Origin of the sequence: Hydromonas duriensis (assembly GCF_004363775.1) — a bacterium.
Lineage (GTDB): Bacteria > Pseudomonadota > Gammaproteobacteria > Burkholderiales > Burkholderiaceae > Hydromonas > Hydromonas duriensis.
Genome location: NZ_SNZE01000005.1, coordinates 1 through 115,343, shown reverse-complemented (window position 1 = coordinate 115,343; position 115,343 = coordinate 1). Strand labels below are relative to the sequence as shown.

Genomic DNA, 115,343 nt, shown 5'->3' with positions numbered 1-115,343 from the left:
TGGGTGCTTTTGCCGACTCTCGCCCCAAGGGCAACGTCATGCTCATCACCAACTCAATTAAAGTGGCTGGTTGTGCCATCATGTTGTTTGGTGTTCATCCAATGCTTGCTTACGCTGTGGTCGGTTTGGGCGCGGCCGCTTACTCTCCTGCGAAATACGGCATCATCACCGAGCTGCTGCCCGCTGAAAAATTAGTTGCCGCCAACGGCTGGATGGAAGCCGCCACCGTTTTATCAATTATTTTCGGTACGGCTTTAGGTGGATTTTTATCATCGCACTTTACCCACACTTGGTTAGTTGCGCACATTCCAAGCATCACATTAAGCCCCGCATTCACCGCCATTACCATCATTTGCGGCGTGTACGGTCTGGCTGCTTATTTAAACTTTTTAATTCCTGACACAGGCACGCGCTATGGTAAGCAAGCGCACCGCCCAATCGCCTTAATCAAAGATTTTTGGCATTGCAACCGTACACTATGGTCCGACAAGTTGGGACAAATTTCCCTTGCCATCACAACCCTCCTGTGGGGGGTCGCCGCGGTGATGCAATTTATCATCCTGGATTGGGCACAAGCGGACTTGGGTAAAACACTTGAAGAAGCCTCCGCCATGCAAGCCTTTGTGGGCGTCGGCAGTACAATTGGGGCGATTTTAGCCGCACGCTTTGTCGCCATGCGCCGTGCAACCTCCGTCATTCCGCTGGGCATGTTTTTAGGCATTACACTGGTCTCGTTACTGTGGATACGGTCAGTATGGATTGCCTTCCCTCTGATGATTGGTATTGGTGCGCTGGCGGGTTTTTTCCTCGTGCCCATGAATGCCATGCTGCAACACCGAGGCTATGTCTTACTAAGTGCGGGGCATTCAATTGCTGTGCAAAATTTCAATGAAAATTTGAGCATCTTGCTCATGCTATCGATTTACGCTGGATTAAAGTATTTTCATGTTCCTTTGCACACATCCATATTATTCTTCGTGTTTTTAATCACTACACTGATGTATTTATTTTACCGCTGGTATGTCTACAACCGCACCCACTACGACGCGGACAAACTGATTGAAGAAGTAGCACACCACGAACATATTTAGTCGATCTGATTCGAACCCAATAATCAACCAAATAGTTATTAAACACATATTTTTTAACCCCACATCCATTAAATGACATGAGCACAGTCGACATCCTTTCACTAATTCGCCAAGTTCCAGATTATCCCAAACAAGGCATCTTGTTCTACGACATCACCACCGCGCTCGAAAACCCAGCTGGGCTACGCGCGATTATGCAAGGCTTTATTGAGCATTATCGCGACCAAAAAATTGATAAAGTCATTGGTACAGAAGCACGCGGCTTCATTTTTGCCCCAACATTGGCTTATGAATTGGGCGCAGGGTTCGTACCTGTTCGCAAGCCGAAAAAACTGCCTTCAGTCACCATTGGTGTCAATTACGCCTTGGAATACGGCACAGACCGACTTGAAATTCACGCAGACGCCATCAAACCAGGCGAGCGCGTTCTCATCGTTGACGATTTACTTGCCACAGGTGGCACTGCCCATGCAGTGACCCAACTGGTGTCTCAATTAGGAGGCGAAACGGCGGGGTTTGGCTTTTTACTCGAATTAGATGGTTTAGGTGGCCGTGAAAAACTGGCGGGCTTTGATATTTTTTCAATGCTCACAGTGCCCGCGTGACTACGCAGCGTATCTGCATAACAAAAAAGGTGGGCAATGCCCACCTTACTTTTTTATAACTTCGCAGTAACGAACCCTTGCACGCTCGCCATGGCTGCGGGCAATGCGGCAACATCCGTACCCCCCGCTTGCGCCATATCGGGGCGTCCACCGCCTTTACCGCCCACTTGCGCGGCAACGTGGTTGACGACATCGCCTGCTTTGATTTTAGCCGTTAAATCTTTGGTGACCCCTGCTAAAATCGTGGCTTTGTCGCTCGCCGTCGCGAGAACGATGACGGCGGAGCCGAGTTTGTCTTTCAAACTGTCCATCGTATTGCGCAGCATGTCGATGTCAGCCCCGTCGATGAGGGCGGCGAGGACTTTAACACCGTTGACATCCACTGCTTGCGCGGCAAGGTCGCCACCTTGAGCCGCAGCGATTTTTGCTTTAGCAGCGGTCAACTCTTTTTCTAAGGTTTTAATTTGCTCTTGTGTGCCTTGGATGCGTTCGACCAATTCCGATGGCGCGGCTTTAAGTGCGCCTGCGGCTTGGCTGAGTTGCGCGGCGAGGCTTTGAGTGTAGCGCACGGCATTCATGCCCGTAACCGCTTCGATACGGCGCACGCCCGCCGCAACACCGCCTTCAGAAGTGACTTTAAACAAACCAATGTCACCCGTGGCATGTACGTGCGTACCGCCACACAATTCAACTGAAGAACCGATTGACAACACGCGTACTTCATCGCCGTATTTTTCGCCGAACAGCATCATTGCGCCCGTTTCTTTGGCATCGTCAAATGCCATAACTTGGGCTTGGGTGTGGCCGTTTTGTAAAATTTCTTGATTGACAAAAGTTTCGATGCGCACGATGTCGTCCGCGCTTACGGGTGCATTATGGGCAAAGTCAAAACGAGTTTTATCCGCATCGACCAAGGAGCCTTTTTGTTGCACATGTTCACCGAGCACGGTGCGCAAAGCTTTGTGCAATAAGTGCGTAGCAGAATGGTTACGCATGGTGGCGGCACGGCGTTCGCCATCGACACGCGCCGTGACTTGGTCGCCGACAGACACTTGCCCTGCTTCAACTTGTACGTGATGTCCGAACACATCGGGCAACACCTTGGTGGTGTCGCTCACTTGCGCGAAGAAAGCGCAGTCCTTGCCCTCGCTCAATTGTCCTGCGTCACCGACCTGACCGCCCGATTCCGCATAAAACGGCGTTTGGTCAAGGATGACAATACCGCTTTGACCCGCAGTCATTTGCTCAACCGAGACGCCATCGATGTAAATGCCCGTTACTTTCGCGCCATCCACTGTTAAATCGCTGTAGCCTTTGAAGTCGGTTTTTGCGCCATCGTAGCTGATGGTGGTGTTCATTTTGAACTTGCCAGCGGCGCGCGAGGCGTCTTTTTGGGCGTTCATGGCGGCGTTATAACCTAACATATCAGCAACTATACGCTTCTCACGGCACATGTCCTCTGTTAAATCTGCAGGAAATCCAAATGTATCATGCAACAGAAATATAACGTCTCCTGCTAAAACAACGCCTTCTACACTTTCCAAAACTTCAGTCGAAAAAGAAACTACTTCATCAAATTGGTTTCGATTCTTACCCAACTTTCCAAACATATCCACATCAAAATCAGGTTTTTCACTAATTACAGCATATACCTTATCATCTACTTTGCACTCAAAATAACGCGCAGAAACATTCAAATCTGTGAGGGTCGTAAATTTAACACTCTCAACCACACTTTTTTTCGATTCAAATATAGCTTTAATAGTAGCGCATTCGACCTCACGATCAAATATTTGCATGCCAGTTTCAATAGTTTCAAAAAATCGCTTTTCTTCAGTATGCAACGCCTGCGTGACCAGCGATTCTTTCGCGGCTAAGTCTGGGTACGCCGCGCCCATTTCTTTGACCAAGTCTTTAACCAGTTTTGAGAAAAATGGTTTGCGCACGCCGAGTTTATAACCATGACGAATGGCGCGACGAATGATGCGACGCAAGACATAGCCGCGACCTTCGTTGGATGGAATCACGCCATCAACAATCAAAAATGAACATGCACGAATGTGGTCGGCAATGACGTTCAACGATGGATTTTTCAAATCCGTGCAACCCGTTTCGCGTGAGGCGGCTTGGATTAAGTTGGCAAATAAATCAATTTCATAGTTGCTATGGACGTGTTGCAAAATGGCGGCGAGACGTTCCAAGCCCATGCCTGTATCAACGCACGGTGCGGGCAATGGCTTGACGGAACCATCGAGCTGCATGTCGAACTGCATAAAGACGTTGTTCCAAATCTCAATGTAGCGGTCGCCGTCTTCTTCGGGCGTGCCTGGTAAACCACCCGCGATGTGGTCGCCGTGGTCGTAAAAAATTTCTGAGCATGGCCCGCATGGCCCTGTATCTGCCATCATCCAGAAGTTGTCGGACATATAACGCCCGCCTTTATTGTCGCCGATGCGGATGATGCGATTTTCAGAAACGATGCGCTCTTTTGTGAAGCCTGCACTCATGAAAATATTTTCCCAGATGCCGTAGGCTTCGTCGTCTTCCATGTAGACGGTGGCGTAGAGTTTTTCAGCGGGCAATTGATAGACTTGGGTCAATAATTCCCATGCCCATTGCAACGATTCGCGTTTGAAATAGTCGCCAAAACTCCAGTTGCCGAGCATTTCAAAAAAAGTGTGGTGGCGCGCGGTGTAACCGACGTTTTCAAGGTCGTTGTGTTTACCGCCTGCACGTAAGCAGGCTTGTACGCTGGTGGCGCGATTGTAGGGGCGTTTGTCAGTGCCAAGAAATACGTCTTTAAATTGCACCATGCCCGAGTTTGTAAACATCAACGTGGGGTCATTACCAGGCACGAGCGAGGAACTGCGCACGACGGTGTGGCCTTTTTGCTCAAAAAAATCCAAAAACTTTTGGCGTATGTCTGCAACTTGCATAAAATATCCTATTAATTATCAACACCCGCGACAATGCGGCGAAACCCTCGTATTATAATACGCATCATGTTACGAAAACTACTGTACTTTCTTTTTAAACACCCCAGTATGAAGCCCATGGATGAAAAAACCACCCCGCGCCGACTTAAACGCTCTTTTGTGATGATGCGCGTTCATGTGGGCGAAAATGGCTTTGTCAAAACGGTCACCATTCAGATGAGTTGTGGCGACAAAAGTATTGATCAAATGGCCATCGCTGAAATCAAAGGGCGACAATTCGCTCAGCCACGCGTCGGTCATAAGGCAGTGGCGCAATGGCATAATATGAGATGGGAAGTGCCAAGCAACTTATTAAAATAATGACGTCCAATTAATTTGACGCTAATTTAACGTTATCTGGCTTGTTTGGATGGTGATTTGAACGTACGACGCAGCTGAACGCTGATAACAGTAAACAGTAGAGGGCTTAAAGTGGGAACTGTAACCACTGGAAAAAAGACGGATTATTTATTAGTATTTAATTCAATCACGGGCAACGCAGTTGTTGTGAATGGTGAAGCTTCGCTGCGCCACCGTGAATCCGTATTTTAAGTCAAGTTTAAGCTAGATTACTTGAGATTGTGCTAAAAATTAACTCGCATTAATGCTTGTGGTGCGCATGTCGATAATGCCAAGTGCCTGACGAGCCTGAGCCATGCGTTCTTCTGAATCTTTCAAAACATAGCCTTTTTCAAGCATCCGTGTCATGTATTGCTTATTGTACAAAAATGGCATAATCAACTGCCATACCCCCAGTGTCAGGAATGAAAACAACGCATGAAGTGCTGCAACACCTAACTCGCCTCGAAAAAGCGGTACGAACCAGCCAAAGAACAAATAAGTCCAACTAAAACCGAAATAACCTGATTTTGTCAGTCCATTCGTTGAATTTTGGATAGTGACACTTTTCGCCATAGCAGGCTCCTTTAATGGTTAGTCTAAAAGACGCGAATTGTATATCTATACGTTTATAACGTCAATCAGACAAGAGAATGACATCGGAATAGGATTCAACCCCAGAGGCTTTTCACTTTTCACCTTGCACACACACAACCGCCAGCCAATAGAAAAAATGCAACCTAAATTGGGTTGCATTTTTCTTCAAAACAACGAACTCAATCGGCTACAACATCACATCATCCCAAGGTTGGCATGACAAAGCTGTTTGCGTGCGCCATACCCGATTCAGGCCAACGGCGAGTGATGACTTTACTTCTGGTGTAGAAGCGAATCGCCTCTGGGCCATAGATGTGTTGGTCGCCAAACAAAGAATTGCGCCAGCCACCGAACGAGAAGAAGGAGATAGGTACTGGAATAGGTACGTTGACACCAACCATGCCGACCTCAATGGCATTTTCAAAACGACGTGCAACCGCGCCATTGCTGGTGAATACGGCGGTACCATTAGCGTACATGTTTTTGTTAATCAAGGCAATCGCTTCTTCCAGCGACTCGACCCGAACCACGCAGAGCACGGGGCCAAAAATTTCTTCTTTGTAAATGGTCATGTCTGGCGTGACATGGTCAAACAAAGTCCCGCCAACGAAGAAGCCCTTTTCATGTCCTGTCACGCTCAGGCCGCGCCCATCAACGACGAGTGTCGCGCCCTCTTGCTCACCTTGATTGATATAACCGAGAATTTTTTCACGATGAATGGCTGATATAACAGGCCCCATTTCAGTTCCCGCGACCATGCCGTTATTGATTTTTAAGGCTTGGGCTTTTTCTGCCAATTTCGAGACCAAAGCATCGGCCACATCGCCAACAGCGACCGCAACCGAAATCGCCATGCAGCGTTCACCTGCCGAACCATAAGCCGCGCCCATCAAGGCGTTGATGGTGAAATCCAAGTCACAATCGGGCATAACGACGGCATGATTTTTTGCCCCACCAAGGGCTTGCACACGCTTGCCGTGTTCAGCGGCTGTTTGATAAATGTATTTGGCAATCGGCGTTGAGCCAACAAATGAGACGGCTTTTACATCGTCATGGCTCAACAAAGCATCGACCACTTCTTTATCACCATTGACGATATTTAACACACCATCGGGCAAGCCCGCTTCTTTAGCCAGCTGGGCGAGCAACATTGAGCAAGACGGTACTTTTTCGGATGGTTTCAAAACAAAGGTGTTGCCACAGGCAATCGCCATTGGAAACATCCACAATGGCACCATCGCGGGGAAGTTGAACGGCGTGATGCCCGCACAAACACCAAGCGGCTGGTTTAAGGAGTGAGAGTCCACCCCTGTGCCGACATTTTCAGCTATTTCACCTTTAAGCATGTGCGCAATGCCTTGTGCAAACTCGACCACTTCAAGTCCGCGCGTCACCGAGCCTTGGGCATCATCAAAGGTTTTGCCATGTTCTTCAGTGATGAGCGCGGCGAGTTTGTCGCGATTGAGCTCCAGCAATTCGCGGAATTTCATCATGATACGGGCACGACGCAGCGGCGGCGTGTCGCGCCATGCTGGAAAAGCCGCTTGCGCTGCGGCCACAGCGGCATTGACATCATCCGTGTTCGAAAGCACAACATCACGAATGACTTCACCTTTTGCAGGATTGGTGACATCGTTGCGGCGGGTAGACACGCTGTGGGCGGGCTGGTTGTTAATCCAATTAAAAATAGTTGTCATAAGGCTCTCTTGAATGTCTTTTAAAACTCAAATCGTCTCTTAAAAAAATTTGAACTTTTGATTTCAACTTTTTTTGGACAACGCAAAGTTGTCCTCGATGTATATTAAACGTAAATTACGCAATGGTTTTCAACGCTTCACCCACGGCAGCAAATATCTGCGTGATTTGTTCCTCCGACACAATCAGTGGCGGTGAGAAAGCCAAGATGTCGCCTGTGTAACGCACCAATACACCATGGTGATAGCAATGCAAAAAGGCTTCGTATGCACGCGCACCCACCGCACCATCGCGCGAATTTAACTCAACACCACCCACCAGTCCTAGATTACGAATGTCTTTCACATGCGGCGCACCTTTGAGTCGATGAATCTCGTCCTCAAAGTGTTGCGACAAGCTGGCGGCGCGTTCAAAGAGTTTTTCTTCTTTGTACAAATCCAAGGCTGCACAAGCTGAAGCAGCGGCGAGAGGATGGGCGGAATAGGTATAACCGTGGAAAAATTCAATGGCGGCCTGTGGTGCGCTGTTAATCACGGTGTCATAAATTTCGTTTTTACACACAACCGCCCCCATGGGAACGGCGGCATTGTTCAAACCTTTTGCCACCGTCATCAAGTCAGGGGTGACGCCAAAATACTGAGCCGCAAAAGGTGTACCCAAACGACCAAAGCCCGTAATCACCTCATCAAAAATCAACAATAACCCATGCTTGTCGCACAATTCACGTAATCGCTTCAAATACCCTTTTGGCGGAATCAACACCCCTGTCGAGCCAGCAAGCGGCTCTACAATGACTGCAGCGATGGTTGAAGGGTCGTGCAAGGTTAAAATATTTTCGAGATTGTCCGCTAAATGTGCGCCCCATTCGGGCTCACCGCGACTAAAAGCGGCGTGTTCAAGATTCAAAGTGTGTGGCAGGTGGTCAACGCCTGGCATTAAATTGGCGGAAAAATGCTTGCGGTTGCCACCAATGCCACCAACAGAAATACCACCAAAACCAACGCCGTGATAACCGCGTTCACGACCAATAAATTTAGTACGCTGTGCCTCACCTCGAGCACGGTGATATGTCAACACCATTTTCAAAGCCGAATCAACCGCTTCTGAGCCTGAGTTCGTGAAAAACACTTTGTCCATGCCAGCAGGTGTGATTTCAGCCAATTTGCTCGCAGCCTCGAACGCTTTTGGGTGCCCCATTTGAAACATGGGCGCATAATCCAAAGTCGCCGCAGTGTCCGCAATCGCTTTCACGATGGTTTCGCGCCCATGCCCCGCATTCACACACCACAGACCCGCCGTACCATCCAACACTTGGCGACCATCGTCCGTGGTGTAATACATCCCTTGCGCCGACACAAATAAACGCGGGGCGGCTTTAAATTGTTTATTCGCCGTAAACGGCATCCATAAATGGTCAGTTTGAACGGGCATGTCTTTGTCTCCAATGTAAGTAATGTATTAGATGGTTGCACCGCCATTGGTTAGGCGGCATCAGTTTTTGATGTGTCACTATAGTTGAAATATTGGTCTGTCAATAGCTCCAATTTATACGCCCGAATCAGACCATTTTTATGACTTTATCTTTATTATTTACTTCGTTATTTAAAGGTTCGTTAGCAGCCACCGCAACAGCCCGTAATCATTTTTTATGATTGCCCCTAAAACCGTTATAATTGCGGATAATTTTATCGACACCCCCGCCCTTGGCGTTTTGGGGTGTTTTACTGTTTTTAGACCAAACTTTAGATGTTCTCATGACTTTTTCAGCTGCCCCCACACTCACCTCACTCGCTCAACGTCTAAAAGTCGGGCAACGCTACACACAAAACCTTCCCGTTGGTTCTGCGGATGCACTGTTACTGACTCAACTGTCTGAAACCCTGTCGACGCATGACAAACGTTTGACCGTGGTGTTGTGTGAACATGCACAAGACGCGCAACGTTTACAAGCAGAAATGGCGTATTTTGCTCCGCACCTATCGATTCTTCAGCTACCTGATTGGGAAACTTTACCGTACGACCGCTTTTCGCCACACCATGATTTGGTGTCCGAACGCTTGCAAACTTTATACAGCTTGACGCAGAAGCAATGCGACATTTTGATTGTGCCTGTCAGTACAGCCTTGTATCGATTATCGCCCCCTGATTTTTTATTGGCGCGTACTTTCAGCTTTAAACAAAATGAAAAATTGGATGCGCAGCTATTGCGCGAACAGTTGGTGAATGCGGGTTATCAAGCCGTTAGTCAAGTGATTGCACCTGGTGAGTTTGCATTTCGAGGCGGCTTAATTGACTTGTTTCCGATGGGCAGCGTATTGCCTTTTCGTTTGGATTTATTTGGCGATACGATTGAATCCATCAAAACTTTTGATGTGGACAGCCAGCGCACGCTGTATCCAGTCCCTAAAGTTCAGCTTTTACCTGGGCGCGAATACCCTACGGATGAGGCGGCAAGGGGTGTGTTTCGCAACGCATGGCGTGAAAAATTTGAGGGCGATGCCTCAAAACACGCTCTTTACAAAGATGTCGCCAACGGTATTTTTAATGCGGGGATTGAATATTATTTGCCCTTGTTTTTTGAGCAAACCGCAACGATTTTTGACTACATTGCCGCCGATGCGACCATTGTATTGCACGGTTTGGCGCAAACCACCATCCGTTCATTTTGGACCGATACGGCTCAGCGTTATGCGTTTCTCAAAGGAGACAACGCTTCGCCCGTATTACCGCCTGAAGCGTTGTTTTTGAATGATGAACAATTTTTTGCGCACTTACAAAATTTTGCGCAATTGTCGTTGCGTCCAAAAATCAATGACGAGGCGGCTGAAGCACAATTGGCACAACTGACGCAGGCTTTACCTGACGTTCGCGTGAACACTCACCATGATGCGCCGTTCGCAGCACTGACTCAACTGTGTAAGACCAACACGGCAAACAATATTCCAACCGTTATTTTTGCCGAAAGTTTAGGTCGTCAAACCACCCTGTCTGAAACATTAGAACGACACGGCATCAGCGTGCGCCCGATAGAATTGTGGGCGCAGATCAGCTCGCTCGACACCGCTCAAGTTTACATCAGCCACTCGCCTTTAGAACGTGGTTTCACCCTCAGTGACCGCACGTCGAGTTTATGCCTCATCACAGAAACAGAACTATACGCTGCCAATCAAGGGACACGAGCACGGCGTCGCTCGGAAAAAACCTCCAATGTTGACATGATGATTGCCTCGTTATCCGAACTGCGCATCGGCGACCCCGTTGTGCATCAGGAGCACGGCATTGGACGTTATCAAGGCTTGATGAATATGGACATGGGCGATGGTGTGAATGAGTTTTTACATCTCGTTTATGCCAACGACACGGCCTTGTATGTGCCTGTTTCTCAACTCTCGGTGATTTCACGCTACGCAGGTCATGACCCAGAGCACGCGCCACTACACACTTTGGGTACCGACCGCTGGCAAAAAGCACGCAAAAAAGCCGCTGAACAAATTCGCGACACCGCAGCAGAGTTGCTCAATTTATACGCTCGCCGTGCCTTACGCAAAGGGCATGCTTTTGAATTGAGCGCCAATGATTACGAAGTTTTCGCCAACGACTTTGGCTTTGAAACAACGCCCGACCAAGCCAGCGCCATCGCCGCTGTCGTCCATGATTTGGTGTCAGATAAGCCAATGGATCGGCTGGTTTGTGGTGACGTGGGCTTTGGCAAAACCGAGGTCGCCTTACGCGCAGCCTTTATTGCAGCAATGGGCGGCAAACAAGTGGCCATACTTGCCCCCACCACCCTACTCGCCGAGCAGCACTTTCAGACATTCAGCGACCGTTTCTCAAAATGGCCCATCAAAATTGCCGAAGTGTCGCGATTCAACACTGGCAAAGAAACCACTCAAGTGCTCAAAGGTCTGGCTGAAGGCACCATCGACATTGTCGTTGGTACGCATAAATTATTATCGGACAACGTGGCTTTTGAACGGCTTGGCTTGGTCATCATCGATGAGGAGCATCGTTTTGGCGTGCGTCAAAAAGAAATGCTCAAAAACCTACGCGCCGAGGTGGATATTTTGACCATGACCGCCACCCCAATTCCACGCACCATGAGTATGGCGATGGAAGGGGTGCGCGATTTATCCATCATCGCCACAGCACCACAAAAGCGACTCGCCATTAAAACCTTTGTTCGCCGTGAAGAAAATGGCGTCATCCGCGAAGCCATCCTGCGTGAGCTGAAACGCGGCGGTCAAGTGTATTTTCTACACAATGAAGTTTCAACCATCGAAAACCGTCGTGAACAACTCGAAAAACTCATCCCCGAAGCGCGCATCGCCGTCGCACATGGACAAATGCACGAGCGCGACCTAGAACGCGTGATGCGCGATTTTTACCATCAACGCGCCAATATTTTGCTCTGTACGACCATCATCGAGACGGGTATTGACGTTCCCAACGCCAACACCATCATCATGCATCGCGCCGATAAATTTGGACTCGGACAATTGCACCAACTGCGCGGTCGAGTCGGTCGTTCGCACCATCAAGCCTACGCTTACTTACTGATTCATCATGAAGACTCGCTCACCAACCAAGCCACACGCCGATTGGATGCGATTTGTCAGATGGAAGAACTCGGCTCTGGTTTTTTCTTGGCCATGCAAGACATGGAAATCCGCGGTGCTGGTGAAATTTTAGGTGACAAGCAGTCTGGCAACATGCATGAAATTGGTTTTACCCTCTACAACGACATGCTCAACGCCGCCATCAAAGCAATGCGCAAAGGTATAGAACCCGACCTCGCCGCCCCGCTCGGCGTGACTTCAGAAATTAACCTGCATACACCAGCCCTGCTTCCTGCCGAATATTGTCACGATGTCAATGAACGTTTAAATTTATACAAACGTCTTGCCAGCACCGATAATTTAGAAGATTTGCTTGGTTTACAAGAAGAAATGATTGACCGATTTGGTGCATTCCCGCCTGCGGCTCAAGCACTACTCGAAACCCACAAACTCCGTTTACGCGCCAACGAAATGGGCTTGAGCAAAATCGATGTATCAGCGGAACTTGGGCATTTGCATTTCTCTGACAACGCCCCTGTCGATGGACTTAAAATCATTCAACTGATTCAAAAAGACCGCAACATACAGCTAAACGGCAATAACAAGCTAAAAATCACGTCAAAAATGAATGAGCTGAGTGACCGCGTGGCACGCGTGCATCAAGTGCTGGATGCGTTAAAGTAGTCGCAAAAAATCCCAAGTGAACTCACTTGGGATTTTTACTTGATTACTCAATCTGTCAATCACTTAACATGAGCCGCCGCTCGTTCACGATACATCTGCAAGAACCGCGCGAATCGACCAATTGCTTCACGCAACTGCTCTTCGTGAGATAAAAATACAAAGCGCAGGTGGTCGTGCGCATGCCAATTAAAACCTGTTCCTTGCACAAGCAGCACTTTTTCTGTTTCTAAAAACTCAAGCACAAAATCTTGGTCGTTTTGGATAGGGTAAATTTTTGGGTCTAATTTAGGAAATAAATACATGGCGGCTTTGGGCTTCACGCAAGTCACCCCAGGAATCGCACAAATCAATTCATAAGCCAAGTCGCGTTGACGCGCCAAACGACCATTTGGCGCCACCAAATCATCAATGCTTTGATAACCACCAAGCGCGGTTTGAATCGTATGTTGAGCGGGTGCATTGGCGCACAAACGCATTGAAGCCAACATGACCAAGCCCTCAATGTAGTCTTGCGCGGCTTCTTTAGCCCCTGATAGCACCATCCAGCCTGCGCGATAACCACAAGCACGGTAGTTCTTTGATAAACCATTCATGCTGATAAAAAACACATCGTCAGCCAAAGAGGCTATCGCCGTATGCTCATGCCCATCGTACACCACGCGATCATAAATCTCGTCGGCCATGACAACCAGACCAAACTCACGAGCAACCTCAATGATTTGTAACAGGGTCTCATTGGAATACAAGGCTCCTGTTGGATTGTTCGGATTAATGACAACAATCGCTTTGGTTTTAGGCGTGACTTTGGCTCGAATGTCTTCAATTGAGGGCGCCCAACCTTTTTCTTCGTCACACAAATAATGCACCGCCGTACCACCAGCCAACGTTGTTGAAGCCGTCCATAATGGATAGTCAGGCATGGGCACCAGCACTTCATCGCCATCATTCAATAAGGCGTGCATGGCAAATCCAATCAATTCAGACACGCCGTTGCCAATAATAATATCTTCTAAGGTAACGCCTTTGATATTTTTACGCTGGGTATAATGCATAATGGCTTTGCGCGCGGAGAAAATACCTTTTGAATCTGTGTAACCCGCCGCCTTGGGTAAATTGGCGATTAAGTCATGCTCCATTTCCTCGGGCACTTCAAAATCAAAAGCGGCAACGTTGCCAATATTAAGTTTAATAATTCGTTGCCCTTCCGCTTCCATTTCGTAGGCTTTTTGCATGATTGGACCGCGGATGTCGTAACAAACATTATCAAGTTTGTGGGCTTTTTTGAGTGGGCGCATCAAGATTTCTTTCTAAAAAATGAACCACCTTGGTGATATGATTCAATGTCATCCTTTAACTTTTAAAGTTCGTCCCAATCTATCAGGATAAGAACTGTTGCTTTGCTCAAAAAAGCTGAAGCAACAAAAAAGAATGTAAAAACAAGAGTGTACACGAGCCAAACCCTATTTTCCATTTAAAATAACAAATATATGTTTTTTTTGTGATTTTATTTGGTTTTAGATTTATTATCAGTTTTTATTACTTAATAACATTAAATAACATGCACTTTCAACCAGAGCTTAATCCGCACTTAAATACGATTACCGCGTGCGACCACGATGCCATTAAAATCAATCAAACACCTTATGCGTCCAGTATTTGGGTCACCCCCGAAGGCGAGGTAAAAATATTGGAGGCCAGCCACTTCAGTGAGTTGACGGAGGAGCTGTTTGAAACCGTATCTAAAGCAACCCCAGAAGTGGTACTCGTTGGCACGGGCAGTCAACAGCATTTTATTCACCCCGCGAAACTCGCGCCGCTCAACCGCGCACGCATTGGGGTTGAATGTATGAGTAGTCAGGCCGCTTGCCGCACCTACAATGTATTGATGGGTGAAGGACGACGTGTGCTCGCGCTGATTTTACTGCCCGACTAATTTGCGCAGACTACTTGCTGTATTGACGAACCAACTTTCTCACCATTTTACAAAGGGTCATTACCATGAGCACTCTCTTACACACAGCAATAACAGACATTCCCCTCACCATGACGACCCCAACTGTGGGTGTGTCACAAGAATTTAAACTGTCTAACTATCGAGGCAAAACCGTGGTGGTGTACTTTTATCCCAAAGACAATACGCCAGGTTGCACCAATGAGGCGATGGATTTTCGCGACATGTATGAGCAATTTTTAACCGCTAACGCCGTGATTGTCGGTGTGTCGCGCGACAGTTTAAAGTCACATGACAATTTCAAGAATAAGCTTGAATTGCCTTTCGAGCTCATCAGCGACCCTGAAGAAAAACTGTGCTCGCAGTTTGATGTCATTAAACAAAAGATGATGTATGGCAAGCAGGTTCGCGGCATTGAACGCAGTACTTTTGTTATTGATGGCAACGGCATCCTTCAATGCGAATGGCGTAAAGTAAAGGTCGCAGAACACGCCAATGAAGTGCTTGCTGCGGTTAAGCGTCTCAACACGTGACCATAAAAATGCAATCATAAAACAACTGACCATAAATAAGCCCTAGCGAAACAAGCTAGGGCTTTTGCGTTTATGATTGTAAGTGTTGTATGATTCAGCATGGATGGGTGAATAAACAACTTGATTCAAATGAGCGCGATTCACCTCTGATAGACACTTATAATTAATCCACATAAAAAGCAATTGGACACATGATGACGCTTTTTATATCTTGACGGAGAATAGACACATGCCTTTACCTAAAGCCCCCACAAAAAAAGGCAGTTTATTGACCCAATATACAACTGGGCATTCAGAAGTTAAATCCGCTGCAAGCAGCAAAACGCAAAAGTCAACAGGTCTCAAAAAACAAAGCGCACCCAGCATAACAAACACCATTCAACCGAAACCGATGGCCAATACAGCCTCAACAACAAGCCGCGCGGGAGTGGCTCAAACCGCGCCGATGGCTCAATCAACGCCCGCAAAACTCAAGCGAACTCGCAAGCGTTCTGACTCCAACACTGCGCGTAAATTGTTCGTACTGGACACCAATGTGATGTTACATGACCCCTCTTGTTTCTTTCGCTTCGAGGAACACGATGTATACCTCCCGCTTGTGACACTTGAGGAATTGGACAATCACAAAAAAGGCACGACAGAAACCGCCCGTCACGGTCGCCAAGTCTCACGAAAGCTTGACCAGTTAATGAATGCCGTACCCAATGGCATTGATGATGGGATTCCGTTAAACGTCTTGGACAATCAATTAAACCTTGGTCGCTTGTTTTTTCAAACCCAATTCCTTGCGGACGACTTGCCCAAAAGCCTGCCATCAGGCAAAGCCGATAACCAAATCCTCGGCGTGGTTCATAGTTTACAAACACTGCATCCCAACCGCAGCGTTGTCTTGGTCTCTAAAGACATCAATATGCGCATCAAGGCTCGAGCGCTGGGCTTAAATGCCGAAGACTACTTCAATGACCAAGTCATTCAAGATTCCGATGTGCTATACAGCGGACAACTGGCACTGCCCGCTGATTTTTGGGAAAGCCACAGCAAGCACCTTGAGTCATGGCAAGAAGGCAGCCACACCTTTTATCGTATCCAAGGCCCGCTGGTGTCGCAGATGAACGTGAATCAATTTGTTTATCTTGAGTACCCAGACATGATTAACTTCTATGGCCAAGTACTGCATGTTGAAACCGACGGAGCCAATAACGCCAAAAGTGCAACCCTTCGAACACTGGTTGACTACTCGAATCCTAAGCATGGGGTTTGGGGCATCGGCGCACGCAATCGCGAACAAAATTTCGCGCTGAATGTGTTGATGGATCCCGACATTGACTTCATCACTTTGCTCGGTCAAGCGGGCACAGGTAAAACCTTGGTCACAATTGCCGCCGCCCTGCAACAAACTTTAGAAATGGGACGTTTCTCAGAAGTCATCATCACCCGCATCACCGTCCCCGTAGGCGAAGACATTGGCTTTTTGCCTGGCACTGAAGAAGAAAAAATGACACCTTGGATGGGCGCGTTACAGGATAATCTTGAAATACTCATTAAAGGCGATGCCAATGCAGGTGAGTGGGCGCGCGCGGCCACCAACGAGTTAATCAAAAACAAAGTCAAAATTAAAGCGATGAGCTTTATGCGCGGCCGTACATTTGTCAACAAGTTACTCATTCTTGACGAAGCACAAAACCTTACACCTAAACAAATGAAAACCCTGATTACCCGCGCAGGCCCAGGCACGAAAGTGGTGTGTCTAGGTAATTTGGCGCAAATCGACACGCCGTATTTAACCGAAGGCTCTTCAGGCTTGGCTTACGTGGTTGAGCATTTTAAAGGCTGGGCGCACAGCGCACATATCACATTGATGCGAGGCGAGCGTTCGCGCTTGGCCGACCATGCAAATGAAGTATTGTAATTTTAATTATTCACTTAATTAACTAATTAACTAATTAACTAATTAACTAATTAACTAATTAACTAATTAACTAATTAACTAATTAACTAATTAACTAAACCATTAATTTAATTGTGTACTGACATGAACCAACAATCACTGACCCAAGAGCAAATTGAAACCATTTTTCGCGACATTCAGTTGGACAGCAAAAACAACCAACACGACTCTGTCTTACAAAAATGTGATTTCTTATTACAGTTTTTACCCACTGCGCATGGCATTCATTACTACAAAGCACTTGCTTTATCGATGAAAGGCATGAATGATTTGGCTTATGACATCCAGTTGATTGGCTTGCAGTACGACCCTGACAATGCCGCGTACCATTTCAATGCCGCAACATACGCACAAGAAAAAAACGATGTGCTGCGCTCAATGATGCATTATCAACGTAGTCTGCACATTAAACCCGATTACCAAGAAGCATTATGGAATTACAGCGAACAACTGCGCTTAGACGGTCATATCGAAATGGCGATTGACTGTTTGCATCGTTTAATAGAATTAGGCGAAGATCACTACGATAAATTTTATAATCGTCTCGTCGCCTGCTACGCGCTTCTAGATGAATACCAAGAACGGGCTCACGCCTTATACAAAAAGCTGTTACAAGACCCAACAGACGATGTCGCACGTTGGGGGTACGCACTCGATGAACTCAGACAAGAACATTTTGATACGGGATTTACCTACTATAACCGACGCTTTGAAAGCAGTTATTTGAACAATGCCTATTGTTATAACTTCCCCTATCCTCTGCTTGGGGAAAAGATTAAAAAAGGGCAAGTGATAGTGGTACATGGTGAGCAAGGTTTAGGCGATGAAATGATGTTTATGTCGCCCATGAATGAACTACTGGCTGAAGCCAAAGCCGCTCAAGCGAAAGTCATCATTGCCTGCAAACCATCTCTGGTGCGTTTATTTGCAAGCAGCTTCCCCGAAACCCGTGTCTTCGCCCACACCTACCGTGAGCCTTCTCAAGACATCGCCCAACTTAAAGTAGATGCACATTTGCCAATGGGGCATTTATTGCAACGCTATCGTAAGTCTTTGGCAGATTTTGACAACAACCGACACGCTTATTTTGTCGCCGATTCTCAACGTACAGCTTACTTTGACCAGCGTATCAAGATTCAAGGACGCGAGTCAAAAGATGGCAAACGCCGCTTACGTGTTGGCTTGATGTGGGGCACTGTGTCCTCAGAGACCGTACAACGTTTCGAGCGCGCCGCCAGCAAGAAGAGCATTCCATTGCCTCTATTTAAACCTTTCATCGACTTAGTTGATGACATTGAATTTGTCAGCTTACAAAACAAAGACCGTGGCTCAGAGGCGGCTTTGTTGCCCGAGCTTCAAATGATTGATTTTAGTTTAGAACAAGATGATTTTTACGACACCGCAGCGATTATTAAGAACCTAGATATTGTGGTGTGTGTGTGCACTTCTGTATCTCACTTGGCTGGAGGGATGGAAGCGGAGACTTGGGTGCCTCTGATTAAAAACCCTGATTGGCGGCATGGATTGCCGACGCGTGACACCAGTTATTGGTACAACAACACCCGCTACTTTAGACAAACACAAACCGACCAATGGAGCGATGTGATTGATAATTTAGCAACAGCGCTCAGAGAAAGAGCGGCTCAATTTAAATCGTAACAGCGTCACTATTACACTACACTGTTACACTGTTATTGCGCTTTATTTTCCTTGCAAACGAGCCAAGCCTTAATTCACTCAAGGCTTGGCTCTCTTTTTGCTGTGTATTCCAGGTATTGAAAGATTATTAATAAAAATGTTATTAAATGTTATTAATAGAAGAAAATTGCGGTCATCAAGCCTGTAAATGTTAACACCAAAGCAAGAATATAAATCTGAAAAGTACGGTGATAATACATGCCGACATTTTCTTGGTCATAACGGTTATTGAGTAACCGATAAAGCGTGACAATCATCAAAATGACACCCAAAAACAAGCCGCCTGCTGTCAGCCAATCTGCGGTGCCTTTCAAAGTAACACCACCATCATCCTCGGTCGCCCAATTCCCCATAAAGCCCAGCGCGAAACCCATGATAATACCGAGAGAGGTCACCATCGGCTGACGAAAATCTTTGATGTCGTGATTCATATTTTTACTGTTGTGCATGTTTTTTCCTTATTTTTTGATTGAAATTTCATGTGCCCACATCGTTTTTAATGCTTGCCAAGCCTCGCGTTTGAGCAATGGTGTATCTAATATTGCCCCCAAACTTGGGATTCGCCACACATGGGCATGGGCATTAGGTAATACCACATCACCCAATAACAACACCTTTAACTGTTCTGGTATCGATACAGCCAAATCACTGACTGTCTGTACTTGTAAACGTTCAAAACTGGGTAAACCCGTGTTTTGCTCTATTGTGTTGACTTGTTCCGCCTTGTGGCTATACACCACTTCTGTGTTTTTTGCGTGTATGGCCGCCATCATCCCCGCCAACAAATAAGATTCTTCAGCCGTCAAGCCCTGAGCACCAAGTACCCAATAACGCGCGGTTTTGATGCACTCTGGCAGCTCGACTGGAGTCGTCTCGGGCGTATCGACTTGCGCATCACTCTGACTTGCAATTAGTTTACTCTGCCAGCGAGTAATGCCCATGACATCCAGCCATTCAGGGTGATATTCAGGATAAGTCAGTATTTCAGTTTGCATACGTGTCCATGTTCAAAACACTAAAAATCTTGTTTGGTTTGTGATGACTCTATGATTCGCGTGATTTATCTAAGAGTTTTTAAGAGTTTTTTAAGGAAGCGTTTCTGTCCTTCAAAAATCCAAACGTAATATCAAGGCATCTTCTCGTCCACCCGTAAGCGAATTTTGATAATACTTTATACGTCGTCCGACTTCTACAAAGCCCAATTTGCGATACAACGCACGAGCCGATAGATTACTTACCCGCACCTCTAAAAAACAAAAACTTAATCCAATGCATTTAATTTTAGCCTGCTCAAAAGCATGGTTCAATAAACCACAAGCAATGCCACGGCCTTGAAATCCGTGCGCCACGCCCACTGTCAAAACTTCCATTTCCCCCACAACCACTTGGGTTATCAGATACGCCACTATGCGCCCATCCTGCACCGCCACCCAACCTGCATAATGCCCCGTCAATAAATCCGCCACCCCAAGCATTTGAGAACGTGACCAGGGTTCAATGTGTACAGCGGCTTCAATATCAGCCACATCAGGCAAATCGGCATCTGACAACGAACGAAAAATAAGGCTCACGCCTGCTCCTGCAAAAGTTTCGCTGCTTCGCGTTCGGCAATGGTTTGAGCAATTTTGTCGCGCACATACAGTGGCGCGATGTCGTGACTCGCTTGATAACGCTGTTCGCGAAAGCAACGTTGGGCAAGTGGTAATAAATCGACCGCGTTCGGTGCAGCATGGTCGATATCAGCCAATAAGTAACCTTGTGCAACTGACCACGCCTGAACATCGGGAAAGCTTGCCCACGCGTTGCCCGCTAAACTCACGGAAGCCTCCGCATTCAAGCCTGCCGCAAAATTTTGTAAATCACTTAATACACCTAAGCTAGGGGCGTGTTCCACCGTATATTGACCATCATCCGAAAAATAATACGCCGCCCAATACATTTGCTGCATACGCGCATCATTCGCCACCCACACAAGCCCTGCTTGACCGCGCGACTTAAAAGCCGCTTGTGCCAATGCCAATAAAGACGACAAAGCAATCACAGGTTTACCCGTGGCATAAGCCAAGCCCTGTACAACCGCCACCCCTAAACGCACGCCAGTAAAGCCACCGGGGCCAATGCCGACCACAAAAGCATCTAAATTTTTTAGGCCCATCCCTTGTTTTTCGAGTAAACGACGCACCATAGGCAAAACATGCTCGGAATGGGTTTGTTCCGTTGGGCTGTGTTCAGTCGACACTTGCCCATTAACATCCAAGGCCACTGAACAATAAGCACTTGACGTATCAATTGCCAATAAAGCCGCACTCATGCGTCCACCCGACACAACATGACAACGGCTTCACATGCAATCCCCTCTGACCGACCTAAAAAACCGAGTTTTTCGCACGTTTTTGCCTTCACATTAACGGCACTCACTTCGACCGCCAAATCTTGAGCGATGTGTTCTCGCATGTTGATAATATGTGGAGCCATTTTGGGAGCTTGAGCAATGATGGTCGCATCTAAATTGCCTAAAACGTACCCAGCATCTAACACTTTTTGATAGGCATGCTTAAGTAGCTCTCGACTATTTGCCCCCTTAAAACGAGAATCGGTATCGGGAAAGTGCTGACCAATATCCCCCAAGGCCAAAGCACCCAATAATGCATCGGTCACGGCATGCAATAACACATCGGCATCAGAATGCCCCAATAACCCTTTTTCAAAAGGAATGGTCACACCACCAATAATCAAGGGGCGACCTTCAACCAGCGCATGCACATCAAAGCCTTGCCCAATCCGAAAAGCCAAAGAAGCTGCTTTCATATTTTCTTTCAAAAATTGTTTACTTAATAACCCGCTGAATTAAGCCTTCATTTGCGTCAACCAAAATTCAGCGAGTTTAAAATCATGTGGATAGGTCACTTTTAAGTTGGCAACCTCACCTTGAACCAACAAAGGCGACACACCTGCCCACTCCATAACGCTCGCTTCATCCGTGATGCCCGCTGCAATCGTCTCATCAACCAGAGCATCCGACAACGCATTGTATAGGACATCTAATTTAAACATTTGTGGGGTTTGAGCCGCCCATAATTTTTTTCGATCAAGCGTTTTTTTAACCTGTACCTCATCTTCAGAATACTTGACCGTGTCAACCATGGGAACGGCCAACAAACCACCAATTGCGTCTCTTTGCAGCACTTCATCATGCAATTTCTTGATAAAAGAACCTTGAATACAAGGGCGCGCAGCGTCATGCACCATCACCCATGTATCATCGTGAGAGTCGTCGAGCACGCCTAAGGCATGACACACAGACTGCGCACGGGTTTCTCCGCCGACTCGGATGGCTTTGACGGCATCCCCTACCAAGGGCGCAACCAAAACGTCATACCAAGCATCCTTTGGAGAAAGCACCACGTACACTTCTTGAACCACATCACACTTCAAAAAAGCCATAATGGTATGCACCAACATCGGCACGCCATTCAGTTCTTTATATTGTTTCGGTAGCGGTGTCCCAGCGCGCTCGCCTTGCCCTGCTGCACAAATCAGTGCCACAACAGATGTTTTTGCTTGACTCATCCAAGCCTCCCTCAATTTTTTTGCTAAAACAACATGATACATTAGCGCTCAAAAAACATGGACGAGGCTTCATTTCGAGCCAACCCATGCGCCTCATAACTAAAACGCTAGAGATTTTTTTCAGCCACGCCCATACACCGTTGATAGCGGGCATTGACGCTATTTGCGTACCATTCTGTGGTCAAACTGCGGGTGATTTTTTCACTCTTTAAAAAAATTTTCGGCAAGGCGGCGGGAACGGGTTTTAAGCCTTTGGCCTGCATCAATTGAATGACCGTCGCATAAGTTGTGGTATTTTCAAACTCAATGGATTTTTCACGAGCCAAATCATCCGCAATGGTTTGTGCTTGAATGTTTTTAGCCGACTTGCTAAACAATTGTATGAGCGCGGCTTGTGTTTGTGAATTTTTTGAACGATCTGTACCACTTGCGTGCGATAACAAGTCACCGTCAGGGACAATTTTTTGCCCAGTCAACTGACTCAACATCACTTGAAAACCCGCATTTCGACTGGCGTATTGCCCAGCGTTAAAATCTGCAAAACGGTACAAGACATTATCATATCGAGCGGGGTAATACAGCAAATGAGCCGTGCCATAAAACACACCCCCCACACGCGTGTACAAAGTGTCGCGCATATTGGCTGTTGGCTTACCTAATGTCTGCGCCAAACGACGTGAATAATCAATGGACACTTGCATCGAACCAACGGTAGAGACCAAATCATCAACACCCTTGCCCAGACGGTCGAGTATTAAGCCCGTAAATTGTGCCTCAGTAAAAGCTTCGTACCAACGCACCAAGTCTCGCTCTGTTTTGATGTTTTTGATGGCTTGGCGAAACGTGAGGCCATTGCTCATGGTCTGACTCAAACGCACTTCAAGTGCCGCCAACATGAGTAAATTTTCTTCCATCTTGGCGATTTTTTTAGTCAACAATTGATTCAAACCAGCGACAGGCGGGTCTTCTTTAAACCCGCTTTCCTGCTCAATCACAGCCATGACCGAACAAACATTGGCATTGGTACGCTGCAACTTCAGCTCGTCTAAAGTAGCCAAAATATCATTCACCCAACCTTGAGGTTCGTCAACCCGCCGTCCTTGTTGAATCATTTTGGCAAAGACGGCATCAGGCGCAATAAGTTTTTGCACCGCTGCACTTTGCTTGGGGCCGCCTTGTTGTGGGCAAGCGGTCAATAACAATGCCGCACTTGTGGCACACAGCAGTTTGAATGCACGCATCATGATAAAGACGTGTACTTCGGATTAGATGTTGTTCGCCAACTGGACGGCCAAACCTGTATAGGTTGCAGGCGTCATGGCGAGTAGGCGAGATTTTTCATCGGCAGGAATCGCCAAGTTTTGAATAAACTCTTGCAATGCTTCTCGGGTGATGCCTTTTCCTCGCGTGAGTTCCTTGAGTTGCTCATAGGCATTCGGCACGGCATAGCGGCGCATAACGGTTTGAATCGGCTCGGCCAAAACTTCCCAACAATTGTTCAAATCGTCGTCAATTTTATGCGCGTTTAACTCCAACTTCGCCAAACCTCGTAAACATGCGTCATACGCAATGAGTGAATAGCCCAAACCAACGCCCATGTTGCGCAAAACAGTAGAGTCCGTCAAATCTCGCTGCCAGCGCGAAACGGGCAGTTTTTCAGACAAATGCTTGAGCATGGCATTCGCTAAACCAAGGTTGCCCTCTGAGTTTTCAAAGTCAATCGGGTTGACTTTATGTGGCATGGTGGATGAACCAATTTCACCAGCCTTGGTTTTTTGCTTGAAAAAGCCCAACGAAATATAACCCCAAATGTCGCGATTGGCATCGAGCAAAATGGTGTTAAAACGCGCCAAAGCATCAAAATACTGTGCCATATAATCGTGTGGCTCAATTTGAGTGGTGTATGGATTCATGACCAAACCCAAGTCGTTTTCAATCACATTTTTTGAGAAGGATTGCCAATCAAAATCAGGATAGGCGGATACATGTGCATTGTAGTTCCCAACCGCACCATTCATCTTCGCTAGCAATTGCACTTCAGAAAACACTTTTCGCGCACGTTCTAAGCGATAAGCGATGTTGGCAAACTCTTTGCCTATACTCGAAGGCGAAGCAGGTTGGCCATGGGTGCGAGACAGCATTGGCTGTTCTGCGTATTCTTTTGCCAAAGTTTTAAACTGTTGAACCAGTTCGTCCATGTGTGGCAACAAAACATCCGCACGGGCTTTTTTGAGCATTAAACCATGCGAAGTGTTATTGATATCCTCAGAAGTACAAGCGAAATGAATAAACTCAGCGGCGGCGGCCAATTCTTTCAAATCCGCTCGTGCTGCCATTTTTTCTTTAAGATAATATTCAACTGCTTTCACATCATGGTTGGTTACTTTTTCAATGTCTTTGATGCGCGCCGCATCATCTTCGTCAAAGTTATCGACCACCATCGTCAAATACGCCACTGCAATTTCAGAAAAGGCAGGTAACTCAGCCAAGCCCGCTCGTGATAAAGCAAGCACCCAAGCCACCTCAACCTTAACACGGTGGTGCAACAATCCAGCTTCGGACATGATTGGGCGCAACGCATCAACTTTCGAAGCATAACGTCCGTCAAGGGGGGAAATGGCGTATAAGGCTGTGTTCATAGTTCAACTTTCTTACGATTTAAAATCGAGTTTTCAATGCAAGACGTCATTTTAACCTGTTTGACCTGTAAACCCAAGATGGCATTTACGATATTAAACATAATTTTAGGTTTTAGACTTTAAACGAAAGCCACTAAAGTCTATTGGCGTTATCAAAAAGATATCAATCTGCCTTTTATGAAATGTATTGAACACTATTAAATTGAAAGCAAACCTATAGAAAGATAACAATCAATTTTTTTAATCCACTATACTTATGCGATAAACTAAACAAAAAAAAGGAGACGACACCATGAAAGGCTTATTGCGCCTATCCAAATCCATCGACAACTTGAATGAACGCGTTGCTAAATTCATGCTATGGGGAGTTTTAATCGCCGTATTAATTTGCTCAATCAATGCCATTTCGAGAAAACTATTCAGCAGCAGTGCATTTTTTCAGCACAACTCCAGTGTGATGTTTGAATTGCAGTTTTTTTTATTTTCTTGCATTTTTTTATTTGGAGCGGCGTATACCTTGCGTCACGATGCACACGTCCGCATCGATGTCCTTAGTTCACGTTATTCGGAACGCGGACAAGTCAAACTCGATATTTTTGGTTTCATATTTTTCATGTTGCCGATTTGTTGTTTAATTTTTTACTACAGTTTGAGCTTCTTCACTCAATCTTTTCATAACAGCGAACACTCAGGAGACAGTGGCTTGCTGCTTTGGCCTTTCAAACTACTCATGCCCGTTGGCTATTTTTTGTTAATTTTGCAAGGCCTTTCTGAACTGATTAAACGCTTCGGTTATATGAAAGGCTTAGTGCCTTTTTCAGAGTTTCGTAAAGCCAATCACACACCAGAGGACGAGGTACGCGAATATCTGGAAGCCACTCAACAAACTCGCCAAAGCCAATAAAACTTAATACATAAAAATCAAAAACTTCGGAGACATCTATGGAACTTCTTGCGGCCAACCTTGCACCTATTATGTTTTTGGGCCTAATTGCCTTTATGCTATCGGGTTTTCCAATTACTTTTTCTCTCGCAGCCAATGGTCTGCTGTTTGCTGCGATTGGCATTGGTTTGGGAATTTTAAACCCCAACCTCATGCAGGCTTTACCCAATCGAGTGTACGGCATCATGATGAACGACACCCTGCTGGCGATTCCATTTTTTACATTCATGGGTCTGATTTTAGAACGCTCTGGCATGGCAGAGGATTTACTTGACACCATTGGACAGCTGTTCGGCCCCGTCCGTGGCGGTTTGGCTTACGCCGTGATTTTGGTTGGTGCGCTGCTCGCCGCCACCACAGGAGTTGTGGCCGCATCAGTCATCGCCATGGGTTTGATTTCCTTACCTTTGATGCTTAAGTATGGTTACGATAAGCGTGTGGCCGCTGGCACGATTGCCGCGTCAGGCACGTTGGCACAAATTATTCCACCCTCATTGGTACTCATCGTTTTGGCCAGTCAGTTGGGGCGACCTGTTGGCGATTTATACAAAGCAGCGTTCACGCCTGGCTTCATCTTAGTTGGGTTGTATCTTTTCTATATTCTCATCGTTTCAATCGTCAAACCATCTTGGGTTCCAGCCCTCCCCCTATCCGCCCGCACCTTTAAACCTACACAAAATGGGCGCTCGGGTGCGGCATCTTTGCTCATCATGGTCGCGCTGGCGGTCGCGGTGTTTTATACATTTTTTAGCTACAGCACCCAAGGTGTATCTGAAACCCATAAAATCTTTGGTGCTGATACGATTGAAGAGTCTTTCGGCCGTGCCAAAATTTTGGCGTTATCTTTGGCCATATTTGTTTTGTATGGTTTAGCCAAAGCAGATCAACTTTTAAAATTACACGTGTTGAGCGATATGACTCAACGTGTAATTTTTGTATTGGTTCCCCCATTAGCTTTGATATTTTTGGTTTTAGGTACGGTCTTTATGGGCATAGCCACACCCACCGAAGGTGGTGGACTGGGTGCGTTGGGTGCTATTTTATTGGCAATGTCTAAAGGGAAACTGAATCTTGGCTTAACCAAACAGGCCATGGAGTCGACACTCAAACTCACCAGTTTTGTTCTATTCATCCTCATCGGCTCAACCGTATTTAACCTTGTATTTCAAGGTGTTAAAGGCGACAAATGGGTTGAGCATCTACTCACTGCGATTCCAGGTGGACAAATTGGTTTTCTGATTGTCGTTAATCTTTTATTTTTTGTTTTGGCGTTCTTTTTAGAATTTTTTGAGTTGTCATTTATCTTAGTGCCTTTAATTGCCCCTGTGGCTGAAAAACTAGGAATTGATCTTGTTTGGTTTGGCGTGCTGTTAGCCGTCAATATGCAAACGTCATTCATGCACCCACCATTTGGCTTTGCCTTATTTTACTTGCGCTCAGTCGCACCTAAATCGGTCAAAACCAGCGACATTTATTTGGGTGCCATTCCTTACGTCGTCATACAATTGATTGTGGTCGCACTTATCATTATATTTCCCAATATTGTGGTCACCGACAAATCCAAAAGCAACGGCACGACTCCAGCCATATTGAATTCAACAGGCGTCGTAACGCCCGCATTAAATCTAGATATGGGCAACAAGACAGGCTCGGCAGCGCCAAAATTAAGTGCTCCCATTTTAGATGTAACACAACCAGCCGCTGCTGACTCTAAAAAATCGGCTACTGAAACAAAATCAAATGAAAAAAGCGCACCAAAGTTTGATTTTGTTCCCACCAAATGACAGTAACAACCAATAGCTGTGAAAGAAGTGAATAAATCTTAACTTAAAAAGCCCAATCATGGGCTTTTTAAATGTGCAAACGTGCCTGCTTATGATTGGATTTATGATTACATGATGCTTGACGTATTGTGAATAATTAAAGCCACGCTGCACTATCCAAAAAACCACTGGAGATAAGCGCAGATTCAGTCAACCACAAGCATTGGAGTCATCTAACAATGATAATTCGGTTACAATGGCACAAAAACGATGGGATAATATTGGTTCGCATCCATTGTTTTTTCAAGGGTTATTGCGTTGAGTTTAACCCCTCAAATTTGTTTTTACCTAACATTTATTTACCTATCAAATAGTTACAAAAAGGATTGTCATGTCATCAGTACGTTTCACCACCAACCAAGGCTCATTTGTTGTTGAACTCAATGCCGAAAAAGCACCTAAAACAGTGGCTAACTTCATCGAATACGTGAACGCAGGATTTTACAACGGTACAATTTTTCATCGAGTCATCTCTAATTTCATGATTCAAGGCGGTGGTTTTGAAGTGGGCATGAAACAAAAAAGTACCAATGCACCTGTAAACAACGAAGCAGACAATGGTTTGAAAAATGATACTTATACCATTGCAATGGCTCGCACAAGCGACCCTCACTCAGCAACTGCACAATTTTTCATCAATGTGACCGATAACGACTTTTTGAACTTCACCGCACCTACACCTCAAGGTTGGGGTTACGCAGTATTTGGTAAAGTCACTGAAGGCTCTGAAGTCGTAGACGCCATCAAAAAAGTAAGAACCAGCCGCGCGGGTATGCACGCCGATGTGCCGATGGAAGATGTCATCATCGAAAAAGCTGAACTCATCTAAACGATTCAGCATCCAAAAGCACTCGTTCACAATGAACAACCCACACCCCACTCTATCTCGCCCAATGGATACATCTGTGCCCAGCGAATTGAGCGGGGTGTGTTTCATTTCAGATTTGCATTTGTCGGTCAATATGCCTCGCACTTTGGCACAGTTTGAATATTTTTGCGAAACCATTGCGCCTCAATACAATGCACTCATCATTCTGGGCGACCTATTTGAATATTGGGTTGGTGACGATGCTGCCCTAGAAAATCCTGCAGCTCAACGCGTGGCAGAAAGCCTATCTAAGTTGGCCCAAAGTGGCATTTTTATTGGGTATATGGTTGGTAACAGGGACTTCCTCGTTCGAGAGGAATACACGGCCTTTGCTCACATGACCCCACTACCAGACCCATGTGTAATCACAATCAACCATCAACGTGTCTTATTGACTCACGGCGACTTGATGTGTAGCCATGAGAAAGGCTATCAACTGTTTCGACGCTTGGTTCATACCAGCTGGATTCAAAATGTGTTTCTCAAACTGCCTTTATCTTGGCGCAATCAACTGGCAAAAAAAATTCGCAACACCTCGAAACAACGTGAATATAAAACGCATGACAACATGCAAATACAGGACATTCCAGCCCATACAGCAGAGGCATGGTTTAAGACATACGCCAGCCGTTATATCATCCATGGTCACACCCACCAGCCCAGCACCCATCTGACTTTTGACACCACGCGAGTGGTCTTGCCTGATTGGGAATGTGAAAACCCTGACAAAATACGCTGGGGTTACATCAGTTGGTTAGAAAACAAGGATAAGCCCGAATTGATTGTCATCACACAGTGACCTATAAGTAACCTATGAAAACAAAAAACCACGACAACTGTCGTGGTTTTTTTTTGAGGCTCTATCACGCCTTGATGCAGTAAAACGCACGTTTACCTGGATAAGACGCTGTTTCACCCAACGCTTCTTCAATGCGCAACAATTGATTGTATTTCGCAATGCGGTCAGAACGTGACAAAGAACCCGTTTTAATCTGCCCCGCATTCAAACCCACGGCAATATCAGCGATGGTTGAGTCTTCGGTTTCACCCGAGCGATGGCTAATCACAGCGGTATAACCTGCTCGTTTGGCCATCTCGATGGCGGCGAATGTTTCGGTCAAAGTGCCAATTTGATTGATTTTAATCAAAATTGAATTGGCAATGCCTTTGTCGATGCCTTCCTTGAGGATTTTGGTATTGGTGACAAACAAGTCGTCACCAACGATTTGGATTTTTTTACCCAAAATATCGGTCAAATATTTCCAACCATCCCAATCGCCTTCGGCCATGCCGTCTTCGATGGTAATAATCGGAAATTTATCGACTAAATTCGCCAAATAATCTGCCATTTCTTTGCTCGACAGGCTGAGGGTTTCGCCTGGTAGCTCGTATTTGCCATTTTTATAAAACTCAGATGCAGCACAATCCAAACCAATCAAAATTTGCTCGCCCGCTTTGTAACCAGCCGCTTCAATCGCTTGTATTACGGTGTTCAAACACTCTTCATTCGACTGAAAATTCGGTGCAAAACCACCCTCATCGCCCACCGCAGTGTTCATGCCTTTGTCATGAAGAATTTTCTTTAACGCATGGAAAATTTCTGCGCCCGCACGCAATGCCTCACGGAATGAGTCAAAACCTGCTGGGATAACCATGAACTCTTGAAACTCAAGATTATTATCCGCGTGCGCACCGCCATTGACAATATTCATCATTGGAACTGGCAATTGCATGGCGCCTGAACCACCAAAGTAACGATACAAAGGTAAGCCGACTTCATTCGCAGAAGCACGCGCAACCGCCATTGACACCGCCAACATGGCATTTGCACCCAAGTTAGACTTATTGTCTGTACCATCCATTTGAATCAATGTTTGGTCGATTAAAGCCTGCTCTGATGCTTCCATGCCAATCACTGTATCTGCAATCACCGTATTGATATGGTCAACCGCTTTCAACACACCTTTACCCAAATAGCGCGACTTGTCACCATCTCGCAGCTCAATCGCTTCGCGCGAGCCTGTTGACGCACCAGAAGGAACCGCAGCACGAGCCGTTGCGCCCGACTCAAGCAAAACCTCACATTCAACAGTTGGATTACCACGCGAATCCAAAATTTCGCGTCCAACGATATCAATAATAGCACTCATTATTTTTCTCCTAAATTAAAAAAACAAACCGCACCCTCACGCGGTAAAGATTGTTCCCTACTGGGTTTCAATTCTAAATTGATTTAATTATGCCAAGCCTTCAACAATGACAATATTGGCAATCGCAGCGTCTTTACGTAATTCTCGTCCTTTTTTATAAGTCTCTGAATCGTAAAAAGCCTGCGCTTTTTCAACTGAAGCAAATTTCAAAATGACGGTACGAGGATGAACATGCCCCTCTAAAACTGTTTGCGCACCACCCCGCACCAGTGGCTCTGCACCGTGCTCTTCAATGGCCTTTGAAGAAAAAGCGCGATACTGGTCGTATTGCTCTGGATTGGTAACATCGACATTAAAAATCATATATGCAGGTACGGTCATTTTAAACTTTCCAAATAAAAACGCAAAGCATAGACCGCTTTGCGTTAAAAAACATTACCAAGTGTTGAAGTTATCTTCTAAGAACATGCCGTTGGCTTTTACTGCCACATCCAGAGATTTCAAAGTGGAGAGCAACTCTTTCATACGCGATAACGGCACCGCATTAGGACCATCAGACCACGCCTCGCTTGGGTTGGGATGGGTTTCCATAAAAAGACCCGCCACACCAACCGCGACAGCAGCACGCGCCAAAACAGGTACAAACTCACGTTGTCCGCCACTGGTTGAGCCTTGCCCCCCAGGGAGCTGAACTGAATGGGTCGCGTCAAATACTACAGGCGCGTTGGCTTCACGCATAATCGCCAAGCTGCGCATGTCGGACACAAGATTGTTGTAACCGAAACTCACGCCACGTTCACACGACAAAAAATTGTCCTCCTCTAAGCCCAGTTCACGCGCAGCACTGCGTGCTTTTTCAATGACATTTTTCATGTCCGATGGAGCCAAAAACTGACCTTTTTTGATATTCACAGGTTTACCACTTTGCGCGACCGCACGAATAAAATCAGTTTGACGACACAAGAAAGCAGGCGTTTGTAAGACATCAACCACACTCGCCACTTCGGCGATGTGTTCAATTTCATGAACGTCTGTCAACACAGGCAAGCCCGTTTGACGGCGCACTTCATCTAAAATATTCAAACCACTCTCAAGCCCCACGCCACGTTTGGTATTGCCCGATGAGCGGTTCGCTTTGTCAAACGAACCTTTATAAATCAAAGGAATACCGAGTTCAGCGGTCATTTCTTTAAGCTGTCCAGCCACATCTATCGACATGCCTAAACCTTCAATTGAACATGTGCCTGCAATCAAAAAGAAAGGCTGATTTAAACCAACGTCATAACCACATAATTTCATACATTCTCCTCGTCCTCAAGACGGTCAAGGCACAATAAGCGTAACTATTCATCTAACCAACAGCTCAAATGCCGAAGCCAGTCATGTCATGCCAAAATTGCGGCATGACTTATTTCCCTTTCAATGCCGCTTGCACGAAAGCACTAAACAACGGATGCCCATCACGCGGTGTCGATGTAAACTCAGGATGGAACTGCACACCGATAAACCAAGGGTGCTGCGATTCAGGCAACTCCATCATTTCTGGTAAGTTCTCGGTCGGTGTACGCGCCGAAATCACCATACCTGCTTTTTCGAGCTGCTCAGTAAATTGCGTATTGACTTCATAACGATGGCGATGACGTTCGGTAACGGTTGAGCCATAAATTTGATGCGCCTTCGTTCCTGCTTTCACTGGGCATGACTGCGAACCAAGTCGCATTGTGCCTCCCAAGTCAGACGCTTCGTCGCGTTTTTGCAATGAACCGTCCTCCCCCATCCATTCAGTGATTAAGGCCACCACAGGTTGTGTGGCATGTGAATCAAACTCTGTACTATTGGCCTTAGGTAAGCCCGCGACGTGTCGCGCATACTCAATCACTGCCAATTGCATGCCCAAGCAGATACCAAGGTAGGGCACTTTGTTTTCACGGGCGTATTGAATCGCACGAATTTTGCCTTCTGTGCCACGCTTACCAAACCCACCAGGTACAAGAATTGCGTCTAGTTTAGACAATTGTGCATTGACTTCTGCTTCGTTGTTCTCAAAATCTTCAGAATCAATGTATTCAATGTTGACTTGGGTTTGATTATGGATACCCGCATGACGCAAAGCCTCAATCAACGATTTGTATGACTCGGTCAAATCCATGTATTTACCAACCATGCCGATGGTAATCTCATGCTGTGGATGCTCCAAGGCCGTCACCAGCTTGTCCCATAACTCAACATTTGCAGGTGGTGCATCAATCCGCAACTCATCACAAATAACTTGGTCAAGACCTTGTTCAAACAACAATCTAGGCACTTTGTAAATCGTATCCACGTCATACACCGACACGACGGCATTGACGGGGATATTTGAAAACATTGAAATTTTAGCGCACTCATCCTCAGGAATGGGGCGGTCGGCGCGGCATAACAACGCATGCGGAATAATGCCAATCTCGCGCAACTTTTGTACTGAATGCTGGGTGGGTTTAGTTTTTAACTCGCCAGCACCCGCAATATAAGGCACGAGGGTCAAATGAACAAACGCCGAATTGCCTCGCCCCATGCGCAGACTCATCTGACGCACAGATTCTAAAAACGGCAGCGACTCAATGTCACCCACCGTGCCGCCAATTTCAACGATGGCGACGTCTGTTTGACCATTGTTCGATGCCGCCGCACCGCGCTCAATAAACAATTGAATTTCATTAGTGATGTGAGGGATGACCTGAACGGTTTTACCCAAATACTCGCCACGACGCTCTTTACGCAAAACCGACTCGTAAATTTGTCCCGTTGTGAAATTATTTGACTTGCGCATTTTGGCACTGATGAAACGCTCATAATGCCCCAAATCAAGGTCAGTTTCTGCGCCATCTTCGGTAACAAACACCTCGCCATGCTGAATCGGGCTCATCGTGCCGGGGTCAACGTTAATATACGGGTCCAATTTGAGCATCGTGACTTTAAGCCCACGCGATTCAAGCAACGCAGCCAAAGATGCCGCTGCAATACCTTTACCCAACGACGAAACCACGCCGCCCGTTACAAATACATATTTTGTCATTTTTATCACCGAAAACACTGCTTGTTGAAAGCGAGATTATACCTGCAAAACGACAGTTACCTTTTAAAAAATAATAGCGAAACCACCTAAAAAATTACCGATGCCGCCCCTCATACGCTGACAGAATCAAAGATTTTGACATCTCAAAATCCTCATGGTTACCTATCGACAATTCCAAATCACCTGTACCCCAGTGTCCAAATTTTCGGACATCACGTGCATTCATAGGTAAGGCCAGCGTATCAGGATTAACGTTCAAATACATCAACAAACGATTTTTCTGCACCACAATACTCGCAAAATTACGCAAACGTTTAAAAGCAACATACAGCTTTAACTCCTTACGCACCACATCATCGCCCAGCGACTGTATATAGTCCTCCACCGTACTCAGCAAAACACACATATCCGACGACGCATCCGCTACGGACTCGACATAACTTTTATCTGTAGATTTTTTACTCGACAGTTTTGTTGTACTGGTGTTTTTATCCCTTTTTTTACTGGACACACGCGACTTATCTGCTCTAGCTTTCGCCCCACTGACCGACGCATTCACTTGCTCAAGAAGGAGCAAACCTTGCCCAAACAAGCGATAGCGCACCAAATCGACATTACGATCAATTTGCTGCACGGCATGTGCATCAAACTTCGTAAAATCGCCAGCAATACAAATCAAACGCGGCGCATCCCAATCAATCAAAGTTGAAGCCTTGTCACCCAACAACTTGAGCACCAAAAGTTCAAACTCCGCCTGATGATCCATCAACCAATCCAAATAAAACAAGCCTTGGTTAATCACATTTTCACCCACCGAACGTTTGTACTCGATGATGACTGGACAATGATTTTCATCCAAGCCTAACGTGTCAATACGTCCACCATGTACACGCCCTGTCGAGTACTCCGTACTCAAAAACCGCACGCCAAGCAACGGCTCAAGATTCGCCTCAATCAAATTTTGCAGCGGCTTCTCTAAATCCAAAGCCTCGCCCTGCAATTCACTGGCAACTTTATTATTCAATTCAAATAAACGAATATCGCTCATGACAAACCTTAGTATATTTAGCTTTTAATTTAAGTATTTTTTTGAATAAAAAAGCAGGCCAAATGCCTGCTTTTTTATTAGAAGGATTTAACCCAGTTCTTCCACCCTCAACTTCACCACCTCACCCGAGACGGTATCAAGCGTTTTAATTTGCAGGACAGCGGTGTCAATGCTCGCTTCAAGCGAAACGTGAGTCATGATTACGATGTGGGTTTGCTGAGTGGCATCGTCCACTTCAGTTTGGAGCATCGCGTCCACCGAAATATCGTGATTGGCAAGGATGCGTGTGATGTCAGCCAAAACACCTGTTCGGTCTTGTACCGTCAAGCGTAAATAATAACGGGTCTTAACCGAGGACAACGGCAGCATTGGAATATTCGCCAAGGCATCGGGCTGGAATGCGAGATGGGGGACGCGGTGTTCAGGGTCTGCGGTAATCGTACGCGTGACATCGATGAGGTCGGCGATGACCGATGAGCCTGTGGGCTCTGCGCCCGCCCCTGCACCGTAGTACAAAGTTGCACCAACAGCGTCGCCTTTGACGAGTACGGCGTTCATCACGCCGTTGACATTGGCGATTAAGCGCGAGTCAGGAATCAGGGTCGGATGTACACGCAATTCGATGCCTTCGGGCGTGCGCTTGGTGATGCCGAGCAACTTGATACGATAGCCAAATTTTTCGGCATACGTGATGTCTGTGGCAGCGAGTTGGCTGATGCCCTCAATTGAGGCGGCTTTGAAGTTGATTGGCACACCAAAGGCAAGCGCACTCATCAATGTGATTTTGTGTGCGGCATCGACACCTTCAACATCAAAAGTTGGGTCGGCTTCGGCATAACCGAGTTCTTGTGCTACTTTCAGGGCGTCCGTGAAAGTCCAACCTTTTTCGCGCATTTGCGTGAGGATGAAGTTGGTTGTGCCATTAATGATGCCCGCAATCCATTCGATGCGATTGGCCGACAAACCTTCTCGCAAGGATTTAATAACAGGAATACCACCTGCGACGGCGGCTTCAAATACCACGGTGACGCCTTTGGCTTGCGCCGCCGCAAAAATTTCGTTGCCATGCTCGGCGAGCAATGCTTTGTTGGCCGTAACGACATGCTTACCATGCGCAATGGCTTCGAGCACAAAACTACGTGCAGGCTCGTAGCCGCCCATCGTCTCAACCACAATATCAATGTCTGGATGACGTGCCACGTCCATGATGTCGTCGACGATGAGGACGTTTTGCCCCACCAACGCTTCGGCTTTGGCGCGTGTACGGGAGGACACCACGGCGACTTCAATGCCTCGACCTGCGCGACGGGTAATTTCTTCTTGATTGCGCTGAAGGACTTTGACGACGCCGCTGGCGACCACGCCAGTACCTGCTATACCGATTTTGATGGGTTTCATACACTTTTCTCTAAAAAACATGTTCAAACAAAAAAATAACGGAAAAGTATAGATTTACTTCTTCCGTATTATTTAAGGGATGGGCATTTCGATTTAATGCCGAGTGATGCCACATTGTAAACCAAGCACTCAAACACGCCAAGTTTTAAAACACGTTTGGCGCATTTAAGTTAATTAATGATTTTGACTTGTCGCAATGCATTTACATCGCGTTGCGCTTTAGCATAATGCTTATCAATGGCGGCTTGCCATTCACCATTTTTTTCATTTTCATAATGTTCGATGTAAACAACACGCCCATCAACGACTTGCGTGCGATTGAGATAATTGTCAGTGGCCGAACCATCGCGCAAATGATGCCGCACCAAACGACGACTAAAGTCCTGCGCGGTCTGCAAAAAATGTCGAAGTGGCGTCATAAATGCAATGTCTTCACCAGCCAAAGGGGTACGAAATGCGGCATCAACGGGGAATGAGCCGACGTACCAAAAAGCCAAGCGGCGAATCAATACATTCCACGGTACAGAAAACATAATTGCTTGATAACGGGGGTCATCAATTTCAAGTAAGTTTTTGTCATCTTTGACAATTTCTGCGCCGCACTCAATTGCGGCCAGCTCAGGGTGACGGTTGAGCACATCAGACATTTCCTCACAAAAGCCAGGCAAATACATGTCGTCTTGATCCAAAAAGGAAATATACGGTGTAGTCGACAGCGAGGCAGCCACATTGCGCATGGCCGCTTGCCCTAGATTCGTAGCCATTTCTATAACGCGCAATTTCCCAGTGGCAATGTGGGCGCGATGCGCATCGGTCAAAAAGGGCGACAACGGCTGCGGAGAGGCATCCACCATGACAATGACTTCATGACATGCAGGACTGTCGATGACGGAATCAATCGCTCTGGCGATGGTGTCGCCGCCGTTGTAAAAAGGAATAATGCAGGTGACTTGAGACATAAGAAAGAACTAAAAATTAAAGAGTGATTGGATTTTACCTGCTACATAACTCTTGTGGCGAACAGACTTTAACTTATTTGTTTAAACTGGACAACCAAGCCGCCGCACCCTGCCCAGCAACTCGACCCGTGGCGAAACACGCAGTCAACAAATAACCACCCGTGGGTGCTTCCCAATCGAGCATTTCACCCGCGCAAAACACGCCCGCGCAGTTTTTGAGCATCAAATGCGCGTCTAAACTGTCAAAGGATACGCCACCTGCACTACTGATGGCTTCATCAATTGGGCGCGTTGCCGTGAACGTTATGGGTAAGGCTTTAATTTGATGCGCCAGTTGTAATGCGTCTGCCCATTGCGCCGCCTGCAATTGTTCAAACAACAACGCGGTCTTAACGCCTTTTAAGCCCAAACGACTTGCCAAATGACTGCTCATCGAGCGCGCACCGCGCGGATGTCCGACCTCTCGCTGCACTTGAGCCAAGTCGTGCTGTGGCAACAAATCCAAATACACGGTCGCTTGCCCTGTACGCTCTAAAGACTCGCGCAGTACACGGCTCGCCGCATAAATCAATCCGCCCTCTAAACCCGTTTCAGTCAACACCAACTCGCCTCGCCGCTCAAACAAAGGTTCGCCCTCGGCATCGTTTACACGCAAAGCAACGGGTTTAATCGGTGCGCCCGCAAATTTATCACGCAAATGCGCGCTCCACCCCGACACGTCAAAACCGCAATTGGCAGCAACAAACGGTTTTATGTCGACGACCGCCGCTTTTAACCATGGCACCCACGACGCATCTGAACCCAAACGTGGCCAGCTCGCGCCCCCCAAAGACAACACCGTCGCATCCGCCATTACCTTGATACAACCATCTGGCGAATCAAATACGTTTGCACCCGAGACATCCCAACCTTGCCAACGGTGACGCATTTTAAAGGTCACACCCGCCGCTTTCAAACGCGCCAACCATGCCCTGAGTAACGGCGCGGCTTTCATTTCATTCGGGAACACACGTCCCGATGTCCCAACAAACGACGACACGCCTAAATCCGTCATCCAATTGACCACGGCTTGATTGTCAAAGCGTCGTATGCAATCAAGCAAAACTTCACTACACGGCGCATAACGCTTTAAAAAAAAGTCCAAAGGCTCGGAATGGGTGATGTTCATACCACCAATGCCCGCGAGTAAAAACTTTCGCCCTACTGATGGCATGGCATCATAAACGGTGACACTAAAACCGCGCGCGGACAATTCTTCAGCAGCCATTAAACCCGCAGGCCCAGCACCAATCACAATCACTTGTTGATTCACGCGGCCACCTTGTGCATTTTCGCCAACCACCATTTGGTCAATAGCGGCAACGCATAAATCGGCAACTGCATCGCCCCAGCCAGCGGCATGAACTCAACGCCAACGAACGGAGCCGCAATCGTATACGTCAACAAAAGATTACGCGCCCCAGATGAAACCGCAGCAGAAACTGAATGCTCAATATCGAATCGATAAAACTGGCGAGAGGCATAAAAACTCAAGACATAAGGCACAACAACCAAGCATACCCCCAAACCCAACATGCTCAACGCACGTAGCGGTTGACTGTCAAACAAGTGTCGATACGCCCCTACCAAGCCAAAAGGAAAAGCCATCACCAAGAGAATCGTGATTTTAGACAGTTGCTGATGCACATGATGAAGCTGCGTTTCACTAAACACTCGATGTACCAAAGCAGACAAAGCCATTGGACCGACAATAAAAATCAACAACCGCTCAATATACAACGCCCAATCCAAATGGACATCGCCTGTTTGAAAACAATATAAATTCACAAACAGCACCACGGGCATCACCAGCGTCGTCGCAATCGTGAGTGCCATCGCGTACATCGGTGAAAACCCCATTGAACGGATAATTGCAGGCGCACCAAACAGCGAACCTGTCGCCATCACCGCCGCAATCGCCAATAACATCTCGCCCCGCTCTCCCGCCAGATACGCCAAACTGACCAACAAAGCAGTCAAACCAAGAGAGTGCCACACCGCATACGACCAAGTATCATAACGAGACAGCATGCGCACGAGTTTCGGTTGATTGATGCCGATTAAAGTAAAGAACATCAAAAAAAACAGCACCTGCGGCAGGTGCGACAACAGCATATTGGCCTCATCAGGGAATGCAAAGCCCAACACGCTCGCCAAAATCATAGCGATGGCAGCGTGCTTATTAATCAAATGAAGTGGGCTAAAAGAGGACATGTGTTTAAATAAAAAATTGTGCAGTTGCGCATTATATCGCGCATCAACCTGTTTCAACTGCAAAAAAAGCCACGACTGGAGCCGTGGCATTTTAAAACATAGGTGACACATCCAATCACGTGCGGTAGCGACCCAACAACAACGGCACAATGCCAATCGCCAAACCACCCACGGCAATAAGCGTCGTGATGAGATCAAATGTCGGCAACAGATACAAGCCCAAGAATGACATTAAAATAGCAGAACCCAAAGGCCAAATAACGTGTGAAAAGGAGTCTTTCAAGCTGGCTGTTTTTAAAAGGCCACGGTAATACCATGCGCAAGCAAATGCCGCCAAACCCATGTAAAAACAAATATGAAACCCAATCGCTAGCACAGAGCTGTCCAAAATCGACTTCACAGACTCCATCGTTGACGAAGCCGCCAATAACAAAACGCCCAAGAGCCAAATCACAAACGTAGCCACCCAAGGCGTTTGCCATTCAGGGTGAATATTGGCATAACGTGGGTGCAACATTTTGTCACGCGACATGGCGAACATACTGCGAGAAAATTGCAAAATTTGTGTTTCAACCGTACCAATCGTACTCAAAATTGTTGACAACACCGCCAAGCTGCTCCAAGGCTGCGGAAACAACTTATCTGCAATGGCGTACAATACGTTGGTATTCGCAGCGGCGATTTCCTCATCGGTCAAGACAATCAAAACCACAATCATCATGATGATGAAAAATAAAATCAAATTCACCATTGCCCAAAACGCGCCCTTGCTTGACGCAGGCGGATGACCACCTTGAGTTTCTTCCCCAAGATTCATGGTTACATCCCAACCCCAGTAAAAGAAAATCGCCGTCAAAGCACCCGCAGCAAAAGTCTGTGGCGTGAACGAAAAAGGCGAAAACCAATTCCAAGTAGGCATGTGTGCAGGCTTACCCCAATATTCAACAAACGCGCCGATAATTAATGCAAAAATAATCACCGTCTCAATCACCGTGAAAATCATTTGCGCGTAACTCGCATGCTTAATGCCCTTGGTCACCACAATCGTAATGAGCGTCAACCAAATCGCCGCAGTAAAGGCCACCCAACGCGTGTCTTCTACCAAACTGGGGGATAAATTAAACAAACCTTGAAACGTCAACAAGGTTGAGGTCGCAGCGGGAATGGTCGCCGACACCATAAACACCACCGAAGCCACCAGCAAACCCCAACCTGCAAAAAAGCCCCATGTTGGGCCAAACACATGACCTACCCAAGCATAAGTCGCGCCCGCATTCGGTGAAATTTTATTTAAATGGGTAAAAGCAAGCATGATGCCAAACATAATCAAGCCGCAATACAACACGCTACCAACCGCCAACTCACCCACAGCCGACACAATCACCGCAGTCGTTACCGCGACACTAAATGCAGGTGCCGTACCAGCAACGCCCATGACGACCGACTCAACAGTTCCCAGTGAACCGCTCGCCAAGCCCTTAGAATCAGACATTTTGTCTCCTTCAACATATAATTTTATGGGCTGTCAAACCCGACCAAACAAATAGACTGGCGTATCATACCTAAAACATCCCTACAAATACCCTCCACATTTAATTATTTTAACCATCCACTTTTAACAATAACCTTAGTATTTATAAGGCTTTAGACGCGTTTATATATTTAGATATTAAGCTACAATCTTAAACAAACACAACAAAGGTAAAGCATGGAAAAAATTATTGATTTTATCATCGAAATTGACAAATTAAAAACCGTCACACGCAAAACAAAACCACTCGGCCTCGACCGATACGAAAATTCTGCCGAACACAGTTGGCAAATTGCCCTGCTCGCCACTTCGCTTTCACCCTACGCCCCCGAACCGCTTGACATCAACCGCGTGATTTTGATGTTACTGGTACACGACATCGGTGAAATCGATACGGGCGACACCATCGCCTTTGCTGAAGTGGATTGGACTGTTCTCAAAGCAGAGGAGCTTGCCGCAGTCAAACGAATTTTTGGAATACTGCCAATCGAGCAAGCCCATTTATTTTTATATGCTTGGCAAGAGTTTGAAACAGGCAACACACCTGAAGCACGCTTTGCTCATGCGGCAGATCGCGCCATGCCCGTCTTGCTCAATCTTGCCAACCAAGGACAAAGCTGGCGCGAAAATGGCATCAGCTACGAGCGTGTGGTACGCCGCATCAAGGCACCCATCGCTGAAGGTTGCCCTGCGTTATGGGCTTACCTCGAAAAACGTTTGGATGAAGCTAAAAAACAGAGCTGGTTCGGTGCTTAAATTACTGTCGATTTACCTCTTTTTACAACAATAAATAAAGGTAAAATCAGCTATATTAAGATTAAAAGCCTGCTAAACCACTCACATATAATAGCGCTCTATTTTTTTAGGGGAAATAAATGAGTACCGTTACCATCGCAATTGCTATCTGTGCATTACTGACTTTGGCCTATGTGTTTGATTTGACCGCTTCAAAAACTAAAATTCCGTCCGTTATTTTATTATTGCTTCTGGGCTGGCTCGTCGCACGAGTCCCCATGGAGCGACCTGACTTGTCATTTATGTTGCCAATTTTAGGCACGATGGGTTTAATTTTAATCGTATTAGAGGGCTCTTTAGAACTACAAATCAATCGCTCAAAAATACCATTGGTTAAAAAATCGTCGTTGGCGGCCCTTTTGCCAATGTTGATTTTACCACTGGGCGCAGCGTACCTTGCCACCCTGTTTGGCTACCCTTCGCTCAAAAACAATATGGTCAACTTCGTACCCTTGTTCATCATCAGCAGTGCAATTGCGATTCCAACGGCTCAAAGCTTGAATCCATATAATCGAGAATTTGTCATTTATGAGAGCAGCTTGTCCGACATATTTGGCGTCATGTTATTTAATTTTATCGCGCTCAATGAAGTGATTGATGGTTCGGCGAGCATTGAGTTTGTTAAGCAAACTTTCGTCATGCTGGCAATTTCACTGGTTGCCACACTGGCTTTGGCATGGCTCATCAGCAGCATTAAACATCATGTCAAGTTTGTACCGATTGTGCTTGCGACGGTGATGATTTACTTGGTGAGCAAGCACTATCATCTGCCTTCATTATTGTTTATTTTATTGTTCGGTTTATTTTTGGGCAATGTGAGCTTATTCAAAAACAAACCCAAGTTTAACTTTTTACATCCCGAAGTGTTAGGTGAAGAAGTCCATCGCTTAAAAGACATCGTCGCCGAAGTCGCTTTTTTAGTGCGCTCTTTATTCTTCCTTTTCTTCGGTTTTTTACTCGACACCAATGAGTTACTCAATACCGATACCATATTATTGGCTATACTCATTACCTCAGCAATTTTTGGTTCACGCGCATTGGTACTCAAATTATTCAAAATGCCAAAAATGCCTTTGATGACAATAGCACCACGCGGTCTCATCACCATTTTGCTGTTTTTGTCGATTCCACCCGAACAAAGTATCGCTTTAGTTAACAAACCATTAATTACGCAAGTGATTATTTTGACGGCCTTAGTGATGATGTTTGGTGTGATGTTTAATAAAACACCCGTCGAAGAACCTGAACCCAATAATGAAAAGGTGGCATGAGCACGTCGTATCTATCCATTTCCGAACTGAACCAACGTGTTTCCGTTTTGCTTGAGCGGCACATTCCATTACTATGGGTTCAAGGCGAGATTTCCAATCTCACCCGAGCTGCCAGCGGGCATTGGTACTTTTCACTCAAAGATGATAAAGCACAAGTACGCGCCGTCATGTTTCGGCATCGCAACTCGCTGCTCAGTTGGCAGCCACGTGAAGGCGATGCCGTACAAGCTCAAGTCCTCGCGGGGCTATACGCTGCACGCGGAGACTTTCAACTCACGGTTGAGGCGATGCGACCTGCGGGTTTAGGTACGTTATACGAACGATTTTTAAAATTAAAAGACGAATTGGCTCGCAAAGGTTGGTTTGATGCCAGCTTGAAAAAAAACTTGCCTTTTTTTGTACGTCGAATAGGCATTGTCACCTCACCACAAGCCGCCGCTTTGCGTGATGTCGCGCACACCTTAGCACGCCGCGCGCCCCACATCGAGCTCATCCTCTACCCTACATTGGTCCAAGGCGATGCTGCCCCCGCACAAATCGCCGCCGCCATCCAGCAGGCGAATCAGGATAAGACGCTTGATGCCCTGCTCGTGATTCGAGGCGGAGGCAGCTTAGAAGACTTATGGGCCTTTAATGAATCCATCGTTGCACAAGCGATTTTTCAGTCTCGCCTGCCAATTATCTGCGGCGTTGGGCATGAAACCGACACCACTATTGCCGATTTTGTTGCCGACATCCGCGCCGCCACCCCTACAGCAGCCGCTGAACTGATTAGTAGTCCATCGCAACTTGACCATTTAACAGACATCCAATCGTGCTTCTCACTACTGCAACGCGCACTTCAACGACAACTGGCTCAACACACACAGCATTTGGACAAATTATCCATGCGCCTGCTCACCCCTGCTCAGCGCATCATGCAACAAAAACAAACACTGCAGCATCACTTCACTCGCCTACAACACGCCTTCACTTACAGACGACAACAATACCAACATCGTCTCGAGCGCGCACAACAACACTTCATTAATAACAAACCCAATATCAACACCGCTCAGCACAATATTGTCCGACTATGTGAGCGGCTACAACGCATACAAAAATTAAACCTCCAAAAACACCACGAGCACATTGCGCAATATCGCCGCAGCCTATCTCAACTCAATCCTGATAACGTCCTCTCACGCGGCTTTGCGTACGTTCGCGCGCAAAATGGCAGTATCGTTTATAATGCCAAGACGTTACAAGCAGGCGACGGCATCAGCGTCCAATTCGCAGACGGACGCGCGGTTTCAACCGTAAACCACGTCGAGACAGAGTAAACATTTTAACAACAACATTTTGAGGACAACTATGGAACATACTTTACCCGCACTGCCCTACGCAATGGACGCACTTGCACCGACCATTTCAAAAGAAACTTTAGAATTTCACTACAGCAAGCACCACAAAGCCTACGTAGACAACTTAAACAATTTGATTAAAGGCAGCGAATTTGAAAACGCCTCATTAGAAGACATCATCAAAAAATCATCAGGTGGCATTTTCAACAACGCAGCCCAAGTATGGAACCACACTTTTTACTGGAACGGCTTGTCACCAAATGGCGGTGGCGCACCTACGGGCGCACTCGCAGACGCCATCAACTCCAAATGGGGCTCTTTTGACGCATTCAAAGCTGAATTTACCAAAACCGCCGTCACAACATTCGGTTCAGGCTGGGCATGGTTGGTAAAAACACCAACAGGCGCATTGGAGCTGGTATCGACATCAAACGCCGCCACACCATTAACCACAGACAACAAAGCACTGTTGACGTGCGACGTATGGGAACACGCCTACTACATCGACTACCGCAACGCCCGTCCAAAATACGTTGAATCATTCTGGAACTTGGTCAACTGGGATTTTGTAGCAGCTAATTTTTCTGCCGCATAAAACACAGCACCACATCAAGCGACTTGCTGATTAAAAAACACCGCCCTCGCGGTGTTTTTTTACGGGCTTGTCGCTTGAATGGAGACATTTGACTCAACATTTCATCTCATTCGATAAATTACACTATACAAAATGATATACAATTTTTTAAGCGTTGTAAAGCTGCTTTTTGAAATGAAAAGAAATGAGTAATTTTTGAGAAACCCGCCGAAACCCATATAAAACAAGAGATTGAGCGTTAAGTTGAAATGAGTTGAAATAGAAAAATCCCAGTCAAAAGACTGGGATTTTTGTTTTTGGTGCCCGGGGCCGGAATCGAACCGGCACGCCCCTTATTCAGGTAAGCGGCGGATTTTAAGTCCGCTGTGTCTACCAGTTTCACCACCCGGGCGCCATTCTGTCGCACTGGAGGCGGGGGTCGGAATCGAACCGGCGTCCACGGCTTTGCAGGCCGCTGCATAACCACTCTGCCACCCCGCCAGTGCTTGTTTGGCGTGCCGTACATTCAGCACTGTACGGCTTTTAAACTACTTTAAACTAAAAAAGGAAGTCAAACTTAACTTCCTTTTGAAATTTGGAGCGGGAAACGAGGCTCGAACTCGCGACCTCAACCTTGGCAAGGTTGCGCTCTACCAACTGAGCTATTCCCGCATTGTGTTTTCAAAAATCAAAAACTTTCTTTTTCTGTGGAGCGGGAAACGAGGCTCGAACTCGCGACCTCAACCTTGGCAAGGTTGCGCTCTACCAACTGAGCTATTCCCGCACATCAAAAGAGAACGAAAGTATAAACAATAAAACAACGTCCGTCAATACTTTTGATAAAAAAATTCTTAAAAATTTGTGAGTCTTATAGGCCACCGTAAGAATGCAAGCCCGATAAAAAGATATTAACGCCAAGAAATGCAAACCCTGTTATTAGTAAACCAATCAATGCCCAATACGCACTAAACGTTCCTCGTAAGCCCGCTACTAAACGTAAGTGCAACCATGCTGCATAATTGAGCCAAACGACGAGCGCCCATGTTTCTTTAGGATCCCAGCTCCAATATTTACCCCAAGCATCTGCCGCCCAAAGCGCTCCGAGGATAGTCGCTATGGTAAAAAATACAAAGCCCATTGCAATTGATTTATACATGATGTCGTCCAACACTTCAAAATCAGGTAATTTGGCTGCTAAATGGCGACGCATCATCAGAATGGCACCGACAATCGTTAGACCTATCGCAAAATAGATTGCCCAGTAAGTAGAAAAATATGCCGCATTCATTCCAGTGCGAAACAGTAAGGGTTCAACAAAGAGTGCAGCCCCTAAGACCCATAAGACAATAGTAGCAATACGGGTTTTTTGAGCGTGTCGACGAACCAAATCTGCTGGTGGCACATCATTTTTATTGGTACGAAAGGCGGCGGGTAAAGCGTCGTATGGCGTGCCTACGTATTTGATTAAGTAAGCAAAGCCAACCATCGCAGCCAATGAAAATGTACCGTAGCCAATAAAATTGGCTGGCACATGAATCTTCATCCACCATGATTGTAATGCTGGAATGAGGGGTTTAATTTCATGCGCCCCACGTGCTACGCTGTACCACAGTAAAAACCCGACCGCCATGCACACCACCAGCATGACGTAAGCACCCAGCTGGGTCGTTTTGTAATGATTTTCGTAATACAAATAAAAAGCCGTGGTCAACAAAGAAAATAAAATAAAGACTTCATATAAGTTTGAAACGGGAATGTGTCCCACATCAACAGCAATCAAGTAGCTCTCATGCCAACGCACCATCAGAGCGGTGAATCCGATAATTAAAGCGGCATAAGCCAAACGCGTGGCCAACCAAGTCAGGATTGATTTATCCAAAAAAACATTAACCCAATAGGTCAGAGTTGACAAAACAAATAAAACGCTCATCCACATCACAGCAGGTTGTGATGCGAGCATATATTTCAGACCAAAAACAGTTTCGCCACGACTCAATTGCCCCTGATACAAAAGTACTGAAGATACACTCAAAAGCGCCACACAGGTAAACACAGCTTGTAGTGGTCGCCAAAACCAAGCCAAAGCAACCGTGACTAAAGCACCGCATATTAAAATAGTGACTTCATAATAATCCATCAGATGCCATGTTTTTAATGCACCGAAAGCAAACAAGCTCAAGGTGGCCAAAGCAAAAACAACATCAATCAAGTTTAACTTCTTCCACCATGCCTTTGGCATATCATCAGCAAAACGACTCAAATCAACTGGAGTGGTATGGTTTGGGTTATTCATCATTTTTCCAATACATCAAAATTAAGCATTAAGTCACACTGCGCAAGGCTTCTCGCAAGTCATTCCATGCACGATGGTAGTCAAAAGTTCGGCGTGTACTGCTCATTGCCAATATCAATTGTTGCGCCTCACCATTCGGGCGAATATGCAACCAAACACGACGCTCACGAATAAACGTCATGAATAAAGTACCTAGCACCAACATCAAAGAACCCATGTACACCCAAAATTGCCCAGGTGATTTGGTCATTTGCAACACCGATGCCTGCACTTGCTCAAAGCCTTTTAACTGTACATAAACGGGTGCGCCATAGGCAAAGGCATCAGATAAACCAACAATGGCTAAACGGGTAAATTTGCTATTTTCAGGACTATCTGGCAGTACAGATAAGCCCTGCTCTACTCGCGCAACCTGTAGCAGCTCCCACAAAGTGCCTTCCAACAAGCGGGTGACCGTCTGTGCGACTGCATCGCGCTGCCCTTCTGGCACTTTACTTTGCAAAGACTCACCCAGTTTTTGTAGGCCGCCCTGCGCAAATAAATTCATGATTTCAGTAAGACTTTTTTCAAGCTCTTCACCCTTTAAAGAATCTTCTTTTTGAGAGGCGCGCATTTTTGATGCAAATATTTTAATGGCCTTTTCACGCAACCCAGTGTTCGATAAAGCCGCACGCATGCGCATAAAATCACCCATAGTCTGTTCACTATCAGCAGGGATGCGCAAATACAAAAAATCTTTGTTTGGGTCAGAACGAACTCCGCTCAAAAACACAGTCACCCCGTCTAGGGTAATCGGCGACATGTAATTGCGAAACTCCAAAGCATTACCTGCTTTATCAAGCAGTACAAATTGCATGACAGGCCCTACATTTTTCAATGCTTTATTTTTGCTAATTGGACTCATCGCATGCGTCAAAGCACTGTCAGAATCTAAAACAGCACCCGATGCTTGCGCCAAGTCTTCAACATTAATGGGCTTAAATTCACGCCACTGAATGGTATACGGTTCACCAGCAAAATTGAATGTTTGATTGGCGTACATGGTCGCATCAATTTGAGCAGGTTGAGCCACTGTTCCGCTCATTGGATAGACCGCCAGTTGCATGCGTGAACCGCCATCATCAAAACCCGCTTGATAAACAGCGACCCCTTTATAACGCAGCGGATGATTCACCTCAATCGTCTGATTAAATGTTTCACCCGTTTGTTTGTCCTGAACCGTTACATCACTTGCGAAACGCTTCGGCATCCCAGTGCTGTAATAATCAACCACAAATCGATTAAGGCGCAGCACAAAAGGCAAGTTTTGCAATAAATAACTGTCTTGATTGTAAGTTAACGACACCACATCCGTGACCGCGCCTTCAGGAATTTTAACATCCCCCCGATAACTCATTGTGCCGATTGGTAAAACCCCATCTGGCGGGACTTGAGCAAAAGGAACTGTATTGGCTTGAGGTTTTTTTCCAAACAAATGCACTTGCGCACGGATAGACAACTCAGAATCCATTAAGCCGCCAATGCAAATCACAACAATTGCCAAATGCGTCAAAACATAACCCAAGCGACTATAGCGTCCACGCTTAGCAGCGATGTAAACGCCCTCAGCATTTTGCTGCGCACGCACTTGATAGCCTTTTTGCTTTAATACTTGCACACTATTTTTGGTCAATTCATCTAAGGTCGAGTCACTCGTCCACTCCTGATGTTCATGCAAATGTCGCAACGTATTCGTGCGAGTATGCTCTTTAAAGGTACGCATATCGCGAAGCATTTTAGGCGTATTGCGGATTAAACAAACACTGGTGGACAACAGCAAAAAAGCTAAAATAATTAAAAACCACACCTGGTTATACACATCAAAAAAACCAAGCATGTCAAACCATTTTGCCCAAAATAAACCAAACTGATCGATGTAATTCACCATCGGATCATTTTGTTTGACCAATGTACCGATGGTACTGGCAATTGCCAAAATGCTAAGCAAACTGATTGCCAAGCGCATGGAACCAAGAAAATCCCACAATCGGGCACGAATAGGCTCGACAGGACGAGTAGGTTTGGGAGTGATTTGGGGTTGAATCATTGAATATCAGCTTCAAAAAATTTGGGCGGTGAAGAATCACCGCCCAATATTATAACTGCTTACAGCATGTTAGGTTGACAACGCCCAACCCAGCACGGTTACATTTGAGAACTTATTAGCGTAAACCCGCCATATAATCCGCAACTGCCGATATTTCAGTATCGGTCATGCGTTTAGCAATATCTTGCATTGGGGCGCTGTTTTTACGCGCGTCCTCACGGAAAGCTTTTAACTGAACCGCTAAATAATCAGAGTATTGACCGCCGACACGTGGGTACTTAGCCATAATGCCAACACCCGTTGGACCGTGACAACCTGCACAAGCAGGTAAATTTTTGCTGATGATGCCACCACGGTAAATTTTCTCACCCAATTTCGACAGTGTTGGGTCATCTTGTTTGGCCACATCTGGAACCAACTTTTGCGCCGAGAACCACATCGCCAAGCTCTTCATATCGTCATTTGACAACGCTCCTACTTGTCCTGCCATGGTTGAAACCACAACTTGCCCATTGGCGGCATTGATCATATTGGCGCGTGCTGCTTCTGTTGCACCTTCAGCAGGCTTAAAGTCATGGAGTTGTTTCAATAAATATGCTTCATGCTGACCCGCCAACTTTGGCTGTAAAGGAACGGTACTATTACCATCTGCATTGTGACAAGATGCACAAACACCCGAAGCAATCGCCTTACCTCGCTCTAAGCCTACAGGCATGTTTTGAACCGATTTAATATCAAAAGCTGCGCTAGATGTCGTCACCGCTGGAGCGGCTACAACAGCGGCGGGGGCTGGAGCTGCTGGCGCAGCAGCGGGAGCCATTTTTTGTTGGGCAATAGCAACACCAGAAATAGCAGCAACAATGCCTGCAGCGGCGAGTAAATATGCGTAAGTACGTTTCATAGGTTTCCCGTTTTATCTTTTCAATACAAAGGGTGGGGTTTATTGCCTTTTGAATAACAAAGCCATCAAAAAGCCTTCACAAACTGACAATATTGTACCCTAAGACCATGTTAAAACCAAGGGTAATCCAAGTCATTTTTAAGGAAAGATGCAAAAACAAGAGCTTATTTTTGATGTGTTTTACAGGGAAGCCTAAGCTAAAAAATTAAAATAAAATATAAACAAAATCAAAACACTCACTTGGAAAGACTCATGCCTTTGATTTGAGTTTATCCAAACACAAGCTCAACTTCCCGCTACAATACGACTTACAACACCATTGCCCCATTGAAAGCACATTATGTCCATTTTGCATCACAGCACATTTTTCACCACAGTCAACCACATCAAGGATTTACCAAAAACCGCTCATCCCGAAATTGCATTTGCAGGTCGCTCGAACGCTGGAAAATCAAGTGCAATCAACGTGTTATGCAATCAAAAACGTTTGGCATTTTCAAGCAATACGCCTGGTCGCACTCAGCACATTAATTATTTTACCGTTGGTCGTAGAGGTGAAACGTTTGGCTATTTGGTTGACTTACCTGGCTATGGCTATGCCAAGACCCCAATGGATGTCAAAAATCACTGGAATGAATTACTTGGTATCTACATGCAAGAGCGCGACCAACTTAAAGGGATGGTGTTGATGTGCGACATTCGGCGCGGCTTTACTGATTTGGATGTGGAAATGATCAATTGGTTCTCACCATTGGCCAAACCTATACATGTTTTATTGACCAAGTGCGATAAGCTGTCACGCAACCAAGCCAAACAGATGCTGTTTGCGGTTGAAAAACAATTGAAAATGATGACGGGCGATTGGGGGACGGTACAACTATTTTCATCCACTGAGCGCATTGGACTTGAAGAAGCGACTGAAGTAATTGCCGCTTGGATTGAAAAACATCGTGTCCCCACCGAACAATCGAGTTTAGAATAAACACCAGCAAAGCCTCTTGAAATTTAAAGATTTCACCCCAATTGGATTCCATTGACTGATAGAAAGTAAAAACATATGGTTCCTCACCTGCGCACCACCCTCACTGGCGAATTGTCTGAAATTGAGCAAAAAATGCTCGCCAGCACGCCCATGATTGAACGCTGGTTCCGCATGGAGTGGCAAGAGCATACGCCTCCATTTTACTCATCGGTGGATTTGCGCAATGCGGGTTTTAAGCTGGCACCAGTCGATACAAATTTGTATCCTTGCGGATTTAACAATCTTGCTGAGGAGATGTACCCTCTTGCAACACAGGCCGCGATGGCGGCCGTCGAAAAATACTGCCCCGATGCAAAAAACTTGTTGATTATTCCTGAGCGACGCTCGCTTAATCCGTTTTACTTACAAAACGTCGCTAAATTATCAAAAATTTTACGATTAACAGGCTTGAATGTTCGCCTAGGCTCTTGGGCCGATGATTTAACCACCCCCTGTGAGATTAAGCTGCCCAGTGGCGAAAGTTTAACGCTCGAGCCTTTAGAGCGGAATGGTCGTCGCATTACTTTAGATGGTGGTCGCTTCGACCCGTGCACGATTTTGCTTAACAACAATTTGTCTGATGGTCAGCCAAACATTTTACAAAATATCAAAGAACAAATTCTGTTACCGCCGCTACATGCAGGCTGGACAACACGTCGTAAGTCTGTACATTTAAAAGCTTACGATGAAGTGGTTAAAAAGTTTGCTAAATTTATCGACATGGACCCTTGGTTGCTTAACCCTTTTCATGCTCAGACATCGGGGTTTGACGCGAATACAAAAGCCAATGAAGAAGAACTCACGCATCACGTTGAAGCCGTCTTCAAAAAAGTAAATAAAAAATATAAAGAGTACGGCATTAGCAATAAGCCTTTTTTAGTGATTAAAAGCAATGCCAGGGATTGTGACCATCATTTAATGACTGTTCATAGCGTTGAAGATATCAAGAAGCTAAACTTTAAACAATTTCATAAAATAGCAGATGCCAATCAGTCAATGGGCTTGGATGCTCATGAGCTGCTCATTCAAGAAGGTGTGCCCACCACTGAAACATGGGCTGAAAAAACCGCTGAACCTGTGGTGTATATGATTGACCGCTATGTGGTTGGAGGTTTTTACCGCATCAATGCTCAACGCGGTGCCAATGAAAGTCTTTATTCAAAAGACATGTCGTTTGAACCATTATCTTTTGTAAAAGAATCAGAACGCCACGCGGATGATTTAGGGACTTTACACAATCGTTTTTACCCTTACGGAGTGGTAGGACGCTTGGCGATGCTGGCGGCCTCATTGGAGCTGGAAAAAACCGACCCTAACCCTGACAATCAAATTAGCTAAAGACACACACCATGCACATTCTTTTTATCGCCGACCCTCTCGAGCAATTTAAAATTCACAAAGAAACCACTTACGCCATGATGCGTGCGGCGCAAACGCACGGTCATACCATCTGGGCATGTACGTCACACGAGCTTTTTTCAAAAGGTGAGGTCCAAACCAAAGCCACCCACATTGAACTACTGGACGAAGCCGCCCAAACCCACTGGTACAACGTGATTGAGCAAGTGACTCAACCTTTACACCAATTTGATGCGGTCATCATGCGCAAAGACCCACCGTTCGATGTCAACTATGTCACAGACACATGGTTACTCGATGCGGCCGTGCGTCAGGGCGCGAAAGTGTTTAATGCACCATCAGGCATCCGCAATCACTCCGAAAAAGTCTCTATTCTTGAATTTCCCGAGTTCACCGCGCCTACCCTCATCAGCTCCGATAAAGCCATACTCACGGCTTTTCATAACGAACACAGCGACGTCATTTTTAAACCGTTGGATGGCATGGGCGGTTCTGGCATTTTTCGCATCAGTAGCGATGGCATGAATTTAGGCAGCGTTATAGAAATGTTGACCGAAAATGGCACGCGCCCCATCATGGCTCAAAAATTCTTGCCTGCTATCACGCAGGGTGATAAACGCATTTTGCTGATTGGTGGACAAATCGTACCCTACGCCCTCGCCCGCATTCCACAACATGGCGAGGTGCGTGGCAATATGGCTGTGGGTGGAAAAGCGGTGGCTCAACCCCTAAGCGAATCGGACTGGCGCATCGCAACGGCATTGGCCCCCATCTTGTGGTCGCGTGGCATTTTGCTCACAGGATTAGACATCATTGGCGAATGCGTCACTGAAATTAATGTCACCAGCCCAACAGGATTCCAAGAGATTTTCAATCAAACAGGATTTGATGTGGCTCAATTGTTTATTGAAATGCTTGAGCATGCAGTGAAGTAAAACCCAAGATATTCAATGGGGATAACGCAATGTTCAACAATGGCAACCCATCAATTGCCTTAACTGATTCAATAACAATATAAACGAAACGGCTCCACGCGTTATAATCTCTGTTTTATAGCCACAACATCAAGGAGCCTTTATGCGTTTACGAGCACCCAACCGAAAAGCCATGACCATCCTCTTATTTGGCATGGCCTCATTGCTTCTGTGGCTGGTTTTAGAAAAAAATGATACCGACACCTCGTGGTGGTCGCTGGCGCAGAAAATCGCATTGCTCGGCATGGGTGGATTCTTAACTATTTTAGGGTTGAATTTGACGTGGAAAAGCATGCAGACACCCAATAACACAGATAAGCAATCACCCACACATCAACAGTAAACTTTGCGGGTTTATTTAGGGTGAAACCAATCTGCAAACAAATGAATACAAGCTCATTTTAAGTGGATTTTTACTTGCTTGTCATCTTTATCGCTTTAGGATTTTATGTTCAGTTACCGCCACGCTTTTCATGCAGGCAATCACGCCGATGTTCTTAAACACATGATTGTATTGCACATTTGTCAATACATGACCCAAAAGGACAAGTCCATCACCTACATTGACACCCATGCAGGCATTGGCATGTATCAACTGACCAATCCAATGGCTCAAAAAAGTGGTGAGGCAGAAACTGGGATTTTAAAGTTGATGCCTCTATGGGCCAATAAAAACGCCTTACCTAAACTGCTGCATGATTATCTCAAGCACATCACGGATTTAAATCAAAAACATGCGCATACACATGGCACCGAGGCTAAACTCTACCCTGGCTCACCCTATGTTGCCTCACAGCATTTGCGAGAAATTGACCGTTTACGGATTTTTGAGTTGCATCCAACTGATATGCGCCTACTGGATGACAACCTCACGAATATCAATTTACCTGATTCGCGTGATGATAAGCGCGTGCTCTTCAAAACCGTTGATGGTTTTGTCGGCCTCAAAGCCAATCTACCGCCGCCCTCGCGTCGCGGTTTTGTCTTGATTGATCCATCTTATGAAATCAAAGATGATTACGCCAAAGTTGCCAAAGCCATCAAAGATGCGATGACCCGTTTCCCAACGGGTACATACGCTGTTTGGTATCCCATTCTTGCCCGCCCTGAATCAGCCAACCTACCTGTTCAACTGGAGCGCATCGCCCAAGAAGCGGGTGTCAAATGGCTGCACGCCACGTTAGCGGTTGATAAAGTGTTACCAACACACGCCGCAGGCGGTTTACAGGCCTCAGGCATGTTTGTCATCAATCCACCTTGGACATTGGCTGCAGACTTACAAGCCAGCTTGCCCGTGGTTGCCAACACACTTAAGACGAGTGCTGTCGGCGGATTTGAAATATTCTCCTCAGAAAAATAAGCATTAAAAAAATCCCTGACAAGTTCAGGGATTTTTTAATGTTTGAATCTTACCCGTTTTACAGCTTAGCTCCCGTTGACTCAATAAAGTAGGTCAACGCATAATCCATGGTCGTTGCATGAATGCGCAACCATGCGGATAATTCAGTTGCCAATACATACGCAAAATGTGTTTCACCTGCCGCCACTCGCTCTCGCACCATCCGCATGACACCAATTACCTGTGCATGCTCACCAATATGACAGCCCGCAGCGGGAAAATTCAAACGCGCCATCCAGCCTTCTTCAAGGTCAAAATGGGCTTGGGTGTGAACAATGGCCTCATCTAAAATAGGCAATAAATCAGCTTCAGGCGCTTTCGCCAAACGATTGAGTAAATCTACAAACTCTTGATGCGTACCATCCAAGGTGGCATTCCCCAACACCATTTCATCATCCCAGTGCATGACATCTTTCGTCACACGCGCAGTCACTTGCGCCATCATCTGTTCACTCATGTTCATATACCTCGATTATTTTTTTGGTTAGAACCAACGATTGCGCGTTTGAGTCGATCGCGTACGGCATCCCACGCTGTTGATTCGGGCAAATCTTCGACGATGATGCGCGCATGTTTCTCCGCATCTAACTCGCGTAAGGCATGATACAACCCGCGCGCATACGCTTTCGGTTCGCTTGCCAAACGAATAACTTGCTTAAAAGCCGAATCATCAAAGCACTCTGAGAAGCATAAACATGCGGCATCGTCACATACGCTCAAAGACGCCTCGCTCGCCCAAACTAAAGGCGTAGCAGGTGCATAGTGCGCCAATAAAGTCCCAGAAACACGGGGCGCATGAGCGTCGCTCGGAAGGGTTTGCAAACCCGTGACCTCAAAAACATCATCGGGTGTAATGTGCCCGTGACGCAAGAGCACAGGCGCACCCCGCGTTAAATCAATAATTGTTGATTCAATACCAATAACAGAAGCGTCGCCATCCAGCACCCACACGGTCTCACCAAATTCATCGCGTACGTGCTGCGCTCGGGTAGGGCTCACACGCCCAAAACGATTCGCCGAAGGTGCGGCAATGCCGACATGAGGTGTATTTTTTAGATGTGACAACTCTTTTAAAACCGCTTGCGCCAAAGGATGGTCTGGACAACGCAACGCAATGGTCTGTTGACCGCCTGTGACCGCAGTGTTGATTGCGGGTGATTTGGGCAGCACCAACGTCAAAGGACCAGGCCAAAAAGCATCAATCAGCATGTCCATGAGTTCACGCATCTCTACCGTTAAACGCGAAGAGTCCAACCAATAAAAAACATCCGCATCTGTCGCAATATGAGTAATGAGCGGATGAGTCGTTGGGCGATTTTTGAGGGTAAAAATTTTTGCAACGGCGCGTGGATTTTGAGCATCAGCCGCCAAACCATACACGGTCTCGGTGGGTAAGCCTATGACTTCGCCAGCGACCAGTTTTTGTGCGGCCACAACCACATTTTGCGTCAGTGTTTTAGTCATGCACACCACCCGCCAAACCCACCAGCGCAGACATTGCTAACTCACAACGTTCGGCGGCCTTTTCTAAGGATTTCCCTAAAAAATTAACATGCCCCATTTTTCGCGCATGGCGCGGCTGTGCTTTGCCATATAAATGCAAAAAGCTGTCCACATGTGACAACACACCAAACCAATCTGGATTGCGTTGCTGACCTTGGTGATTAAACCAAACGTCGCCTAAAACATTCAACATAACCGCGGGGCTGTGCTGAAAAGTTGCCCCCAAAGGCAACCCCGCTAAAGCACGCACCTGTTGTTCAAATTGACTGGTCAAACAGGCATTTTGTGTGTAATGCCCTGAATTGTGCGGGCGCGGAGCCATCTCATTGGCCACCAATGAGCCATCTTCGAGGATGAAAAACTCTACACACAACACGCCCACATAATTCATAGACTGTGCGATTTTAGCGGCGGCATCTTGCGCACGTACAGTCAAATCCATATCCGCATTGGGTGCAGGTACGCTGGATGTATGCAACACCCCGTTGCGATGCACATTTTGTGCCAAAGCATAATGCACCACGGCGCCATCCCACGACCGAGCTAACAACGCCGAGACCTCAAATTTTAGCGGCAACCGTTTTTCCAAAACGCACTCAACTTGCTGCAAATCATTCCAAGCCGCAGCCAAGTCAGCCGCTGATTTAACCGATATTTGACCTTTACCGTCATATCCCATACGCGCCGTTTTTAAAATAGCGGGAAATAATTCATCTCGTGTTTCTGCTCTTTTCAAATCTGCTTCAGTTCGAATAACCGCATACGGTGCAACAGCCACCCCGCCCTGCTCAATGAATGTTTTTTCAACAATTCGATTTTGCGCAATCGCCACGGCATCAGCCGATGGAGCAACAGGCACGCGCTCACCTAACCAACGCAAGACATCGGCAGGGACATTTTCAAATTCTGTCGTGATGGCCTGACAGTGTTCCGCCATAAGTTCTAAAGCCGCTGGGTCATCATAAGCGGCACAAATATGATGATTCGCCAACTGAGCGGCTGGACAGTCGGCATCGGGTTCAAGCACCCATACGGCATAACCCATCGCTTGCGCAGATTGAATAAACATGCGCCCAAGTTGCCCGCCGCCGATAACGCCTAAAGTAGCCGCTGGCAAAATGGCTGTTTTGAGTTGCTGCAAAGACATAATTTTTCTGTAGGGTTAAAGTGAATTAAAGATAAAAATTGAGGCCGTCTGATTTGTAAAAGAGCAGGCAAACATCAGAAAGGCCGATACGAATGAAGCGTACCTGGAGTGCTTTCCCACTTAAACATCTGGTTGACCAAAGTCAATTCAAAGTTTTTTTGGAATGCACCATTGTCATGATAAAGCGGTAACGGTATGGATTTCAAATAATCATTGAACTGCCCCAAAGTGGGTAAATCAGGACGCAATAAACCGCGCATCAAAAATAATTGCATGACACCAACGCGCTCATGACCAAAATTATCGTGCCACATCAAATCTCGTTCGGTCCAATTGGAAATATGCCCCAAATAATACGGGTCTTTGTTCATCACCATTCCATCAGGGGTAATAATCAACACATACGCTGAGCGATAATTCAAATAATTGAGCAAATCCAATCCGACACTTTTGAACATGTGCTCAATGCAATCGCCTATCACCACCAAATCAAAATTTTTGTCAGGATGTTTCATCAAAAAATCAGTGGTAGGGATTGTAATCACCTCATCATAAATCTGCTCAAGCTGATTACGTTTGGCCCCCTCTTCGTCAATTTCAACGCCTGAAATCTTCGCCTCGGGCATGACTTGACGCACCAACTTGCCATATTTGCCACTGCCTGCCCCAATATCAAGTACAGCATTGGGTTTTAACACTGAGACAAAATGTTTAAACACCTCATCATAGGTATTCCACGAGTAATCGTCTTGTATCGTATTGAGCTCTGTCATTTATGCACTGCCATTTGTATTAAGAAAATTGGGAACAATTAACCCAGTACTACTGCATGTGTTTCATTTGCACGGCGTACTGCCTCACAACCTCATGATTGTAAAGTCATCGCCAAGGCATGTTCGTACTGCTTTACACGAAAATCTTTTAGCTTCTGCGCCAATACTGCATCATTCATCGCCAAATTCGCAATGGCATGCAATGCCGCATTCGCCGCACCAGCTTCGCCAATGGCAAACGTCGCCACGGGCACACCTTTCGGCATTTGTACAATCGAGTACAGCGAATCCTCACCTTTCAAATATTTTGAAGGTACGGGCACACCAAACACAGGCACAATGGTTTTCGCAGCCAACATTCCTGGTAAATGCGCCGCGCCGCCAGCACCTGCGATAATGGCTCGAATCCCTCGACCGTGAGCCGCATCGGCATACGTAAACATGTCATCAGGCATCCGATGCGCGGATATCACCTGAGCCTCAAAAGGAACGTCAAACACCGTCAACATATCTGTCGCATGTTTCATGATGTCCCAATCCGAAGACGAGCCCATCAACACGCCGACCACAGGTTTTACACTGTTCATCTCAAGCCTCCAAAGTTTGACCCGTGATGCGCAACAGAGCCTCACGGTATTTCGCAGCAGTCGCCTCAATCACATCTTGCGGTAAAGTCGGTGCTGGCGGTGTTTTATTCCAATCAAGCGTTTCAAGATAATCGCGTACATATTGTTTATCAAAGCTCGGAGGACTCACCCCCACTTGATACGCATCCGCTGGCCAGTAACGAGAAGAGTCCGCAGTGAGCACCTCATCCATCACATGCAACACCCCATCGTTGTCTAAACCAAATTCAAATTTGGTATCGGCAATAATGATGCCATGTACAGCGGCGTACTCGGCCGCTTTTTGGTACAACAAAAAACTCACGTCACGCATTTTTTCAGCCAACGACGCACCAATGCGCTGTTTCATGTCTTCAAAAGAAATGTTTTCATCATGCATGCCCACATCTGCTTTTGCTGCTGGCGTAAAAATCGGCTCAGGCAACTTTTCAGCCAAGCGCAACCCTTTGGGCAAGGCTATTCCGCACACATGCCCAGTGGTCTGATAATCTTTCCAGCCCGTGCCAATGATGTAACCCCGTACAACGGCTTCCACCAAAATGGGTTTCAAACGCTTCACGACCACACTTCGTCCCTTGACTTGCGGCACCTCATCGGGCGTGACCACGCTCGTTGGGTCAATGCCCGTTAAATGATTGGGAACGATGCCATCCAACTGCTCAAACCAAAAATTGGACATTTGGTTAAGCACCCGTCCTTTATCAGGAATCGGCTCACCCATAACAACATCAAAAGCGGACAAACGATCTGTTGTAATCATCAACAAATGGTCATCATCAACGATGTAAGTATCGCGAACTTTACCTTTAGCAAGCAGAGGAAGTGATGTAATGGAAGTGGCATATAAAGCTGACATTGGCGCTCTCAAAAAAAGAAGTGAGACAATCAAAACGCCCATTCTACCGTTAAACAGAACCGTTGGACAAATTTTGATAAAAATGCACAAAAAAACACCTCAAAATTGAGGTGTTTTTTAAAGTCGCCAAAATCGCAGGGCAGAAATAATATAACGAATACAAAAGCTCTTATTTCTTAAGCCATTACAGCTTGGCAAATGCCTGCCCTAGAATCTTGATACCCGCTTGAATTTTTTCCGCAGGAACGGTCACAAAAGCCAAACGTAAAGTGTTGTGCTGCGGATTGTTGGCATAAAATGGCGTGCCAGGCACATAAGCAACATTTTGTTTAATCACTTGAGCCAAAATGCGCTCAGAATCCAAACCCTCAGGCAACGTCAACCATAAAAACATGCCACCTGCTGGCTGATTCCACTTAACCCCGCTCGGCATATGATGCGATAAAGCATCTAACATGGTATGCGCTTGGTTTTTGTAACGCTCACGAATCAAAGGAATGTGCTCTTCTAAAAAACCATCCTTAACCACTTCATACACCACACGTTGTGCAATCGTTGACGTATGCAAATCCGTCGCCTGCTTGGTTTGTTCAAATTTTTGTGTAATTTCAATCGGTGCAATCAAATAGCCCAAACGCAAACCAGGCGCCAATACTTTAGAAAATGAACCCATGTGAATCACCCGCTCAGGCATGCGTGACAGCAAAGACGCAGGAGGAGCCGACTCGTACCACAATTCACCATACGGGTCATCTTCGACCACGAGTAAGTCATGTTCGCGTACTTTTTCAACCAATTTCGCACGACGCTCTTCGCTCATCATGCGACCTGTTGGATTTTGGAAGTTTGGCAAGGCATATAAAAACTTCGCGTCCTTGGCAACATCAGCCGTAATCGCATCAGCATTTAAACCATTCTCATCCGAATCGATTGAAACATAATTCGGCTGAAACATCGAAAAAGCCTGCAAAGCCCCTAAGTAAGTTGGGGTTTCGACCAAAACCTTATCGCCCGTATCAATAAAAACTTTAGCAATCAAATCAAGTGCTTGCTGAGAACCTGAAACGATGATGACCTGCTCGGGCACAATGTTCGCGCCACCGCTACTCATTCGTTTCGCCACCCATTCGCGAAGCGGCGCGTAACCATCGGTCGTGGAATACTGCAATGCGGCTTGCGGCTCTTTCGACAATACGGCATCAAATGCAGCCTTCATCTGCGCCACGGGAAAGCTCTCTGGCGCGGGTAAGCCACCTGCAAACGAAATCACGTCAGGATTAGCCGTGACTTTAAGAATTTCACGAATGGCAGAGCTTTTTAATTGATGAGCGCGTGTAGAAAATAATTTTTCGCATTGCATAGCAACCTCGAGGTTTAGTAATTTACAAATCTATTTTTGGTGTAACTTTGATATAACACGAATCTACTATACGCCAAAAAAACAATACAGTACCGATACAGTTAAACAAACAGCACACAAACCGTATCAGTGCACTTAACCAGCCAATTGACCAGTGCGCCTGCATTGTAAGTTATTTTGAAGCAGGCAACTCGATTTAATAAAGGCTCGGTTACAAGCCATCAGGCTAAGTGCCTTCACTATCTGGCATATTTTGCACAGGCAAATCGCCCAAGGCCAATACGCTCGTGCTTTGTTCGTCATTCAGTTGCTCAACCCCCGTCAAAGCCCTGTTCATTGCGCGTGTGCGCACTTGAGCGGCATCAATGTTTTTAGCGGCTTTTTCAAGCGTATCGCGGGTTTTAGCAAGGACATCGCCAAACTTGCCAAATTCTGTTTTAACGGCTCCCAAAACTTGCCACACGTCAGAAGCGCGTTTTTCCATCGCTAATGTTCTGAAACCCATGTGCAAGCTATTCAAAATCGCCATCAATGTCGTTGGCCCCGCAATCACCACACGATGCTCGCGTTGCAATACATCGAGCAAACCTGCTTGGCGTGCCACTTCCGCATATAACCCCTCAGTCGGCAGAAAGAGAATTGCAAAATCAGTGGTGTGTGGCGGTGAAACGTACTTTTCAGCAATTGTTTTCGCTTCATTGCGAATCACCTTAACCAACTCCACCCTTGCCAACTCAACGCCTTCCGCATCTGCGGCATCTTGCGCATCCTGCATGCGCTCATATTGCTCTTTCGGAAATTTTGCATCAATCGGCAACCACACCACCTCACCTTCGGTTCGGCCAGGCAATTTCAACGCGAACTCAACCCGCGCTTGACTTTCAGGTACGGTGGCAACATTGGCCGCGTATTGTTCAGGCGTAAAAATTTGTTCTAATAAATTCGCTAACTGCATCTCCCCCCAAGTGCCTCGGGTTTTGACATTGGTCAATACGCGCTTTAAATCACCCACACCACTGGCGAGGGTTTGCATCTCGCCTAAACCTTTATGAACTTGCTCGAGACGCTCGGACACCAACTTGAATGATTCGCCCAATCGCGCCTCTAAAGTCGCATGTAATTTTTCGTCCACGGTTTGGCGCATTTGCTCAAGTTTGGCTTCGTTCTTTTGTTCAATGCTGCTTAAACGATGCTCGATATTTTCACGCATCTGGCTCAAACGACGCTCGGTGGTGTCATTGAGCAATTGCAATTGTTGCATGAGCTGGCTGGTGGTCGCATTGAGCTGCTGAACCAAAGTTTCACGCGAACTGGCACTTTCACTGCTTTGATTTTCACGCACTTCTTTGAGTTGCGTATTGAGCAAAGTTTGTACTTGAAACAGTGATTGCCCCAACTCATCCCGCTGCTGATGTGCCAATTGTCCTGCGAACTCACGAGCTTTCTCGCCGTGGCTATTGTACAGTTGATGGGTGTGCTCAAACGAATCGTCCATCTCTTGTAAAATTTTTATGGTCGTGTTTTGAGCCTGACTCAAGCGCTGCCACAACAACAAGACCATAACAAACAATAAGAACAAAGCCATCAACGCAATGTATAGCAGCACAGTCAAATTAGTCACAGCCACCTCCTCCGTCGCCACAATCTCCACCATCACTGCAAGCATCATTGCTATCGGTACTTGCACTGGTGTCAATAGAGCTATTTGATGTTTGACTCCCTGTTTGGCTCCCTTTCTTTTGGCTTGAACTGAATGCACTGGAGAGTACACAGAACAGCAAAAAAACAATAAATACCGTCAATACAGCTGTCATACACCACCACCTTGCCCTGCTATGCCATACTGCGAAAGAATCTGCTGCAACTTGTCTTTCACCTTAGACGTAACACCCAATTGAGGCATCTGTGCTTCACCTTCAACAGCATCGGGCTGATTGCGCATCCATTCAGCCGTGTTATAAAACGATTCAAGCAAACGCTCATAAAGTTCTTCGGGGACATGAATTTCGCGCATCGCTTGCGCCATGCAAGCCACCCATTGATTGCGCTCGAGCACTCCAATTTTGAATGGCAAATGGCGTTGACGTAAACGTGGATGACCATGTTTCTCAATGTACAAAGCAGGACCGCCCAGCCACCCCGTTAAAAACAAATACAATTTCTCTCGCGCATCGTCCAAACCAATCGCATGCGTTGTACGTAAAGCCGAAAATTTTGGCTCTAAATCCATTAAATCATAAAAACGGGTCACCAACTCGCGCACGCGCGGTTCGCCACCAAGCCATTCGTAGGCGGTTTCATAAGGGACTGTTTGTGAATGTGAAGGCATGATGTGACTTTAGAATCGTTGTTTATAGTTGGAGTGCTTGGAATAGTCCAACATGATAGCAAATATTTGCCGCTAGCTCGATACGTGCATGAACCATTTGTAAAAACCACTTTAACTCACATGAAAAACACAACTCACAATCGTGATTGACTCGTCTGGTTTAATCATAAAAAAAACAGCCAAAAATGGCTGTTTTTTTGCTGTTTTTTAATTCTTGAGTTAAAAAATCTAAGCAGCAACTGGCTGTGGCGCACGACGCTTAACCACCTCTAACAAACCAGATGCGGCATCTTCCAAATAATCAACAACCAAATTAAAAGCATATTGCTCTTGATAATAAGGATCGGGCACTTCTGCATCATCAGAGTTTTGTGCGTAGCGCATAACCAGTTCAATTTTATGCCGATGCGCCAAAGGTGCCATGTTTTGCAACTCACGTAGATTCTGCCAATCCATTGCCAAAATCATATCGAAGTTTTCAAAATCGTCCGGTTGAACTTGCCGTGCGGTTTGCCCCATCAAACTATAGCCCCTAAAAGCGGCCGCATGTTGACTGCGCGAATCAGGTTTTTGGCCTGCATGATAGGCATGCGTACCTGCAGAATCAACTTGAATTGAATCGCTCAAACCTGCTTGCTCAATTTTTTTTGTAAATACGGCTTGCGCAACAGGTGAACGGCATATATTGCCCATACACACAAACAAGACTCGCGTTTTTGATAACTGATGTCTTGGCATTTCGACCCCCATCTGATAACCTCCGTTATTTTATCGACAGAAAAATCAACGACTGCTTCATTTTATCATGTAAAGCAAATATTGACAAAATATTTATCCTCAATAGGTATGCCGAAATAAAGATTAATCAATCGTAGAACTTAAATCTCTTTTAGAGCACACCAAATAGCTTGGATTTAATCTGATGCAAGATGTCTCGTGTTTTTGCTGCCTGCTCAAACTCCAAATTCTTAGCTAAATCAAGCATTTGTTTTTCAAGCTTAACTATTTCTTTAGCCAATTGAGCTTCTGACATGGCGCTATAATGCGGTTCTGTTTGGTTTGGTTGACGAGTTTTATCAATTTTTTTCTTGCCATCGTTATAGACGCCGTCGATGATGTCTTTGATTCGCTTATTCACTCCTTTGGGTGTAATGCCATTTTCTAAGTTGAATGTGAGCTGCTTTGTGCGACGACGTTCGGTTTCGCCCATCGCTCGCTTCATCGAATCGGTTATTTTGTCGGCATATAAAATAGCTTGACCATTCAAGTTACGCGCTGCTCGACCGATGGTTTGAATCAAAGAACGCTCTGAGCGTAGAAAACCCTCTTTGTCGGCGTCTAAAATAGCCACCAACGAGACTTCTGGGATATCTAAACCTTCGCGCAGCAAGTTAATTCCAACCAGTACGTCAAACTCCCCTAAACGCAAATCGCGAATAATTTCGACACGCTCAACGGTGTCAATATCCGAGTGCAAGTAGCGTACACGGACACCATTTTCATCGAGGAAGTCGGTTAAATCCTCAGACATGCGTTTGGTTAAAGTGGTAATCAATACCCGCTCATTTTTAGCTGCACGAATACGAATTTCATTCAAGACATCGTCCACTTGGGTCGTTGCAGGTCGAACTTCAATAACAGGATCAACCAAGCCTGTTGGTCGCACCACTTGTTCAGCGACGGCATCTGACTTTTCACGTTCATAATCACCAGGTGTGGCGGACACGAATATTGTTTGGCGCATTTTGCTTTCAAACTCTTCAAATTTGAGCGGCCGATTATCTAAAGCGCATGGCAAGCGAAAACCATAATCCACTAAGTTTTCTTTGCGTGAACGATCGCCTTTATACATTGCCCCCAGCTGACCCGACAACACATGCGACTCATCCAAAAACATCACCGCATCTTTGGGTAAATAGTCAATCAAGGTGGATGGTGGTGCGCCAACAGGCGAACCTGAAATATGTCGTGAATAATTTTCAATGCCTTTACAAAAGCCAATTTGTGACAGCATTTCAAGGTCAAATCGCGTGCGTTCTTCAAGGCGCTGCGCTTCCACCAAACGCCCTTCTTTGTGAAAAAAAGCCAATCGGTCACGCAGCTCGTCTTTAATGGCTTCTACCGCTCTGAGCACGGTTGCTCGGGGCGTAACGTAGTGCGAAGCAGGATAGACAGTAAACCGCGGTAATTTTTGTACAATCTTTCCCGTCAACGGGTCAAACAGTTGCAAGGTTTCGACTTCGTCATCGAATAGTTCGACTCGAACCGCGTAATCGGCATTTTCTGCTGGAAAAATATCAATCGTATCGCCACGCACACGAAAAGTACCACGCGCAAAATCCAATTCATTTCGGTTATATTGCATCGTGGCCAGCTGCTTAATCACATCACGCTGCGCCATCTTATCCCCCTGACGCAGCACCATAATCATTTGATGATACTCGCTCGGATTACCGATACCATAGATACACGACACCGTACCCACAATCACCACATCACGCCGCTCCAACAGGCTTTTGGTCGCAGACAAACGCATTTGCTCAATATGCTCATTAATCGCCGAATCTTTTTCGATAAATAAATCACGCGCGGGGACATACGCTTCGGGCTGGTAGTAATCATAATAAGAAACAAAATATTCAACCGCATTGTTCGGAAAAAACTCGCGGAACTCGCTGTATAGCTGAGCCGCCAACGTTTTATTTGGGGCGAGTATTAAGGCAGGCCGCCCCGTACGCGCAATCACATTCGCCATCGTAAAGGTTTTACCCGAGCCCGTTACCCCCAATAAAGTCTGAAAACTTAAACCATCATTAATGCCATCAACAAGGGCGGCTATTGCAGTTGGTTGGTCACCTGCTGGCTCAAATGGCAAATGCAATTCATAAGGCGAGTTGGGAAAAGTAATGGAGCTCATAGCGGCTTTCTGGTGTTTTTTGGCAAAGCGCATTTTAACATAGGCCTTAAAAAAGCCGCATCAAGCGGCTTTTTTAATAAATTACGGTGGTTAAATTTACAGCTTCTTAGACGCATTATTAGACACATCCGCGGTTTTTAACATGCGTTCATAAGCCTCATGCATTTGCTTCATATACTCGATTGCCTGCTCATAATGTGCATTTTGTACCGCCATCAACTTTTCAAACTCCGCCTCAGAAGCCAAAGGAAACATGAAACGATACAATTTTTGATGAACCAACCAAGACGCATGCGCAAACTCAGCCGCGCGATGCGCCTGCTCATACAACGACTTCGCCATATCGATTTGCATTTGAGTCAACATTTCATTCTCCTTATATCAATATTTTTACAAATATTTTCAATTAACCGCACAAAAATACGCGCTTCACCAGCCTCACCATCCTCTTTAAAATAATACGCTCATATCACAACAAATTCATATTAATTCACATTGACATGACCATAGGGGCAATGACGACAGCCATTACCGCAACACGTTCCGCGCTTAAGGTGATGCCACCGAGAAAAAATCAACAAACCCTCATCAACCGTGTAATCCAAACCCTCAATAAGAGGCAAGTCTCGGCACTGCTGTGCAACACTCGGTGACTCGGTATGAACTTCTACCGTATCAATTTGCTCCGCAATCACCTTTTGCGTCAACTGCAACAAACAATTTGGGCAAAGACAATCGGCTTGCGCCCTCGGCAAAAGCCCGCTCAAAACAGGTGGAAAATCCATGCACCAACAACCCGCCGCCGCTTCGCAACTGAAATTGGTCGAGCACTGCTCACATATTTTAGACATTCTATTCCCTTATCCGTCTTGAACATTTATTTTTTGGTTAAATTTTTTTGAACTGATACAACTCTGGTCAAAAAAGATTAATGAAAACTATGAAACTATTGATTTCAGCATGCCTGAATTAATTGAGCAGATCAATACCAACCTATCCGTTTAGAATCAATTATTACTTAAGCACACACAGCCTCCTGGAAGCCTTTAGATATTAATGTTGATCGCAAATTATTTAAAGATTTTTCAGGTACTCCCAGCCAGAAGAGATACCGAGCCCGTGTAACCGCAACATAGCCGATGCGACCATTTTCAGTATCCAACCCATTTAATAAATCCGTGATATTTTTACTTGTAGCAAGATATAGTACAGAATCTAGGCTTTCACCTTTTACCTGATGCACGGTGTCGACCCGTAATATAATATTCTTCTCAATCTCGGCTTCAATCACCAACGGCGAATTTGGTAACTCTCTTACTGTTAGTTTGTTGCCTAGCCTATCAACAATTTTTAATCCAAACTTTAATTGGAGCGACGAAAGTAATACTTTCACTCTCTCCAACAATAGAGGGTGCCATTCTGTATCAGCTATCAGAGATGTGGATGGCAAGCCTAAATCTGGGTTACGAATAAAACTCCATATCTCATGGCGTAATGATCTAAACTCAGGATGAGTAATCACTACTGTTATGTTCTTTGGAGGATCAATCAACAATTTAGAAATACATGAAGCCACAATTTTAAATGCATTCAAATAATCCTGATGTTTATCGCGGAGGATTGCGGCCTTAACAAAACCTTTTACTAGGCCAAAACCGACAGGTGTATTTTCACCTGTCAATGTATTCACCAAGTCACTATTTCGACAAACTACAGCGGAACTTTTAAGATTGAGATTAGCTGCTATTACGGTTTCCTGAAATGCTGTAATAAGTTGCTCTTTCATGGAATCTTTATAAGAAATGAAAAATGCTCCATGTAATGGAAGATGAGACTTCATTTCAGCGGTATCGGTACGACCAGACAAATTATTTGCCAATGTTACAATGCTTGAAATAGATCGGTAATTGCGTGTTAACTGGTAACTTCTGACATCTGCTCGCAGCCCATACTGCATTAAGAACTTCCCATCTGCGTCCGCAAACTCATAAATACCTTGATTTGGGTCACCAATCAAAGTAATTTGAGAACCTGCTGAAATCAATTGTTCTAGAATAGCCTGATGGAGTACTCCAATATCCTGTGACTCATCAATCAGGATTTGTGGGTAGCGAAGAGCTAACGCCCGTAATAGATTTGGTTGCTCGCTTAATACGCGATAACACCAATATCGACCAAGATTATGGGTGTACGCACCTATTTCCCCTAAACGATTGACGAGATTTAATGCATACGTCGTGTCAAGTTCAATTGCTTGGTTGTTGTAGGTGGTGTAATAAAAATAGACATTACCATCCCGAAATCCAACCTTCATTTTCGAAATATCAAGTGGGTGAGTATTTGTTCTAAAAGTGAAACCTTTCAAGAAAGTTTCTCCACCTGCCACCAGAAAAGCAGGCTGCGTTGCCCCCATAGTGCGATGAGCATGAGGGCTCAAAATATTGCTGGTTATGAACCCATCCAGCGTACCAATCTCAATACGATTTTGGTTAATGCAAGCAGGCTGACTTTGTACAAGTATTCTATAACTTTCTCGAAAAGTATCCACAGCTATATTTGAGAACGATAATAGCGCAACTCGACCTCTGTGATCACCCATGAGCCTTCTCATCTCAACTAGCCTGTGAACTGCCGTACGTGTCTTACCACTACCAGCACAGGCAATCACAGACAACGATTCAAGCGGTGCTTTGACAATAGCCTCTTGTTCAGCAGATAAGTCACTCATATCTCACTGGCCCACCTTACATACGTGCGTAATTGCGTCCTTGATATACTGTGGTATATCACAATTTGTTTCAGGCTTTGAAAGTATTAGTGCTAAAGCCTGACCAAAACGACCTTTCGAAACATTGTTCTGTTCTCGCTCAAACATACCAGAAAACAAGGTACGAGCTTTAGCTGCATCGCCTTCTGCGGCGTTGACCGCAGCCTCCAATGTCACCGCAATCCTAGGGTGCAGTTCACTCAATGCATTCAACATAGCAGTATGATTGCCCGTATACAGCGCCAAATCATATTCAAACGTCTTCAAACCATGAAAAACCTTGACGAACACATCCTCTCTTTTCTTCATCTTCTCCGTGTTCTCTGAGACTTTGATAGAGTCATTGAGTGATGGATATAATGAACAAGGTTCACTGTCGTCATCAGAGTCATCAGTTGGATCAGCATCAGTAATTACTGCTACAGGAATCTTGAGTGCGTTCTCACCAAACAAAGGGAGGAACGAATCAAAATTTAGTCCCTCCATACTTATTAGACTTACACCGTGTTCACGTAAGTTGTAACCAAGCTTAGTAGCAAGCGTATCTATAAGCATCCGCTCTGCAGCACCCTCAACAAATATTACACGGCGTGCAAAAAACAATTCAGCACGGGTTACATCAAGATAACGCTCCAGTTTTTCACGTTTATTTTTTTCAAATTTTACTGTTCGCGGGAAAAATGTTTCTACACCAGTACCCGTATCCACTAAACAAGTAAGACAATCAAGATTTGCGATACTTGCAAAGTTAGGAGAATGACTGGTAACAAAAAGTTGCACTGGTTTGTCTTCGAAAGCAGCTTGAATACTTTCCAAATAACGAAGTAGAATCGACTGTAACTGCGGGTGCAGATGTGCTTCTGGCTCTTCAATGATTAGACCACTATAACTAGCTTCAGGATTTTTTGCCAGTTCGCTCAGTACTACAGCCATAAAAATCAGATTATTGAATCCTAATCCATTTTGTTCAATCTCGAAAGCATCGACCAATAAAGATAATCGTGATGACAAACGATTAAAATCGCTCGCACTCAGTCCGACTTCTAATGTTTGTGCAAGCTGAGTGCCTAGCATTGACTGATGCCTTGTTGATATAGCTTCTTGAGCATTGACAATCGGCGAATGTTTTTTTAGTTCTTCATCAAGTTGTTTAAGTGCAATGTTGACTCCTTCTCGCCCAGACTCATCAGCTAACAGCTGCAATAGTCGGGCAAGTTGACTAGTCCGACTGGGTTTTAAGCTTTGAGAAGCATCGCGAAGTGGTTGCATGTATACACCGCGCAGATTTTCCATCATATCTGATGTAAGTCTGTTCTCTTCATGGTCACCACACCAGCGTTTGACACGTAGGCGCCCACTTTTATCAGCATTGGTATAACTTACTGTGATATGGGCTTCAAGTGTACCGTCGACACTAGGCTTCAAGGCCGCAAGAAAATCAGCTTCGTCATGTGCATCAAGCCCACAAAAAACATATTGAAAAGTGATGTCTCCTAAAGGAGTCCCGTTTTTTGGATAATGAATGTCATCGACACTCAACCTAGGATACGGCTCATCGTGACCAGCAAGTAATGCTCTTAACGCATCAACTACCGCAGTTTTACCTACATTATTAGCTCCAACCAAGACATTTAAACCTGGCTGAAAGCGCAAACTTGCCTTATTCAGCTTACGGAAATTCGAAATCTCCAATTGAGCCAAATACATAGATCCTCCCATTTCTATTTATTAATGTGCTTAATAGCACTGGGTTTAGCTAAGCTTCAACACCTTCCAAATCAAATATTCTGTTGTGAGTTTGAGTCGCAAACAAATGCAGTTTAATCGCAATTAATTTACTCACTCACCTTATGACAGTCTCAAAAACAGTGAAACAGTCTCAATTTCCTCGAATAAGTCTCATTTATCTTGAGGAGTCACACAAACTGTCATTTCCATGATTAAATGGTACTGAAAATACAATTTTTCCTATGCTTAACAACGATATTTGCTACTATAGCAATCAAATATCCGCGTATTAAACTTGTTTCACAACATTATTTGAGACTGGATGCGCAATGCCTGTTAGAAAAATTCCAAAAAATTACCGAAACATCACGGGTATTGCTGCTCACTCGAAGTCAAATGGTACGGCTGCATACGAATCCTCACTTGAGCGCGATTTTCTAAGCCTATTGGAGTTCTCTGATGACGTAACTCAATTTGAAGTTCAGCCCGTCTCAATTGAATGGCTTGACCCTTCAGGCAAAAAGCGTACATACACTCCTGATGTGTTGGTGCATTATAAGCAATCTCATCACTCTACAATCGAGATTTTGTACGAAGTCAAATACCGAAGTGACATCAAAGAAAACTGGCTCGTTCTAAAACCGAAATTCAAAGCGGCAATTGCGTACTGCAAAGCACGCGGCTGGCGTTTCAAGCTCATAACTGAGGCTGAACTTCACACCATTTACATGGATAACGTTCGTTTTTTACTGCCTTATGTGACTCAAGGCATATTGCACGAGCATTATGAAGCGCACATGACCTTAATTGACCAACAAATCAGAACCCTTAAAACAAGCACTCCGAACGACTTGCTTGCAGCGGTTTTTGATGATGAGTGGAGCCGTGCCGAGTTGTTGCCTACTCTTTGGTATTTGATTGGCACATTTCAAATTGGTATCGATTTGAATCAACCACTATCCATGCAATCTAAAATATGGAGTATTCGATGAGCACTCAAACCACGTTGGCCATAAAACTAGGCTCTGAGTTTGTTTTCAATGGTGCACGTTGCGCCGTGACCCGCGTTTTAGATTTGGATATGGTGTTACTGACAGATCTTTTAACTGGCGAAACTCATCAGGCTAACTTGGCAGAATTGCAGCCCGTCACTAAAACCACTAACAACCTTGATTTAAACAGTATCGAAGAATCTACATGGAGCAGCATTCAAGAGCGATTTAACGTCATTAAGCCTTTACTTGACTCTGCTGGGCGAACCCGCGAGCAAGTCGCACTGCGTGCTAAAGCATTTAATCTTCACACCAACACGGTTTATCGTTGGATTAAACAATACGAAGAAAGCGGTGTACTCACTGCCCTATCCAAGCAACCACGCCTTGATAAAGGCCGTGCGCGAGTACACCCTGAAGTTGAAGCCTTAATCCAGACTGCTATTGAAACGGAATACCTGACGGGACAACGCAAGTCAGCGCAAAAGGTTTGCATTGAAGTTAAACGTTTGTGCTTGACTGCATCACTCAAGCCACCACACGACAACACCATTCGCTCACGCATTAAACAACTCGCTCCTCAAATTAAAATAACCAAAAGACAAGGTAAACAAGCGGCTGATGAAGCGTATGCCCCCATCAACAGTTCATTCCCAAATGCAGACTCACCACTGGTCGTTGTTGAAATAGACCATACTAAACTCGACATTATTCTGGTAGATGATATTCACCGCCGCCCGATCGGAAGGCCGTGGATTACTGTGGCGATCGATGTATTTAGCCGAATGATTACAGGCTTTTATGTGTCATTTGACCCGCCCAGTGCCTTATCAACTGGACTGTGCATCGCTCATGCCATCATTGCAAAAGAATCATGGCTGACTAAACACGAGGTAAATGGCACTTGGCCATGCTGGGGATTACCCAAAAAAATCCATTTGGATAACGCCAAAGAGTTTCGCGGCAAAATGTTACAGCGTGCATGCCAACAATACGGCATTGACATCGAATGGCGACCCGTTGCCCGTCCTCATTTTGGAGGGCACATTGAACGAGCGATTGGTACGTTATTGACAGAGATTCACACACTATCAGGCACAACGTTTTCTAATACGATTGAGCGCAAAGGCTACGATTCTGAAGACAAAGCCACATTGACGTTATCAGAGTTTGAAACTTGGCTCACAACCTTCATCACTGATGTGTACCACCAGCGCAAGCACGCATCACTTGGCACTTCACCATTGGCTAAATACAAAGAAGGCATTCTGGGCAATCACGATCGACCTGGTGCGGGCTTGCCACCTAAAATCATCGACGAGACCAAACTGCGGCTTGATTTCATGCCGTTTGAAGAGCGCACCGTACAGCAATATGGGGTCGCTTTGGATGAGATTCACTACTGGCACGATGTACTGCGTCCGTGGATTGGCGCAACAGTACCCAACAATCCGAAGGTTGCACGCAAATTCATCTTTCGTCGCGACCCACGCGACATCAGTGTGATTTGGTTCTATGACCCTGAGCTGAGAACCTATTTCACCATACCGTATCGTGATGGCTCACACCCAGTTTTAAGCATTTGGGAGCTGCGAGAAGCCAAACGTATTTTAAAGGCCGAGGGTAAAAAGCACATTGATGAACGTATGATTTTCTCGGCATATGCTCGCATGCGAACAATTGAGCAAGAAGCTGAAGGAAAAACCAAAGCCGCACGTCGCGCCCAACAACGTCGCTCAACCAATCATGGTACACGCATACAAATCCCCATCAAACCTCTGACAACTGATTTGAACATGAGCAATCCAATTGATGAAATCTCGAACGATATTCAACCGTTTGATGATTTGGACGACTTATCATGAACTATAAACATCTCCGTGAAGCAACCATAAAGTTCTTGGAACTCTCCGATGAAGAGCGCATTGAACGCATCCGTTCCCCACGCTGGATTGGCTATCCTCAAGCGAGACGAATCATCACGAAACTAGAAGATTTGCTGGTTTATCCAAAAAGCCATCGCATGCCCAATCTATTAATTGTCGGTGATACCAACAATGGCAAGACCATGCTGGTTTCTCGTTTTCGTGCCATGCACCCAGCTAAAGACAATCCGAATGGCGGCGCAATCATTGCCCCGACATTAATGGTTCAAGCCCCACCCACTCCCGATGAGGGGCGCTTTTACAATGCAATTCTTGATGTGTTGTTTGCGCCCTATAAGCCGCATGACCGCATCGATAAAAAGCAGTTTCAAGTCATAAACATTCTGCGGCGCATTGGTCTAAGAATGCTCATCATTGACGAAATACATCATGTTTTAGCGGGCAGCATGAATCGCCAAAAAACCTTTCTAAACGTCATCAAGTATTTGGGCAATGAGCTACAAGTCCCCATCGTTGGAATCGGCACTAAAGATGCGTTTCGCGCCTTACAGACCGATGCGCAACTGTCCAATCGGTTTGAGCCTGCCGTATTACCTCGTTGGGCATTTGATAAAGAGTTCTTGAGTTTATTGACCAGTTTTGAGCGCATGTTGCCACTCAGAAATGCATCCAACCTGCACGAAACATCATTGGCAACCCGCCTGTTTTCGATGAGTGAAGGTTATATTGGCGAGCTATCAAGAATACTCACAGAAGCAGCAGTCAAAGCTGTTACATCTGGGGAAGAACGCATCACCATTAAAAATCTTGATGCCATCATGTGGGTATCACCCTCTGACCGTAAACGACAGCTTGACCAGTTGAGTTGACAATGAGCCTTTGGCCAATTCACCCTCAGCCCTATCCCGATGAATTACTGTCATCATGGCTGGTGCGAACCGCGCACGCCAACGGTCTAAAAGTACAGACGTTTTGTCATTTGGAGTTTGACCAACGATACGAGGTATGGAATCGAGACATTGACCGCCTTGCACCCGACTGGTTGTTGCACACCATTCAAGCCAAAACAGGGTTATCTCGTCAAAAGATACTAAATACGACGCTATTGGCATATCAGCGCAAGTTATACGACAAATACCGCACTTCTGGTCAATTACCGTGGATTACCACTTTGCAAATCTACCACCGCAAACGCCGTGGCCACGGATTACAGTTTTGCCCACAATGCTTGGCTAATGATGACGAGCCATATTTCCGCAAATCATGGCGCACAGCACTCCACACCTTCTGCCCAGAACACATGATATTGATGCACGACCGCTGCCCCGCGTGCGGAGAAGGTGTTGCGTTTTACAGGCAAGAATTACGAAAACCGAATGAGTTTCAGTTTAACTCTCTCAATATCTGCTGGCAGTGTCAATTTGACTTATCAAAAGCAGATGTGCAAAAGGTTGATGTATGGGATAAGCAGGTATTTAACGACTGGCATAATGTGTTGCTTAACCTCTCAGACACACCCATTCCAATTGTCCAAGAAATGCGCGACCAACTGAAAATCACGCACCATTTTATGACGGTGCTGTTTTCACCTCGGCTTGCGCCAAAACTTCAAGCGTACCTGTGCGCTCAAACGGGTCAAAATCATCAAGAAATACGAAAAAATGAAAGCCGCACATCATGGGAAAGTCACAGCGTTATAGATAGACATCACATGCTGAGGCTTTGCTGGTGGTTGATGGGTGATTATCCAAATCGTTTGTTAAGTGCATGGCGTGACAAAGCAATACGTTACAACCATATGCTTAAAGACTTTAAAAATCCCCCAGCTCAATACAAAAAAATACTCAAGCAACTAAATCGCAATACAAACAGCACCCTCTACCAACTCCGTAAACTTTAAAAAATCACTATTGCCAAAATTGGATAATTAAATTATGATTACACTGTAATCAATTCATTTCGAGATCTAACTATGAGCACTAGAAAAATTCAAATATCTGAAGCACAAAATCGTTTTAGAGGGAAAAAGAAGGATTGCGGTTTCTTTAGGTTACAAACTTGGTTGTCGATTGAAAACCAAAACAATCTGACAATGCTCGCTGAAAAACTGGATTTGAGTCGGGAAGAAATTGTCAACAAAGCGCTGAGTGCACTTTCGCAGCAGCATGTTTAGAATTTATCCGAATCATAGTGTGAATTTACCTTTTGCTTTACTTCTGATAAAGTTCAGCCATGACTAAAAAGACGATGAATGAAAATGAGATAAGAGAAATTCTTATCTCATTTCTCAGTAAAAAGTATTCAGATGAAGCGGATGTTGCCTTCATCAAAGAGCTATTTATTGAGCAATTTAAACAAAGAGCCGATTTAGTATTGGCCAATGGAAAGCTTGTGACTTATGAAATTAAAAGTGAGCTCGATAGCCTTAACCGACTGCCAGCTCAATTAGAAAGTTATACCAAACATTTTGAAGAAACTATTGTTGTGTGCGCAGAAAAGCATGTTGAGAAAGTGAAAGAAATAATCGGACTTGAGGTTGGACTTTGGGCTGTGAATATAAAAGGTGAATTCAAAGCAATTCAAAAACCAAAAAAAATAAAGATAACGAAGCTTTCTTGGCTCTCGCATTTACCTGTAGATGAGTTGAGAGTGTTACTAAAACAATATTCATTTACCAGGAGCGGTAACCGTGACACTTTGACGCAAACTATAGTTCAAAAGTTATCATGTAATCAAGTTCGTGAATACGTACTTGATTATTTTAAAAGAAGAGAACAAAAAATTAGCCTTCTCAAAACGAGAAGGCTAGAAACAAAATCTCTAAACAATGAATACAAACGTTTGAACATTGATAATAGCAAAACCATCAGTGTTCACTCAATGGAAACAAATACAGGCTCATACACCGTACTACCTAGAAAAACTTCTAATAATCCAAATCCTGTGCCTCTTCATATTCATCTGAATCAGGAACTGGATTTAGCAACCGTTCAGTAAAATCAATTTGTCTTGAAAGATGAATATTGACACGAACACCAATCCATGATGCTGGGGCGGCTCCAACTGTATCGCCGCCATTAGCAGCACTCCTAATCATTTGCTCACCCCAAATATCTGAGGCTTCAATTTCAGGATGTGCTCGAACAATTTTAGCTGCAATTTCCCTATAATCATTCAATGCCTTTGCTCTTGATTTTCGTGATATCTCCCAATCAAGTTCTAATGGGTAGTCAATTCGAGCCGTCCAATTCATAATTACAGCTGGATCATCATAGATTACCGCATGAATTGACGAATGATCTCCATAAGCTGCGATGCTATACCCCCCTAAATCATGGTGTAACTGTCGCTCAAGAATTGATATAACCCCATCTCCCGATACATCATCTAAAAACGGTCCTGTTTGACTTGGGAAACTTGTTGCTAATGTCGAAATTAAAGCAGTTGGCAATTGCGCACGTATCATGTTTATTGTACTAATTGTCGCAGCCAAAGACGCCGCGTAGGACAAACGAATGTAGCCTGAATCAATAAAAACAAGTGCACTCTCTACACGTTCCAAAGCACTCATTGCTGCAATAACCACATCAATGCTTTGGGTAAAATCCGTAATTCTGAAAGCTAATTTACCAAACCTCTTTTCACAATTTCTTGCTTGGAGTACAACGTCTCTTAGTGTTTGAGACTGGTGCATTTGAATAACAGGAATGACATTTGTATACTGTGCCGCAAAATCAAGCCATTTAGTAAAACCATCTGTAGGATCGCGCAATTCCTGAATTAGTGGTGAAAGACTACTTATTTCATGCGTCAAATCCAAGAAAAAAGGTTTATCACTCATTGCTTTTGAGGCTTTTTCAACACCTACCTCCAATGTTTCGGCACGTGGCCAACGACCCAGAGTAATGAGCGGAATTATTTTACATTTTCTTGCATCACTGAGTTCATTCAATCCCTTCATTTCAGCCTGTCTTGCCCGCAAAGCTGGAAAATAATTGTAATCTTCAAAATTAATATATTTCAAACTCATGCTAAACCTCCTGTGTATTTTCTAAAATAGTGGTACTTTTTGATTTTCTCGGAGCTGGTTTTTGCCCCATTACCAACGTTGATAGCGTTTCAGAAATTGCAATAAGCCGTTGGTTTTCGGCTAATAGTTTTTGCTCAACCTCGAATTTTTCAGTGGCTAATCTTCCGATTGTTTCTCCATCATTCCGACTATGATTTATCAACTTAAATAAAATCATCGTGTTAATAGCTGCCACAATCCAACCAGATGCAAACAAAAGCACTGTTGCGAAAGGTGTTCCAGATTGAAATGAAACAACTAAAGACACAACACCCAAAAATATTGAGCCAACGCCATAAATATGATTGGTTAAATCACTTCTCATAAACCTCCTTTAATTAAAATCAGTAATCGTTCTGTTATAGACTGCTTCTGCATAAGCTCGTGGGGTTGACCAAGTATGTTTCATCGAAACTATCTTAAGATCAAGACTATGTTTGATGTTTCGCCAGATCCCATATTCTCTAGCTAAACCTCTTAACAATTGAAGTAATTCATTATCCGAATAGTGGTTAGGGATTTCAATCAAAGCAGAAGTACATTTATCAGCCTTTCTCTGCTCAAACTCAACCAACCAAAAATACCGCTCATCAACCTGTATATCAGCCACTAGAACCGAGCGGTATTTTTTCTTCTTTGAGTCCAAATATGACCATTGGCGGGTTTTGGCTGATGCCAAAGGAATGAAATAACCATCTCTCGACTGACGAATTGATGCCTTGGTGTTTGAGTATTGATTCAGAAGCCTAACTGCTTGCATCATTGTCTCAAAAGATGCTTCTAAAGCTTTTTCTCGTTGGCGGCGTACCTTTTCCTCATCTTCGGCTGTTACAGTGATTTGCACGGGGATTATCGTTGAATCACCTGTAGTGCCTAAACCCGTTCCCAATCCAGTTGCCACAATGCTTTGGCAAGGGATTAACTGAGAGGCTTTGTATTTGCATTGCTCTTTTGTGTCTTTGTGGATTTTTTTATTCTCTAATGCTGCAAAACGATTAGCTTTTAAGGTAATGCTGTCTTTTTTAGCATAGCGATATGCTTCGGTTTCACTTTGTAAGGGTATATCGTTGTCAGGACATGGCTTCGTTACTTTTGTGTTTGGCCAGCACTCAATTTTGTCATCATCAGAAATATCGGTTTCAGGATCTGCCTTCCTACCATCGTTTTTGCGAATTACATGCAAGTCAGAGAATGGAAATGGTGCTGTGCAATGCAGTAGCTCCAAAATCAGCGTTCGATTTTTACCACCTGATTGAATATTGAGGCAGTGTGCCGTCCAGTTTGTACGTCCTTGAAAGGGAAAATTGGTCTCTGGCATTGCCTTTTTGTGAAGGGTGTTGACCGACTGCTTGACCAAGGATCGATGAATTAATTTAAAAGCTTCATCTGCGCAAGGCTCTTGTAGCAATCGCCCAATCGTCCAACCGTCATTATCCTCAAGCCATTGTTTCAGCTCTATGATGAACATGTCTTGTTCTGGATGCATGTGGTGGAACTCACCGACCATTGAATCAAAGTCATTTTCATACATACCAGAAAAAGCAATATTTGATAAATCACTTGAGGACGCATAATAAAAACGAATCACCTCAGACACAGGAATAATAATGCCGTAAGGGTCACCATTGCGCTCGATTGCCAAGCAATTTGCGCTCAATCCGTTTTGAATACCGCCAATGTCAAAGTGAAATTTGCTGATTGCATAATTACCCTCATCTTGATGTCCTGCTTTGATGAGTTTGACTGTTGAGGAGTTAACCAAGACAGAATGTAGATTCGTTTGTCTTTGAACTGCCCTGATGTCATCTAGAAGCTGCCCTTTGTGCCAAAGCGAGCCGATGGTGAGTAGCGGTAGTTGACCTACTCCAACTTGGCGGCATACACGCTCTGTAATCTTCATACCGAAATCAGTTGTGCGCTGTGGATCAACGGGTCGTAGATAAACGTCAATCGTGTTTTCGGTCGGGATGTTTTTTTCGTTGTGTTGAACAGCACCAAGCCAGTCGATTCGCCATAATCGACCATCATCTGGAAATTCTGCAATTTTCACAACCTTCGCCATCAACTACCTCCCAGTAGCATTTATTGATGTTCAGTAGCAATTAATTATGTTGAGTACTATTTATTGTTGGAATTCACACAAACACCCCAGCTTCATGCGCTTGAACATCTGCATGATAGCTAGAACGTACCATCGCGCCGACCGCTGCATGAGTAAAGCCCATTTTGTAGGCTTGTTCTTCAAACATTTTAAATACGTCTGGATGCACATAGCGGCGCACGGGTAAATGGTGACCTGATGGCGCGAGGTATTGACCGATGGTGAGCATGTCTATGTTGTGCGCGCGCATGTCGCGCATGACGTCTAAAATTTCTTCGTCGGTTTCACCTAAGCCAACCATGAGGCCGCTTTTGGTCACGGCGGCGGGGTATAGCTCTTTAAAGTCTTTTAATAATTTGAGGGAGTGCGCATAATCCGCGCCAGGGCGGGCTTCTTTGTATAAACGTGGTACGGTTTCGAGGTTGTGGTTCATGACGTCGGGTAGGCCGTCTTTGAAGATGTCGAGTGCTTTTTCGAGGCGACCACGGAAGTCGGGGACGAGTACTTCAATTTGGGTGTTGGGTGATTGTTCGCGGGTTAGGCTAATGCAGTCGACAAAGTGTTGTGCGCCACCGTCGCGCAAGTCGTCGCGGTCAACGCTGGTGATGACGACGTATTTGAGTTTTAGTGCGGCAATGGTGCGCGCGAGGTTGGCGGGTTCTTGGGTGTCGAGTGGGTCGGGACGACCATGACCGACGTCACAAAATGGGCAGCGGCGGGTGCATTTGTCGCCCATAATCATGAAAGTGGCTGTGCCTTTACCGAAGCATTCGCCAATATTTGGGCAACTGGCTTCTTCGCACACGGTCACCAGTTCGTTGGTTCGTAAGATTTTTTTGATTTCATTGAAGCGGCTGTTGCCTGATGCGGCTTTGACGCGAATCCATTCGGGTTTTTTGAGGGTTTCGGTTTGTACGACTTTGACGGGTATGCGTGAGACTTTGTCAAAAGCCTTTTGTTTTTTGCTGGCGTCGTAGCTTGTTTCTGTGGTTGGGTGGGTGGTTTGGTCGCTCATGTGTGTACTCCGAATAGATGTCTTGTTAAGCCAAGCTGTCTGTGGCTTGCCACTGCGCAATTAAATGGGTCGCCAGTTTGTCCGCGACGTCTTGCCACGTTGCGACAACTCCGCAGGTGTACATGTCAACAGTTTCTAGCCCTGCGTAACCGCATGGGTTGATTTGCAAAAATGGGGATAAGTCCATATCAACATTGAAGCTGAGGCCATGATAAGTGCAGCTGCGCGAGACTTTTAAGCCTAAAGCGGCGATTTTAGCACCTTCGTGAATACCCTGCCCAACATATATCCCAGGTGCGCCGTCTTTGCGCACGCCGTCGATGCCGTAGTGTTGCAGTGTTAGGATGATTGCGCCTTCGATGCGGCGAACCCATTCGCGTATCATCATGCCTCGTCGCTTAAGGTCTAACATCATGTACAGCACCACTTGGCCGGGGCCATGATAAGTGATTTGTCCACCGCGTTCGGTTTTGATGACAGGTATCTGGGTTGATTCAAGCAGGTGCTCCATCAGACCAGCCTGCCCCAGCGTGAATACAGGCGGATGCTCAACGAGCCATATTTCGTCAGGGGTTTGACTATCGCGCGTGGCGGTAAACTGCTTCATCGCCGCTTCAGTTGGCAAGTAATCGACCCGACCGAGGTGCTTGATAATTGGTGTTTTTAAATCGCTCATGCGCGTCATTACAGGGCAACACTGACCAATGGATGCGAGGTCAGGGCACGATACAAATCGTCCAGTTGAGCTTGACTGGTGGCGTTAATGGTGCAGGTTAAGCCTAAATATTTACCGCTCGATGAGGGTCGCATTTCCATCGTGCCAATGTCAAAATCAGGGGCGAATTGTTGAACCAATGTGCCGATGGTTTGTGCAAAATCATCGACGCGCTTGCCCATGATTTTTAGGGGAAATTCGCAGGGAAATTCTAATAAATTTAAGCGCTCTGGCGTATCGCTGTTTTTAGTATCGGTGCTTTTGTTGTCGGTAGTCATATGTTTACTTTCTAGTCCTTCTTAATATCTTTCAAATCGTTTTAATCTTTTTTGCGCGCGCGTGGGTGCGCCGCATCATACACTTTAGCCAAATGTTGAAAATCTAAACCTGTGTACACCTGCGTGGCCGCTAAGCTGCTGTGACCGAGCATTTCTTGCACGGCGCGTAGGTCGCCCGATGATTGAAGCACATGTGTTGCAAATGAGTGGCGCAGCATGTGTGGGTGAACATGCACGGGCAAGCCCAGAGCTTGCGCATATTTTGCTAATCGCAGTTGGACGGAGCGAATAGTCAAGCGCGTGCCATTTTTACCAAGAAAAACCGCAGGATTGTGCGCCGCTTGGGGCAAAGCACTGCGCAGGGGCAACCATATTTTCAATGCCGCTATCGCGGCTTCACCAACAGGCACAATCCGCGGTTTATGCCCTTTACCGAGCACATGTACATCGCATTCGACCATGTCAAGATACCCGCTGCCTTGGTTGTCTGCACCCGTTGGCGGTACGATGTCCAAGCCGACCAATTCAGAAACACGTAAGCCACTTGAATAAAGCAACTCAATCATCGCATGGTCGCGCTGATGCAACACATCTTGCTCAACACCACCCGCCGCTAAATGCACCGCATCATCGACCGACAGGGCTTTGGGTAAGCCTTTAGCTGCTTTGGGCGCACGTACACCTTGGACAGGGTTGTTTGTCGCATGACCTTGACGAATCAACCAAGTGAACCACGAGCGCCAACTCGATAAATAACGAGCGAGACTTTTAGCACCGCGCCCCTTGGCGTGTAGTTGCATCACCAGTTGTCGCACTTGAAAAGCCGCCAGCTGTTCTGGCTGCACATTTAAAGCCGCACAACTGTGCACAAGTAAGATTAAGTCGGCTGCGTAGCTCTCGCTGGTGGCAACCGATAAACGTTTGTGCAAAACAACCCATTCCAAATACGCCTGCATGAGCGGCGTTAACTCTGGCGAAGTGGCTGGGGTTGTTTCTGCGTTCATTATTTTAAATTCAGGTGCACAGGCGAACGTACACGAGATAATGCCGCGCCAGCCATTTCACCAATGCTGTTCAAAAATTGCGTCGCCATATCGGGAGTGAAGCGATTGACATCCTCCGCCCCCATCAACAAAACACCCACACACACGTGCTCAGTATCACGTTTACCCCATAGCGGCACCATCGCTAATGATGCAATGGCACCACTTGGGGTTTGTTTTGCCAGTTGCGCTTCGATTTCAAAACCTTTGCACGGCCCACAATACGGCGCACGCAAGCTATTGGCAAAAATAACAATATTGTCAGACCATTCGCCACCCGCTGGATAAAACAAGGTGTTGGCATCATCGCTCCACACCAAAATCCGTATCGCATCCAGCGCAAAATTGCGACGCAAATCGCTTTCAATTTGAGCGGGTAAAGCGGACGCATCGGCTTGCTCAAGCCAGCGAATCACCAAGGCGAGTAATTTGTCATAACTGCGTTGATTGGTGGTTGCCTGCGCGAGCAGTTTCTCAAGGCGCATTTTGTGTTGGTCGGCTTTTTCACGCAACACATTGGTTTGCCAGTGTGCCATTGAAATGACGTTTCCGCCCGTCGCGTTGACGAGCTGAACTTTTGCCAATACTTCGGCATGTTCGCGAAAAAAATTGGGATGACTTTCTAAATAAGCCAGCACTTCCGAATCATTAATCGCCTGCGTGTCACTCAAGGCTTCATGGGCTTCGGACTGAATGGCGTCATTTTCGTCTGCAAAATTAAATTCTTCGTTCGACATATTCACCCTTGGTTTAAATACTCACTTGTCCATCAAACACAGTCACCGCAGGCCCTGTCATATAGACCGCTTGACCTGCACCCGCCCAAGCAATATTCAACTCACCACCCCGTACACTCACGCGCACAGGTGAAACCAACTCACCACGGCGAATGCCCGCCACCACCGCCGCGCACGCGCCCGTGCCACACGCCAATGTTTCACCCGCGCCACGTTCAAATACGCGTAATTTGATATGCTGTTGATTCAGCACTTGCATAAAACCGACATTGACTTTACGTGGGAACATCGAATGAGTTTCCAGCTCGGCGCCCTCCGTCTGTACGGGCGCGGCATCAACATCATTGACTATTTGCACCGCATGAGGATTACCCATCGAGACCAAAGACAACCAGCGAACGTGACCATCACTGAGCTTAACCTCGTACAAGGTGTCGCTGCCCTGCTCACGTTGCGCACAGCCGTCTACAACCGCAGGCAAAGTGCTCGCATCCAAGCTGGGCGCACCCATATTCACTGTCACAGTGTCATCATCATTCAGCGTCAACACCATCACACCCGTTGCAATTTGTACGGTAATTTCGCGTTTATCTGTCAAAGCTTTATCGCTCACGTATTTAACAAAGCAGCGCGCGCCGTTGCCGCAGTTTTCAACCAACGAGCCGTCTTGATTGTAAATCGTGTACTTGAAATCAACGCCGTCGATAGTGGGACGCTCAACCAATAAGATTTGATCCGCGCCGATGCCAAAATGTCGGTCAGCAAGCGCACGCCAATTGTCTGCAGTTAAGCCAGACAAGTCTTGCGCCATCGCATTGAGCACAATGAAGTCATTACCCGCACCGTGCATTTTTGTAAAATTTAAATTCATAAGCTGATTTATTTTTTAATGCTGTTAGTCGTATTAGTCGTATTAGTCGTATTCGTGGTGTAAAAATCTGCCTCGCCCGCAGGACGAGTTTTAAATCGCTTGTGAAACCACAAGTATTGCGCAGGCTCTTCCAAAATGCGCTCTTCGATAAATGCATTCATATCGCGTACGGCTTGCGCTTCGTCGTCACCAGGATAACCATCCCACGCGGGGTAAAACTGTATTTTATAACGCGTCTCTCCGCGTGCCAAAGCCTCAGCGTCAATCCGTGAAATACACGGAACAATCAAAGCATCGGTCAGTTTCGCCAACTTCGGTAACGCCGTTAAAGTTGCAGCGGTCTGTCCAAAAAAAGTCGAAAAAATGGCGTCGTTAATCCCAAAATCCATATCGGGTAAATAATACAGCGGGATATTTTTGCGCAACAACTTCACCAAACCACGTATGCCATCATGGCGGGAAAACAAATGACCTTGCCCAGAACGCATGCGACCTTCAAGCATCAGCGCATCAAATACAGGGTTACGCTGCTTTTGATACATGGTCGCCATTTCAAGATCCATGTTCATGCGTAAGCCCGCAACATCCAAACCCGTAAAATGCGGCGCAAGCACGATAATCGGGCGATTTTTCGCACGCGCCTCTTGCCAATAATGCTCGTCGATAAACACCGTATTATCATAAATCGCCTGTTTATCACCAAACCAAAACAAGCTGCGATCCAATAAAGAGTGGGTAAAATATTTTAAATGCGTGCGAACCGTGTTTTCAACTTGCTCATCGGTCCAATTCGGAAAGCATTTGTGCAAATTCACTCGCGCCACATGCGCCCGTCTTTTAATAAAAGGATAAGCGGCTCTCGCCAATCCTTTAGCCAAATTATGGCGTGTCCATTGAGGCCAACGCCCCATGCTGCGCAACAATGCTGCGCCCATTTCAGACACCATTCGTCTCTCCTGCTGTATCCACGCCTGTTGGCGTTGGTAAACGTTTATAGCGATTATACGCCCACAAATATTGTTCGGGCGTTTGCCGAATCACCTCTTCCATCAAGGCGTTGATGCGACTGGCATCCTCTTGCGCATCACCCGACACCGTAAATTCAACCACTTTAAATTCAATTTCAAAACGATGCGCCGCCTCCACACGCCGTGCAAACATCGTCACCAAAGCCGCATTGGTTTGGCGCACTAACTTCGCAGGCAAGGTCATGCTCAAAGCAGGTTGTCCAAACACAGGAACCACAACGCCATCGGCGGACTCATTCGGCACTTGGTCGGGCAATAAGCCAACCAACTCTTTGTTTTTCAAAGCGCGCAACATAACCCGTATGCCTTTGACATCTGCGCTTGCCATGTTGACGTTAAATTTTTGTCGACCGCTTAACATCATCTGACCGAGCACAGCGTATTTGGGGGGGCGATACATGGCTGTGAAGGGTTCACGTTGCCCAATCCACAAGCTCAACAATTCAAACGCCCCGACATGCGGCGTGAGCATTAATACGCCACGCCCTTGTGCCTTGGCTTGCATGACCGCATCCCAGCCCTTGACCTGAACCAATGGCAACAATGCATCTACGCGCGGTGTCCAGATGTGTGCCAGTTCAATCACCCCCCGCCCCATGTGTGCGGCGGCGGATTGCCAAAATTCCTCACCCTCATACCCCGCGTAAGTGGCGTTGGTCTGCAAACGCGTGCGATAACGCTTATCAAAACGATAAACCCATCGCCCAAGTACAGCACCCAAACAGTGCAACCATGTCAAAGGAAAAAAGGATAAAAACCGTAAAAATGCTTTAGCCAAAATTTACTTTCAATGAAAGGTTGGATAACAGTCACAACGAAGTAGCCAATGACGACAATCTTCTATCAAAGTGCTATAATACCAGCGTTTTACATCCTTTTTGCTGGTTTAACGACAACTTACGGGGCAAAAAGGAGATTTAAGCAGACATTTAACTTTAATGACTGCACCGTTAAAGCGTCGCTGCTCAGGGGCATGGTGCACGGGGCGCGCGCTATTGATAATCCCCTTTATAAGGAGTTTTTTATGAGCAGCAACAACAGCTATTTCTTTACTTCAGAATCTGTCTCTGAAGGTCATCCCGACAAAGTCGCCGATCAGGTCTCTGATGCCATTTTGGATGCCATTCTCGAACAAGACCCAACGGCTCGCGTCGCGGCTGAAACTTTGTGCAACACAGGCTTGGTTGTACTCGCAGGTGAAATCACCACATCAGCCGTGATTGACTACATCGACATCGCGCGCGACACCATCAAACACATTGGCTACGACGACACCGATTATGGCATCGACTATAAAGGTTGTGCGGTTTTGGTCGCTTACGACAAGCAATCACCCGACATCGCCATGGGCGTGAACGCAGCGCACGACGACAACCTCGACCAAGGCGCGGGCGACCAAGGCTTAATGTTTGGCTATGCGTGTAACGAAACCCCAGAATTGATGCCTTTGCCGATTCACTTGGCGCATCGCTTAGTGGAACGTCAAGCCGACTTGCGCCGTGATGGTCGCTTGCCTTGGTTGCGCCCAGATGCGAAGTCACAAGTCACCATTCGCTATGAAAACGGCGTACCCAGCGCAGTGGACACCATCGTGTTATCCACACAACATCATGCCGACGTGTCGCTTGAGACTGTACGCGAAGGGGTCATTGAAGAAATTATCAAACCCATCATCCCAGCGCATTTAATCAAAGGCGACATTAAATTCCTCGTGAATCCAACAGGTCGTTTTGTCATTGGCGGGCCGCAAGGGGACTGTGGTTTGACGGGACGTAAAATCATCGTTGACACTTACGGCGGGGCTGCGCCACACGGCGGCGGCGCGTTTTCAGGTAAAGACCCTTCTAAAGTAGATCGTTCAGCAGCTTACGCAGGTCGTTACGTGGCGAAAAACATTGTCGCGGCGGGTTTAGCCGACCGTTGTTTGATTCAAATTTCGTACGCGATTGGTGTGGCACGTCCAACGTCAATCATGGTCAGCACTTTCGGCACAGGTCGCATCAGCGATGAAAAAATCACCGCCTTGGTCGCTGAACACTTTGACTTGCGCCCCAAAGGCATTGTCAAAATGTTGAATTTATTGCGCCCAATTTACGCCAAAACCGCCGCTTACGGGCACTTTGGTCGTGAAGAACCTGAATTCACTTGGGAAGCGACAGACAAAGCCGCTATCTTGCGCGCTGCTGCAGGCTTGTGATTCAACAACCGTAAGTCTTCAATCGAAAAAGAGCCAAACATTCGTTTGGCTCTTTTTATTGATTCATCATTTTAGTCGCACGATGTTTTGTCTGGCTTTAAGGTGCTAAAATCCCCGCTTCACCTACAACCGCTCTCGGGAATGTTATGCAGTCACTTTGGATGCTCGCCGCATCTTTATTTTTTGCCTTCATGGGCATGTTCATCAAACTCGCATCAAGCCAACACAACCTTGGCGAAATTGTGCTGTTTCGTGGCATTCCGAGCATTATTTTTATTGTGCTATATGCCGTATATCACCGCTTACCGCTCCTAGGCAACAACCTTAAAACCCATGCCCGCCGCAATTTAAGCGGCATCACCTCGATGTGGCTTGGTTTTTATAGCACCACCCATCTGCCGCTGGGTACAGCCAGCACACTCATTTACACCTCGCCCCTGTTTATTGCCGCTATTTTGCTGTATCAAGGCTACTTCCTTGGCATTTTGCGGTTACAGTGGCTTCGATTTGGCGCGTTGGTACTGGGTTTTATTGGCGTATTGTTTATTTTTAATCCACTTACTGAAAACGGCTTAAATCAACTGGCATTGCTCGCGGGTCTGCTCGGCGGCATGATGGCGGCGGTGGCGTACATGACCGTCCGCAGTCTAGGTCAACTTGGCGAACCCGAATGGCGCACCGTCATGCTGTTTTCAGCCAGCGTTGTGTTTTCAGGTGGCATCAGCTTATTATTTTTTGGTATGTCTACTTTCAATTTACAATCATCGTTGTACTTACTCGGGGTAGGACTATTCGGCCTAGGCGGACAACTGTGCATGACTCGCTCATTCAGCCGCGGCTCAACCTCGCTGACCGCCACTTTGCAATACTCAGGCATTATTTTTTCAGCAACTTTAGGTTATTGGATGTGGGGCGAAACCATTGATGCGATGGGATTTTTTGGTATCCTGTTAGTCAGCCTATCGGGTCTAGCCGCCACATTGTATACACGTCAAAAAGGATAAAAATGTACACCACCTTAATCACCCCACGCGAACTAAACGTTTTAATCAACTCAAACGCGCCTCTGCTGATTTTAGACACGCGTCATGACTTGATGAACACCGACGCTGGCACACAAGCCTATGCACAGGCGCACATTCCAAACGCCTTTTTCATGCACATGGACACCGACCTATCAGGTGAAAAAACAGGGCGCAATGGTCGCCACCCCCTGCCCGATTTAAACCTCTTTGCCGAAAAACTGCGCCACATCGGATTGAGCCACAGCACCCAAGTGGTGGTATACGATGAACACAACGGCATGATGGCAGCGCGAGCATGGTGGCTGGTGCGCCATCTCGGTCACGCCAACGTCGCCGTACTCAATGGCGGCCTAAACGCATGGCGCTCCGCAGAACTGCCCGTCACAGACGCCCTGCCCTCGCCCCACATCGGCGACTTCACGGCGCAAGCATCGCTCAACCGAACCGTGAGCGCGGACGACTTAATGGCGCATTTAAACGATGGGGTATACCAAATCATTGACGCACGCGCACCCGAACGCTTTTCAGGCGCAGTCGAACCCATCGACCCCGTCGGCGGCCACATCCCACACGCCCGCAACCATTGTTTCGTAAGCAACTTAAACGCAGATTTAACCTTTAAAGACGCCGACACCTTACGCACCGAATGGCTGGCGACCTTGGCGGATACGCCGATTGAACAAGTGGTCAACCAATGCGGCTCAGGCGTCACCGCATGTCACAATATGTTGGCGCAACACATCGCAGGGCTGGAAGGCGCGGCATTGTATGCTGGGTCTTGGAGTGAGTGGTGTAGTGATGAAAAGCGGCCTGTTGAAAAATCTGAGGGATAATATTTTGTAAAATTCAAAAAAAGTATGAAATAGTATAAGCTTATGAACTTGCCTTTTTAAAAAGCTTCGATAAGTTGCTAATGGTAAGCATTGGATTTGAGCGATGAAGAACACGATGGCAATTTGAACAGACTATTGCTAAGTCCGTTAATTTCGTTTTAACTATGCCATCTGCTTTAGATAAAGGCAAGAGATGATGAACCTCGCAAAAGCCATCCCCAATATCTCCATAAGCGTCTTTAAAGTCAAAACCGCACACCTCGCAACATAGTTTTCCCGTTGCGCGCATTGTTGCATCTTTCTTCTTTTTGACAAGAGCTGCACTTCGCTCACGTCGAAGATGAGTCAACAATCGTGGATTGCCTTCAAGAATAGACTGAATTTCATCAACGTCTGGAATTCTAGGAAACGAACCCTGCTCAATAAAAGCAACAACATTTTCTACTAGCTCTTTGCTTTCTTCCGCATCAGCAAACCAGACATTACTTTTCCCAATTCCTCCTTTTACACCCCGAGGAATTATTAACTCTCTTCGCTTTATTGGAAGCAAAACAGCTTTGCTTGCTAAGGCTCTAATTCGGTAGGAATTAACACCATTTTTCTTTTGAAGTTCACTTGGTTCATGAATCGTTTGCACATTGCGATAGACAGTTGCATTTTTGTACCAACCAATAACTACCGTTCCACCACTTTCAGCTCTTGCTGTCCAAACAACTGTTACACCACTGACGAAATTATCTTCTTTACTAGCCCCAAGCCTTTCAATTTTGATTTGACCTCTTGGCTGCACATGTCCATATAAAACTCCTTTATTATCACTGAAGTTGCATACCTCTAGACCAGTAGAATGTTTATTATATGCCCCTCCCCACTCTATGGAACCATCATCATTAATACCTTTGTAATTTTTCATCCATCCAACGTTACAAAACAATAGTGTCATACCCCCCCCCCAAAAAAAATTTAACGTTTTTATAAATAAAAGCAGATAAATAAATTATTCCGATTTCGAAGCATATCCAATCAAAATCAACAGTTAAACCATCATAAAATATAAATTAGTCAATATATTTAAAAAAATACAACTCTAATTTCAATGGCGCATTGCTCATTAAGCGAGAGAAGTAAACAGACTGACCTATTAAGCTTATCTCACTTCCGCGCCTCCAACGCCTCCCAGCGCTCCAAGCATTGCAACAATTCCTCATCAATTTCGCCAAGCCGCTCAGTCAAAGCGACGCCGCGTTTGGGTTCATTGACGAAAATTTGACCGTCGAGCAGCAGGGCGTTGATGCCGTTTTGTTCATTTTCTAAGTTGGCGATTTTAATCGGTAACTCTTCCAATTCGCGTTGTTCTTTGAAGCTTAACTTGGCTTTGCTGCTTTTAGCGGGGTCTGGTGCTTTAACGGGTTCAACAGTTTTTTTCGGGCCATTTTTTATCATTGCGGCGTCGACTTCGGCGTGACCGACGGGGACTTTGAGGCCGCTTTGTCGTTGCCAGTCGTAAAAACCGCCGATGTATTCGCGCCATTCGCCCGCTCGCGGTTCGGCGGCGATGACGCTGGTGACGACGTTGTCTAAAAACTGTCGGTCGTGCGAGACTAAAAATACCGTGCCTGCGTAGTCTTGTAGCAGTTCTTCGAGCAGCTCTAGGGTGTCGATGTCTAGGTCGTTGGTCGGTTCGTCGAGTACCAAGACGTTGGCGGGGTTGGCGAACAGGCGAGCGAGCAGTAAGCGGTTGCGTTCGCCACCAGATAGGGATTTGACGGGGGAGTTGGCGCGTTGTGGGGCGAACAGGAAGTCGCTCAGGTAACCGATGACGTGTTTGCGTGCGCCGTTGATTTCGACCCATTCGCTGCCAGGGCTGATGGTTTCTGCCAAGCTTTTTTCGGGGTCAAGTGCGCCTCGCATTTGGTCAAAATAGGCGATGGAAATATTTGTACCTGTTTTTAGGTGTCCAGAATCGGGCGCAAGTTCGCCTAAAATGAGTTTGAGCAATGTGGTTTTGCCCATGCCGTTGCCTGCTAAAAAGCCGACTTTGTCTCCGCGCATGATGGTGGCGGTGAAGTCTTTGACGATGGTTTTGTCACCGAAAGATTTGTTGACGAGTTCCAGTTCTGCCACGACCTTGCCTGAGCGTTCACCTTGGGCGACGTCTAACTTGACTTGCCCGAGTTGGTCTCGGCGGCTGGCGTGTTGTTGACGCATTTCCATGAGGCGATTGATACGGGCAACGCCTTTTGTGCGCCGCGCTTCAACGCCTTTGCGAATCCAGATTTCTTCTTGCGCGAGGACTTTGTCGAATTTTGCATTTTCAACGGCTTCATCGGCCAGTTGTTGGGCTTTTAGGGTTTGGTAGGCTGAAAAATTCCCAGGGTAGCTGCGCAGCAGACCGCGGTCTAATTCGACGATGCGCGTGGCGATGTTGTCCAAAAACGCTCGGTCATGGGTAATCAATAGCACCGCGCCTTTGAAGTTGCGCAACAGTTCTTCGAGCCAAGCAATCGCGGTCATGTCGAGGTGGTTGGTCGGTTCATCGAGCAATAAAATATCGGGCGCTTGTACCAAGGCGCGTGCGAGCGCAACTCTTTTTTGCAAGCCGCCTGACAATTTGCCACACAGGGCGTGTTCGTCCAAGCCCAATTGATCCAAGGTGGTTTGCACTCGCGTGTGCAAAGACCACATGTCGTTGTGCTCCAATTCGGTTTGCACTTCTTGCAGGCGTTCTAGCAGTTCCATTTGCTTGTCGTCACTGGCATGCGCTAACTCATCGGTGAGTTGTTCATATTCAATGAGTTTTTGCGCGCCTTCGCCCACACCTTCGGCTACCGCTTGAAACACGGTCATGCTCGGTTCAAATATCGGTTCTTGTTCGACATACGCACAACGTAAACCTTGTTGACGGCTGATTTTGCCATCGTCTAAGGATTGCGTGCCTGCAATAATTTTTAATAACGATGATTTGCCCGTGCCGTTGCGACCAATTAAACCAACGCGCTCGCCCTCTTCTAAAGAAAACTCGGTATGGTCGAGCAGGGCAACGTGACCATAAGCCAGCTGTGCATCAGTGAGGGTAAAGAGTGCCATAATAAACTTATTAAAATTGTGAGAACGCTGCTTAAAATCGCTGCATAAAGGCGGCAACCGCAGTTGAAACGGCATTTTACCGTAAACGGCTGCAAGCAACTACCTTGAATGCAGGTGATTGTTCATCGGTGTTGGGATATAAAAATCCTCATGACGGCAATTTTTTTAAATGTCTGTATAATCCGATTCAATGTTTTAGAAAGGATTGTTTATGAAATTTAATTTTAATTTACCAAAAGCATCGTTTATGGGCTTGCTCATGATGGGCAGCGTAGCTGCTTTTGCCAGCACGCCTGAGTCTGTGAATGTCTTGAAGTTCAAAGATGGACAAACCTTATTTATTGGCGACAGTCAGTCTGCAACGTTATACGCTTACTCTGTGCCAGAACAAACGAATGCTGCGGCTGGTAAAGCGTATAACATTCATGACCTAAGCTCGAAGCTGGCTTCATTTGCAGGCGTTGCCGCCAATGCACTGATTATCCGCGACATGGCGATTCACCCTGTGTCTAAAGAGGCTTACATTGCTTTTGATACGAACAACGGTAAAGGTTACACCTCGCATGTGGTTGTGGTGAACCAAGCGGGTGAGTTGCGTGCTTTTGACTTGGCTGCAGTGGCTCACACAGAAGCTAAAATCAATGATGCGCCCACAAACACAACCAGCTTTTGGGGCAAAACGCCCATGCGCGCGCTCACAATAACGGATATTGATTTTTACAAAGGAAAAGTTTATATCAGCGGCATGTCGAATGCCGAGTTCTCATCGGCATTGCGGGTTTTAGATTACCCATTCAATGGCACAACCCCCAGCACATCTTCTGTTGAAATCTTCCATGGTGTGCACAATCAGAATGAAACACGAGCGCCGATTCAAACCATGACGTTTGTTAATATTGATAACAAAGACTATGTGCTGGCCGCCTATACGTGCACCCCGCTGGTTTTAATTCCTGTCGATGAGCTTAAAAACGGCGCGCACGTTAAAGGCAAAACCATTGGCGAAATGGGTTACGGCAATACACCTGTTGACATGATTAAATTCAAATCAGCTGGCTTTGATAAAAAACCATATGAAGGCGTGATTTTATCCAATCGCAATCGTTCGGCTTCATTCATCAATATGAGCGATATTGCGTCCAGTGCTAAAAAAGCGGGAATCACCAGCAACCTTGGGTTCTCGGAAAAAGCGGGCGTGGAATCGACCTCCTTGCCTATGACGGGTTTATTGCAATTGGATGACCAAGACGATTACCATATCACCGCCCTTCGCCGAGATGATGAAACGGGCAACTTAGAATTAATTTCTTTTATGAAAAATGTGTACCTGCGTTTGGATGAATTTGTGTCTGAATACGACCAGCCTTCATACGAATACAAGGGCGAACAACTGCAAATGAAAGGCGTTCAAAACATGCTCATTCAAGATTTGGATCGCCCGCAAGACATCAAAAAATAATCGTTCAACACGCTGCTCAGTGTTAAACACAGAGGTATGACAACGTCATACCTTCTTTTTTATAACTTTTATAACATATGACGCTCAAAACAAATCTCAGAATCGCCACTGGCTTATTATGCTTATCCGCCTCATTTCAATCATGGGCACAAGCACCTACGGTGCTAAACATTTACCCAAGCACACAGAAAATCCCTGAAAACGTTTTACGGTTTTATATACAGTTTTCTCAACCGATGCAAGAGATGGGCATATTACAGCACGTCCATTTAACAGACAGCGAAGGCCACAACCTCAGCGGCGTGTTCTATGAAAATCAATACGAACTTTGGAATAACAATCGCACAAAGGTAACCCTGATTGTTGATCCAGGTCGAGTTAAAACAGGGCTAGAAGCGCATGAACAAATGGGAAGAGCATTTGTCGCAGGTCAAACCTATCATTTAACCGTGGACAATCAACTGCTTAATTTTGCTGGAGAAAAATTAGAAAAACCCTATACCAAAGAGTTTGTCGGCGTAACTGAAGACATCACCGCACCGCGCATACAAAACTGGCGCATATCTGAACCTCAACACGGTACAACAGAAGCGTTATACATTGATTTTAAAGAACCACTTGATCACATCAGTGCTCAAACATTGATTAAAGTGTTGCACCACAATCATGAAGTAAACGGCGCAGTAACACTATCTCAAGATGAAAGTGTTTGGCAGTTTACGCCCAGCGAACCATGGCAAGCCGATGGCACATATGAGTTAATAGTCAACGCTCAACTGGAAGATATCGCCTCTAACTCACTGGATTTGGCTTTTGAGCACCCCCACAAAGAAGGCATTCGAATCATAAAAGACCAACGTTTGCCCATTCACGTCCGATAGCAATAAGGAACACCGAATTGAAAATAAAAAACCTCGCATTACGCGAGGTTTTTTATTTTTGGTAGGTCGTACAAGATTCGAACTTGTGACCAACGGATTAAAAGTCCGCTGCTCTACCAGCTGAGCTAACGACCCAAAAAACGGTACAACAAAATGCTTCAAAACAAAAGCCCCGCTTAGGCGAGGCCTTTCTAAATTTGGTAGGTCGTACAAGATTCGAACTTGTGACCAACGGATTAAAAGTCCGCTGCTCTACCAGCTGAGCTAACGACCCAAATCAGAAGCAAGATTATAGTCAGCCTAAAAATTTTTGTCAACACTTACGCAACAAAAGCAGCGAAATATTTTTATGCGGGCTGGTGGTGCATGCCGTCAAGTTCACACGATGCACTAAAAACCAGTAAAATACACGCTCTATTTTTCATATATTTAAAATCACATTAGGTCACCATGTCTCCTGAGATTCACGACGATTTATCAGCACTACGCACTCCACCTCACTCAATCGAAGCCGAACAATCCATATTGGGCGGGCTGATGCTCGACAACATGGCTTGGGACAAAATCAACGACATGATTCGCGAAGAGGCTTTTTATCGCTTCGATCATCGGCTGATTTTTAAAACCATCGCCATGCTCATCGAACAAGGACACCCTGCAGACGTTGTCACGGTGTTTGAGTCTTTGCAGACTCAAGGTCGATTGGATGATGTGGGCGGTATGTCTTATTTGAATGCCTTGGTGACGAGTGTGTCGTCAGCCGCTCACATTCGACGCTATGCGGAAATCGTACATGACCGCGCACTGCTGCGTAAACTGGTCAGTGCATCGGACAACATCGCAGAAGCAGCTTTTGCGCCCCAAGGTAAAGAAACCAAAGAAATCATCGACTTTGCGGAACAATCTATTTTAGCCGTAGCAGAAGACGGCCGACGCGGCGGCGGTGCTGATTTTCACGAGTTGCCCGTGGTTTTAAGCGATGTATTGGATCAAATTAATGATTTGTATCATCGCGACCAAAAAGATGAGGTGACGGGCGTATCAACCGGATTTTATGACCTAGACCGTATGACCGCAGGTTTACAAAAAGGCGACTTGATTATCGTTGCGGGTCGGCCATCAATGGGCAAAACCTCATTTTCGATGAATATTGCTGAACATGTTTCTATCGCCGAAGGCTTGCCTGTTGCGGTGTTTTCAATGGAGATGGGTGCGAAACAATTGGGCATGCGTATTTTGGGCTCGGTTGGTAAGCTCAATCAAACCCGTCTGCGTACAGGGCAACTGAACGATGAGGATTGGGAACGCTTGACCGTGGCGATGGAAAAAATGCACGAAACGCAATTGTTCATTGACGAAACGCCCGCTTTAAACTCTCTCGATTTGCGCGCTCGCGCTCGCCGACTGTCTCGCACATGCGGTGGTTTAGGTCTTATCGTCGTCGACTATTTACAACTGATGAGTGCGTCGCGTGCGGGCGACAATCGTGCAACAGAAATTTCAGAAATTTCACGTTCTCTTAAAGCTTTGGCGCGAGAACTGGAATGCCCACTCATTGCCCTGTCTCAGTTAAATCGTAGCGTTGAACAACGTCCTGATAAACGACCAATGATGTCCGATTTGCGTGAGTCTGGTGCGATTGAGCAAGATGCCGACATCATTATGTTTGTCTATCGTGACGAGGTTTACAATAAAGAAGACCCGAATGCAAAAGGTAAAGCTGAAATTATCATTGGCAAGCAGCGTAACGGTCCAATCGGCACGGTCAACTTGAACTTTATTGGCGAGTACACAAAATTTGACAACGCCATATATTCTGATGAATATGTACCTAACTATTAACTTTACACCATGTCCATGTTTACCATTCTCACCACTATTATTCTGATCGTTTCAGCTTTTTATATTTATCAACGGCTCATCCCTCATACATGGTCTAGATTGAAGCGGGCCATTGGATTGCTGGGGCTTTTGTTACTTTCTATGTGCCTACCCGCCCAATTTTTCATACGCCTGGTTACAGAGGTCAACAGCAGCTATGTTCTGATAAATATTTTGAGTTACGGCTTCGGGTTTTACTCATTGTTACTCGTTTTCACAGTCGCTCAACACGTCATTTCTTTGCCCTTTCGTTTCATAAAACCAGCCAAAAACGTCTCCAACGAACGGCGCGATTTTTTGCGTCAAAGCTCACGTGCTGGTATTTTAGGCGCAACGACGGCTGTTTTCGGTTATGCTGCGCATCGCGCTTTAGCCGAACCGACCATCAATCGCATCCAAATTAGCATTGACAACCTTCCCGCCGAGCTTGAAGGTCTAACCATTGGGCAGATTTCTGATGTTCATGTCGGGCAACTGCAAAATGAGGATACCTATCTGAAAAAAATTGTCGCTGCAGTCAATTCACTCAATGTCGATATAATGGCGATAACGGGAGATGTTGTTGATGGTTCTGTGGCTCGCTTAAAAAATAGTGTCGCGCCATTGGCCCAAATCCAATCCAAACTCGGGACATTTTACGTCACGGGTAATCATGAATACTACTCAGGTGCAGTGGGCTGGATTGAGCATTTTAAAACGTTTGGCTGGCACGTTTTAGGCAACGAACATGCAACACTCAATGTGCGTGGACACGCGATTGTCGTGGCTGGCGTACATGACCTCAAAGCTGAACAACGCATCCCCGCTCATGCTTGTAATCCCGAAAAAGCATTTAAAAACAGCCCTGAAAATGCACAATTGACTCTGTTGCTTGCCCATCACCCAGGGACATCCGAATTAACAAAAAACTTAAAAGTTGACTTGCAGCTATCAGGTCATACTCATGCAGGGCAATATTTCCCCGCCACATGGCTGGTTCAATATTTTCATAAGTTTTCACGAGGTTTAAACCGCAATCAAAATGGCTGGGTATATGTTAACTCTGGCACAGGTTATTGGGGGCCGCCTTTACGCACCACGGATATTTCAGGCGAAATTACCCACATTACATTAATGCGAGCATAAAAAAACCAAGGCAAATGCCTTGGTTTTTTATACTTAAAAGAAAGGCCTTTTTAAGACCTACCTTTAAAATTATACCGCTGGAATAACATTTAAAGTGATACCCGCAGTGACATCAGTGAACAGGCCAATTTGAACTTCATATTCGCCAATCGCTTTGATGTTACCTGCAACCACCTTAACTTGTGATTTGCTCACTTCAAAACCTTGTGCTTTCAACGCTTCAGCGATATCGGCATTGGTTACAGAACCAAACAAACGACCATCAACACCTGCTTTAGAAGGCATTGTTAACTGCAAGCCAGTCATTTTTTCAGCAACGGCTTGTGCTGCAGCGAGCTTTTCAGCTTGTACTTTTTCAATTTCAGCACGGCGAGCTTCAAACTCCGCCATTGCAGTTGCAGTTGCGCGGCGTGCTTTACCTTGAGGAATCAAGAAGTTACGTGCGTAACCGTCTTTAACTTTAACCACATCGCCAAGCTGACCAACGTTCAAAACTTTTTCTAATAAAATGATTTGCATTTTCTATCCTTTTTCGTTATCGAAACCCATTACGTTTCAATCAACGATGTTCAAATTAGTGGTTATCGCAGTAAGGCAACAAAGCCAAGAAACGAGCACGCTTGATGCAAGTATTCAACTGACGTTGGTAAATAGCGCGAGTACCAGTTAAACGTGCTGGGATAATTTTGCCATTTTCAGCGATGAAATCTTTTAATGTATCAACATCTTTGTAGTCGATATGATCTACTTTAGCCATTGTAAAGCGGCAAACGCGCTTGCGTTTGAACAATGGGTTTTGTGCTGGACGGCGTTCTGGACGACCTGATTTGCTACGTGGAGCTGCCATGATGCATTTCCTTTTCTAAACTCTAAAATTAATCTGTAAGTGCATTAAGCACATCTACAGCAATGGGACTCATGTGAGTCAGATGCAACCTTAACTTGAGGCTTTTGAGACTTTTTCGATTTAAAAAACCTTGCACTCGATAACTTAAACCGACCTGTGCTCTCTCTAAAACCGATGCCATTTCCCCCATCGCGATGCCTGCCAACTCAAATTGAGCCTGTCGTTCAAGTCCTATTTCTGACTGAACGCCCGTATGGGCAAACACGGCTTCGACAACGGGAACACCTGCCAAGGTCTTTCGCAGTTCACTTTTTTCAAGCAAACACACATCCAAAATTAAACGATTGGTCGGATGTACTGCGTCTGTACTCACTGTATCAAACAATTAAGCTGAAGCAGCAGGAGCGGGCGCAGATTTGCGTGCTTCTTCTTTTTCAGCCGCTTTCATCATGATAGATTGCGTGACTTCCGCTTTATCCATCTTGATAGTCAAATGGCGCAAAATAGCATCATTGTAGCGGAAAGCATGTTCAAGTTCGTCCAAAGTAGTTTGGCTGCACTCGATGTTCCAGCACACATAATGGGCTTTAACGAGCTTTTGAATTGGGTAGGCCAATTGACGACGACCCCAGTCTTCAAAACGGTGGACTTTGCCTTCTTGGGCTTCGATTTGTGCTTTGTAACGCTCAACCATAGCAGGTACTTGTTCGCTTTGGTCAGGGTGCACAATCAATACGATTTCATAATGACGCATATTCACTCCTTGTGGATGAAAGCCACCTCGCGCGTCTGTGCGAGTGTAGCAAGACGATACAAAAACGGCTAATGCGCAAGCATTAACCGCAATTGCATAATATGGCGTTAGCAAATGAAATTTTATTCTTCATAACTAAAAAACAAAACTCACATACAACGCAACTTCGGGATTATAAGCAACAATCCAAAAAAAATCAAGCCTATACGTAGCCCAGCGCCAATCAATACGTCTAACCTACTGTGACAACTTTGTATGTTAACTCAAGTTCTTTTGCCAAGGCTTGAAACGGCTTCATTTCGACTGTTGGTAAAATAAATGCACCACACACAAGATGCTTTTCATTACTCAATGTTATCAAAGTGAAATGATACGTACCCAACCAGTGTGCATAAGCCTGCAATGCCGTATTGATAACTCGCTCTTTATTGGCTTTAGTGACTTCTTCTTCACACTCCCATTCAAATCCTTCTGGCAAATTCCAATTAAAAGCAAGTTCTTGAGCTTGCCACTCGAAGTCATCGATTGGATGCCCCTTCGTGTCTAGAAGTATCCACTGCCCCCATTTTTGCCCGATGTCCTTTGTTAAACTCAAAATCGCTTGACAGGGCTTTTCATTCATATCCAAACCATCAAAATACAGTCCAGATAAACGCATTCGCTCATGCGCTGATAACGGCCGAGTAATCTGCTTAATTAAACGCTGATGCTTAACAATGAAAGGGGATGCCGGCAAAATACACAACAGTCCCTTTGACATGAGATTTTGGTAATTAATCTCAGGCTTTGGTTCAGGCTTTGGTTCAGGCTTTGGTTCAGGTTCAGGTTCAGGTTCAGGTTCAGGTTCAGGTTCAGGTGCTGGTGCTGGTGCTGGTGCTGGTGCTGGTGCTGGTGCTGGTGCTGGTGCTGGTGCTGGTTCTGGTTCTGGTTCTGGTTCTGGTTCTGGTTCTGGTTCTGGTTCTGGTGCTGGTGCTGGTGCTGGTGCTGGTGCTGGTGCTGGTGCTGGTGCTGGTGCTATAAGCTTTTCCTCAACAACCTCAACCTCAAGCGGCTCAGGAGAGCTTGAAGCATTTTCTTTACCAACAAATAATTTTTTGAGAAATTTAAACATTTTTTATGCCATCAGTTTTTCGAGTAGTTCTTTATCAAGTTGAGGGTGCTGTATACAATTCAAATAACGCCCTTCGTTATCCAGCTTCCACCAAAAGCTTCCCAATTTTTCTGATACAACAGTTTGAGGCCAGTCAAGCCAAGGGGCATTTGATACACCTTGCAAATTGGAGATGTCTAAATCATCTGCTTTTGGGGGTTGCCAAACACTTAACAGCTGTTGAACCTGCCGTTGTTTGCTTGCGATGCGTCGATGTGTTTGAACTCGAAAAAAATCGCGCCACTCTGGTTTGTATTCAGCCCATAGTTTTTTGAGCATTTCGTCCAGTTGCCTACTGTCTTTTTGGACACATAACAAGGAAAAATCCCGTAAAACTTTTAACCAGTGGTTCGGTTCTTTAAGCTGATTCAGTAGCCAACGCTTAGGCACCAATTGATAAATAATAAAGGGGTAATTTCGGCCTATTTTATCTTTTGAGTCGAAAATAACACCTACCGCCATTAAATGACGGGATGAATTCAATAGTTGACCTTGTATCGCAAAGCACCAAGGTGAAATAGAGTGGGCTTGATGGCTCAACGGACTCTTTTGTGCAGAGGCCGCGTCATTATTTTTAGTTCGAGTTGAAAACCATTGGTCTAGTTTATATTTTTGAGTTTGCGGTACGCGAATTCTCAAAAAATCGCCATGAGACGGTAATTTTCCAAAACATGAAGGGGCTGGGATCATGTTTTGGATTCCGTTCTTGCTTTACTGTCAGCACCCTTTACTTGACCAATTTGGAGCGCTACTTTTTTATTTCTCAAAGCCAACGGCTGCGTTAGCTTTGGCATATATTGTGCTGTCTTTATGCCAGCGGATGCTGACTGTTTTTTTTGGACAGTTTTTAAATTACTAAGCTGCTTTGGAGCGGCTGGTTGAATAGCCGCTGCTTTTTGTAAGGGTGCTGGAGTAACCGTTGTAGCAGGTGGATTACTAGCAACAGCAGGTATCGCAGAGGGGCATTGGAATGACTGCAAAATATTGCTATAAAAAGGGTTGGGCAAACCGCTTGCAGATATATCCAGTACCACTTTTCGACCATCTAAATCATAAGTCGCTGTGAAACGGTTGGCTGAAATAGAATTGGTTAGACGGGCTTTATCCAAGAGTCGGAACAAAGCCCATGGACCACTGGCTGAAATGGTTGAGGTCGAAGCACGAATGCGCGGCTCTGCAGTAATTTGAGCAGAAACGCCACCCCGCGGGCCAGGCCATGCGATATTTAAGGGCACAACAGGACCGTGTACATAACGTTGGGCTTGCCCATCGATATTGATAATCAGTTCTGTAATATACGGATCTAGCTCGGCAACGCTCATGTCCATACGCCATGCAATGCGGTGACCTTGTGCTGACGCAGCCGCAGAGACATCAGAAGCGGCGGTTGCGGTGTTAGCACGCGGCACAGGTATGTCGCTAAAGAAGAGTTGACGAATGGTGTCTGCTTGTTCAAATGTTGCTAAATTGGGACCTAATATTGGGGCATCTGGAGTTGTACTCAGTTTATAACGCCACGGTTTAGTTGATGTATCGACAATCGGTAATAGATTTTTTTGGAAAAACTTATCAAACAAACCATCTTTACTAAACAGCATGGTGAAGTCTTCAGCGGAAACCTCAGTTAAACTGGCTCTATTGAATGGGTATTTACCAGCGATTGCTTGCAAGCAAAAATTGCCAACTTGATCATTGGTCTGCTTAACCAATAACTCACCCACGCCTTGATTAACTTTCTTTTGTCCTTGTAACGAAAAATCAGCCAATACCATATTAAGGGGGGCTGGATATTTAGAGGCTTCTAATTGAAGTTTGTTAAATATATCGCTGACAGGCGGCATCGTATTGCTTTTCATGGCATTATCAGCGAGGGTCAGCGCATTATAATATTCGTTCAAAAGCGCATTGACACCTTCAAGTCCAGCCTTACCTGACGCTGCACCACCAATTCCAGCTGTAGCACTTTTAACGTCTGCTTGACCTGTGACCACCTCACGCAAAGCCGCAAATCGATTGTCGACTAAATCGCGTTCCATTTGAGTATTAAAAAAAGTCAACTGCTTAGAGGCACTTTGGAGATTTTTCTTGGCATCATTAGCGGCTTTTTTCAGTTCAGCTGCTTTTTGATCAACCGCAGTAGTGCCGTCTGTCGGAGTCGGTGCAACTTCAGCAATGACTTTAGTCAAAGTTGTTTCTCGCACTGCGGCACGAGCCAAACGATTCAACGGAGAATCGGGACTGGCCAAAACTCTAGCGATGTTAAGTTCAAATGAAAGATTGGCAGAACCAATTTTATTACTATCTGCTGCGACTCGAATGTCTTCTAAAAAATTTTGCCACGTCGTTGCATATTCCACCAGATACATACGACGTATTTCCTGTGTAACAGGACTATTCATTTTTTTTTCGAGTAGCGCAGTGTCGCTTAAGTAATCTTCAACATTTTTTTTTTCAGCAGTTGCTTGTCCCATTACCCATGCATCATCTAATTCAGCTTTGGCAACAAACTCAATCAATCTTTTACTGAACAGCTCTTGGTAACCATCGTAAGTAAATAGACCCGAGACACCTTTGTCTAAAGGCTCCCCACTTTTTCGAGAGAACACAATCGCCGCTTGCGGACCAACGGCTTTGGTCAATGTAAAGTCAGCAGGTGCTTCTTGTTTCATATCTGCTTTAGCCCGTTCATACAAACGCTGAATCGAGGTTGTTGCACTTAAATATTGACGCACCTGATTAATCAAATTTTGATCGGGTGTCTGCTGAGATTGAATAATCCTTTTGTCATCAAACATATTTTGGATGTGCTCAACAACGGATACTTTGCCACCAAACGATGCGCTGCTGTCTTGCTCTTTCAAGTCATTCAAAACCCAGTCGCGCACATCATTGGCTTTAAAGTGCTCTTTATCATGCAACATCAAATAAACTCTTAATGCATTGTATGCACGATCCGAGTTTTGTTTTTGCATACCATCAAGCATCACAGCCTGTGTGCGCTGAATGATGTAAGGCAATAACAAGTTATCTTGTAGTTTTTGGTAAGCAGTTTTTGACGCATTGGAAATGGTATCGCCTGTATATAAACCATAACGATAAGCATACGCGGGATTAGCCAAATCCAAATCAGAATATAAAGGTAAATTTTGAGCCGAACTCAATACATCAGGAATAAGCTCTGTTTTACCTTGTTCATTCAAAGTTTTGACCTCACCTGCTAGGCCATCAGCTTTGACATCCACGGATTTCAAGTAATTTTTATTGTTGGCATAGCTAACAACCAAACCACTGGCTAACCAAAAGAAAATAAAACCAGCCAACAAGTGCCCCAACATCTTGACCAAACGATATCGAGCTTCCCAACGCAGATTCGGACGTACTAAATGCGCTTCTTGAAATATCAATTTTTGCAAAAGATCTTGCAAGAAGTAGCTTTGAGTCGCCGTCGGCTGTAGCTGATTATGAGCTTCATTTTTCACAACAATCGGAGCAGATTCAACTGCAGCAGCTTGTTCTGCATCTTCTGAGGCCTCAAGTGCGCCCAAAACATCTACATCGCTATCACTAACAGACTTATCCCACTCGTTAGCAGCATCCGCAACTGTCTTCTCATTTTGACCAAAAAAACGTTTAAAGCGTTGCCAAATGGTTTCCTTGTCGGCCACAACTTGTTGATAAGCCGTTTGAACACCACTGGTAAAGTAGATGCCTCGTAGGGTGGTTAAGTTTTGCGTATCATCATATTTTGAATCAAGGAATAACTGTTCAATGACAACTTCTAACTTACTCCCAAGGCTCGCAAACTCATCTGAAAAACCATACAGTTTGCAACGGCGGTCAATGTCATATTCTTCATGCAAGCGAGAATTAACACCTTTTTTAAGCTGTTCTGTCAACAACTTGAGTTCTTCACGGCATTTATTTTTCAAAGCCAAAGCACCCAGTTGAGTTTCAGCGCCATAAGGTAAGGTAAAACCCCACGGCTGTGAACGCCCTGCCGAGGTTAGCTGATGGAAATATTCCTCAAAACCTGGCAACAAGTCTGTTTTAGTGATGATGACATAGATAGGAAAACGAATACCAAGCCCCGTTCGCAGCTCGTCCATACGTGCACGCATGGCCGCAACTTCCACTGCCAAATCTTCTTTAGACAGTTCCAGTAAATCCGCTACACTTAATGCCAACATCGCACCATTGATTGGCGCACGTGGTCGATATTTTCTCAATAAATCAAGAAAGCCTTTCCATTCGGCCGCATCGGCTTGAGGCTCGCTGTCTTGGCTGACATAACGACCCGCGGTATCAATCAAAACCGCTTCATTGGTAAACCACCAGTCACAATTGTGAGTACCTGCTACGCCTTTAACATTAGCCGAACCAAGCTGCTCCGCCAACGGAAACTTCAAACCTGAGTTTAATAAAGCCGTCGTTTTACCTGCCCCTGGGGAGCCAACAATCATATACCACGGCAATTCGTATAAGTATTGCTTGCCTTCAAACAGCTTCTTAATGCCACTTGAGTTGACACGCAAACGCTTAAGCTGACGCAAAGCGGATTGCATTTTATTGCTGACTTCTTGCAATTGCTCTTTTGCCAATACAGGTTCATCCACTTTATCTGATTTTGGATGAAGAATTTTTTGCAACAAATTTTCATTCGCTCGCATCGCTTGCCACAAGCGGTAGAGCAAGTAGACACCATATACAAACAGTACGATTGAGATTGTCAACACACGTACCCAAATGGCCTCGAAAGGTTTGGTTTCGCCAACACTAATCAGCGGCGTGGCGTGCCAAATCAATAGGCACAAGGCTGTCACACCAATCACGCTAACCGGCCATTTAAGCAACACAAACAAAAGAAGAACCAATAACAAAACAATCGTAGTGACTCTGATTCCAACCTCAGCCAATGGACGAATACCACCAAATGATATCATTGGGCCTATAAACCAAATAGCTAACCCAAGCAGCACCACGGCCACAAATGCCAGCATTTGTTTCGAAAACAAAAACGAGAAAACTTGTCGAAGAAAATTCATATTTTGACCTTATTATTGAATCACAACAATTTCTACGCGGCGATTTTTAGAACGGCCAGCGGGTGTTTTATTATCTGCAATGGGTTCAGCATCGCCCTTGCCCACAACATTCAAGCGATTACTTTGGACCCCTACACTTTCCAGGTAGCTAGACACGCTATGCGCACGCTTTTCTGACAGAACCTGATTATTTGGAAACGCCTCTGTTTTTATCGGGCTGTTATCCGAATGACCAAACACATTAACCGTTCCAGTCACACGATTTATTTCAGCCGCAACTTTATCCAATGTCGGTTTGATATTGTTGTTGACCTCTGCCTGCCCAGGTACAAACATGTTATCGCCCGTGAATGTCACCACTGTTTGCCCCGCCCCTTCTGTGACTTTAACTACGCCCTTACTCACCTCGGTCTGTAACAACTCTGCTAAACGCAAAGTCACCGCAGGCTTGACTGCCATGGTTTGTGTTTCACTGACATTCTGAATTTTGGCTTCTAAGTCTTTAGTTTTTGACATCAAGTTATACTTATACCAGCCAAACAAACCAAACAACACAAGCCCTAAAACTGAAGCTGTCACCCAAACAGGCAGGCTGCGGAAGATAGTCATTTTGCCACCAGACTCACCTTTCCAATTTGGTGACAAGGTGTAATCAGGTTCGCCTTTTCGATTATTGATAATCGTTCGAACTCGATGACGTATGGTTTCAAGTTGCCTTTTACCATCCGATATCGGTTTATAACGCCCCTCAAACCCTAAGCCCATGATTTGATACATCACTTCGAGCACATCGCCGTGCTCATCTGGATTTTGAGCCAAACGTCCTAGAAGTTGAAAGAATTTTTCGCCACCATAAGTTTCATTATGAAAGACCACCAGCAAGCTGTTACTGGCCCAGGCTGTCGCACCTTCAGCCCAACTCATATTGCCAGCAATTTCGTCGATACCTGTACATAGGCAATAACGAGTAGCTAAAATATGCTCATTCTTGATACCAGCTTGCTCTGATAAATATTGGAATATTTTAACTTCTCGTACCAGCATGTCACGAAAAGCCTGCATGTCACCCTCTGCAGGTTTAATTCTCATATCAGCCATTACACGTAGCAGTGGTCTAGCCGCCTCCAAAAGTGGATTTTCTGCGACTTTAATCTCTTGCAAACGACGCTGCACTTCAGATGCAGCAATTGTATTCGAGTCCATTTCACTTATATCACGTGACTTGTTGTAGGTGGTATCACTCATGCGTTCTCTTTATTAGTCGTTTTTACAAATCCATATAATTAAATTGCAACAGCAATTAACGATCTCGAATGCCCCAAAGTTCCATTTTCAAGCCAGGGAAATTGCCTGCAATGTGCATTGCCAAACCGCCTGATTGCTCTAGTTGCTCCCATAATTTACCCGTTTGGCTCACTTCGAAATAAGTGTAGCCCGAGTTAAATGGAATCTGTCTTGGGGCGACAGGTAAGGTATCTAGCTCTATGCCAGGCAAGTGCGAACGGACTAAATCAATCAATCGCTCAAAAGGTGCAACTTTGGCTTGAGAAATAAATTGCTGCTGTAACATTTCTTTTGGCAGGTCGGCTTGAACACCCAACACAATCGAGCCAAAACTTTCTAATTCATTTGGTGAAAGCACCGCAAGATATACGCCATGTGGTCGATTCTCAAGTTCAATCATCTGAGCGCTTCGTTCCAAAACGACATTTAATAAGTGGCGTAAACTCAGTACCAAAGGTTCAATAGAAAACCGAGGATGTAAATGGTCATACTCAGGGAACACTTCAGGACGGCGTGTTTTACTATTCACAAAAGTCGACATTTCGCCAGCCAGTTGCAACAGCGTTTGATATAGCTCTTCTGGCGAAGTCTCAGGCACGCTCAACAAGTGTTTAAGCAATGGCTGATAGCGATTTAAAAGCTGTAAAATAAAGTAATCGGTCACTTCAGCAACCTGACTGCTGCGCACATCAGTACCGACCAGACGTTTAGCCAAAGCGTCTGCTCGCAAATTGGTCAGTCCATGAATCTCGATCAACCAGTCTTTTAATTGTTGGCTGGCCGCGAAACCTGTCACAGGTGGAATCAATGTCGAGTCCAACCGAATACTGCCATCTGATAAAATTTCTGACACTTTTGCGATAGGCAGACCAACCCAAGCATCGCCCATTTCTTTCGCGGGCACTAATTTCAAGCGTAAATGGCTCATTTGAACCAATTTGCTACCCATACCAATTGAATTGCTGTCACGCAACTCATACTCAAATGCAATATTTCTAGCCAATGAACGTCCCGCATCTTCTTCAAACGCGGTTTCTTCAGAGTTTGGCAAGCGAGCTGGCGTTGCTAAAAAAATCTCTTGTTCTAGTAATTCGTGAGTAATTTTCAGTGGCTGAGGTAAAGGCATATGCCCTGGCGCATCAAACGGTGTCCCGTCAATAAACAAACCCGTTGCACTTTTTAAAACTATCTTACCCAGATTTAAAGACTCAGTATCTATGGCGTAATGAGAAATACCCCAAAAAAAAGGGGATAACGTTAAAGAGCGACGGTGCGCATAATGCTCAAGATATCTTTCTTGCTGCTGCAAGTGTTGAGGACGCATAAACAAGCCCTCAGTCCACACGATTTTATTGTACCACCCCATGAAAATCCTCTTTCTTTTACACGAATAACTTTATTTTGCCTCGAGATCAATAACTTTAATCTCGTTATCATCATATTCAATTCTTAATTTGGCTTTTTTACTTGGTATAACGGAACGATACCAAGCAGCTTCAGGAGATGGCTGCAATTTATATGTAACGCGCCATATCGAGCGTGGTAAGTCTCTAAATTCAGCAATAAAACCAAGGACTGTCGTTTGAGAATTGCTCTTACGAGTAATTCGCTTTGTGTCTCCTGGTTTTAATATATATTCATTTTTTTCAAGCAAATCCGCTTGTAACACTTCTTTATCATTTTTTTGCAAGGTGAAAAAGTCAGCGGCCTCAAATGCGGCCTCCGACTTAAGCTCGTACACTTTAACCAATAAAGGAGAAGCACGACCTTGAACATCTTTATTTACTTTTGCCTGAGACACCAGTGTCAAATCAAGCTTTTGTTGCTCTTTTGGTTTAGGGTCAGATGACGCGCATGCGGTCACGAGTAAAGTTAAACACAACAAACTTATCTTTAATAACCATTTACGCACGTCATCCTCCCTATTTTTTAAAATTAAGAATCTTTGTTCAATTTAATGTCGTAAGTTGCAGTCACTGCACCTGCGCCACCACCTTGAGCATTTTGAACTTTGTATTCCATCTTAACTTTAGCGAAAGATAAGCGTACTTTTTCAAGCACTTTAACTTCATCTTTAGCATCAGCAGATTGACCTGTATAAGTCACGATAACATCGCTCATAGTGACAACCAAGTATTCAAAAGGCTTGCCACCCGCTTTACGAACAGTCAGCTTACACTCTGGAATGTGTTTACCCGTTAAACAATATTTCGCCAAATTAACAGAGGCTTTGTCATAAAAATGAGTAAACTCTAAGTCATGCACTGTTGCTTTGCCTGAACCACCGCCACCGCCAGCGTGCATGGTTGATTGTTGTTCCATTACCCATGAGTAGGTCAAGACATCAATCTCATTTTTGTGCGCGTCATCTGCTGACTCACCATCAATGCCATTGATTTTTAAGAAAATATCTTGTGCCATTGTAAATCCTCTCTATGCTTGTTAATTGCTATTGCTTATGCTGCTGTTTGTTTTACAGATGGTAGTTTTGCGACCAACCGTAAAGACACCGTTAAGCCCTCTAATTGGAAATGGGGGCGTAAAAAGAATTTTGCACTGTAGTAACCCGGATTGCCCTCAACCTCTTCAACAACCACCTCAGCAGCAGCCAAAGGACGGCGTGCTTTTGTTTCTTGAGTTGAGTTTGTTGGATCCGCATCGACGTAGTTCATAATCCATTCGTTCAACCAACTTTGAACTTCATCGCGCTCTTTAAATGAACCGATTTTGTCGCGAACGATACATTTCAGATAATGAGCAAAACGCGAGCATGCAAATAAATATGGCAAACGAGCTGACAAATTTGCATTCGCCGTTGCGTCTGCATCGTAGTATTCTTGTGGCTTTTGCAAAGATTGTGCGCCAATGAAAGCAGCATAATCAGTATTTTTGCGATGTAACAACGGAATGAAACCATTTTTAGACAATTCTGCCTCACGACGATCGCTGATTGCGATTTCAGTCGGGCACTTCATGTCTACGCCACCATCATCTGTTGGGAATGTATGGCAAGGTAAATTCTCTACAACACCGCCACTTTCAACACCGCGGATTGAAGTACACCAGCCGTAGTGTTTAAATGAACGATTGATGTTCACCGCCATGGCATACGCTGCATTGATCCAGTTGTATTTGCTGTGATCGCTACCGTCAGTGCTTTCTTCGAAATCGAACTCATCGACTGGGTTGGTTTTAACGCCATATGGTAAACGACCCAAGAAGCGCGGCATTGCCAAACCGATGTAACGCGAGTCATCTGACTGGCGCAAAGAATGCCAAGGTGCGTATTCAGTATTTTGGAAGATTTTGGTTAAATCACGAGGATTTGCCAACTCTTGCCACGAGTCCATTTGCATGACTGAAGGAGACGCACCCGAAATAAATGGTGTATGCGCCGCAGCGGCAACTTTACTAATTGATTGCAGCATTTCAACATCTGGTGGAGTGTGGTCAAAGAAATAATCCGCAACCATACAGCCATAAGGCTCGCCACCCAATTGACCGTATTCAGACTCGTAAATCGCTTTGAACAATGGGCTTTGATCCCAGCCGACGCCTTTGTAGCGTTTGAGATTCCGGCGCAACTCATTTTTAGAAACGTCCATGAAACGAATTTTCAACATTTCATCTGTTTCTGTGTTGTTGACCAAATAATGTAAACCGCGCCATGAGCTTTCTAAAGCTTGAAACTGCTCATGGTGAATAATCAAATTAATTTGCTCTGACAATTTGCGGTCAATTTCACCGATAATCGCGCTAATGGTGCGATAAGAGTCATCGCTCATCGTCACAGAGTTAACCAAAGCTTGTTCGGCCAAGGTTTTTACTGCTAATTCAACGGCTTCCTTAGCTTGTTCTGTTTTAGGCTTAAACTCTTTATTTAATAATGCACTAAACCCAGATTCTTGTAATGCTGGGGTATCTAATACTGCTGATTCAGCTTGATTCATAGTCTTAATCCCTTTTTAGTTATCGAATTAATTGGTTGCTTCTGGCTCTTGTGATGACTGTGGCTTTGGTGCGGCCGCCAAACTCTTCAACAATGCAGGGTCTTGAAGAAGTTGATTAATCAAGCTTTCTGCACCAGTTTTGCCATCCATGTATGTTTGCAAATTGGCCAATTGTGTACGAGCATCCAACAATTGTTTGAGTGAATCGACTTGTTCAGCAATACGAGCTGGCGAAAAATCATCCATACTATTAAAAGTAATGTCGACCATTAACTGACCTTCACCACTTAAAGTATTGGGAACTGCAAATGCCACACGTGGTTTAATTGCTTTCATGCGATCATCAAAATTATCCACATCAATTTCGAGGAACTTACGGTCAGCAACTGGCACCAACGGGTCAATAGGCTTACCTGACAAATCAGTCATCACCGCCATAACAAATGGCAGCTCAATTTTTTTCTCTGAACCATAAATCTCTACATCGTATTCAATTTGAACACGGGGCGCTCGATTGCGAGCGATAAACTTCTGTCCACTATTACTTACAGCCATTAGATGCCTCCACGGTTTTGGTTAAAAAACATAAACAATTATTAAAATTTAACAAATTACAATATTACCATCTTCAACGCTTACTTCAAGCTTATTTATAATCTTTTTAGATGAAAAAGATTCAAGCCATAAACGTCCAAGCTTTGGCAATATGTTCTTTTCAATAAAACCAATAACTAAGCGAGCACCCGTGTCTGTTGATAAACAGCTGTCGACAATGTGTTGTACAAGCTTATCAGAGTAAGCCAAATCCACATTGTGATTAAGAGCAAATCGATTCTTGATTTTATTCATTTGAATACGCACAATCTGTGCTAAATCATCTAATTTCAATGGGTAATAAGGCACGATAGTGACTCGACCCAAGAAAGCAGCTGGGAATACTTTCAACAACTCAGGAAAAATCGCCTCCCGCAAAGCTTCTGGTTCTGGCAACAAAGTCTCATCTTGGCATAAATTAGCCAGCACATCAGAACCTGCATTGCTTGTCAATAAAATGGTGGTGTTTTTAAAATCAATGTATCGCCCTTCACCATCTTCCATCCAGCCTTTATCAAACACTTGATAAAAAATCTCGTGAACGTCAGAATGCGCTTTTTCAATTTCATCAAGCAAAATCACACTGTATGGGCGACGACGGACCGCTTCAGTCAAAACACCACCCTCACCATAACCAACATAGCCAGGAGGCGCGCCTTTCAAAGTTGAAATGGTGTGTGCCTCTTGATACTCACTCATATTAATCGTGATGAGGTTTTGCTCACCACCATACAAAACATCCGCCAATGCTAAAGCAGTTTCAGTTTTACCAATACCCGATGTGCCTACGAGCATGAATACGCCGATGGGTTTATCTGGGTCAAGCAACTGCGCATAAGAGGTTTGTACACGATTGGCAATTTGATCGAGCGCATGATTTTGACCGATGACTCGCTTTTGCAAATCATTATCCAGAGACAAAACATTGACCATTTCGTCTTTCATCATTTTGCCAACGGGTATGCCTGTCCAATCAGAAACGATACTGGCCACCACCTCAATGCCGACTCGCTCATAAACCAAGGGCATGCCCACTTGAATCGACTTGAGCTTTTCTTCGATAGCTTTTATCTGAGTCTGCAAATCAGTCAAATGAGCGCCTTCTGCCGAGTCCTCTTCGGACAGTTTCAAAACCTGTTCGCGTGCTGCTCTCAACTCCTCAACAACTTCTTTTTCTTGCTGCCAACGTGCCTCAAGCACAGACAATTCTTCGGTATTCGTCTTTAATTCATTATCGACAACAACCAATCGTTCGTGCTGCGCACCGCCCGCATTAATTTCTTTCTGTAATAAATCCCGTTCGAGTTTTAGTGATGCCAATTTCATGCGTAAAGATTCAACCTGAGCAGGCGGCGCATTCAAAGAAAAGGCAACGCGTGCACAAGCGGTATCTAGCAAGCTGATGGCCTTATCGGGCAACTGACGTGATGGAATGTAGCGGTGTGATAAACGAACGGCCGATACAATCGCTTCATCCAGCATCCCTACTTTATGATGCTTAGTGAACACATCGACCAAGCCTCGAACCATGTTGATGGCATTAACTTCCTCTGGCTCCATGACTTGTAGCACTTGGAAGCGTCGCGTCAATGCAGGATCTTTTTCAATATGTTTCTTGTACTCACTCCAAGTCGTCGCACCCACGGTGCGCAAAGCGCCTCGCGCTAAAGCGGGTTTAAGTAAATTAGCGGCATCGCCTGTACCTTGAGCACCACCAGCACCGACGAGCGTATGGACTTCGTCAATAAACAAAATGACAGGCTCTTTAGACTTACCTACATCTTCAATCACGCCTTTTAAGCGAGATTCAAATTCACCCTTCATGCTCGCGCCTGCGAGCAAAGCACCAACATCGAGAGAAAGCAACTTAACGTTTTGCAGCACTGGCGGAACATCGCCGCTTGCTATCGCTAAGGCCAGACCTTCAACAACCGCTGTTTTACCAACGCCAGCCTCACCCGTTAACAACGGGTTGTTTTGACGGCGGCGCAACAAAATATCAATCATGCCGCGAATTTCACCCGAACGCCCTATCACGGGGTCAATTTTGCCTTGTCTTGCCTGCTCAGTTAAGTCAGTACAAAAACGCTGCAAACCACTTTTGTTCTTTTGCTCCGATGGCAAAGCATTGCTGGCTTCACCAGGCACACTGCTATCAAATTGTGAGCCATCGTAGCTATGCTCTTCGCCTTCAGGCGAACCTGATGACAAAGCTGGCAAATGCTCGATTTCATCGGTCGGTATTTTTCTGAATTGAGTCGAAATGCCGAACAATACGGTTCTGAATTCTGGAATTTTTAGCAGAACGGCTAACAAATAAGCACTTCTAATGCTTGACGACTCAAAATACAATGTTGAGTAGACCCAAGCACGCTCGATTGCTTCGGTGATGTGATGAGAGAAATCACTAATAGAACTTGCACCATTTGGCAACGCCATCAGCGCAGATGTGATGTCACGTTCCAAAACGGGCATATCAAACTGATAATGTCGCGCTATTCTGTGTATATCGCTATCTGGCAATTGTACAATTTGTTGAAGCCAATGCACCAACTCAACGTAAGGATTGCCTCGCAACTTACAAAAAACTGTCGCCCCTTCTACTGATTTAAATAAAGTGGGGTTTAACTTACCAAACAGTGCCGACCTAGAAATATCCATCATTCTCCCTTATGCAGCTATATATTAATATTCTATGCTGCGAAACGACTTAACAAACCAATCTATCTCTACACGATTCAACCAGTTCAATAAGACAGGCTGAATTATAGACAGAGATTAATAGATTATTCAATATATATCTTAAAAAAATTTACACATATTACATTCTTAACTTCTTAAACCTTAACGCATCATGGTAACTATCTGAGCAACAATTAGGAATTAAAATTACAAACCTGTTAGTTATATTAAATACAATTAAAAAAACTGGTAAATCATACTATATCTTTTAGAAAACCACATCATTTTTTTAAAATAATACTTGAAGGCAAGTGCCGATAAATTTTCAATCTCATAAAAAAATCCCGCTTATTGAAGCGGGATGTTCAAATACACTCAAACCAATAATGAACCGTTATTCGACCTCACCCTTCAAGGTCACTTCAATCCGTCGATTGGGCATCAGGCAGGCAATAACCTGAGGTGATTTTGCACCTGGACAGCTCACCACTGGATTGGAAGCCCCACGACCTTCGGTTTGGATTAAATGAGCTGGCACACCTTGTTGAACTAAAAAAGCCTTAACCGTTGCAGCTCTGGCTTCTGACAAACCTTGATTATAGGCTTGCGAACCCAAACGGTCGGTGTAACCCACAATCGAAATTGAGTTTAATTTAGCTGGACTTGAGTTAATTTTTGAAGCCAATTGGTTTAGAACCGCACGACCTGGTGGCTGTAGACTGTTCAAGTCTGAACGCCCAAAGGCAAACAGTCCATCGGCTGACAATGTCAAAGGTTTGGCCACCGCAGGTTTGGCTTTTGGATGCAAAAAGTTTTCGCATTGCCCATCTTTCCAGTAAGTGGCTTTGACACGATATTTCTCATCGTATTGCACCTGATATTGGCA

103 protein-coding genes, 6 tRNA genes and 3 pseudogenes (1 of these 112 running past the window's edge) are annotated in these 115,343 nt (G+C 45.5%); 35 read left to right on the top strand and 77 right to left on the bottom strand.

All coding sequences use genetic code 11. From position 1 onward, the window contains the following. Together lplT and DFR44_RS03770 are read left to right on the top strand one after the other, a co-directional pair. Nucleotides 1-1,091: the 3' portion of a lysophospholipid transporter LplT gene (gene lplT / locus DFR44_RS03775; RefSeq protein WP_133619377.1), read on the top strand. Its footprint begins 172 nt before the window's first position; 1,091 of the gene's 1,263 nt are visible here — the last part of the coding sequence; its start codon lies beyond the left edge, outside the window; its stop codon occupies nucleotides 1,089-1,091. Between the two features lie 77 nt (nucleotides 1,092-1,168). Then, nucleotides 1,169-1,696 carry an adenine phosphoribosyltransferase gene (locus tag DFR44_RS03770; protein ID WP_133619376.1) on the top strand — a complete coding sequence of 176 codons (528 nt, stop codon included), beginning with the start codon at nucleotides 1,169-1,171 and terminating at the stop codon, nucleotides 1,694-1,696. Between the two features lie 53 nt (nucleotides 1,697-1,749). Here the strand turns inward: DFR44_RS03770 and DFR44_RS11775 are convergent. Beyond that, nucleotides 1,750-3,300: pseudogene (locus DFR44_RS11775) on the bottom strand (alanine--tRNA ligase-related protein); the annotation flags it as partial. Between the two features lie 171 nt (nucleotides 3,301-3,471). Continuing rightward, a pseudogene (alaS, locus tag DFR44_RS11770) lies at nucleotides 3,472-4,632 on the bottom strand (alanine--tRNA ligase); the annotation flags it as partial. Between the two features lie 66 nt (nucleotides 4,633-4,698). On the opposite strand from alaS, the gene DFR44_RS03760 reads away from it, so the two are divergent. Further along, nucleotides 4,699-4,992, top strand: a complete 294-nt coding sequence (locus tag DFR44_RS03760) for an energy transducer TonB (protein ID WP_133619374.1) — start codon at nucleotides 4,699-4,701, stop codon at nucleotides 4,990-4,992. A gap of 270 nt (nucleotides 4,993-5,262) precedes the next feature. On the opposite strand, the gene DFR44_RS03755 is transcribed toward DFR44_RS03760, so the two are convergent. From DFR44_RS03755 to aptA, 3 genes are all read right to left on the bottom strand, one after another. Continuing rightward, nucleotides 5,263-5,586, bottom strand: coding sequence for a hypothetical protein (locus DFR44_RS03755; RefSeq protein ID WP_133619373.1), 324 nt, complete (start codon nucleotides 5,584-5,586; stop codon nucleotides 5,263-5,265). Between the two features lie 221 nt (nucleotides 5,587-5,807). Beyond that, entirely contained in the window at nucleotides 5,808-7,304 is a 1,497-nt protein-coding gene (locus DFR44_RS03750; protein WP_133619372.1) for a CoA-acylating methylmalonate-semialdehyde dehydrogenase, read from the bottom strand. Nucleotides 7,305-7,419: 115 nt separating this feature from the next. Then, complete coding sequence (gene aptA / locus DFR44_RS03745) at nucleotides 7,420-8,733, bottom strand: omega-aminotransferase AptA (RefSeq protein WP_133619371.1); 1,314 nt, start codon at nucleotides 8,731-8,733, stop codon at nucleotides 7,420-7,422. Nucleotides 8,734-9,056: 323 nt separating this feature from the next. On the opposite strand from aptA, the gene mfd reads away from it, so the two are divergent. Then, nucleotides 9,057-12,542 (top strand): transcription-repair coupling factor, encoded by a 3,486-nt coding sequence (gene mfd, locus DFR44_RS03740; protein WP_133619370.1) that lies wholly within the window; start codon nucleotides 9,057-9,059, stop codon nucleotides 12,540-12,542. A 59-nt stretch (nucleotides 12,543-12,601) separates the two neighbouring features. Here the strand turns inward: mfd and DFR44_RS03735 are convergent, their stop codons facing one another. Further along, nucleotides 12,602-13,837, bottom strand: coding sequence for a pyridoxal phosphate-dependent aminotransferase (locus tag DFR44_RS03735; protein WP_133619369.1), 1,236 nt, complete (start codon nucleotides 13,835-13,837; stop codon nucleotides 12,602-12,604). 263 nt (nucleotides 13,838-14,100) lie between these two features. Here DFR44_RS03735 and DFR44_RS03730 point away from each other — a divergent pair, with 263 nt between their 5' ends. The 4 genes from DFR44_RS03730 to DFR44_RS03715 all read left to right on the top strand — a co-directional run bounded on the left by DFR44_RS03730 (nucleotide 14,101) and on the right by DFR44_RS03715 (nucleotide 18,633). Further along, on the top strand, nucleotides 14,101-14,475 hold the full coding sequence (locus DFR44_RS03730) for an Mth938-like domain-containing protein (RefSeq protein WP_133619368.1): 375 nt from the start codon (nucleotides 14,101-14,103) through the stop codon (nucleotides 14,473-14,475). 65 nt (nucleotides 14,476-14,540) lie between these two features. Continuing rightward, on the top strand, nucleotides 14,541-15,026 hold the full coding sequence (locus tag DFR44_RS03725; protein ID WP_133619367.1) for a peroxiredoxin: 486 nt from the start codon (nucleotides 14,541-14,543) through the stop codon (nucleotides 15,024-15,026). Between the two features lie 229 nt (nucleotides 15,027-15,255). Beyond that, a complete protein-coding gene (locus tag DFR44_RS03720; RefSeq protein ID WP_133619366.1) occupies nucleotides 15,256-16,935 on the top strand; it encodes a PhoH family protein in 1,680 nt (559 codons plus the stop codon). A gap of 123 nt (nucleotides 16,936-17,058) precedes the next feature. Further along, nucleotides 17,059-18,633, top strand: coding sequence for a tetratricopeptide repeat protein (locus tag DFR44_RS03715; protein WP_133619365.1), 1,575 nt, complete (start codon nucleotides 17,059-17,061; stop codon nucleotides 18,631-18,633). A 152-nt stretch (nucleotides 18,634-18,785) separates the two neighbouring features. Here the strand turns inward: DFR44_RS03715 and DFR44_RS03710 are convergent, their stop codons facing one another. From DFR44_RS03710 to purB, 8 genes are all read right to left on the bottom strand, one after another. After that, nucleotides 18,786-19,121, bottom strand: coding sequence for a hypothetical protein (locus tag DFR44_RS03710; protein ID WP_133619364.1), 336 nt, complete (start codon nucleotides 19,119-19,121; stop codon nucleotides 18,786-18,788). 9 nt (nucleotides 19,122-19,130) lie between these two features. Then, nucleotides 19,131-19,667, bottom strand: a complete 537-nt coding sequence (locus DFR44_RS03705) for a hypothetical protein (RefSeq protein WP_133619363.1) — start codon at nucleotides 19,665-19,667, stop codon at nucleotides 19,131-19,133. 111 nt (nucleotides 19,668-19,778) lie between these two features. Then, complete coding sequence (gene rimI, locus DFR44_RS03700; RefSeq protein ID WP_162845144.1) at nucleotides 19,779-20,243, bottom strand: ribosomal protein S18-alanine N-acetyltransferase; 465 nt, start codon at nucleotides 20,241-20,243, stop codon at nucleotides 19,779-19,781. Then, nucleotides 20,240-20,983, bottom strand: coding sequence for a tRNA (adenosine(37)-N6)-threonylcarbamoyltransferase complex dimerization subunit type 1 TsaB (tsaB, locus tag DFR44_RS03695; protein ID WP_133619361.1), 744 nt, complete (start codon nucleotides 20,981-20,983; stop codon nucleotides 20,240-20,242). Before tsaB ends, rimI begins: the two co-directional genes overlap by 4 nt. After that, a complete protein-coding gene (gene ispF / locus DFR44_RS03690) occupies nucleotides 20,980-21,480 on the bottom strand; it encodes a 2-C-methyl-D-erythritol 2,4-cyclodiphosphate synthase (protein WP_211336890.1) in 501 nt (166 codons plus the stop codon). The genes tsaB and ispF overlap by 4 nt, the downstream gene beginning before the upstream one ends. A gap of 39 nt (nucleotides 21,481-21,519) precedes the next feature. Further along, on the bottom strand, nucleotides 21,520-22,242 hold the full coding sequence (gene ispD, locus DFR44_RS03685) for a 2-C-methyl-D-erythritol 4-phosphate cytidylyltransferase (RefSeq protein ID WP_162845143.1): 723 nt from the start codon (nucleotides 22,240-22,242) through the stop codon (nucleotides 21,520-21,522). 107 nt (nucleotides 22,243-22,349) lie between these two features. Beyond that, a complete protein-coding gene (locus DFR44_RS03680) occupies nucleotides 22,350-23,486 on the bottom strand; it encodes a DUF1615 family protein (RefSeq protein ID WP_133619359.1) in 1,137 nt (378 codons plus the stop codon). Nucleotides 23,487-23,507: 21 nt separating this feature from the next. After that, entirely contained in the window at nucleotides 23,508-24,881 is a 1,374-nt protein-coding gene (gene purB / locus DFR44_RS03675) for an adenylosuccinate lyase (protein ID WP_133619358.1), read from the bottom strand. A 292-nt stretch (nucleotides 24,882-25,173) separates the two neighbouring features. Between purB and DFR44_RS03670 the strand changes: the two genes are divergently transcribed. The 4 genes from DFR44_RS03670 to DFR44_RS03655 all read left to right on the top strand — a co-directional run bounded on the left by DFR44_RS03670 (nucleotide 25,174) and on the right by DFR44_RS03655 (nucleotide 29,314). Continuing rightward, on the top strand, nucleotides 25,174-25,785 hold the full coding sequence (locus DFR44_RS03670) for a TRAP transporter small permease subunit (protein ID WP_133619357.1): 612 nt from the start codon (nucleotides 25,174-25,176) through the stop codon (nucleotides 25,783-25,785). Nucleotides 25,786-25,823: 38 nt separating this feature from the next. Next, nucleotides 25,824-27,608 carry a TRAP transporter large permease gene (locus DFR44_RS03665; RefSeq protein WP_133619356.1) on the top strand — a complete coding sequence of 595 codons (1,785 nt, stop codon included), beginning with the start codon at nucleotides 25,824-25,826 and terminating at the stop codon, nucleotides 27,606-27,608. A 370-nt stretch (nucleotides 27,609-27,978) separates the two neighbouring features. Continuing rightward, nucleotides 27,979-28,476: a peptidylprolyl isomerase gene (locus DFR44_RS03660; RefSeq protein WP_133619355.1), complete on the top strand. Its 498-nt coding sequence runs from the start codon at nucleotides 27,979-27,981 to the stop codon at nucleotides 28,474-28,476. Beyond that, entirely contained in the window at nucleotides 28,445-29,314 is an 870-nt protein-coding gene (locus DFR44_RS03655; RefSeq protein WP_162845142.1) for a UDP-2,3-diacylglucosamine diphosphatase, read from the top strand. The genes DFR44_RS03660 and DFR44_RS03655 overlap by 32 nt, the downstream gene beginning before the upstream one ends. Nucleotides 29,315-29,378: 64 nt before the next feature. On the opposite strand, the gene eno is transcribed toward DFR44_RS03655, so the two are convergent. The 10 genes from eno to DFR44_RS03605 form a co-directional block, all read right to left on the bottom strand. Then, nucleotides 29,379-30,665 (bottom strand): phosphopyruvate hydratase, encoded by a 1,287-nt coding sequence (gene eno, locus DFR44_RS03650; protein WP_133619353.1) that lies wholly within the window; start codon nucleotides 30,663-30,665, stop codon nucleotides 29,379-29,381. Nucleotides 30,666-30,752: 87 nt separating this feature from the next. Next, complete coding sequence (locus tag DFR44_RS03645) at nucleotides 30,753-31,046, bottom strand: DUF1330 domain-containing protein (protein WP_133619352.1); 294 nt, start codon at nucleotides 31,044-31,046, stop codon at nucleotides 30,753-30,755. 54 nt (nucleotides 31,047-31,100) lie between these two features. Further along, the gene (kdsA, locus tag DFR44_RS03640) at nucleotides 31,101-31,964 is read right to left on the bottom strand and encodes a 3-deoxy-8-phosphooctulonate synthase (protein WP_133619351.1); all 864 of its coding nucleotides are present in this window, start codon (nucleotides 31,962-31,964) and stop codon (nucleotides 31,101-31,103) included. Between the two features lie 109 nt (nucleotides 31,965-32,073). Continuing rightward, entirely contained in the window at nucleotides 32,074-33,720 is a 1,647-nt protein-coding gene (locus DFR44_RS03635) for a CTP synthase (RefSeq protein WP_133619350.1), read from the bottom strand. A 94-nt stretch (nucleotides 33,721-33,814) separates the two neighbouring features. After that, nucleotides 33,815-34,768, bottom strand: coding sequence for a DUF5655 domain-containing protein (locus tag DFR44_RS03630; RefSeq protein WP_133619349.1), 954 nt, complete (start codon nucleotides 34,766-34,768; stop codon nucleotides 33,815-33,817). A gap of 87 nt (nucleotides 34,769-34,855) precedes the next feature. Next, complete coding sequence (locus DFR44_RS03625) at nucleotides 34,856-36,166, bottom strand: homoserine dehydrogenase (RefSeq protein WP_133619348.1); 1,311 nt, start codon at nucleotides 36,164-36,166, stop codon at nucleotides 34,856-34,858. A gap of 170 nt (nucleotides 36,167-36,336) precedes the next feature. Next, entirely contained in the window at nucleotides 36,337-37,125 is a 789-nt protein-coding gene (locus DFR44_RS03620; protein WP_133619347.1) for a glycosyltransferase family 2 protein, read from the bottom strand. A 73-nt stretch (nucleotides 37,126-37,198) separates the two neighbouring features. Next, nucleotides 37,199-38,470: a BaiN/RdsA family NAD(P)/FAD-dependent oxidoreductase gene (locus tag DFR44_RS03615; RefSeq protein ID WP_133619346.1), complete on the bottom strand. Its 1,272-nt coding sequence runs from the start codon at nucleotides 38,468-38,470 to the stop codon at nucleotides 37,199-37,201. Next, nucleotides 38,434-39,378 carry a hypothetical protein gene (locus DFR44_RS03610; RefSeq protein WP_133619345.1) on the bottom strand — a complete coding sequence of 315 codons (945 nt, stop codon included), beginning with the start codon at nucleotides 39,376-39,378 and terminating at the stop codon, nucleotides 38,434-38,436. Before DFR44_RS03610 ends, DFR44_RS03615 begins: the two co-directional genes overlap by 37 nt. Nucleotides 39,379-39,493: 115 nt before the next feature. Then, nucleotides 39,494-40,870: an APC family permease gene (locus DFR44_RS03605; protein WP_133619344.1), complete on the bottom strand. Its 1,377-nt coding sequence runs from the start codon at nucleotides 40,868-40,870 to the stop codon at nucleotides 39,494-39,496. Nucleotides 40,871-41,086: 216 nt separating this feature from the next. Here DFR44_RS03605 and DFR44_RS03600 point away from each other — a divergent pair, with 216 nt between their 5' ends. The 4 genes from DFR44_RS03600 (at nucleotide 41,087) to DFR44_RS03585 (ending at nucleotide 44,913) form a co-directional block, all read left to right on the top strand. Further along, on the top strand, nucleotides 41,087-41,665 hold the full coding sequence (locus DFR44_RS03600) for an HD domain-containing protein (RefSeq protein ID WP_133619343.1): 579 nt from the start codon (nucleotides 41,087-41,089) through the stop codon (nucleotides 41,663-41,665). A gap of 119 nt (nucleotides 41,666-41,784) precedes the next feature. After that, nucleotides 41,785-42,975: a cation:proton antiporter domain-containing protein gene (locus DFR44_RS03595; protein ID WP_133619342.1), complete on the top strand. Its 1,191-nt coding sequence runs from the start codon at nucleotides 41,785-41,787 to the stop codon at nucleotides 42,973-42,975. Continuing rightward, nucleotides 42,972-44,297: an exodeoxyribonuclease VII large subunit gene (xseA, locus tag DFR44_RS03590; protein WP_133619341.1), complete on the top strand. Its 1,326-nt coding sequence runs from the start codon at nucleotides 42,972-42,974 to the stop codon at nucleotides 44,295-44,297. Before DFR44_RS03595 ends, xseA begins: the two co-directional genes overlap by 4 nt. A gap of 31 nt (nucleotides 44,298-44,328) precedes the next feature. Continuing rightward, complete coding sequence (locus DFR44_RS03585) at nucleotides 44,329-44,913, top strand: superoxide dismutase (RefSeq protein WP_133619340.1); 585 nt, start codon at nucleotides 44,329-44,331, stop codon at nucleotides 44,911-44,913. 297 nt (nucleotides 44,914-45,210) lie between these two features. Here DFR44_RS03585 and DFR44_RS03580 read toward each other — a convergent pair. The 7 genes from DFR44_RS03580 to DFR44_RS03550 form a co-directional block, all read right to left on the bottom strand. Then, nucleotides 45,211-45,304: transfer RNA gene (locus tag DFR44_RS03580), tRNA-Leu, on the bottom strand. 15 nt (nucleotides 45,305-45,319) lie between these two features. Then, nucleotides 45,320-45,393: transfer RNA gene (locus tag DFR44_RS03575), tRNA-Cys, on the bottom strand. A gap of 95 nt (nucleotides 45,394-45,488) precedes the next feature. Beyond that, nucleotides 45,489-45,564: transfer RNA gene (locus DFR44_RS03570), tRNA-Gly, on the bottom strand. Between the two features lie 36 nt (nucleotides 45,565-45,600). Continuing rightward, a tRNA-Gly gene (locus tag DFR44_RS03565) sits at nucleotides 45,601-45,676 on the bottom strand. Nucleotides 45,677-45,760: 84 nt separating this feature from the next. Beyond that, complete coding sequence (gene ccsB, locus DFR44_RS03560; protein WP_246012038.1) at nucleotides 45,761-47,185, bottom strand: c-type cytochrome biogenesis protein CcsB; 1,425 nt, start codon at nucleotides 47,183-47,185, stop codon at nucleotides 45,761-45,763. 28 nt (nucleotides 47,186-47,213) lie between these two features. After that, the gene (locus DFR44_RS03555) at nucleotides 47,214-49,271 is read right to left on the bottom strand and encodes a cytochrome c biogenesis protein ResB (protein ID WP_133619339.1); all 2,058 of its coding nucleotides are present in this window, start codon (nucleotides 49,269-49,271) and stop codon (nucleotides 47,214-47,216) included. A gap of 115 nt (nucleotides 49,272-49,386) precedes the next feature. Next, a complete protein-coding gene (locus DFR44_RS03550) occupies nucleotides 49,387-50,172 on the bottom strand; it encodes a c-type cytochrome (protein WP_133619338.1) in 786 nt (261 codons plus the stop codon). Nucleotides 50,173-50,512: 340 nt separating this feature from the next. On the opposite strand from DFR44_RS03550, the gene yihA reads away from it, so the two are divergent. From yihA to DFR44_RS03525, 5 genes are all read left to right on the top strand, one after another. Further along, nucleotides 50,513-51,154, top strand: a complete 642-nt coding sequence (gene yihA / locus DFR44_RS03545) for a ribosome biogenesis GTP-binding protein YihA/YsxC (protein ID WP_133619337.1) — start codon at nucleotides 50,513-50,515, stop codon at nucleotides 51,152-51,154. A 75-nt stretch (nucleotides 51,155-51,229) separates the two neighbouring features. Continuing rightward, complete coding sequence (gshA, locus tag DFR44_RS03540) at nucleotides 51,230-52,531, top strand: glutamate--cysteine ligase (protein WP_133619336.1); 1,302 nt, start codon at nucleotides 51,230-51,232, stop codon at nucleotides 52,529-52,531. Between the two features lie 11 nt (nucleotides 52,532-52,542). Next, a complete protein-coding gene (gshB, locus tag DFR44_RS03535; RefSeq protein WP_133619335.1) occupies nucleotides 52,543-53,487 on the top strand; it encodes a glutathione synthase in 945 nt (314 codons plus the stop codon). A gap of 142 nt (nucleotides 53,488-53,629) precedes the next feature. Further along, a complete protein-coding gene (locus DFR44_RS03530; RefSeq protein WP_133619334.1) occupies nucleotides 53,630-53,869 on the top strand; it encodes a hypothetical protein in 240 nt (79 codons plus the stop codon). A gap of 105 nt (nucleotides 53,870-53,974) precedes the next feature. Further along, on the top strand, nucleotides 53,975-54,886 hold the full coding sequence (locus DFR44_RS03525) for a 23S rRNA (adenine(2030)-N(6))-methyltransferase RlmJ (RefSeq protein WP_133619333.1): 912 nt from the start codon (nucleotides 53,975-53,977) through the stop codon (nucleotides 54,884-54,886). A 58-nt stretch (nucleotides 54,887-54,944) separates the two neighbouring features. On the opposite strand, the gene DFR44_RS03520 is transcribed toward DFR44_RS03525, so the two are convergent. From DFR44_RS03520 to DFR44_RS03450, 16 genes and pseudogenes are all read right to left on the bottom strand, one after another. After that, nucleotides 54,945-55,382: a hemerythrin domain-containing protein gene (locus DFR44_RS03520; protein ID WP_162845141.1), complete on the bottom strand. Its 438-nt coding sequence runs from the start codon at nucleotides 55,380-55,382 to the stop codon at nucleotides 54,945-54,947. Between the two features lie 2 nt (nucleotides 55,383-55,384). Further along, nucleotides 55,385-56,389: an L-threonylcarbamoyladenylate synthase gene (locus tag DFR44_RS03515; protein ID WP_133619331.1), complete on the bottom strand. Its 1,005-nt coding sequence runs from the start codon at nucleotides 56,387-56,389 to the stop codon at nucleotides 55,385-55,387. Further along, on the bottom strand, nucleotides 56,382-57,575 hold the full coding sequence (locus tag DFR44_RS03510) for a 5-(carboxyamino)imidazole ribonucleotide synthase (protein WP_133619330.1): 1,194 nt from the start codon (nucleotides 57,573-57,575) through the stop codon (nucleotides 56,382-56,384). The genes DFR44_RS03515 and DFR44_RS03510 overlap by 8 nt, the downstream gene beginning before the upstream one ends. 74 nt (nucleotides 57,576-57,649) lie before the next feature. Further along, nucleotides 57,650-58,348: a methyltransferase domain-containing protein gene (locus tag DFR44_RS03505; protein ID WP_133619329.1), complete on the bottom strand. Its 699-nt coding sequence runs from the start codon at nucleotides 58,346-58,348 to the stop codon at nucleotides 57,650-57,652. Nucleotides 58,349-58,440: 92 nt separating this feature from the next. After that, the gene (purE, locus tag DFR44_RS03500; RefSeq protein WP_133619328.1) at nucleotides 58,441-58,935 is read right to left on the bottom strand and encodes a 5-(carboxyamino)imidazole ribonucleotide mutase; all 495 of its coding nucleotides are present in this window, start codon (nucleotides 58,933-58,935) and stop codon (nucleotides 58,441-58,443) included. Between the two features lies 1 nt (nucleotide 58,936). Next, nucleotides 58,937-59,830 (bottom strand): phosphoribosylaminoimidazolesuccinocarboxamide synthase, encoded by an 894-nt coding sequence (locus tag DFR44_RS03495; RefSeq protein WP_133619327.1) that lies wholly within the window; start codon nucleotides 59,828-59,830, stop codon nucleotides 58,937-58,939. Between the two features lie 184 nt (nucleotides 59,831-60,014). After that, on the bottom strand, nucleotides 60,015-61,190 hold the full coding sequence (locus tag DFR44_RS03490; protein ID WP_133619326.1) for an aminotransferase-like domain-containing protein: 1,176 nt from the start codon (nucleotides 61,188-61,190) through the stop codon (nucleotides 60,015-60,017). Between the two features lie 226 nt (nucleotides 61,191-61,416). After that, nucleotides 61,417-62,802, bottom strand: a complete 1,386-nt coding sequence (locus DFR44_RS03485; RefSeq protein ID WP_425459558.1) for a DNA recombination protein RmuC — start codon at nucleotides 62,800-62,802, stop codon at nucleotides 61,417-61,419. Between the two features lies 1 nt (nucleotide 62,803). Next, entirely contained in the window at nucleotides 62,804-63,004 is a 201-nt protein-coding gene (locus tag DFR44_RS11835) for a hypothetical protein (protein ID WP_484132378.1), read from the bottom strand. 116 nt (nucleotides 63,005-63,120) lie between these two features. Beyond that, nucleotides 63,121-63,519 (bottom strand): annotated as a pseudogene (locus tag DFR44_RS03480) (group II truncated hemoglobin); the annotation flags it as partial. 228 nt (nucleotides 63,520-63,747) lie between these two features. Next, nucleotides 63,748-64,257 (bottom strand): low molecular weight protein-tyrosine-phosphatase, encoded by a 510-nt coding sequence (locus DFR44_RS03475; protein WP_133619324.1) that lies wholly within the window; start codon nucleotides 64,255-64,257, stop codon nucleotides 63,748-63,750. A 151-nt stretch (nucleotides 64,258-64,408) separates the two neighbouring features. Beyond that, nucleotides 64,409-66,436 carry an excinuclease ABC subunit UvrB gene (gene uvrB / locus DFR44_RS03470; RefSeq protein WP_133619323.1) on the bottom strand — a complete coding sequence of 676 codons (2,028 nt, stop codon included), beginning with the start codon at nucleotides 66,434-66,436 and terminating at the stop codon, nucleotides 64,409-64,411. Nucleotides 66,437-66,532: 96 nt separating this feature from the next. After that, nucleotides 66,533-66,802 (bottom strand): hypothetical protein, encoded by a 270-nt coding sequence (locus tag DFR44_RS03465; protein WP_133619322.1) that lies wholly within the window; start codon nucleotides 66,800-66,802, stop codon nucleotides 66,533-66,535. Nucleotides 66,803-66,921: 119 nt separating this feature from the next. After that, nucleotides 66,922-67,287 (bottom strand): DUF5522 domain-containing protein, encoded by a 366-nt coding sequence (locus DFR44_RS03460; protein WP_133619321.1) that lies wholly within the window; start codon nucleotides 67,285-67,287, stop codon nucleotides 66,922-66,924. A 167-nt stretch (nucleotides 67,288-67,454) separates the two neighbouring features. After that, nucleotides 67,455-69,164 carry a UvrD-helicase domain-containing protein gene (locus tag DFR44_RS03455; RefSeq protein ID WP_133619320.1) on the bottom strand — a complete coding sequence of 570 codons (1,710 nt, stop codon included), beginning with the start codon at nucleotides 69,162-69,164 and terminating at the stop codon, nucleotides 67,455-67,457. 3 nt (nucleotides 69,165-69,167) lie between these two features. Then, a complete protein-coding gene (locus DFR44_RS03450; protein WP_133619319.1) occupies nucleotides 69,168-70,910 on the bottom strand; it encodes an ATP-dependent nuclease in 1,743 nt (580 codons plus the stop codon). A gap of 350 nt (nucleotides 70,911-71,260) precedes the next feature. Here DFR44_RS03450 and DFR44_RS03445 point away from each other — a divergent pair, with 350 nt between their 5' ends. The 6 genes from DFR44_RS03445 to DFR44_RS03420 all read left to right on the top strand — a co-directional run bounded on the left by DFR44_RS03445 (nucleotide 71,261) and on the right by DFR44_RS03420 (nucleotide 76,806). After that, on the top strand, nucleotides 71,261-71,923 hold the full coding sequence (locus DFR44_RS03445) for a TnsA endonuclease N-terminal domain-containing protein (protein ID WP_133619318.1): 663 nt from the start codon (nucleotides 71,261-71,263) through the stop codon (nucleotides 71,921-71,923). Further along, complete coding sequence (locus DFR44_RS03440) at nucleotides 71,920-73,788, top strand: Mu transposase C-terminal domain-containing protein (protein WP_211336889.1); 1,869 nt, start codon at nucleotides 71,920-71,922, stop codon at nucleotides 73,786-73,788. The genes DFR44_RS03445 and DFR44_RS03440 overlap by 4 nt, the downstream gene beginning before the upstream one ends. After that, a complete protein-coding gene (locus DFR44_RS03435) occupies nucleotides 73,785-74,678 on the top strand; it encodes a TniB family NTP-binding protein (protein ID WP_133619316.1) in 894 nt (297 codons plus the stop codon). Before DFR44_RS03440 ends, DFR44_RS03435 begins: the two co-directional genes overlap by 4 nt. Nucleotides 74,679-74,680: 2 nt before the next feature. Further along, nucleotides 74,681-75,709, top strand: coding sequence for a TniQ family protein (locus DFR44_RS03430; RefSeq protein WP_133619315.1), 1,029 nt, complete (start codon nucleotides 74,681-74,683; stop codon nucleotides 75,707-75,709). A 72-nt stretch (nucleotides 75,710-75,781) separates the two neighbouring features. Then, a complete protein-coding gene (locus DFR44_RS03425; RefSeq protein ID WP_133619314.1) occupies nucleotides 75,782-75,982 on the top strand; it encodes a hypothetical protein in 201 nt (66 codons plus the stop codon). A gap of 59 nt (nucleotides 75,983-76,041) precedes the next feature. Then, a complete protein-coding gene (locus DFR44_RS03420) occupies nucleotides 76,042-76,806 on the top strand; it encodes a sce7726 family protein (protein WP_133619313.1) in 765 nt (254 codons plus the stop codon). Here the strand turns inward: DFR44_RS03420 and DFR44_RS03415 are convergent. The 11 genes from DFR44_RS03415 to DFR44_RS03365 all read right to left on the bottom strand — a co-directional run bounded on the left by DFR44_RS03415 (nucleotide 76,736) and on the right by DFR44_RS03365 (nucleotide 86,444). Further along, complete coding sequence (locus tag DFR44_RS03415) at nucleotides 76,736-77,839, bottom strand: beta family protein (protein ID WP_133619312.1); 1,104 nt, start codon at nucleotides 77,837-77,839, stop codon at nucleotides 76,736-76,738. The two genes, DFR44_RS03420 and DFR44_RS03415, sit on opposite strands and share 71 nt — an antisense overlap. A 1-nt stretch (nucleotide 77,840) precedes the next feature. Then, entirely contained in the window at nucleotides 77,841-78,203 is a 363-nt protein-coding gene (locus tag DFR44_RS03410; RefSeq protein ID WP_133619311.1) for a hypothetical protein, read from the bottom strand. Nucleotides 78,204-78,212: 9 nt separating this feature from the next. Next, entirely contained in the window at nucleotides 78,213-79,940 is a 1,728-nt protein-coding gene (locus tag DFR44_RS03405; RefSeq protein WP_133619310.1) for a hypothetical protein, read from the bottom strand. 73 nt (nucleotides 79,941-80,013) lie between these two features. Continuing rightward, nucleotides 80,014-80,994: a lipoyl synthase gene (lipA, locus tag DFR44_RS03400; protein WP_133619309.1), complete on the bottom strand. Its 981-nt coding sequence runs from the start codon at nucleotides 80,992-80,994 to the stop codon at nucleotides 80,014-80,016. 25 nt (nucleotides 80,995-81,019) lie between these two features. Further along, entirely contained in the window at nucleotides 81,020-81,670 is a 651-nt protein-coding gene (gene lipB / locus DFR44_RS03395; RefSeq protein ID WP_246012036.1) for a lipoyl(octanoyl) transferase LipB, read from the bottom strand. A gap of 8 nt (nucleotides 81,671-81,678) precedes the next feature. Further along, nucleotides 81,679-81,987 carry a DUF493 family protein gene (locus DFR44_RS03390; RefSeq protein ID WP_133619307.1) on the bottom strand — a complete coding sequence of 103 codons (309 nt, stop codon included), beginning with the start codon at nucleotides 81,985-81,987 and terminating at the stop codon, nucleotides 81,679-81,681. 41 nt (nucleotides 81,988-82,028) lie between these two features. Continuing rightward, nucleotides 82,029-82,991, bottom strand: a complete 963-nt coding sequence (locus tag DFR44_RS03385) for a tyrosine recombinase XerC (RefSeq protein WP_133619306.1) — start codon at nucleotides 82,989-82,991, stop codon at nucleotides 82,029-82,031. Beyond that, the gene (locus DFR44_RS03380; RefSeq protein WP_133619305.1) at nucleotides 82,991-83,767 is read right to left on the bottom strand and encodes a DUF484 family protein; all 777 of its coding nucleotides are present in this window, start codon (nucleotides 83,765-83,767) and stop codon (nucleotides 82,991-82,993) included. The genes DFR44_RS03385 and DFR44_RS03380 overlap by 1 nt, the downstream gene beginning before the upstream one ends. A 13-nt stretch (nucleotides 83,768-83,780) precedes the next feature. Next, nucleotides 83,781-84,638, bottom strand: a complete 858-nt coding sequence (dapF, locus tag DFR44_RS03375; protein WP_133619304.1) for a diaminopimelate epimerase — start codon at nucleotides 84,636-84,638, stop codon at nucleotides 83,781-83,783. 8 nt (nucleotides 84,639-84,646) lie between these two features. Continuing rightward, the gene (locus tag DFR44_RS03370) at nucleotides 84,647-85,585 is read right to left on the bottom strand and encodes a lysophospholipid acyltransferase family protein (RefSeq protein WP_133619303.1); all 939 of its coding nucleotides are present in this window, start codon (nucleotides 85,583-85,585) and stop codon (nucleotides 84,647-84,649) included. Then, on the bottom strand, nucleotides 85,575-86,444 hold the full coding sequence (locus DFR44_RS03365; protein WP_162845140.1) for a lysophospholipid acyltransferase family protein: 870 nt from the start codon (nucleotides 86,442-86,444) through the stop codon (nucleotides 85,575-85,577). The genes DFR44_RS03370 and DFR44_RS03365 overlap by 11 nt, the downstream gene beginning before the upstream one ends. A 246-nt stretch (nucleotides 86,445-86,690) precedes the next feature. Here DFR44_RS03365 and metK point away from each other — a divergent pair, with 246 nt between their 5' ends. The 3 genes from metK (at nucleotide 86,691) to DFR44_RS03350 (ending at nucleotide 89,721) form a co-directional block, all read left to right on the top strand. Continuing rightward, nucleotides 86,691-87,863 (top strand): methionine adenosyltransferase, encoded by a 1,173-nt coding sequence (gene metK / locus DFR44_RS03360; protein ID WP_133619301.1) that lies wholly within the window; start codon nucleotides 86,691-86,693, stop codon nucleotides 87,861-87,863. 146 nt (nucleotides 87,864-88,009) lie between these two features. After that, nucleotides 88,010-88,867: a DMT family transporter gene (locus tag DFR44_RS03355; RefSeq protein ID WP_133619300.1), complete on the top strand. Its 858-nt coding sequence runs from the start codon at nucleotides 88,010-88,012 to the stop codon at nucleotides 88,865-88,867. A 2-nt stretch (nucleotides 88,868-88,869) separates the two neighbouring features. Beyond that, the gene (locus tag DFR44_RS03350; protein WP_133619299.1) at nucleotides 88,870-89,721 is read left to right on the top strand and encodes a sulfurtransferase; all 852 of its coding nucleotides are present in this window, start codon (nucleotides 88,870-88,872) and stop codon (nucleotides 89,719-89,721) included. A gap of 40 nt (nucleotides 89,722-89,761) precedes the next feature. Here the strand turns inward: DFR44_RS03350 and DFR44_RS03345 are convergent, their stop codons facing one another. Next, nucleotides 89,762-90,664 carry an HNH endonuclease gene (locus DFR44_RS03345; RefSeq protein WP_162845139.1) on the bottom strand — a complete coding sequence of 301 codons (903 nt, stop codon included), beginning with the start codon at nucleotides 90,662-90,664 and terminating at the stop codon, nucleotides 89,762-89,764. A gap of 209 nt (nucleotides 90,665-90,873) precedes the next feature. Next, complete coding sequence (locus DFR44_RS03340; RefSeq protein ID WP_133619298.1) at nucleotides 90,874-92,808, bottom strand: ATP-binding cassette domain-containing protein; 1,935 nt, start codon at nucleotides 92,806-92,808, stop codon at nucleotides 90,874-90,876. A gap of 211 nt (nucleotides 92,809-93,019) precedes the next feature. Here DFR44_RS03340 and DFR44_RS03335 point away from each other — a divergent pair, with 211 nt between their 5' ends. Together DFR44_RS03335 and DFR44_RS03330 are read left to right on the top strand one after the other, a co-directional pair. Beyond that, nucleotides 93,020-94,267 carry a hypothetical protein gene (locus tag DFR44_RS03335; RefSeq protein WP_133619297.1) on the top strand — a complete coding sequence of 416 codons (1,248 nt, stop codon included), beginning with the start codon at nucleotides 93,020-93,022 and terminating at the stop codon, nucleotides 94,265-94,267. Between the two features lie 77 nt (nucleotides 94,268-94,344). After that, nucleotides 94,345-95,148, top strand: a complete 804-nt coding sequence (locus DFR44_RS03330; RefSeq protein ID WP_133619296.1) for an Ig-like domain-containing protein — start codon at nucleotides 94,345-94,347, stop codon at nucleotides 95,146-95,148. 59 nt (nucleotides 95,149-95,207) lie between these two features. On the opposite strand, the gene DFR44_RS03325 is transcribed toward DFR44_RS03330, so the two are convergent. After that, a tRNA-Lys gene (locus DFR44_RS03325) sits at nucleotides 95,208-95,283 on the bottom strand. Between the two features lie 63 nt (nucleotides 95,284-95,346). Further along, nucleotides 95,347-95,422 (bottom strand) — tRNA-Lys (locus tag DFR44_RS03320). Nucleotides 95,423-95,598: 176 nt separating this feature from the next. Here DFR44_RS03320 and dnaB point away from each other — a divergent pair. Together dnaB and DFR44_RS03310 are read left to right on the top strand one after the other, a co-directional pair. Beyond that, nucleotides 95,599-96,990: a replicative DNA helicase gene (dnaB, locus tag DFR44_RS03315; RefSeq protein WP_133619295.1), complete on the top strand. Its 1,392-nt coding sequence runs from the start codon at nucleotides 95,599-95,601 to the stop codon at nucleotides 96,988-96,990. Between the two features lie 336 nt (nucleotides 96,991-97,326). Next, on the top strand, nucleotides 97,327-98,154 hold the full coding sequence (locus tag DFR44_RS03310) for a metallophosphoesterase (RefSeq protein ID WP_162845138.1): 828 nt from the start codon (nucleotides 97,327-97,329) through the stop codon (nucleotides 98,152-98,154). Nucleotides 98,155-98,223: 69 nt separating this feature from the next. Here the strand turns inward: DFR44_RS03310 and rplI are convergent, their stop codons facing one another. From rplI to DFR44_RS11375, 5 genes are all read right to left on the bottom strand, one after another. After that, a complete protein-coding gene (gene rplI / locus DFR44_RS03305; protein WP_133619293.1) occupies nucleotides 98,224-98,673 on the bottom strand; it encodes a 50S ribosomal protein L9 in 450 nt (149 codons plus the stop codon). A 55-nt stretch (nucleotides 98,674-98,728) separates the two neighbouring features. Beyond that, entirely contained in the window at nucleotides 98,729-99,001 is a 273-nt protein-coding gene (gene rpsR / locus DFR44_RS03300; protein WP_133619292.1) for a 30S ribosomal protein S18, read from the bottom strand. Nucleotides 99,002-99,029: 28 nt separating this feature from the next. Further along, complete coding sequence (gene priB, locus DFR44_RS03295) at nucleotides 99,030-99,374, bottom strand: primosomal replication protein N (protein WP_162845137.1); 345 nt, start codon at nucleotides 99,372-99,374, stop codon at nucleotides 99,030-99,032. A 12-nt stretch (nucleotides 99,375-99,386) separates the two neighbouring features. Beyond that, a complete protein-coding gene (gene rpsF, locus DFR44_RS03290; RefSeq protein ID WP_133619290.1) occupies nucleotides 99,387-99,755 on the bottom strand; it encodes a 30S ribosomal protein S6 in 369 nt (122 codons plus the stop codon). Between the two features lie 232 nt (nucleotides 99,756-99,987). Then, complete coding sequence (locus DFR44_RS11375; protein WP_162845133.1) at nucleotides 99,988-100,377, bottom strand: DUF6630 family protein; 390 nt, start codon at nucleotides 100,375-100,377, stop codon at nucleotides 99,988-99,990. A 176-nt stretch (nucleotides 100,378-100,553) separates the two neighbouring features. Here DFR44_RS11375 and DFR44_RS11560 point away from each other — a divergent pair, with 176 nt between their 5' ends. Continuing rightward, nucleotides 100,554-100,775, top strand: a complete 222-nt coding sequence (locus DFR44_RS11560) for a hypothetical protein (RefSeq protein ID WP_211336888.1) — start codon at nucleotides 100,554-100,556, stop codon at nucleotides 100,773-100,775. A gap of 94 nt (nucleotides 100,776-100,869) precedes the next feature. Here the strand turns inward: DFR44_RS11560 and tagF are convergent, their stop codons facing one another. From tagF to DFR44_RS03235, 10 genes are all read right to left on the bottom strand, one after another. Next, entirely contained in the window at nucleotides 100,870-101,595 is a 726-nt protein-coding gene (gene tagF, locus DFR44_RS03280) for a type VI secretion system-associated protein TagF (RefSeq protein ID WP_133619289.1), read from the bottom strand. Beyond that, nucleotides 101,592-105,947 carry a type VI secretion system membrane subunit TssM gene (gene tssM / locus DFR44_RS03275; RefSeq protein WP_133619288.1) on the bottom strand — a complete coding sequence of 1,452 codons (4,356 nt, stop codon included), beginning with the start codon at nucleotides 105,945-105,947 and terminating at the stop codon, nucleotides 101,592-101,594. Before tssM ends, tagF begins: the two co-directional genes overlap by 4 nt. Nucleotides 105,948-105,959: 12 nt before the next feature. Beyond that, entirely contained in the window at nucleotides 105,960-107,192 is a 1,233-nt protein-coding gene (tssL, locus tag DFR44_RS03270; RefSeq protein WP_133619287.1) for a type VI secretion system protein TssL, long form, read from the bottom strand. 55 nt (nucleotides 107,193-107,247) lie between these two features. Further along, the gene (gene tssK / locus DFR44_RS03265) at nucleotides 107,248-108,597 is read right to left on the bottom strand and encodes a type VI secretion system baseplate subunit TssK (protein WP_133619286.1); all 1,350 of its coding nucleotides are present in this window, start codon (nucleotides 108,595-108,597) and stop codon (nucleotides 107,248-107,250) included. A gap of 30 nt (nucleotides 108,598-108,627) precedes the next feature. Beyond that, entirely contained in the window at nucleotides 108,628-109,143 is a 516-nt protein-coding gene (gene tssJ, locus DFR44_RS03260; protein ID WP_162845135.1) for a type VI secretion system lipoprotein TssJ, read from the bottom strand. Nucleotides 109,144-109,166: 23 nt separating this feature from the next. Then, nucleotides 109,167-109,652, bottom strand: coding sequence for an Hcp family type VI secretion system effector (locus tag DFR44_RS03255; protein ID WP_133619284.1), 486 nt, complete (start codon nucleotides 109,650-109,652; stop codon nucleotides 109,167-109,169). 35 nt (nucleotides 109,653-109,687) lie between these two features. Beyond that, nucleotides 109,688-111,181, bottom strand: a complete 1,494-nt coding sequence (tssC, locus tag DFR44_RS03250; protein WP_133619283.1) for a type VI secretion system contractile sheath large subunit — start codon at nucleotides 111,179-111,181, stop codon at nucleotides 109,688-109,690. A gap of 27 nt (nucleotides 111,182-111,208) precedes the next feature. Next, on the bottom strand, nucleotides 111,209-111,736 hold the full coding sequence (gene tssB, locus DFR44_RS03245) for a type VI secretion system contractile sheath small subunit (protein ID WP_133619282.1): 528 nt from the start codon (nucleotides 111,734-111,736) through the stop codon (nucleotides 111,209-111,211). A gap of 48 nt (nucleotides 111,737-111,784) precedes the next feature. Further along, nucleotides 111,785-114,436, bottom strand: a complete 2,652-nt coding sequence (gene tssH / locus DFR44_RS03240; protein WP_133619281.1) for a type VI secretion system ATPase TssH — start codon at nucleotides 114,434-114,436, stop codon at nucleotides 111,785-111,787. A 415-nt stretch (nucleotides 114,437-114,851) separates the two neighbouring features. Beyond that, a partial coding sequence (locus tag DFR44_RS03235; protein ID WP_162845134.1) for an OmpA family protein occupies nucleotides 114,852-115,343 on the bottom strand: 492 nt, incomplete at its 5' end.

Coding starts and splice junctions, on each gene's coding strand:
- DFR44_RS03370 (WP_133619303.1), bottom strand. CDS start 85,585: ATGGTGTCTGAAATGGGCGCAGCATTGTTGCGCAGCATGGGGCGTTGG.
- DFR44_RS03495 (WP_133619327.1), bottom strand. CDS start 59,830: ATGTCAGCTTTATATGCCACTTCCATTACATCACTTCCTCTGCTTGCT.
- DFR44_RS03525 (WP_133619333.1), top strand. CDS start 53,975: ATGTTCAGTTACCGCCACGCTTTTCATGCAGGCAATCACGCCGATGTT.
- purE (WP_133619328.1), bottom strand. CDS start 58,935: ATGAACAGTGTAAAACCTGTGGTCGGCGTGTTGATGGGCTCGTCTTCG.
- lipB (WP_246012036.1), bottom strand. CDS start 81,670: ATGAGCGATTTAAAAACACCAATTATCAAGCACCTCGGTCGGGTCGAT.
- gshB (WP_133619335.1), top strand. CDS start 52,543: ATGCACATTCTTTTTATCGCCGACCCTCTCGAGCAATTTAAAATTCAC.
- DFR44_RS03660 (WP_133619355.1), top strand. CDS start 27,979: ATGTCATCAGTACGTTTCACCACCAACCAAGGCTCATTTGTTGTTGAA.
- DFR44_RS03385 (WP_133619306.1), bottom strand. CDS start 82,991: ATGAACGCAGAAACAACCCCAGCCACTTCGCCAGAGTTAACGCCGCTC.
- DFR44_RS03680 (WP_133619359.1), bottom strand. CDS start 23,486: ATGATGCGTGCATTCAAACTGCTGTGTGCCACAAGTGCGGCATTGTTA.
- DFR44_RS03435 (WP_133619316.1), top strand. CDS start 73,785: ATGAACTATAAACATCTCCGTGAAGCAACCATAAAGTTCTTGGAACTC.
- yihA (WP_133619337.1), top strand. CDS start 50,513: ATGTCCATTTTGCATCACAGCACATTTTTCACCACAGTCAACCACATC.
- DFR44_RS03750 (WP_133619372.1), bottom strand. CDS start 7,304: ATGACAACTATTTTTAATTGGATTAACAACCAGCCCGCCCACAGCGTG.
- DFR44_RS03635 (WP_133619350.1), bottom strand. CDS start 33,720: ATGACAAAATATGTATTTGTAACGGGCGGCGTGGTTTCGTCGTTGGGT.
- tssL (WP_133619287.1), bottom strand. CDS start 107,192: ATGAGTGATACCACCTACAACAAGTCACGTGATATAAGTGAAATGGAC.
- DFR44_RS03510 (WP_133619330.1), bottom strand. CDS start 57,575: ATGTCTTTGCAGCAACTCAAAACAGCCATTTTGCCAGCGGCTACTTTA.
- rplI (WP_133619293.1), bottom strand. CDS start 98,673: ATGCAAATCATTTTATTAGAAAAAGTTTTGAACGTTGGTCAGCTTGGC.
- DFR44_RS03595 (WP_133619342.1), top strand. CDS start 41,785: ATGAGTACCGTTACCATCGCAATTGCTATCTGTGCATTACTGACTTTG.
- DFR44_RS03730 (WP_133619368.1), top strand. CDS start 14,101: ATGCACTTTCAACCAGAGCTTAATCCGCACTTAAATACGATTACCGCG.
- DFR44_RS03455 (WP_133619320.1), bottom strand. CDS start 69,164: ATGAGTGACTTATCTGCTGAACAAGAGGCTATTGTCAAAGCACCGCTT.
- DFR44_RS03390 (WP_133619307.1), bottom strand. CDS start 81,987: ATGACTACCGACAACAAAAGCACCGATACTAAAAACAGCGATACGCCA.
- DFR44_RS03475 (WP_133619324.1), bottom strand. CDS start 64,257: ATGCCAAGACATCAGTTATCAAAAACGCGAGTCTTGTTTGTGTGTATG.
- gshA (WP_133619336.1), top strand. CDS start 51,230: ATGGTTCCTCACCTGCGCACCACCCTCACTGGCGAATTGTCTGAAATT.
- DFR44_RS03420 (WP_133619313.1), top strand. CDS start 76,042: ATGACTAAAAAGACGATGAATGAAAATGAGATAAGAGAAATTCTTATC.
- tagF (WP_133619289.1), bottom strand. CDS start 101,595: ATGATCCCAGCCCCTTCATGTTTTGGAAAATTACCGTCTCATGGCGAT.
- DFR44_RS03430 (WP_133619315.1), top strand. CDS start 74,681: ATGAGCCTTTGGCCAATTCACCCTCAGCCCTATCCCGATGAATTACTG.
- DFR44_RS11375 (WP_162845133.1), bottom strand. CDS start 100,377: ATGAATGAAAAGCCCTGTCAAGCGATTTTGAGTTTAACAAAGGACATC.
- DFR44_RS03415 (WP_133619312.1), bottom strand. CDS start 77,839: ATGAGTTTGAAATATATTAATTTTGAAGATTACAATTATTTTCCAGCT.
- eno (WP_133619353.1), bottom strand. CDS start 30,665: ATGAGTGCTATTATTGATATCGTTGGACGCGAAATTTTGGATTCGCGT.
- DFR44_RS03405 (WP_133619310.1), bottom strand. CDS start 79,940: ATGGCGAAGGTTGTGAAAATTGCAGAATTTCCAGATGATGGTCGATTA.
- ccsB (WP_246012038.1), bottom strand. CDS start 47,185: ATGAATAACCCAAACCATACCACTCCAGTTGATTTGAGTCGTTTTGCT.
- mfd (WP_133619370.1), top strand. CDS start 9,057: ATGACTTTTTCAGCTGCCCCCACACTCACCTCACTCGCTCAACGTCTA.
- metK (WP_133619301.1), top strand. CDS start 86,691: ATGAGCAGCAACAACAGCTATTTCTTTACTTCAGAATCTGTCTCTGAA.
- DFR44_RS03625 (WP_133619348.1), bottom strand. CDS start 36,166: ATGAAACCCATCAAAATCGGTATAGCAGGTACTGGCGTGGTCGCCAGC.
- DFR44_RS03615 (WP_133619346.1), bottom strand. CDS start 38,470: ATGGTGGTTGGCGAAAATGCACAAGGTGGCCGCGTGAATCAACAAGTG.
- DFR44_RS03770 (WP_133619376.1), top strand. CDS start 1,169: ATGAGCACAGTCGACATCCTTTCACTAATTCGCCAAGTTCCAGATTAT.
- rpsF (WP_133619290.1), bottom strand. CDS start 99,755: ATGCGTCATTATGAAATCGTATTGATTGTGCACCCTGACCAAAGCGAA.
- ispF (WP_211336890.1), bottom strand. CDS start 21,480: ATGAAAGCAGCTTCTTTGGCTTTTCGGATTGGGCAAGGCTTTGATGTG.
- rpsR (WP_133619292.1), bottom strand. CDS start 99,001: ATGGCAGCTCCACGTAGCAAATCAGGTCGTCCAGAACGCCGTCCAGCA.
- DFR44_RS03755 (WP_133619373.1), bottom strand. CDS start 5,586: ATGGCGAAAAGTGTCACTATCCAAAATTCAACGAATGGACTGACAAAA.
- xseA (WP_133619341.1), top strand. CDS start 42,972: ATGAGCACGTCGTATCTATCCATTTCCGAACTGAACCAACGTGTTTCC.
- aptA (WP_133619371.1), bottom strand. CDS start 8,733: ATGCCCGTTCAAACTGACCATTTATGGATGCCGTTTACGGCGAATAAA.
- DFR44_RS03460 (WP_133619321.1), bottom strand. CDS start 67,287: ATGTCTAAAATATGTGAGCAGTGCTCGACCAATTTCAGTTGCGAAGCG.
- DFR44_RS03715 (WP_133619365.1), top strand. CDS start 17,059: ATGAACCAACAATCACTGACCCAAGAGCAAATTGAAACCATTTTTCGC.
- DFR44_RS03255 (WP_133619284.1), bottom strand. CDS start 109,652: ATGGCACAAGATATTTTCTTAAAAATCAATGGCATTGATGGTGAGTCA.
- tssB (WP_133619282.1), bottom strand. CDS start 111,736: ATGGCTGTAAGTAATAGTGGACAGAAGTTTATCGCTCGCAATCGAGCG.
- purB (WP_133619358.1), bottom strand. CDS start 24,881: ATGAACACAGCCTTATACGCCATTTCCCCCCTTGACGGACGTTATGCT.
- lipA (WP_133619309.1), bottom strand. CDS start 80,994: ATGAGCGACCAAACCACCCACCCAACCACAGAAACAAGCTACGACGCC.
- DFR44_RS03705 (WP_133619363.1), bottom strand. CDS start 19,667: ATGCAAACTGAAATACTGACTTATCCTGAATATCACCCTGAATGGCTG.
- dnaB (WP_133619295.1), top strand. CDS start 95,599: ATGTCTCCTGAGATTCACGACGATTTATCAGCACTACGCACTCCACCT.
- DFR44_RS03445 (WP_133619318.1), top strand. CDS start 71,261: ATGCCTGTTAGAAAAATTCCAAAAAATTACCGAAACATCACGGGTATT.
- DFR44_RS03340 (WP_133619298.1), bottom strand. CDS start 92,808: ATGGCACTCTTTACCCTCACTGATGCACAGCTGGCTTATGGTCACGTT.
- DFR44_RS03345 (WP_162845139.1), bottom strand. CDS start 90,664: ATGACACTATTGTTTTGTAACGTTGGATGGATGAAAAATTACAAAGGT.
- tssK (WP_133619286.1), bottom strand. CDS start 108,597: ATGGGGTGGTACAATAAAATCGTGTGGACTGAGGGCTTGTTTATGCGT.
- DFR44_RS03600 (WP_133619343.1), top strand. CDS start 41,087: ATGGAAAAAATTATTGATTTTATCATCGAAATTGACAAATTAAAAACC.
- tssH (WP_133619281.1), bottom strand. CDS start 114,436: ATGGATATTTCTAGGTCGGCACTGTTTGGTAAGTTAAACCCCACTTTA.
- DFR44_RS03760 (WP_133619374.1), top strand. CDS start 4,699: ATGTTACGAAAACTACTGTACTTTCTTTTTAAACACCCCAGTATGAAG.
- DFR44_RS03490 (WP_133619326.1), bottom strand. CDS start 61,190: ATGCAATGCGAAAAATTATTTTCTACACGCGCTCATCAATTAAAAAGC.
- ispD (WP_162845143.1), bottom strand. CDS start 22,242: ATGAGTCAAGCAAAAACATCTGTTGTGGCACTGATTTGTGCAGCAGGG.
- DFR44_RS03450 (WP_133619319.1), bottom strand. CDS start 70,910: ATGTATTTGGCTCAATTGGAGATTTCGAATTTCCGTAAGCTGAATAAG.
- DFR44_RS03465 (WP_133619322.1), bottom strand. CDS start 66,802: ATGTTGACTCAAATGCAAATCGATATGGCGAAGTCGTTGTATGAGCAG.
- tsaB (WP_133619361.1), bottom strand. CDS start 20,983: ATGAGTGCGGCTTTATTGGCAATTGATACGTCAAGTGCTTATTGTTCA.
- DFR44_RS03530 (WP_133619334.1), top strand. CDS start 53,630: ATGCGTTTACGAGCACCCAACCGAAAAGCCATGACCATCCTCTTATTT.
- DFR44_RS03440 (WP_211336889.1), top strand. CDS start 71,920: ATGAGCACTCAAACCACGTTGGCCATAAAACTAGGCTCTGAGTTTGTT.
- DFR44_RS03610 (WP_133619345.1), bottom strand. CDS start 39,378: ATGTCCTCTTTTAGCCCACTTCATTTGATTAATAAGCACGCTGCCATC.
- tssC (WP_133619283.1), bottom strand. CDS start 111,181: ATGAATCAAGCTGAATCAGCAGTATTAGATACCCCAGCATTACAAGAA.
- DFR44_RS03355 (WP_133619300.1), top strand. CDS start 88,010: ATGCAGTCACTTTGGATGCTCGCCGCATCTTTATTTTTTGCCTTCATG.
- DFR44_RS03735 (WP_133619369.1), bottom strand. CDS start 13,837: ATGCGCCCACTCAAAAAAGCCCACAAACTTGATAATGTTTGTTACGAC.
- DFR44_RS03515 (WP_133619331.1), bottom strand. CDS start 56,389: ATGACTAAAACACTGACGCAAAATGTGGTTGTGGCCGCACAAAAACTG.
- DFR44_RS03585 (WP_133619340.1), top strand. CDS start 44,329: ATGGAACATACTTTACCCGCACTGCCCTACGCAATGGACGCACTTGCA.
- DFR44_RS03380 (WP_133619305.1), bottom strand. CDS start 83,767: ATGTCGAACGAAGAATTTAATTTTGCAGACGAAAATGACGCCATTCAG.
- DFR44_RS03425 (WP_133619314.1), top strand. CDS start 75,782: ATGAGCACTAGAAAAATTCAAATATCTGAAGCACAAAATCGTTTTAGA.
- DFR44_RS03645 (WP_133619352.1), bottom strand. CDS start 31,046: ATGACCGTACCTGCATATATGATTTTTAATGTCGATGTTACCAATCCA.
- DFR44_RS03505 (WP_133619329.1), bottom strand. CDS start 58,348: ATGACAGAGCTCAATACGATACAAGACGATTACTCGTGGAATACCTAT.
- uvrB (WP_133619323.1), bottom strand. CDS start 66,436: ATGAGCTCCATTACTTTTCCCAACTCGCCTTATGAATTGCATTTGCCA.
- DFR44_RS03350 (WP_133619299.1), top strand. CDS start 88,870: ATGTACACCACCTTAATCACCCCACGCGAACTAAACGTTTTAATCAAC.
- DFR44_RS03520 (WP_162845141.1), bottom strand. CDS start 55,382: ATGAGTGAACAGATGATGGCGCAAGTGACTGCGCGTGTGACGAAAGAT.
- DFR44_RS03605 (WP_133619344.1), bottom strand. CDS start 40,870: ATGTCTGATTCTAAGGGCTTGGCGAGCGGTTCACTGGGAACTGTTGAG.
- DFR44_RS03670 (WP_133619357.1), top strand. CDS start 25,174: ATGAAAGGCTTATTGCGCCTATCCAAATCCATCGACAACTTGAATGAA.
- DFR44_RS03335 (WP_133619297.1), top strand. CDS start 93,020: ATGAAATTTAATTTTAATTTACCAAAAGCATCGTTTATGGGCTTGCTC.
- DFR44_RS03410 (WP_133619311.1), bottom strand. CDS start 78,203: ATGAGAAGTGATTTAACCAATCATATTTATGGCGTTGGCTCAATATTT.
- DFR44_RS03550 (WP_133619338.1), bottom strand. CDS start 50,172: ATGAAACGTACTTACGCATATTTACTCGCCGCTGCAGGCATTGTTGCT.
- DFR44_RS11835 (WP_484132378.1), bottom strand. CDS start 63,004: ATGACAGCTGTATTGACGGTATTTATTGTTTTTTTGCTGTTCTGTGTA.
- DFR44_RS03655 (WP_162845142.1), top strand. CDS start 28,445: ATGTCATCATCGAAAAAGCTGAACTCATCTAAACGATTCAGCATCCAA.
- kdsA (WP_133619351.1), bottom strand. CDS start 31,964: ATGAAATTATGTGGTTATGACGTTGGTTTAAATCAGCCTTTCTTTTTG.
- DFR44_RS03710 (WP_133619364.1), bottom strand. CDS start 19,121: ATGCACAACAGTAAAAATATGAATCACGACATCAAAGATTTTCGTCAG.
- DFR44_RS03330 (WP_133619296.1), top strand. CDS start 94,345: ATGACGCTCAAAACAAATCTCAGAATCGCCACTGGCTTATTATGCTTA.
- DFR44_RS03720 (WP_133619366.1), top strand. CDS start 15,256: ATGCCTTTACCTAAAGCCCCCACAAAAAAAGGCAGTTTATTGACCCAA.
- tssM (WP_133619288.1), bottom strand. CDS start 105,947: ATGAATTTTCTTCGACAAGTTTTCTCGTTTTTGTTTTCGAAACAAATG.
- DFR44_RS03725 (WP_133619367.1), top strand. CDS start 14,541: ATGAGCACTCTCTTACACACAGCAATAACAGACATTCCCCTCACCATG.
- DFR44_RS03555 (WP_133619339.1), bottom strand. CDS start 49,271: ATGATTCAACCCCAAATCACTCCCAAACCTACTCGTCCTGTCGAGCCT.
- DFR44_RS03630 (WP_133619349.1), bottom strand. CDS start 34,768: ATGAGCGATATTCGTTTATTTGAATTGAATAATAAAGTTGCCAGTGAA.
- dapF (WP_133619304.1), bottom strand. CDS start 84,638: ATGAATTTAAATTTTACAAAAATGCACGGTGCGGGTAATGACTTCATT.
- DFR44_RS03620 (WP_133619347.1), bottom strand. CDS start 37,125: ATGTCTCAAGTCACCTGCATTATTCCTTTTTACAACGGCGGCGACACC.
- DFR44_RS03665 (WP_133619356.1), top strand. CDS start 25,824: ATGGAACTTCTTGCGGCCAACCTTGCACCTATTATGTTTTTGGGCCTA.